101 protein-coding genes and 3 pseudogenes (2 of these 104 only partly in view) are annotated in these 115343 nt (G+C 55.3%); 39 read left to right on the forward strand and 65 right to left on the reverse strand.

Annotated features, from left to right (window positions below):
• Positions 1–1717, reverse strand: partial view of a cation:proton antiporter gene (locus HYI44_RS05295; protein WP_225568909.1) — the 5' portion only. The gene continues 47 nt to the left of window position 1, outside the view; 1717 of the gene's 1764 nt are visible here — the first part of the coding sequence; the start codon lies at positions 1715–1717; the stop codon falls past the left edge of the window.
• 203 nt (positions 1718–1920) lie between these two features.
• On the opposite strand from HYI44_RS05295, the gene HYI44_RS05300 reads away from it, so the two are divergent.
• The gene (locus HYI44_RS05300; protein WP_045060843.1) at positions 1921–2403 is read left to right on the forward strand and encodes an acyl-CoA thioesterase; all 483 of its coding nucleotides are present in this window, start codon (positions 1921–1923) and stop codon (positions 2401–2403) included.
• Between the two features lie 133 nt (positions 2404–2536).
• Here the strand turns inward: HYI44_RS05300 and pdxY are convergent, their stop codons facing one another.
• The gene (gene pdxY / locus HYI44_RS05305) at positions 2537–3409 is read right to left on the reverse strand and encodes a pyridoxal kinase PdxY (protein WP_122840950.1); all 873 of its coding nucleotides are present in this window, start codon (positions 3407–3409) and stop codon (positions 2537–2539) included.
• Between the two features lie 115 nt (positions 3410–3524).
• Here pdxY and HYI44_RS05310 point away from each other — a divergent pair, with 115 nt between their 5' ends.
• Positions 3525–3938: a DUF3301 domain-containing protein gene (locus HYI44_RS05310; protein WP_045060845.1), complete on the forward strand. Its 414-nt coding sequence runs from the start codon at positions 3525–3527 to the stop codon at positions 3936–3938.
• Here HYI44_RS05310 and HYI44_RS05315 read toward each other — a convergent pair.
• The gene (locus HYI44_RS05315) at positions 3935–4897 is read right to left on the reverse strand and encodes a CobW family GTP-binding protein (RefSeq protein ID WP_225568910.1); all 963 of its coding nucleotides are present in this window, start codon (positions 4895–4897) and stop codon (positions 3935–3937) included. The two genes, HYI44_RS05310 and HYI44_RS05315, sit on opposite strands and share 4 nt — an antisense overlap.
• A 26-nt stretch (positions 4898–4923) precedes the next feature.
• On the opposite strand from HYI44_RS05315, the gene HYI44_RS05320 reads away from it, so the two are divergent.
• On the forward strand, positions 4924–5280 hold the full coding sequence (locus HYI44_RS05320; RefSeq protein WP_122840947.1) for an NADH:ubiquinone oxidoreductase: 357 nt from the start codon (positions 4924–4926) through the stop codon (positions 5278–5280).
• 3 nt (positions 5281–5283) lie between these two features.
• Here the strand turns inward: HYI44_RS05320 and zigA are convergent, their stop codons facing one another.
• Positions 5284–6489, reverse strand: coding sequence for a zinc metallochaperone GTPase ZigA (gene zigA, locus HYI44_RS05325; RefSeq protein WP_225568911.1), 1206 nt, complete (start codon positions 6487–6489; stop codon positions 5284–5286).
• Between the two features lie 105 nt (positions 6490–6594).
• On the opposite strand from zigA, the gene folE2 reads away from it, so the two are divergent.
• The gene (gene folE2, locus HYI44_RS05330; protein WP_225568912.1) at positions 6595–7515 is read left to right on the forward strand and encodes a GTP cyclohydrolase FolE2; all 921 of its coding nucleotides are present in this window, start codon (positions 6595–6597) and stop codon (positions 7513–7515) included.
• Here folE2 and HYI44_RS05335 read toward each other — a convergent pair.
• A complete protein-coding gene (locus tag HYI44_RS05335) occupies positions 7482–8003 on the reverse strand; it encodes a DUF3617 domain-containing protein (RefSeq protein WP_225568913.1) in 522 nt (173 codons plus the stop codon). The two genes, folE2 and HYI44_RS05335, sit on opposite strands and share 34 nt — an antisense overlap.
• Before the next feature lie 131 nt (positions 8004–8134).
• Between HYI44_RS05335 and cls the strand changes: the two genes are divergently transcribed.
• The gene (gene cls / locus HYI44_RS05340; RefSeq protein WP_225568914.1) at positions 8135–9574 is read left to right on the forward strand and encodes a cardiolipin synthase; all 1440 of its coding nucleotides are present in this window, start codon (positions 8135–8137) and stop codon (positions 9572–9574) included.
• On the opposite strand, the gene cfaB is transcribed toward cls, so the two are convergent.
• A complete protein-coding gene (gene cfaB / locus HYI44_RS05345) occupies positions 9571–10758 on the reverse strand; it encodes a C17 cyclopropane fatty acid synthase CfaB (RefSeq protein WP_225568915.1) in 1188 nt (395 codons plus the stop codon). The genes cls and cfaB overlap by 4 nt on opposite strands.
• A gap of 264 nt (positions 10759–11022) precedes the next feature.
• Between cfaB and lpdA the strand changes: the two genes are divergently transcribed.
• Positions 11023–12423 carry a dihydrolipoyl dehydrogenase gene (lpdA, locus tag HYI44_RS05350; protein WP_225568916.1) on the forward strand — a complete coding sequence of 467 codons (1401 nt, stop codon included), beginning with the start codon at positions 11023–11025 and terminating at the stop codon, positions 12421–12423.
• 6 nt (positions 12424–12429) lie between these two features.
• Here the strand turns inward: lpdA and HYI44_RS05355 are convergent, their stop codons facing one another.
• Entirely contained in the window at positions 12430–12903 is a 474-nt protein-coding gene (locus tag HYI44_RS05355; RefSeq protein ID WP_045060854.1) for an Lrp/AsnC family transcriptional regulator, read from the reverse strand.
• Positions 12904–12966: 63 nt separating this feature from the next.
• Between HYI44_RS05355 and HYI44_RS05360 the strand changes: the two are divergent.
• Positions 12967–13098, forward strand: a pseudogene (locus tag HYI44_RS05360) (LysE family translocator); the annotation flags it as partial.
• Here the strand turns inward: HYI44_RS05360 and HYI44_RS05365 are convergent.
• Genes HYI44_RS05365 through HYI44_RS05395 form a run of 7 tightly spaced genes read right to left on the reverse strand, consistent with a single transcriptional unit; the run spans position 13099 to position 22273 of the window.
• Entirely contained in the window at positions 13099–15273 is a 2175-nt protein-coding gene (locus HYI44_RS05365; RefSeq protein WP_225568917.1) for a hypothetical protein, read from the reverse strand.
• Positions 15260–16456: a DUF3142 domain-containing protein gene (locus HYI44_RS05370; RefSeq protein WP_225568918.1), complete on the reverse strand. Its 1197-nt coding sequence runs from the start codon at positions 16454–16456 to the stop codon at positions 15260–15262. The genes HYI44_RS05365 and HYI44_RS05370 overlap by 14 nt, the downstream gene beginning before the upstream one ends.
• A 53-nt stretch (positions 16457–16509) precedes the next feature.
• On the reverse strand, positions 16510–17346 hold the full coding sequence (locus tag HYI44_RS05375; protein ID WP_225568919.1) for a class I SAM-dependent methyltransferase: 837 nt from the start codon (positions 17344–17346) through the stop codon (positions 16510–16512).
• Positions 17340–18497 (reverse strand): acyltransferase family protein, encoded by a 1158-nt coding sequence (locus HYI44_RS05380; protein ID WP_225568920.1) that lies wholly within the window; start codon positions 18495–18497, stop codon positions 17340–17342. The genes HYI44_RS05375 and HYI44_RS05380 overlap by 7 nt, the downstream gene beginning before the upstream one ends.
• The gene (locus tag HYI44_RS05385) at positions 18490–19377 is read right to left on the reverse strand and encodes a class I SAM-dependent methyltransferase (protein WP_122840937.1); all 888 of its coding nucleotides are present in this window, start codon (positions 19375–19377) and stop codon (positions 18490–18492) included. Before HYI44_RS05385 ends, HYI44_RS05380 begins: the two co-directional genes overlap by 8 nt.
• Positions 19374–20678, reverse strand: coding sequence for a glycosyltransferase (locus HYI44_RS05390; RefSeq protein WP_225568921.1), 1305 nt, complete (start codon positions 20676–20678; stop codon positions 19374–19376). The genes HYI44_RS05385 and HYI44_RS05390 overlap by 4 nt, the downstream gene beginning before the upstream one ends.
• A complete protein-coding gene (locus HYI44_RS05395; RefSeq protein WP_225568989.1) occupies positions 20672–22273 on the reverse strand; it encodes a glycosyltransferase in 1602 nt (533 codons plus the stop codon). The genes HYI44_RS05390 and HYI44_RS05395 overlap by 7 nt, the downstream gene beginning before the upstream one ends.
• Positions 22274–22704: 431 nt before the next feature.
• Between HYI44_RS05395 and HYI44_RS05400 the strand changes: the two genes are divergently transcribed.
• The 8 genes from HYI44_RS05400 to HYI44_RS05435 are packed head-to-tail and all read left to right on the forward strand — an operon-like array spanning position 22705 to position 31722.
• A complete protein-coding gene (locus HYI44_RS05400) occupies positions 22705–23619 on the forward strand; it encodes a GDP-mannose 4,6-dehydratase (RefSeq protein ID WP_225568922.1) in 915 nt (304 codons plus the stop codon).
• Positions 23616–24587, forward strand: a complete 972-nt coding sequence (gene gmd, locus HYI44_RS05405; RefSeq protein WP_122840933.1) for a GDP-mannose 4,6-dehydratase — start codon at positions 23616–23618, stop codon at positions 24585–24587. Before HYI44_RS05400 ends, gmd begins: the two co-directional genes overlap by 4 nt.
• 4 nt (positions 24588–24591) lie before the next feature.
• Positions 24592–26034: a mannose-1-phosphate guanylyltransferase/mannose-6-phosphate isomerase gene (locus tag HYI44_RS05410; protein ID WP_122840932.1), complete on the forward strand. Its 1443-nt coding sequence runs from the start codon at positions 24592–24594 to the stop codon at positions 26032–26034.
• Complete coding sequence (locus HYI44_RS05415) at positions 26035–26832, forward strand: ABC transporter permease (RefSeq protein WP_122840931.1); 798 nt, start codon at positions 26035–26037, stop codon at positions 26830–26832. It begins immediately after the preceding gene.
• On the forward strand, positions 26832–28097 hold the full coding sequence (locus HYI44_RS05420) for an ABC transporter ATP-binding protein (protein ID WP_225568923.1): 1266 nt from the start codon (positions 26832–26834) through the stop codon (positions 28095–28097). The genes HYI44_RS05415 and HYI44_RS05420 overlap by 1 nt, the downstream gene beginning before the upstream one ends.
• Positions 28094–29470: a glycosyltransferase family 4 protein gene (locus tag HYI44_RS05425; RefSeq protein WP_225568924.1), complete on the forward strand. Its 1377-nt coding sequence runs from the start codon at positions 28094–28096 to the stop codon at positions 29468–29470. Before HYI44_RS05420 ends, HYI44_RS05425 begins: the two co-directional genes overlap by 4 nt.
• Entirely contained in the window at positions 29454–30584 is a 1131-nt protein-coding gene (locus tag HYI44_RS05430; RefSeq protein ID WP_122840928.1) for a glycosyltransferase family 4 protein, read from the forward strand. The genes HYI44_RS05425 and HYI44_RS05430 overlap by 17 nt, the downstream gene beginning before the upstream one ends.
• Before the next feature lies 1 nt (position 30585).
• A complete protein-coding gene (locus tag HYI44_RS05435; RefSeq protein WP_225568925.1) occupies positions 30586–31722 on the forward strand; it encodes a glycosyltransferase family 4 protein in 1137 nt (378 codons plus the stop codon).
• A 179-nt stretch (positions 31723–31901) separates the two neighbouring features.
• On the opposite strand, the gene HYI44_RS05440 is transcribed toward HYI44_RS05435, so the two are convergent.
• From HYI44_RS05440 to HYI44_RS05480, 9 genes are all read right to left on the reverse strand, one after another.
• Positions 31902–33932: a pyridoxamine 5'-phosphate oxidase family protein gene (locus HYI44_RS05440; RefSeq protein ID WP_225568926.1), complete on the reverse strand. Its 2031-nt coding sequence runs from the start codon at positions 33930–33932 to the stop codon at positions 31902–31904.
• 18 nt (positions 33933–33950) lie between these two features.
• Positions 33951–34577, reverse strand: a complete 627-nt coding sequence (locus HYI44_RS05445) for a glutathione S-transferase family protein (protein ID WP_122841278.1) — start codon at positions 34575–34577, stop codon at positions 33951–33953.
• Positions 34578–34700: 123 nt separating this feature from the next.
• Complete coding sequence (locus HYI44_RS05450) at positions 34701–35603, reverse strand: LysR family transcriptional regulator (RefSeq protein WP_122840925.1); 903 nt, start codon at positions 35601–35603, stop codon at positions 34701–34703.
• Between the two features lie 397 nt (positions 35604–36000).
• Positions 36001–36654 carry an antitoxin Xre/MbcA/ParS toxin-binding domain-containing protein gene (locus tag HYI44_RS05455; RefSeq protein WP_082069125.1) on the reverse strand — a complete coding sequence of 218 codons (654 nt, stop codon included), beginning with the start codon at positions 36652–36654 and terminating at the stop codon, positions 36001–36003.
• A gap of 409 nt (positions 36655–37063) precedes the next feature.
• Positions 37064–37414, reverse strand: coding sequence for a copper-binding protein (locus HYI44_RS05460; protein WP_045058206.1), 351 nt, complete (start codon positions 37412–37414; stop codon positions 37064–37066).
• Positions 37411–40569, reverse strand: coding sequence for an efflux RND transporter permease subunit (locus HYI44_RS05465; protein WP_115146705.1), 3159 nt, complete (start codon positions 40567–40569; stop codon positions 37411–37413). Before HYI44_RS05465 ends, HYI44_RS05460 begins: the two co-directional genes overlap by 4 nt.
• On the reverse strand, positions 40566–42050 hold the full coding sequence (locus HYI44_RS05470) for an efflux RND transporter periplasmic adaptor subunit (RefSeq protein WP_045058204.1): 1485 nt from the start codon (positions 42048–42050) through the stop codon (positions 40566–40568). The genes HYI44_RS05465 and HYI44_RS05470 overlap by 4 nt, the downstream gene beginning before the upstream one ends.
• Positions 42047–43303 carry a TolC family protein gene (locus tag HYI44_RS05475; protein WP_090470168.1) on the reverse strand — a complete coding sequence of 419 codons (1257 nt, stop codon included), beginning with the start codon at positions 43301–43303 and terminating at the stop codon, positions 42047–42049. The genes HYI44_RS05470 and HYI44_RS05475 overlap by 4 nt, the downstream gene beginning before the upstream one ends.
• A gap of 99 nt (positions 43304–43402) precedes the next feature.
• Positions 43403–43744 (reverse strand): hypothetical protein, encoded by a 342-nt coding sequence (locus HYI44_RS05480; protein WP_045058202.1) that lies wholly within the window; start codon positions 43742–43744, stop codon positions 43403–43405.
• A 361-nt stretch (positions 43745–44105) separates the two neighbouring features.
• Between HYI44_RS05480 and HYI44_RS05485 the strand changes: the two genes are divergently transcribed.
• The 4 genes from HYI44_RS05485 (at position 44106) to HYI44_RS05500 (ending at position 48591) form a co-directional block, all read left to right on the forward strand.
• Positions 44106–46460, forward strand: a complete 2355-nt coding sequence (locus HYI44_RS05485) for a heavy metal translocating P-type ATPase (RefSeq protein ID WP_045058201.1) — start codon at positions 44106–44108, stop codon at positions 46458–46460.
• A 90-nt stretch (positions 46461–46550) separates the two neighbouring features.
• A complete protein-coding gene (locus tag HYI44_RS29350; protein WP_232392850.1) occupies positions 46551–46907 on the forward strand; it encodes a zf-TFIIB domain-containing protein in 357 nt (118 codons plus the stop codon).
• A 181-nt stretch (positions 46908–47088) separates the two neighbouring features.
• A complete protein-coding gene (locus HYI44_RS05495) occupies positions 47089–48003 on the forward strand; it encodes a cation diffusion facilitator family transporter (protein WP_045058199.1) in 915 nt (304 codons plus the stop codon).
• 72 nt (positions 48004–48075) lie between these two features.
• A complete protein-coding gene (locus HYI44_RS05500) occupies positions 48076–48591 on the forward strand; it encodes an ATP-dependent zinc protease (protein WP_090470184.1) in 516 nt (171 codons plus the stop codon).
• Positions 48592–48839: 248 nt separating this feature from the next.
• Here HYI44_RS05500 and HYI44_RS05505 read toward each other — a convergent pair whose 3' ends face one another.
• Both HYI44_RS05505 and HYI44_RS05510 read right to left on the reverse strand, forming a co-directional pair.
• Positions 48840–50540: a phosphoethanolamine transferase gene (locus tag HYI44_RS05505; RefSeq protein WP_045057964.1), complete on the reverse strand. Its 1701-nt coding sequence runs from the start codon at positions 50538–50540 to the stop codon at positions 48840–48842.
• 194 nt (positions 50541–50734) lie between these two features.
• The gene (locus HYI44_RS05510) at positions 50735–51541 is read right to left on the reverse strand and encodes a hypothetical protein (RefSeq protein WP_147282609.1); all 807 of its coding nucleotides are present in this window, start codon (positions 51539–51541) and stop codon (positions 50735–50737) included.
• Between the two features lie 579 nt (positions 51542–52120).
• Here HYI44_RS05510 and HYI44_RS05515 point away from each other — a divergent pair.
• The 3 genes from HYI44_RS05515 to HYI44_RS05525 all read left to right on the forward strand — a co-directional run bounded on the left by HYI44_RS05515 (position 52121) and on the right by HYI44_RS05525 (position 54768).
• Positions 52121–52798, forward strand: coding sequence for a heavy metal response regulator transcription factor (locus tag HYI44_RS05515; protein ID WP_090470194.1), 678 nt, complete (start codon positions 52121–52123; stop codon positions 52796–52798).
• Positions 52799–53083: 285 nt separating this feature from the next.
• Entirely contained in the window at positions 53084–53416 is a 333-nt protein-coding gene (locus HYI44_RS05520) for a DUF2790 domain-containing protein (RefSeq protein ID WP_045061364.1), read from the forward strand.
• A gap of 132 nt (positions 53417–53548) precedes the next feature.
• Positions 53549–54768, forward strand: a protein-coding gene (locus HYI44_RS05525) for an IS3 family transposase (protein WP_412548475.1) whose coding sequence is annotated in 2 segments (ribosomal slippage) — positions 53549–53894 and positions 53894–54768 — 1221 coding nt in all. Because the reading frame shifts where the segments join, the coding sequence is not laid out codon by codon here.
• On the opposite strand, the gene HYI44_RS05530 is transcribed toward HYI44_RS05525, so the two are convergent.
• The 4 genes from HYI44_RS05530 to HYI44_RS05545 all read right to left on the reverse strand — a co-directional run bounded on the left by HYI44_RS05530 (position 54760) and on the right by HYI44_RS05545 (position 59455).
• Entirely contained in the window at positions 54760–56202 is a 1443-nt protein-coding gene (locus HYI44_RS05530; RefSeq protein WP_045061363.1) for a heavy metal sensor histidine kinase, read from the reverse strand. The genes HYI44_RS05525 and HYI44_RS05530 overlap by 9 nt on opposite strands.
• Positions 56199–56873 (reverse strand): heavy metal response regulator transcription factor, encoded by a 675-nt coding sequence (locus HYI44_RS05535; RefSeq protein ID WP_045061362.1) that lies wholly within the window; start codon positions 56871–56873, stop codon positions 56199–56201. Before HYI44_RS05535 ends, HYI44_RS05530 begins: the two co-directional genes overlap by 4 nt.
• A 483-nt stretch (positions 56874–57356) precedes the next feature.
• Positions 57357–58784 (reverse strand): heavy metal sensor histidine kinase, encoded by a 1428-nt coding sequence (locus HYI44_RS05540; RefSeq protein WP_045061361.1) that lies wholly within the window; start codon positions 58782–58784, stop codon positions 57357–57359.
• Positions 58781–59455: a heavy metal response regulator transcription factor gene (locus HYI44_RS05545; RefSeq protein ID WP_045061360.1), complete on the reverse strand. Its 675-nt coding sequence runs from the start codon at positions 59453–59455 to the stop codon at positions 58781–58783. Before HYI44_RS05545 ends, HYI44_RS05540 begins: the two co-directional genes overlap by 4 nt.
• Positions 59456–59820: 365 nt before the next feature.
• Here HYI44_RS05545 and HYI44_RS05550 point away from each other — a divergent pair, with 365 nt between their 5' ends.
• The 5 genes from HYI44_RS05550 (at position 59821) to HYI44_RS05570 (ending at position 66441) form a co-directional block, all read left to right on the forward strand.
• The gene (locus tag HYI44_RS05550; RefSeq protein WP_152644308.1) at positions 59821–61107 is read left to right on the forward strand and encodes a TolC family protein; all 1287 of its coding nucleotides are present in this window, start codon (positions 59821–59823) and stop codon (positions 61105–61107) included.
• A gap of 88 nt (positions 61108–61195) precedes the next feature.
• Complete coding sequence (locus HYI44_RS05555; protein ID WP_045061359.1) at positions 61196–62425, forward strand: efflux RND transporter periplasmic adaptor subunit; 1230 nt, start codon at positions 61196–61198, stop codon at positions 62423–62425.
• Between the two features lie 26 nt (positions 62426–62451).
• A complete protein-coding gene (locus HYI44_RS05560; protein ID WP_045061358.1) occupies positions 62452–65625 on the forward strand; it encodes a CusA/CzcA family heavy metal efflux RND transporter in 3174 nt (1057 codons plus the stop codon).
• 143 nt (positions 65626–65768) lie between these two features.
• Positions 65769–65966, forward strand: coding sequence for a co-regulatory protein PtrA N-terminal domain-containing protein (locus HYI44_RS05565; RefSeq protein WP_017341679.1), 198 nt, complete (start codon positions 65769–65771; stop codon positions 65964–65966).
• A 142-nt stretch (positions 65967–66108) separates the two neighbouring features.
• The gene (locus HYI44_RS05570; RefSeq protein ID WP_017341680.1) at positions 66109–66441 is read left to right on the forward strand and encodes a DUF2790 domain-containing protein; all 333 of its coding nucleotides are present in this window, start codon (positions 66109–66111) and stop codon (positions 66439–66441) included.
• Positions 66442–66818: 377 nt separating this feature from the next.
• Here the strand turns inward: HYI44_RS05570 and HYI44_RS05575 are convergent, their stop codons facing one another.
• The 10 genes from HYI44_RS05575 to HYI44_RS05610 form a co-directional block, all read right to left on the reverse strand.
• Positions 66819–68144: an OprD family porin gene (locus tag HYI44_RS05575; RefSeq protein ID WP_045061357.1), complete on the reverse strand. Its 1326-nt coding sequence runs from the start codon at positions 68142–68144 to the stop codon at positions 66819–66821.
• A gap of 712 nt (positions 68145–68856) precedes the next feature.
• The gene (locus HYI44_RS05580) at positions 68857–69159 is read right to left on the reverse strand and encodes a hypothetical protein (RefSeq protein WP_045061356.1); all 303 of its coding nucleotides are present in this window, start codon (positions 69157–69159) and stop codon (positions 68857–68859) included.
• A 375-nt stretch (positions 69160–69534) separates the two neighbouring features.
• Positions 69535–70797: a hypothetical protein gene (locus HYI44_RS05585; RefSeq protein ID WP_225568927.1), complete on the reverse strand. Its 1263-nt coding sequence runs from the start codon at positions 70795–70797 to the stop codon at positions 69535–69537.
• A gap of 2 nt (positions 70798–70799) precedes the next feature.
• Entirely contained in the window at positions 70800–71933 is a 1134-nt protein-coding gene (locus HYI44_RS05590) for a nucleoid-associated protein (RefSeq protein WP_045060514.1), read from the reverse strand.
• Positions 71934–72217: 284 nt separating this feature from the next.
• The gene (locus HYI44_RS29505; RefSeq protein WP_045060513.1) at positions 72218–72475 is read right to left on the reverse strand and encodes a BPSL0761 family protein; all 258 of its coding nucleotides are present in this window, start codon (positions 72473–72475) and stop codon (positions 72218–72220) included.
• 283 nt (positions 72476–72758) lie between these two features.
• Entirely contained in the window at positions 72759–73151 is a 393-nt protein-coding gene (locus HYI44_RS29510; protein ID WP_404942396.1) for a DUF6957 family protein, read from the reverse strand.
• 104 nt (positions 73152–73255) lie between these two features.
• The gene (gene tnpC, locus HYI44_RS05595; RefSeq protein WP_045062374.1) at positions 73256–74803 is read right to left on the reverse strand and encodes an IS66 family transposase; all 1548 of its coding nucleotides are present in this window, start codon (positions 74801–74803) and stop codon (positions 73256–73258) included.
• Between the two features lie 62 nt (positions 74804–74865).
• Positions 74866–75201 (reverse strand): IS66 family insertion sequence element accessory protein TnpB, encoded by a 336-nt coding sequence (tnpB, locus tag HYI44_RS05600; protein ID WP_045062372.1) that lies wholly within the window; start codon positions 75199–75201, stop codon positions 74866–74868.
• Positions 75198–75515, reverse strand: coding sequence for an IS66-like element accessory protein TnpA (gene tnpA, locus HYI44_RS05605; RefSeq protein WP_082069254.1), 318 nt, complete (start codon positions 75513–75515; stop codon positions 75198–75200). The genes tnpB and tnpA overlap by 4 nt, the downstream gene beginning before the upstream one ends.
• Before the next feature lie 152 nt (positions 75516–75667).
• Positions 75668–76540, reverse strand: coding sequence for a sterol desaturase family protein (locus HYI44_RS05610; RefSeq protein WP_019816994.1), 873 nt, complete (start codon positions 76538–76540; stop codon positions 75668–75670).
• Positions 76541–76698: 158 nt separating this feature from the next.
• Here HYI44_RS05610 and HYI44_RS05615 point away from each other — a divergent pair, with 158 nt between their 5' ends.
• Positions 76699–77592 carry a cation transporter gene (locus tag HYI44_RS05615; protein WP_032872266.1) on the forward strand — a complete coding sequence of 298 codons (894 nt, stop codon included), beginning with the start codon at positions 76699–76701 and terminating at the stop codon, positions 77590–77592.
• Between the two features lie 56 nt (positions 77593–77648).
• On the opposite strand, the gene HYI44_RS05620 is transcribed toward HYI44_RS05615, so the two are convergent.
• The 3 genes from HYI44_RS05620 to HYI44_RS05630 form a co-directional block, all read right to left on the reverse strand.
• Positions 77649–78242, reverse strand: a complete 594-nt coding sequence (locus tag HYI44_RS05620; protein WP_225568928.1) for a helix-turn-helix transcriptional regulator — start codon at positions 78240–78242, stop codon at positions 77649–77651.
• 143 nt (positions 78243–78385) lie between these two features.
• Positions 78386–78889 (reverse strand): signal peptidase II, encoded by a 504-nt coding sequence (lspA, locus tag HYI44_RS05625; protein ID WP_019816991.1) that lies wholly within the window; start codon positions 78887–78889, stop codon positions 78386–78388.
• Between the two features lie 130 nt (positions 78890–79019).
• Positions 79020–81092, reverse strand: coding sequence for a heavy metal translocating P-type ATPase (locus HYI44_RS05630; protein ID WP_225568929.1), 2073 nt, complete (start codon positions 81090–81092; stop codon positions 79020–79022).
• A gap of 913 nt (positions 81093–82005) precedes the next feature.
• Between HYI44_RS05630 and HYI44_RS05635 the strand changes: the two genes are divergently transcribed.
• Positions 82006–82413, forward strand: coding sequence for a MerR family transcriptional regulator (locus tag HYI44_RS05635; RefSeq protein WP_019816989.1), 408 nt, complete (start codon positions 82006–82008; stop codon positions 82411–82413).
• Positions 82414–82703: 290 nt separating this feature from the next.
• Here the strand turns inward: HYI44_RS05635 and HYI44_RS29515 are convergent.
• From HYI44_RS29515 to HYI44_RS05655, 5 genes and pseudogenes are all read right to left on the reverse strand, one after another.
• Positions 82704–82927 (reverse strand): annotated as a pseudogene (locus tag HYI44_RS29515) (hypothetical protein); the annotation flags it as partial.
• A 73-nt stretch (positions 82928–83000) separates the two neighbouring features.
• Positions 83001–83939 carry a copper homeostasis membrane protein CopD gene (gene copD / locus HYI44_RS05640; protein ID WP_019816987.1) on the reverse strand — a complete coding sequence of 313 codons (939 nt, stop codon included), beginning with the start codon at positions 83937–83939 and terminating at the stop codon, positions 83001–83003.
• A 3-nt stretch (positions 83940–83942) separates the two neighbouring features.
• Positions 83943–84326: a copper homeostasis periplasmic binding protein CopC gene (copC, locus tag HYI44_RS05645; RefSeq protein WP_024014909.1), complete on the reverse strand. Its 384-nt coding sequence runs from the start codon at positions 84324–84326 to the stop codon at positions 83943–83945.
• 359 nt (positions 84327–84685) lie between these two features.
• Positions 84686–86074, reverse strand: a complete 1389-nt coding sequence (locus tag HYI44_RS05650) for a heavy metal sensor histidine kinase (protein WP_019816985.1) — start codon at positions 86072–86074, stop codon at positions 84686–84688.
• Positions 86074–86760, reverse strand: a complete 687-nt coding sequence (locus HYI44_RS05655) for a heavy metal response regulator transcription factor (protein ID WP_019816984.1) — start codon at positions 86758–86760, stop codon at positions 86074–86076. Before HYI44_RS05655 ends, HYI44_RS05650 begins: the two co-directional genes overlap by 1 nt.
• 204 nt (positions 86761–86964) lie before the next feature.
• Here HYI44_RS05655 and HYI44_RS05660 point away from each other — a divergent pair, with 204 nt between their 5' ends.
• From HYI44_RS05660 to HYI44_RS05670, 3 genes are all read left to right on the forward strand, one after another.
• Positions 86965–87318, forward strand: a complete 354-nt coding sequence (locus tag HYI44_RS05660; RefSeq protein ID WP_024014911.1) for a co-regulatory protein PtrA N-terminal domain-containing protein — start codon at positions 86965–86967, stop codon at positions 87316–87318.
• A gap of 157 nt (positions 87319–87475) precedes the next feature.
• Entirely contained in the window at positions 87476–88009 is a 534-nt protein-coding gene (locus HYI44_RS05665; protein WP_019816982.1) for a plastocyanin/azurin family copper-binding protein, read from the forward strand.
• Between the two features lie 180 nt (positions 88010–88189).
• On the forward strand, positions 88190–90547 hold the full coding sequence (locus tag HYI44_RS05670; RefSeq protein ID WP_225568930.1) for a heavy metal translocating P-type ATPase: 2358 nt from the start codon (positions 88190–88192) through the stop codon (positions 90545–90547).
• Between the two features lie 20 nt (positions 90548–90567).
• On the opposite strand, the gene HYI44_RS05675 is transcribed toward HYI44_RS05670, so the two are convergent.
• The 4 genes from HYI44_RS05675 to HYI44_RS05690 are packed head-to-tail and all read right to left on the reverse strand — an operon-like array spanning position 90568 to position 92410.
• Positions 90568–90768, reverse strand: a complete 201-nt coding sequence (locus HYI44_RS05675; RefSeq protein WP_019816980.1) for a DUF1289 domain-containing protein — start codon at positions 90766–90768, stop codon at positions 90568–90570.
• A gap of 2 nt (positions 90769–90770) precedes the next feature.
• Positions 90771–91142 (reverse strand): hypothetical protein, encoded by a 372-nt coding sequence (locus tag HYI44_RS05680; RefSeq protein WP_045061253.1) that lies wholly within the window; start codon positions 91140–91142, stop codon positions 90771–90773.
• Positions 91143–91181: 39 nt separating this feature from the next.
• A complete protein-coding gene (dmeF, locus tag HYI44_RS05685; protein ID WP_019816891.1) occupies positions 91182–92114 on the reverse strand; it encodes a CDF family Co(II)/Ni(II) efflux transporter DmeF in 933 nt (310 codons plus the stop codon).
• Positions 92115–92134: 20 nt separating this feature from the next.
• Positions 92135–92410, reverse strand: a complete 276-nt coding sequence (locus HYI44_RS05690; protein WP_019816892.1) for a metal/formaldehyde-sensitive transcriptional repressor — start codon at positions 92408–92410, stop codon at positions 92135–92137.
• Positions 92411–92771: 361 nt separating this feature from the next.
• Here HYI44_RS05690 and HYI44_RS05695 point away from each other — a divergent pair, with 361 nt between their 5' ends.
• Positions 92772–92972, forward strand: a complete 201-nt coding sequence (locus HYI44_RS05695) for a heavy-metal-associated domain-containing protein (protein ID WP_019816893.1) — start codon at positions 92772–92774, stop codon at positions 92970–92972.
• 110 nt (positions 92973–93082) lie between these two features.
• On the opposite strand, the gene flgB is transcribed toward HYI44_RS05695, so the two are convergent.
• The gene (gene flgB / locus HYI44_RS05700; RefSeq protein WP_019816894.1) at positions 93083–93496 is read right to left on the reverse strand and encodes a flagellar basal body rod protein FlgB; all 414 of its coding nucleotides are present in this window, start codon (positions 93494–93496) and stop codon (positions 93083–93085) included.
• A gap of 383 nt (positions 93497–93879) precedes the next feature.
• Here flgB and HYI44_RS05705 point away from each other — a divergent pair, with 383 nt between their 5' ends.
• The 6 genes and pseudogenes from HYI44_RS05705 to HYI44_RS05730 all read left to right on the forward strand — a co-directional run bounded on the left by HYI44_RS05705 (position 93880) and on the right by HYI44_RS05730 (position 98717).
• Positions 93880–94086 (forward strand): co-regulatory protein PtrA N-terminal domain-containing protein, encoded by a 207-nt coding sequence (locus HYI44_RS05705; RefSeq protein WP_019816895.1) that lies wholly within the window; start codon positions 93880–93882, stop codon positions 94084–94086.
• A 177-nt stretch (positions 94087–94263) separates the two neighbouring features.
• A complete protein-coding gene (locus HYI44_RS05710; protein WP_225568931.1) occupies positions 94264–96240 on the forward strand; it encodes a copper resistance system multicopper oxidase in 1977 nt (658 codons plus the stop codon).
• 12 nt (positions 96241–96252) lie between these two features.
• On the forward strand, positions 96253–96501 hold the full coding sequence (locus HYI44_RS05715; protein WP_131670796.1) for a hypothetical protein: 249 nt from the start codon (positions 96253–96255) through the stop codon (positions 96499–96501).
• On the forward strand, positions 96473–97447 hold the full coding sequence (locus HYI44_RS05720) for a copper resistance protein B (protein ID WP_019816897.1): 975 nt from the start codon (positions 96473–96475) through the stop codon (positions 97445–97447). Before HYI44_RS05715 ends, HYI44_RS05720 begins: the two co-directional genes overlap by 29 nt.
• Positions 97448–97456: 9 nt before the next feature.
• Positions 97457–98260, forward strand: a pseudogene (locus tag HYI44_RS05725) (c-type cytochrome).
• Positions 98250–98717, forward strand: a complete 468-nt coding sequence (locus tag HYI44_RS05730) for a DUF411 domain-containing protein (protein WP_032872163.1) — start codon at positions 98250–98252, stop codon at positions 98715–98717. The pseudogene HYI44_RS05725 and the gene HYI44_RS05730 overlap by 11 nt, the downstream one beginning before the upstream one ends.
• Positions 98718–99020: 303 nt before the next feature.
• Here HYI44_RS05730 and HYI44_RS05735 read toward each other — a convergent pair whose 3' ends face one another.
• The 13 genes from HYI44_RS05735 to atpA form a co-directional block, all read right to left on the reverse strand.
• Positions 99021–99353: a DUF2790 domain-containing protein gene (locus HYI44_RS05735; RefSeq protein ID WP_032872197.1), complete on the reverse strand. Its 333-nt coding sequence runs from the start codon at positions 99351–99353 to the stop codon at positions 99021–99023.
• 187 nt (positions 99354–99540) lie between these two features.
• Positions 99541–101172 (reverse strand): TniQ family protein, encoded by a 1632-nt coding sequence (locus HYI44_RS05740; protein ID WP_225568932.1) that lies wholly within the window; start codon positions 101170–101172, stop codon positions 99541–99543.
• Positions 101173–101550: 378 nt separating this feature from the next.
• The gene (locus HYI44_RS05745) at positions 101551–103218 is read right to left on the reverse strand and encodes a TnsD family Tn7-like transposition protein (protein WP_082060923.1); all 1668 of its coding nucleotides are present in this window, start codon (positions 103216–103218) and stop codon (positions 101551–101553) included.
• A gap of 17 nt (positions 103219–103235) precedes the next feature.
• Positions 103236–104696, reverse strand: a complete 1461-nt coding sequence (locus HYI44_RS05750; protein ID WP_019816907.1) for an ATP-binding protein — start codon at positions 104694–104696, stop codon at positions 103236–103238.
• Complete coding sequence (locus HYI44_RS05755; RefSeq protein WP_045061251.1) at positions 104693–106861, reverse strand: Mu transposase C-terminal domain-containing protein; 2169 nt, start codon at positions 106859–106861, stop codon at positions 104693–104695. The genes HYI44_RS05750 and HYI44_RS05755 overlap by 4 nt, the downstream gene beginning before the upstream one ends.
• Positions 106858–107712, reverse strand: coding sequence for a TnsA endonuclease N-terminal domain-containing protein (locus HYI44_RS05760; RefSeq protein ID WP_045061250.1), 855 nt, complete (start codon positions 107710–107712; stop codon positions 106858–106860). Before HYI44_RS05760 ends, HYI44_RS05755 begins: the two co-directional genes overlap by 4 nt.
• Before the next feature lie 282 nt (positions 107713–107994).
• Entirely contained in the window at positions 107995–109827 is a 1833-nt protein-coding gene (gene glmS, locus HYI44_RS05765) for a glutamine--fructose-6-phosphate transaminase (isomerizing) (protein ID WP_122840924.1), read from the reverse strand.
• A gap of 1 nt (position 109828) precedes the next feature.
• Positions 109829–110605 carry a DeoR/GlpR family DNA-binding transcription regulator gene (locus HYI44_RS05770; protein ID WP_122840923.1) on the reverse strand — a complete coding sequence of 259 codons (777 nt, stop codon included), beginning with the start codon at positions 110603–110605 and terminating at the stop codon, positions 109829–109831.
• 194 nt (positions 110606–110799) lie between these two features.
• Complete coding sequence (gene glmU, locus HYI44_RS05775; RefSeq protein WP_225568933.1) at positions 110800–112167, reverse strand: bifunctional UDP-N-acetylglucosamine diphosphorylase/glucosamine-1-phosphate N-acetyltransferase GlmU; 1368 nt, start codon at positions 112165–112167, stop codon at positions 110800–110802.
• A 117-nt stretch (positions 112168–112284) separates the two neighbouring features.
• Positions 112285–112710 carry a F0F1 ATP synthase subunit epsilon gene (locus HYI44_RS05780; RefSeq protein WP_007969909.1) on the reverse strand — a complete coding sequence of 142 codons (426 nt, stop codon included), beginning with the start codon at positions 112708–112710 and terminating at the stop codon, positions 112285–112287.
• A gap of 45 nt (positions 112711–112755) precedes the next feature.
• Complete coding sequence (gene atpD, locus HYI44_RS05785; protein WP_045061246.1) at positions 112756–114135, reverse strand: F0F1 ATP synthase subunit beta; 1380 nt, start codon at positions 114133–114135, stop codon at positions 112756–112758.
• A 27-nt stretch (positions 114136–114162) separates the two neighbouring features.
• Positions 114163–115023: a F0F1 ATP synthase subunit gamma gene (gene atpG, locus HYI44_RS05790; RefSeq protein ID WP_045061245.1), complete on the reverse strand. Its 861-nt coding sequence runs from the start codon at positions 115021–115023 to the stop codon at positions 114163–114165.
• 50 nt (positions 115024–115073) lie between these two features.
• A protein-coding gene (gene atpA, locus HYI44_RS05795; protein WP_028620322.1) for a F0F1 ATP synthase subunit alpha crosses the window boundary here: on the reverse strand, positions 115074–115343 show its end. It continues 1275 nt past the right edge of the window; 270 of the gene's 1545 nt are visible here — the last part of the coding sequence; the start codon falls outside the window, past its right edge — the gene reads right to left on this strand; it ends in the stop codon at positions 115074–115076.

Here is a 115343-nt window from a genome sequence, read left to right on the forward strand (position 1 = left end):
CCACCTGCATCCGCGTGTGAACGCGAATGAACCAGCGCCACAATACGGCAGCCACAGCGGCCGCCACTACGACGATCAACACCAGCAGCTTGTTAGTTGGCAAAATACTCGCCGACAAGGCCGCCAGCAGCAGGAAAATCACCAGCAGCGACAGGATCGGAATCACTTCAGCGATCACCCGTCGTACCCGCTGCGTATGACGCCCCGCCATCTCCGGCTTGACGCCCATTTCCGCCAGCAGCATCGACAGCGCCTTGAGCTTGCGGTAGGCAGCGATCAGAAATGGCAGCGACAGGATCAACGCCACACCCCAAATCAACGCCTTCTGCCAGCTCGGATCACTGATCCAGTCCTGCACGTAGGCAGACATGCGCTCGGCGAAAAATGCCCCCGAGAAGAAAATCGCAATCACCAGCGCCAGGTTGACGCCGACCTGCAACAGAATCCGCCGGATCATCGACGCCAGCAGCGCACCCTCGCCTTGGGGCTGGATGCTGCGCAACCATTCGCCATACATGCCCAATACCCGGCCCAGTCGCTGAGGCATCACCGCTGCCAGCTTGATCGACAGGGGGTCCGCCGCGCGGATCAGATACGGCGTCAGCAGCGTGGTGATGACCGACACGGCAACGGCCACCGGATACAGAAAATTACTGGTCACCTGCAACGTCATGCCCAGCGCTGCAATGATGAAGGAGAACTCGCCAATCTGCGAAAGCCCCATGCCAACCCGCAGTGAAGTGCGTCCGTCATTGCCTGCGATAAACGCGCCCAAGCCGCAGGACAGCATCTTGCCCAGCACCACCGCAACAGTGATCACCGCGATGGGCCAGGCATATTGCAGCAGGATCATCGGATCGAGCATCAACCCGATGGCGACAAAGAATATTGCGCTGAACAAATCACGCACCGGTTCAATCAGGCGCTCAATCTTCAGCAGTTGCCGCGATTCCGCCATGATCGCGCCAATCAGGAACGCTCCCAGCACCATGCTGTACTCGAGCTTGACCACCAGCAGGCAGAAGCCGAAGCAAAGCCCCAGCACGGTGATCAAGAGCATTTCGTTGCTTTCGAATTTGGCCACGTAAGCCAGCAGGCGCGGCACCAGCAGAATGCCGATCACCAACGCGACAATCATGAACAGCGACAGCTTGCCGACCGTAGAAAAGACTTCCCCGGAGCTCACGGTACCGCTCACCGCGATGCTCGACAGCAAGGCGATAATCCCGATGCCGAGGATGTCCTCGACGATCAACACGCCAAAGATCAACTGTGCAAAGCGCTCGTTCTTCATCTTCAAGTCGTTCAGCGCCTTGACGATGATAGTGGTCGAGGAAATCGCCAGGATCGCGCCAAGGAACAGCGAATCCATGGTGTTCCAGTCGAACCAGCGGCCGATTTCATAGCCGATCCAGATCATCAGCACGATTTCCAGGAACGCTGCGATAAACGCTGTGGCGCCGACCTTGAACAGCTTGCGCAGGCTGAACTCCAGGCCCAGGCAGAACATCAGGAAGATCACACCGAGTTCGGCCAGGGTCTTGATGGTTTCTTCATCGTGGATAAGGCCGAACGGCGGGGTGTGCGGGCCAATGATGAAGCCGGCAACGATGTAGCCCAGGACCACAGGTTGTTTAAGCCTGTGGAACAACACCGTGACCACCCCGGCGACCAACATGATCACTGCCAGATCCTGGATAAAACTGATCGCATGCATGGTGTGGGGCTCCTTGGGGTCGACTTTTGGAGCGTAACACCGCGACTTCCGCCAGAAAGGCGGTGCAATATATGGAAACAGATCGGCCAGGGCGTGACGGCAGCCACCCGCCCGGCGTCCCGATAACTGTTGGTTTGAAAAAAGCTGACAAGGCACCCGCAGAGGTGCGCCCCCAATAACCTGCCTTGAACCGTGAGCACTCTATGGAACCCGGAAACGCCCAACTGTCGATGACGGTATTGATGACCCCCGACATGGCCAACTTCTCTGGCAATGTTCACGGCGGCACTCTGCTCAAGTACCTCGACGAAGTCGCGTATGCCTGCGCCAGCCGTTATGCCGGCCGCTATGTGGTGACCTTGTCGGTGGACCAGGTGATCTTTCGCGAACCCATTCACGTCGGCGAGCTGGTGACCTTCCTGGCCTCGGTGAACTACACCGGCAACACGTCGATGGAAGTCGGGATCAAGGTCGTAACCGAGAACATTCGTGAACGCTCGGTGCGGCATACCAACAGCTGTTTCTTCACCATGGTGGCGGTAGATGACGACCGCAAGCCGGCCTCCGTTCCACCGCTGCAACCACAGAACAGCGAAGACAAACGCCGATATGTGCAGGCCCAGCAACGCCGGCAGATTCGTCAGGAGCTGGAAAAGCGTTATCAGGAGATAAAGGGCGACGCCTGAGGTCTGGTTCCGACCTTAGATAGCTTTCGCGGGCAAGCCCGCTCCCACAGAGATTGTCAGTGGACACAATATTTGTGCACCCGGCAGATTTCCTGTGGGAGCGGGCTTGCCCGCGAATGGGTTCAACGCAAAATCAGAGGCTGATCGCAGTCGCCTCAAACCGCACCCGCGGATGCGCAATGCGGTCCTGAGCACGTACCAATTCCAACTCATAGCTGGCACACGCCTGGGTCTCCAGCAGCACCTCATGCACCGCCGACGCCGCGAATTCGAACGCCGCCACAAGGCTGTCCCCCAACAGCACTCGTGCCAGGAACAACCCTGAAGTCAGGTCGCCCACGCCCACCGGCTGCCGCGGGAACGCTAACAGCGGACGGCGCAAATGCCAGCTGTTCTCGGCTGTGACCAGCAGCATCTCGAACACATCCGCCGATTTCCCGGGGTAGTCCAGGTGCTTGACCAACACTGCCTTGGGGCCACGGGCCAGCAGTGCTCGCGCCATGGCCAGGCAGTCGAACAGCGATTGCGGGCGGCGCCCTGAAAAGCTGTCCAGCTCCAACTGGTTCGGGCACATGAAGTCGGCCACGGCTGCCGCTTCTTCCAGAAGGAAATCGCTGACCTCCTGCGGCACACTGCAGCCCTTCTCCGGGTGACCCATCACCGGGTCGCACAGGTATAACGCCTTGGGATTCATCGACTTGATCCGCGCCACACCGGTCAGGATCGCCCGTCCCTGGGCCGCACTGCCCAGGTACCCGGAGAGCACCGCATCACAATTGCCCAGCTCACCGATCGCCGCGATGCCTTCCACCAACGCCGGAATCTGCTGCGGCGACAAGACTTCCCCGGCCCATTGGCCGTACTGGGTGTGGTTGGAGAACTGCACAGTGTTAAGCGGCCATACGTTTACCCCGACCCGCTGCATCGGGAAAACCGCGGCGCTATTGCCAGCATGGCCGAATACCACGTGGGACTGGATGGCGAGCAGATGGGGTGTACGTTTCATGCGCTGAGTTTCCGTCAAACGAAATTCGAGCCGCGCAGTATGCGACTAAACGCAGCCTGTACGACAGACCGGGGACACAGTTAAGCTGACACTATCTTGTTGGAGCACCCTGTTGATGCTGACCCTCGGAAATATCTTCGTGCTGATGCTGCTGGCCACCGCTGGCGCGTGGCTGTGGCATAACCATGGTTTGCGCGAACGCGCACTTGAGCGGGTCAAGCAGCACTGCGCCAAGCTGGGTATCGAGTTGCTGGACGGCAATGTCGCGCTGAAAAAAATTGGCTTCATGAAGGATGCCAACGACCGCCGGCGCCTGGCCCGTGTGTATAACTTTGAATTCACCGTAACCGGCGAAAGCCGTCATAACGGCACGATCACCCAATTCGGCGCACACAGCGCGCAGATCGAACTGGCGCCCTACCCGATGCCGTTCGATGAATCACCGGCGGTGGTCGACATCGTCAAACCCCGCGCTGAAGTGATCGAGCTGAGCCAATGGCGCCAGGATCACAACAAGTGGAGACCTTAGAGCAGGCAATCAGCCAACGTCTCTTGTAGCGTCACCACATCCCCTGGGGCATCAAAGATCAACTCGATGCGCGAATCCAGGCGCCACTCACTGGGCCGCCATTGCAGCGGCGAGTTATCCAGCGCATTGGCGGACACCCAACCTGCATCGCTGTGAATGACCAGCTTTGCCCGCCGCCACACCATGCCCTCAAGCCATCGACTGACGTGGGCCAATTGGAACGTCTGGCTCGGGTGCCAGCGCCAGCCAACGCTCCAGCTGCCCTGCTGTTCCTGACAGAGACAAATCGGCGTTGCAGGGTCAGTCCATAGTGCCGGCAGCTGTCCCAGCCCCTTGTGCGCGATGAAGTTATCCACAGCCCCCACAGCGCGAGCATCGAGCCCGGGTAGTGCGCTTAGCGGCAGTGCTGCCTGCCGGGTCCAGTGCAGTGGGCGCGCTGGCAGGCTGGCGGCGATGCGCTGGCGATCTGCTTCATTAAGCTGTTCCGACTTGTTCAGCAACAACAAGCCGGCGCTGCCTAGCGCCTCCTGTTGCGCCTGTGGCAAGGTTTTGCCAAGGGCTAGTGCCTGGGCATCCAGGACCAGTACACACGGCTGTACAGCCAGTACACCCAGCCAGGGCCCCTCGTTCAGTTGCCTGAGCAATTGCGCCGGATGACCCAACCCGGACGGCTCGATAAACAGCCGATCGGGCCGTGCCTTGCGCAGCAGACGTCCCAGCCCTATCTGAAAAGGCGCACCGTTTACGCAGCACAAACATCCCCCGGCCACTTCACCCAGTGCGATACCATCGGCGTCGCTGGTTAACAGCGCTGCATCCAGGCCGATCTGGCCGAACTCATTGATCAGCACTGCCCAACGTTCGTTCTGGGGCCGCTGCTCAAGCAAATGCCTGATCAGGCTGGTCTTGCCAGCACCCAAGGGGCCGGCAATGATGTGGGTCGGGATGTTCTGCAACATGATTGACGGATTCTAAGGGGTAGAAGATGCGGTTGACGGGATTGTCGTTGCTCCTGGCGCTGACCTCGGGCGAGGTACTGGCGCAGGCCTGCGTGGTTCACAGTACCGCCGAGCGACTGGATGTGAAAGTGTGCCAGCAGAACCGCAACATACCGGAAAAACTCTTCGCCGATGGTTTTTGCCAGCCCAACCTGCCCGGGCAGAAGGTCGACGTGCAGTATGTGAACGAATGCCCTGCCGGAGCGTTTGGCGTCTGCAGCAACGCCCAGGTCGCCAATATGCCGTACCGGCAGGATATTCACTATTACGGTGTGGTGACCGATCAGGCGTACCTCAAGCCCTATTGCGAGGCACAAAGCCAGGGCAACTGGCTCAAGCCTTGAGCCTCAGGAGACTTCCTCGTACCACGGTCCGAACGGGTCCGTCAGCTGTTGCCAGCCCGACACACCCAATGCCATTTCTGTTTCAGTGAGCAAGCAGTCGTCCAGCTCGCCGGTGAGTTTTGCGAAGTCGATATTCTGGCCGATGAACACCAGCTCCTGGCGGCAATCGCCGGTGTCGACAGCCCAGTTTTTTCGGATTGCAGCGATGCTTTCGTCGTCCTGTGGCCACTGCTCCTGTGGCACAAAACGCCACCAGCGCCCAGCATATCCATGGCGCATCAAGCCGCCCGCCTGAGACCAGCTACCCGCGTCCATGTGCTTGCTGGCGAGCCAGAAAAATCCCTTGGAACGCAGCAATTTGCCATTTTCCCAGGAGCCGTTGATGAAATCGAAAAAACGCCGGGGATGAAAAGGTTTACGCGCCCGATAGGCGGTGGAAGCGATGCCATACTCCTCAGTCTCCGGCAGGTGCTCACCGCGTAGCTCTCGCAGCCAGCCAGGGGCCTGGGCGGCCTTGTCGAAATCGAAACGACCCGTATCCAGGATTCTGCCCAAGGCAACTTCGCCCATGACCATTGGAATGATCTCTGCCTGGGCGTTAAGCCGCGCAAGAATAGCCATTAACTCCAGGCGCTCGCTGCTGCTGATCAGATCGACCTTGCTGATCAGAATGACGTCGGCAAATTCAATCTGCTCGATCAACAAGTCGGTAATGGATCGCTCGTCACCCTCACCCAGGGTTTCACCCCTTGATGCGAGGCTGTCTGCGGCCTGGTAGTCGAGCAGAAAGTTCACCCCATCAACTACCGTGACCATGGTATCGAGCCGCGCCAGATCGGCCAGGCTCTGTCCTTGTTCGTCGCGGAAGGTGAATGTTTCAGCCACCGGCAATGGTTCGGATATTCCCGTCGACTCGATCAGCAGGTAATCGAAACGACCGTCCCTGGCGAGCTTGCTCACCTCCTCCAGAAGATCTTCGCGCAGCGTGCAGCAAATGCAGCCGTTGCTCATTTCCACGAGCTTCTCTTCAGCGCGGTTCAGGCTGACGTCACGCTGAACCTCACTGCCATCAATGTTGATTTCGCTCATGTCATTGACGATCACGGCCACCCGCAGATTTTCGCGATTTCGCAGCACATGGTTGAGCAGCGTGCTTTTGCCCGCGCCTAAAAAGCCAGACAGCACGGTGACGGGTAGACGGTGGGGCATGCGAAATTCCTCGTAGGCATTGCACGCTCTTGTGAGAAAAGGCGTGGTATATTTAATATGTAATAACATAACATATAATATCTACCTCTACGATGGAACTGCCTCATGAACGCGCTGCCGTTGCCGGATATCGCCACCCAGGCCTCCCACCAAACACTGCCGCTGGATTGGGTCGGCATGCGCGGGATTGCCATTCCCATCGTGCTCAACGGCCAGCATTGCTCGGCAAAAGCCGATGCAGGGGTCAGCCTGGACGATGGCGACGCACGTGGCATCCACATGTCACGCCTGTACCTGGCATTAGAATCGCTTGAGCAACAGGCGCTGACGCCTGCGCGCTTGAGCCAGGTACTGCAGTACTTTCTGCGGACTCACCAGGGACTTTCAAACAGTGCCTACCTCAACATCCACTTTGAGCTGCTGTTAAAAAGACCGGCACTGATCACCCAATTATCCGGCTGGCGGTCATACCCGGTGAGTGTTCAAGCGCGCCTGGAAAATGGAATGTTCCACGTGGAACTAACTGTCGAAGTCATCTACTCGTCGACCTGCCCCTGTTCAGCCGCACTTTCGCGGCAGCTGATCCAGAAGCAATTCATTGATGATTTCGCCAACAGGACTCTGCAGCATGCCGAGGTGCTTGTGTGGTTGGGTGGCGCAAATGGAATTGTTGCGACACCTCACAGCCAGCGCAGCAGCGCACAACTGCAAGTACGGATAATTCCAGATGGGTTGGAGTTACCACTGTTAAAAATAATAGATGTAGCAGAAATGGCGTTAGGCACCGCAGTACAAACAGCGGTTAAGCGCGCCGACGAACAAGCTTTCGCGTTGGCAAATGGACAGAACCTGATGTTCTGCGAAGACGCCGCGCGACGTCTGCACTTTGCCCTCAAACACTGCGATGAAATCGACGGGTTTCAACTACGCGTGGTGCATGCAGAGAGCCTGCATGCCCACGACGCGGTGGCACAGAGCCAATGGAAGCGGGATCAGGCTCGAGGCTTGACCGTACCGCAATCCTGACCCAGCCACACGGCTCGAGTATCGAGGCTACCCTTCTGCTGAATACCGGTGGCGTTGAATGTACCGTTGACCTTGGTAGTGAACTCACGATCGCTGAGGAAAGTGGCCACGCCGGTACCTTGGGCCTTCGGGCAACTGAACCGGAATTTCCACTGGTTGCCGGTACGCTCGGTGATTTCCTGCTTGCAACCCGACTGAGGATCCGTCAGGGGGATATTGTCGGTCTTTACCTGTTCCGGAGTCAGGCAGGCGCGAATGCCCTTGCCACCCATGGTGATGCCTTGCTTCTCCAGTTGAGCGCGTTGCTCAGGCGTCATCTGGCTCTGGATCTGCCCGAGAATCAGTTGCAGATCCGGGAGGACCTGGTTGTCGACCTTCATGTTGCTCGAAGTCAATTCCCACAAACCTGGCTGAAGCATCTGCGCCTGAGCGGCCACAGGAAGTGCCAAACCAAATGCCATGGCCAAACCCAGCAGACGAACGTTCATCGTGTAACTCCTGATCAGTAGTGGCCGTTAGACGTCAGCCACAGGCATCGGTTCATGGGCCAATTAATTAGCGACATTCTGCACGGAACATGGTCTGTTAAGCATTGATTATTCAGGAGCAAGGTTGCCCCATGGATTACTTTGGACCGCATATCTTCGGCTACATGATTGCACTGCTCCATACGCTCGGCTCGATCGCGGCCATTAATGCAGTGCTCACCGTAAGGACGGCCCAAGGCTCGATCGCCTGGGCCCTGTCGTTGGTGTTTATCCCATACTTCACCCTCATCCCCTACCTGGTGTTCGGCCGCAGTACGTTTGATGGATATATCAAGGCTCGCCGTCAGGCCAACGAGGAAATGCGCAAAGCGATCTCCGAGCTTAATTGGCGACCCTGGGTAGAGGAAGCGCTGGCCGCGCGCGCATCCAGCGCCTACGCGTCCCTGCGAGCGATGCCTAAACTGGGACGAATGCCGTGCCTGGCGAACAATGAAGTGCGCCTGCTGATCAATGGGAACGCCACCTTCGAAGCTATTTTCGCGGCAATAAGCTCCGCCAAAGAAGCGGTGCTGATCCAGTTTTTTATCATTCACGATGACCGCCTCGGCCAACGTCTGCAAAGCCTGCTGCTGCAAAAAGCCGCCGAAGGGGTGGCGGTTTATCTGTTGTATGACCGCATTGGCAGCCACTCCCTGCCCCACAGTTTTGTCCAGCCGTTGCGCGATGCTGGTGTTGAGGTCAAGGCGTTCGCCACTCGCAGCGGTTGGCTAAATCGCTTTCAGGTGAACTTCCGCAACCATCGAAAAATTGTGGTGGTCGATGGTGTGCTGGGCTTTGTCGGTGGCCACAATGTCGGCGACGAGTACATGGGCGAAAAACCACCGCTGGCACCCTGGCGTGATACCCACGTTGAAGTACGCGGCCCAGTCGTTGCCTGCATGCAGGAGTCGTTTGCCGAAGACTGGTTCTGGGCGGCGCGCTCGCTGCCCCCGCTGATACTGCCTGACGTCTATCCGGATGACGGAGTGCTGTGCCAATTACTCGCCAGCGGCCCGGCAGATGCCTATGAAACCTGCTCACTGTTTTTCGTTGAGGCGATCCACGCAGCCACGCAGCGGGTCTGGATCACCAGCCCGTATTTCATTCCTGACGAAGCTGTTTTCGCCGCCCTGCGTCTGGCTGTGTTGCGCGGAGTGGACGTGCGCCTGCTGTTGCCATCGCGCCCGGACCACCGCATCGTCTATGCCGCGTCCAGCCTTTACGCTTTCGAAGCGGTCCGGGCCGGTGTTCGGGTGTTCCGCTACGAGCCTGGTTTTCTGCACCAGAAGGTGGTGCTGATAGATAGCGAGATCAGCGCGATCGGCAGCGCGAACCTCGACAACCGTTCGTTCCGGTTGAATTTCGAAGTGATGCTGCTGACAGTCGACAGTGCTTTCGCCGGGGAGGTGGAGCAGATGCTGAACGCCGATTTCGCCCTGGCCCATGAAATAGCCAAGGAGGAAAGCCGGGAGACCCATCGCCTGCAACAGATCGGCATGCGGATAGCCCGGCTTATTTCGCCAATTCTTTAAGGCGTATAGATGTCGTCGCGGGTCCATGGCAGTTCATGGCTGCCATCGGGATGGGCTTTGACGGCAAGTATCTGGTGCAGGTTGATCCAGCCCCTGGCAAATGCGTAGGCACAGCCGGCCAGATACAGCCGCCAGATCCGCAAAGCCTGCTCTGGCACCTCCTTCGCGGCGGCCTCCAGATTGTCTTCCAGGCGCTCGCTCCAGTGGTCCAGCGTGCGCGCATAGTGCAGGCGCAAGCTCTCGACGTCGACAATCTCAAGGCCCACTTCACTGATCTCGGCCGAGATCATGGACAGGTGCGGCAACTCGCCATTGGGAAACACGTACTTGCCGATGAAGTCACCGGCACCGCGTCCAACCGGACGCCCATCGGTATGTTTAGCGGTAATGCCATGGTTCATCACCAGGCCGCCCTCTTTTACCGCGCCAAAAAGCGTCTTGCAGTACTCCGGGAGATTAGCGTGCCCGACGTGCTCGAACATACCGACACTGACCACCTTATCGAAGCGACCATCCTGAGGCAGGTCGCGGTAGTCGAGCAGTTGCAGTTCTACCAGGTCGTCCAGCCCCTCGGCGGTGACTCGCTCCCTGGCCAGCGCCAGTTGTTCCTTGCTCAGCGTGATTCCGAAAACTTTCGCGCCGAATTCCCGCGCGGCATACCGCGCAAGCCCGCCCCAGCCGCAACCCACGTCGAGTAAATACTCACCGGATTGCAGTCGCAGCTTGCGGCAAAGGTGACGAAATTTTGCTTGTTGTGCCTGCTCCAGGGATTCACTGCCGGTCTCGAAATAGGCGCAGGAGTACGCCATGTCACTGTCGAGCCAGAGCTGGTAGAAGGCGTTGGAAAGATCGTAGTGATAAGAAATGGCCTTGGCGTCGGTTTCCTTGTCATGCACGGTGCGCACAAATTGACCGGCATCGTCCTCATCAATCAAGGCCTGGCTCCATTGATCGCAGACGCGAATGACGTCGGTAATTGAACCTTCCAGCTCAAGTTTGCCTTCGACATACGCTGCTCCCAACGCATCCAGACTCGGACGGGTGAACTGGGAAACCATCTGTGGGTCCTTGACCACAATCGTGACACTAGGCGCCGGCCCCAGATTGAATTCATGGCCATCCCAAAGTCTCAAGCGAAGCGGTAACTGCAGATTCTGTAAGGCCGGTGGAATACGCGCGAGCATGGAGAATCCCCCTTGTTTCAGACGTCTGATGAGAGGTTAGACCATCCTGGAAAAATAGCTGGCTATCGATTTAACGGGCTTTCCAGGGATCTTCAGGTCAAAAAAACACCAGAACCTGCACCCTCCTCCCAGATGACTCCCGAAAACTGCTGGAGTTCTGAAAATTATAATTGCCCTACCGAGGGCGCACGAGACATATTATGTTCATAATATTAACTCCGGACTACTTTTAATTTCCGATGGCCTTCCATCCAGGAGAACAGCATGAGCACCTACGACATCGTGATACTGGGCGGCGGCCCTGGCGGCTACAACGCAGCAATCCGGGCCGGCCAATTGGGCCTGAAGGCCGCCTGCGTCGAAGGTCGCACCACGCTGGGAGGCACTTGCCTGAACGTTGGTTGCATGCCGTCCAAAGCGTTGTTGCATGCCTCGGAGCTCTACGAAGCGGCCAGCGGGGCGGAATTTGCCAACCTGGGCATCGAGGTCAAACCGGTGCTGAACCTGGCGCAGATGATGAAGCAGAAAGACGAAAGCGTTAGGGGCCTGACCAAAGGCATCGAGTTCCTGTTTCGCAAGAACAAGGTCGACTGGATCAAGGGTTGGGGCCACATCGATGGCCCGGGCAAAGTCACGGTAACCGACAGTGAAGGCGGCAAGACCGAGCTCGGCGCCAAGGACATCATCATCGCCACCGGCAGCGAACCCATGCCCCTTCCCGGCGTCAGCATCGACAATCAACGAATCCTCGACTCCACTGGCGCGCTGTCACTGGCTGAAGTGCCCAAGCATCTGGTGGTGATCGGCGCTGGGGTAATAGGTCTGGAATTGGGTTCGGTGTGGCGGCGCCTGGGAGCGCAAGTCACGGTAGTGGAATTTCTCGACCGCATCTGTCCAGGCGTTGATGCAGAGGCAGGTAAAACACTGCAGCGTTCGTTGAGCAAACAGGGGATCAGCTTCAAGTTGAGCTCTAAAGTCACCAGCGCCACCTCGTCCGCAACCGGAGTGCAGCTAAGCGTTGAGCCCGCTGCGGGAGGTACCGCCGAGCTGCTGGAGGCCGACTACGTCTTGGTGTCAATCGGCCGTCGGCCTTACACCGAGGGCCTGGGGCTGGAGAACGTGGGCCTGACGACGGACAAGCGGGGGATGCTCGCCAACAAAAGGCATCGCACCGAAGCCGCTGGAGTCTGGGTGATTGGCGACGTGACTTCCGGGCCGATGCTGGCGCATAAAGCCGAAGACGAAGCCATGGCCTGCGTGGAACAAATCGCCGGTAAAGCGGGCGAGGTCAATTACGACCTGATCCCCAACGTGATCTACACCCGACCGGAACTGGCCAGCGTCGGCAAGACCGAAGAGCAGCTCAAGGCTGAAGGTCGGGGGTATAAGGTCGGGAAGTTTCCCTTTACCGCCAACAGTCGCGCGAAGATCAACCATGAAACCGAAGGTTTCGCGAAAGTACTGGCTGATGAGCGCACCGACGAAATTCTGGGCGTGCACCTCGTGGGCCCCAGTGTCAGCGAGATGATCGGCGAATATTGCGTGGCCATGGAGTTCAGCGCTTCAGCCGAAGACATTGCACTGACCTGCCATCCCCACCCTACCCGCTCCGAGGCGCTGCGTCAGGCGGCGATGAATGTGGAGGGGATGGCAACGCAGATGTAGCCGATGCTAGAGCGGCAGGTGCTCCAGGGGCAACGCGCCTGGAGCCTTTACGGTGTTGATGGCAAAGTTGCTGCGAATGTCACTCACGCCGGGCAGTTTCAACAGCTGGCCCGTGAGGAACCGGTCGTAGCCGCGCAAGTCCGGTACTACCACCTGCAGCAGAAAATCCGATTCGCCCGATACCAGGAATGCCGAAATCACCTCCGGCAATGCCGTCACGGCCAGGCGAAACGCCTCGGCCTGTTCGTCGTTATGGCGTTCCACCTTGACCCCGACAAACACCGTCAGCCCCAAGCCTACCTCGTCACGGTCCAGATTGGCCTGATAACCCCTGATCACTCCGGCCTCCTCCAGCATCCGTACCCGACGCAAGCACGGCGAGGCGGATAATCCGATCTCGTCGGCCAGTTGCACGTTGCTCAGGCGACCATCCCGTTGCAGGGCGGCAAGGATCTTGCGGTCGTAGGCGTCGAGCTTCATAAGTTGGCAGATCCCAATGGTTGATAGGCAATAAACCAGTAGATTGTGCCACACACATGTTGCTACGCAGTGACCGGCGTCGCACTGGGCCGTTGGCTGCAACACAGCCCTTCGGCCCAGCGCTTGCAGCAATGGCTGTTCGGCAGCCTGCTGATCGGTTTTGCGATACGCCTAACGTTCGTCCAGCAGGCTTGATCAGGTCTGCTTGCGTCGCTTGTGCCGGTTGATCAGCAGCAGCGCAAAGGCGGTAAATGCCACCACCGCGCCCAGTTGCAGCCACGTTTTATAAGGCCGCAAGACGTTACGGACCGGACTGATGGCCTGCGTCACGTAACGTCGGTCGGCCTTCCCAAAATCCGGGGACGGGCAGCGCTCACCGAAGTGAACGGCCCAATCGACATACGGCCCTTCGTTGACGTACCGCCGATAAAATACCTGTTTCTGCTCCGGATCAGCGTTCCAGCCAGTTGCCGCACACAAAACAGCGGCAAATGCCTGGCTGGTATGCGGCAAGTTATCGGCGGCCCGAGTGGCAAGGTCGTTGGCGAGATAGCGGTAGTGATAACGCAGGTCTGGCTGTGCAGCGCTGGCTTGCTGACGGCTGAACTCTTCCTGTGCCAACAGTGGCCCCACTTTCAATTCGGTGCTTTGAAGGCTGTAGTTGCCTTCGAAAGTCGCGTAGTCGGGGGCCATCTCATAGCCCAGTAACTCCATGCCGAAGTGACGGCTCAAGTCGGCCGCATGGAAGTACGCAAATGCCCTTTTGGTCGGCCACCATTTTGATTCTGCATCGTGGCGTAGCTCGCCGTACCACTTCGCCAGGCTGAACAACCGGGGGTTATCAAAGTAAACCGGCGCTTCGTTGTAGCGTCCTTCGCGCAGCAACCGGCGGCCGAGCAGGTTGCGTAGTTTGGCCGCGACCGTTAGCGGGGCTGCGACATGGTCGCTAGCCTCTGCTTCTATTTGGGCCGCATAGGTTTCAACATCCTGCAGGCTAAAGGGCGTTGGCACCTGCACGTTGGTGTCGACGTAATGCTTGAGCTCATCGACAGTCAGCACGCGCTCGGCCACGGTCGCCGCGTCCAACCAGTAGATGTCCTGGCTGCGGTAGAGTTGATCAAACGCTTGTAGGTAATCTCCACGCTGCAGCGCCAGAATTGCACTCTCACCCTCGACCCGACATTTGGGTTGCAGCGACTCGTAATCAAAATCCGGGGTCCTGCGCTCACCCCATGATTCGTTCTGCGGGAAGGCCTGAGCAGCTTTGGCATAGGCTGCGGTTGCCGCGACCTTGTCGCCATCGCGCAGCGCCAGCTTCGCCCGTAGCCACCAAGCCAGGCCGCCGTCCCCGGCGTGCTCAAGAAAGGCTTTCGCGCTGGCGTAATCACCTTGTTGATAATTGACCGCCGCCAGCCGATCCGCGTTTTCCAGGGTCCCGCGCGTGCTGTTTTGAAGCAGCTTGATCAGCTTCAGTTCGTTCGGCGGTTGTTCCCCGAATGACCAGCCCAGTCGGCTGATCAAGGAAGCTGTCACCAGTTGCTGCACTGGCTTTCCCTGGAGTAATTGCGCCAAAGACGTTTCGGGCATCGCGGCCAATTCAGCCACCAGTTGCTTCAAGGAGCTGTAGCCCACTGGCGATCCGTGCCGGTTCTGCGTGGCATACAGCTCAATGGCGCGGTTCCAGTCACCTGCGGCGCGAACCACACGGGCTTCTTCACCGAGGCTGGCGACTCCCAACTCCAAGGGGTCACTGAAGCCGTCAATGCTCAGTTGACGGGTCTGCTCGAAAGCAAGCTGGGACTGGGCCAACAGGCTTGGCACTGTATCCACTTGCGAGTTCATGGCGAACAATGCCCGTCCCAAGGAATAGGCGGCCCAGGTGCTGCGTAGCGGGCGCTGATCTGCCGGCAGTGCCAATACTTTGTGAAAGTACTCGGCAGCCAGCGCGTAGTCAGCTGCATTGAAGGCCGCCGCGCCCGCCAGGTAGAACATGAGTTCGGGCGGCAGTGCTTTGCCGTCGACTTCAACTTGGCGCGCGTCGGCCACACTGCGCAGTTGCTTCACCAGAGCCTGTTGCTCCACAGACAAACCGACCTGCTCTGCCAGATCCCGCGGGCTGGGTTGGCCCGCTTCTTCGCCGTAACTGTAATCTTGATTGCCAGTAGCGGGTGCGATGTTCTTCAGCCCGGCAATCGAGCCGCCAAGGCGACTGACCTCGAAGTTGAAGTTGCCCTCCGGCAGCTCCGATAGAGTCTGCCCCCGGTTGTCCAACAGCCGCATGGGGAAGTCCGGGCCGCAGGCCAGCACTGACCCCAGTGGCAGGCTGAGGGTCAGGCATAGCAGATGATGGGGCCACTTACGGATCAACATGTGACGCTCCTTGATCAATTTTTTTGCAGCGCGCCCAACCAATGGCACGCTGCCCCTGTGCCGCTACTCGGCCCTCTCGTAGACGGCTGAAGGTCAGGCTGTTTGAAGTCTGCTGCATTGAATAACCGGCCAGCGCATCCGCACCTTCACAAGCGCTAGCCGCCAGCGTCACCTGTTCAGGCCATGGGCTGTCTAGATTGCCTGAGTTGATGATGCTGATATCGAACAAGCCTTGATGCTCTGAAAGTTGCAACGTCACCTGGCTTCGGAGCGCCTCACCGCGTGCTACAGCGCGCAGCATGGTCAGGCTCCAGGCCCGGCGATCATTCGCCAGCGGTAATCTGAACCAGATTAGACCTGCGAGGTGCTCCGGGGGATGATCCCGCAGTTCCAGGCCAAGCTTGCGAAGTTGCTGGGGATCGGCCATCAACTCCTGGCGATCCCCGTCGCGCTCAAGGGGCACTTCGCTTTCTACGATCGGCCCGCCATTACTCGCCGGCAACAACGCGACGCCATATGCCGGCAGCGCCAGGTAAAACGGTTTCGAAGTTTTGCGTGACCAAGCCTCTGTCCATTTTCTTGTTTGTTCCACGTGGAACAAACCCGTTCTTGGATCGCTGACTGCGTGCACTTGCAACACGCTGCTATCGACGGAGGATAAAAGCGCCGGCAACTCTGGGCTGTTCAGCCAAGCGGGTAATGCAGTGATACTCAGCCCCATGGATGCCGGTAGCACCTGGCGCAATTCGCTCAGCAGATTTCGATAGACCGGCAGTCGAGCAACACCGGCATCGTGGTCAATTTCCACCCCGGCCAATGTCAAGCCCTGCCCTTGCCAGTCACTGATCAACTGTTGGACCTGCGCAATGACTTCATGCGAATCCAGGGACTTCAACTGACCATCAAGCCGGATTACCGCGATCAGCGGGCGACCATCTTGTCGTAACAGATGGGCGTCAACTTGCGCCCGACTCCAGCCGGCGTGAGGAAATGACTGTAGAGCGAGTACCCGCAGCGTAGAGAAATCAGCCCGGCTGTCACGCAAGGCGTGTTGATGAGCAGGCATCCACTGGCGTTGCCAGATGTAGAGCTGCTGATCGAGCGCAGGCGCCTCGGGTTGCCCGCAGCCGGCGAGCATCAACAGCGGGAAAAGCAGTGCGCACCGTCGGATCGACAACCCCATGAACATCCATCCTTTCCAACACAGGGTTGCAGGGTACACAGAATCCTGTGGGATCAGGGCTTACGCGCAATGATCACCTGACTCTTGGCCACGACCGCATCCAGGGCCTGTTTGATCTGTGCACCCCGAGGCGAAGCGAGAATTGCCTGCCAGGTATCGGCCCAGTGATTGAGCAAAGGATGGTCCGCATTGCTGAAGTCCACTTTGGCCTCCCAGAACAGAAGCATCCACATCGACCAGTAAAAACCGTATTGGCTATGGCTGATCACTTCCAGACCCGCGTCGCTGACCATTGCCTTGAATTGGTCTTCGCTGATGATGCGAATGTGATTGGGCTTCTGAAAGTACTCGGGCGCGGCGATGTCTTTTTGCAGGTCTTCGGAACTTGGATGCGGCACGCTGAGCAGATAGAGCGCTCCCGGTTTGCCGACCCGTACCAGTTCGGCAAGAAACTGCGCAGGGTCATCGACGTGCTCGATTACTTCAGTGGAGACCACTCGAGTCGCGGTTTCGTCAGCAATGGGCAACGGGTTGCAATCGGTGACGTGGCACTCAATGCTCCGAGCCGGTGTATCTGCCAGGCGTTGCCGGGTCGCCTCGACCTTGGCCGCGTCGATATCGGCGATGATGATATTAGCCCCGCGCATTGCGCAGAAATGCACGTTACCGCCGTCACCGCAGCCAACGTCCAGCAAGGTGTCTTGCGGAGTGACCGGGAAGCCGGTGAACAGCTCGCCGGTTTGCTGATTGAACCAGCCACTGAGCATCGCGTCATGCAGGCCGAGCATGTACGGATCGACCTTTTCGGGTGCTGCGGCCACCGGTGTCGGCTCCGGCACCGGTTGCGCGGGAGGCGCGCCCGCCGCGAGTTTCTTCAACAGTCTCAGCATGAGGTTGCTCCAGAGGATGGGACGGCGTTTGGGGGCAAGCTCAGGCGCTGCACCAGCGATACGCCACGACGGCGCATGGGCATTTCGACAAAGCGATAGTTGAGTTCACTTAAAACCGCGATCAACCCGAAGGCGATCAACAATGTAAGGATCGGGTGTCCGCCAGGGTTCGGCAAGTTGGCTGCCTGCAAACGAAAGATGCCTTCGCGCACCAGCAGATAAGCCGGGATGTGGATCAGGTAAATCCCGTAGGAACGGCTGCCCACCCAGGTCATCAGGCTTTTGATCAGACAGCCGGGCATCAGGTAGTCGCGATTGTAGGAAGCGATCCAGACCAGCAACGCACACAGCAGTGCAATCACGCCAATACGGGAATGGGTGAACGTGAAGCGATCAGTGGCGATGAAACCCAGCACCAGCGACACCGCGAGCAATGCGGCCAGACCAGCCCAGGGACGGCGCAGGAATGTCGGTTCCCAGCGTCGGTAGGAAGGCTGCGCGCTCCAGATGGCCAGCAGCACGCCGAGGGCCAGCGCATCTGTTCTGATCACCATCAATATCGGCGTGCGCAAAGTGAACAGTTGCACCGCCACCAACAGGACTAGCGCCCAAGCCAGGTATTTGCGACAGAGCAAAATCAGCAAGGGGAACAGCAGGTAGAACTGCTCCTCCAACGACAGACTCCAGTACACGAAACTGGTGCCATATTCGTAATTGTAAAAACTGTCGGCGAAGCGAAAGTTGGCGTACTGGGCAATGCCGGCCAGGGTCGCCTGCAGATTCGCCTGCAGGGTGCCGAACGCGCCGGACCGGTTGAGGAACAGGCACGCCAGCAACATCAGCGCCAGCCATAACCAGGCTGACGGCAACAAACGAAAGGCCCGCCGCAGCCAGAAGTTGCGGGTTTCCTGCCAGTATTCCTGCCGCGTGCTGCAACCTTGCAGCGCCGGGATCAGGCTACGCGCGATGACGAAGCCGGAGATGGCGAAGAATAAATCAACGCCCCACCACGGCTGCGTGTACAGGGTGATGCGTTGCAGCAGCGGAACACTCGCCGCGAACAGGCTGTCCTGCAGGTGGTGAAACAAAACGCCCAGTACCGCAATGCCGCGAAGCAACTCGATATCCATGATGCGCTTACTGCTACTCATGGTGTCCTCCTGGACGTGCCACGGTATCCATCGGTTTGCGGGCAATGATGACCTGGCTCTTGGGCATGAACCGGTCAAGCATCTGCTTGATCGCCAGGCCGTCGGGGTGCGACAGCAGGTCCTGCCAGGTTTTCGCCCAGCTCTCCATCAACGGCGGATACGGCGCCTGGATACGGTCGCGAACCGCGCCACCCACGTCACGTCCGGCAGCCCTCTCGCTCGCCCAGAAAAAGATCATGCCCATCACCCAGAAAAACCCGCTGGCCTGACGATGCTCGATGACCAGGCCCGCCTCCTCCACCAGGGTGGCGAACCGTTCGGGGGTGAAAATCTGCACATGATTGGGTGTCTGGAAATAACTGGCGGGAGCGATGCCCTTTTGCAAATGCTCGCCCACCGGTGCTGGAACGCTTAGCAGATACAGCGCCCCGGGACGCCCCATGCGCACCAGTTCAGCCATGAAGGGTTCAGGTTGGTCGATGTGTTCGAGCACTTCCATGCACACGATTTTGCTTGCGCAACCGTCGGCCAGCGGCAGCGGCAAGCTGTTGCTGACCAGCCCCAGATTGGCCTGGCTCGATTGCGCGGCCACTTGGCGGGCCAGGTCACGCACCTTGTCGTGCTCGCTGTCGGTGAAGATCACCGAGGCGCCCTGTCGAACCGCGAACAAGGTCGCCACACCTTCGCCGCATCCGACATCCAGCAGCGTGTCGTCGGCGTTAATGGCAAAACCCTTGAGCAACTCGCCGGTTTCGCCGAGGAACCAGCCATCGAGTACTGCATCGTGCAAACCGACGTCCCTGGGCGATACCGGGCTTTGGGGCACGGTCGAAGGCGCCGACGGTGCCGGCCAGAGCTTCGCCAACAGACGGCGAATCATGCGCTGGACGCTTGCAAGGTCAGTGCTTTGCGCCGCTCCAGCAGCTGTTCGAAGAACGCCTGCAGGCGCTGTTCGGTGCTGGCCTGGCTACAGAAACCCTGAAGTCGACTGACAGCATGGGCCGACATCCTTTCATACCGCCCGACATCGTTTTTCGCGACGTCGTAGCTGGCCCGATAGGCAGCGCACAGCGAGTCCCAATCAGTGGTGTAACGCAGAGTACGAAATGCCGCCCGGGGATCGTGCGGCCAGGCGGTCAGTTCTTCTGTCGAGTCGACGATGAACGCGTTGTCACTGTCCACGTAGTCGGCCATCGCAGTGTTCAGCGGCGCAATCGCCGGCTTGCCGCACGACATGAATTCCATCAACGGCAGGCACTGGCCTTCGCCGTAGGAGCAATTGACGACGTAGCTGGTGGCCTCTACCAGGCGTTCATAGTCGAGGTCTGCGAGGTAGCCATGGATCAGCACGATGCGGCACTGATAGGTCTGATTCTTGTAGACGTGGTGCAGCATGTCGTTGAGTGCATCGGCGATGTCATGGTGAGTGAGCTTGAGCACCAGGGTCGCGTCGGCCGACTCGCGGAAGGTGCTGCAAAACGCACTGATCATGTCCTTCCAGTTCTTGCGCCCGTCGTAGGGGTTGAAGACCGAGGTGTAGACCACGCCATCAAGCAGCAACTTGCAATCGCGCACCGGTCCGTCGAACGCGATCGGCGTGCCTTCGCGCAAGCGCTCCGGTCCGTAAGGGCGCAGATCTGCGGTACGACTGTCGATCATCAGGCCGCGCAGGTTCAGGCGAATCCCTTCAGCGACCGGGCGCTTGAACAAGTGCTCGCCACGCGCGGCAAAGCGATCCCAGACCGGCGCCGGAATCGCGCTGATCGGATACTCGGGCCCCATCACATCGCGAACGGCCTTTACGGTGAAGCTCGAATGAGTGATCGCCATGCCGCTGGCCGCCAGTACCACCCGCCAGTCATGCCGCGGTTCCCCATGCCAGCTTTCAGTGGGGATGGTGCTGAACTCCCAGGCGAACACTGCAATGGTCGGGCAGGCATAGCGGATGGGTGTGCGGTGCGGTGGTGAGAAGGACAGGAACACACAATCCTCTCCCCTGCTCTGGCAATCTTGATACAGACGGTCGACCAACTCGTCAGGGTCGCTGACCTCGATCACCTGGCCCAGTCGTTCCAGCACCGGGCGAAACTCCTTGAGCACGAAGTAGTAGCTGTACTCGGGCCGGCCCAGGTTCTGCTGGATGTTGCTCTTGTTGGTTTCCGAATGAATGATGATCAGCATGCTGCTGTCCCCGTCTTGGCGGCCGCTGGCGTCACGGCGATGACCGGGGCCTGCCCGAAGAACTGCGCCAGGCGCTGCTGCACTGGCGTAAAACTGCAGTAGTCGCGCATTCGCTCGCTGGCGGCGTCGGCCATGGCATGCCAGGTCTGCGGCTGGTCTTTGGCCATGGCGTAACTCTGTGCATAAGCGGTTTTCAACGAGCCCCAATCCGGACGATGGCGCAGGGTCCGGTAGAGGATGCGCGCGTCTTCCGGCCAGATCGTCGGCTCGCGACTGGACTTCACAACAAAGGCCACGCGATCGTCGATGTAGTCTCGCATTGCGGTGTGGTCCGGGGCGATAACGGGCCGGGCGCACGACATGAATTCCATCAGCGGCAAGCACAGGCCTTCGCAGCGAGATGCGTTGACGTAGAAACTCGCCGCCCCGTACAACCGCGCAAATTCTTCATCCTGCAGATAACCATGCATGACCACCACTCGACAGGCGAATGGTGACAGTTGCGAGAGCAAAGTCATGAGCTCGACGTAATAGGTCGAGAGGTCGTTCTGGGTCATCTTCAGTACGAGCGTAGCGTCTGGTGCATCGCGCAATGCCCAGCAAAATGCGGTGATCAGATGGTGCCAGTTCTTGCGCCCGTCATCGGGGTTGAACACGCTGACATACACCACACCACTGACATCGATGGATACCGTCGTGGTGGTATCGGGCAAAGCGGATGGCGCCGGTTCGACTGGTTCGACTGGCTCGGCAACCTCGGGTGCAACTGGCAGTGGTTGCACTGGCAGTGCCTGCTTGCGAAGCCTTGCGAGCCAGGGGCGAACGGCGTCCGGCACCAGATCGCGCGCGGCTTCGCGATACCACAGCAGCAGGTTGTGCTTGAGTGCCCGGTAGACTTCACGCACGTAGTGCCGGGTAATAAATGCGCGGCGGCGGATGGTCAATTGCGGTGGCGGTGGCGGTGGCGGCTCCGGTACTACTTCTTCCGGCTCAGGCTCGATCTGCGCCACTGACTCTACAATCTGCGGTCCAAGCAGGCCATCGGCGGACAAGCCCATCACATGGCTGTCGAGTATGCAGCCCTTGATCTGCAGTGTGGTTCCCGGGTTCACCGGAGTGCCAGGATACTGCTGGCGCACCTCGGCAAAGCGTTCCCACAAAGGCGTCGGCAATACGAGCACTGGAAAATCGGCACCCAGGGTTCGGCGGATGGCTTCGGCAGTGTGGGTGGACAAGGTAATCACCCGACCCAGGCGCGCCAGTGTCTGGCTCCAGTCCTGGCGCGGATCGTTGTCCCAGTACTCGGCGGGAATGGTGTCGAATTCCCAGGCAACCACACACACCATCGGGCATTGAACATCGGTCGGGGTCTTGTGCGGCGGTGCAAACGAAATGAACAGGCTATCCTGCCCCGCTTGCTGCAACTGCCGATAGAGCGGATCCACTTCGGCGGTCGAGGCTACGACGTGAACCTGCCCAAGGCTTTCGAACAAGGGTCGATAGGCCTTGAGCACAAAATAGTAACTGTACTCGGGACGACCGAGACTCTGGCTGATGGAGCTGTCGTTGACGTCGGAGTAGAGAATGAAATTCATGGCATCCCATGGTGAGATCGCCATCCCGGCAACCTCACTGTGTGACGGAGAAGCCAAGGATCGGGGCAGCATTTGCCAGCCCTCGTCCATCGTCTTCGTGCCCGTCTTCGTTCTTGTTTTAATGGTCAGTTCCTCGCAGTTTCACAGCGGCGCTGCCGAACCTTGAGTCATCGTGACGAGGGGCATTCTAAACACATCCGTTGAGGATTCGTGAACCGCCCGACGAGAATAAATCGGGCTACGCGGACCAGAACTGATCAGTCACGGTTGGACCTGTTGAAATTACCGCGCAATTGGCACAGATTGGCAACCAAACAACTACAACAAAATTTTTTCGCCAGTCTTTCGACCAAGTAATCGACCCGGTCCGTCAGATATCTCCGACAAGCCTGTGGGGAATGGACGAAAATGTATGACCAAGGGGCTGCTGTTTGAAAAAGCGTTTGTTCGTTACGGGTCTCAGCGGATTCGTAGGACAACACATCCAATCCCGCCTGCTGGCTGATTCCGCGCAGTGGGAGCTGCTGACCGTCCCTGCCCGCTATGATCTCGCAGACCCGCAGAGCCTTGAAGGCCTGTGGCCGGAGCTGCCGGATGCGGTCATTCACCTGGCCGGCCAGACCTTCGTACCCGAAGCGTTCCGTGATCCGGCGCGCACACTGAATATCAACTTGCTCGGTACGCTGAACCTGCTGCAAGCCCTCAAGGCTCGCGGCTTCACCGGCACGGTCCTGTACGTCAGCTCCGGCGACGTCTACGGCCAGGTCAGCGAAGAGCATTTGCCCATCACCGAACTGCAACCGCCCTGCCCGCGCAATCCGTATGCCGTGAGCAAACTGTCGGCAGAGTTCCTGAGTCTGCAATGGGGTTTGAGCGAAGGCTGGCCGGTACTGGTCGCCCGCCCGTTCAACCACATCGGCACTGGCCAGAAAGAAAATTTTGTCATCGCCAGCGCCGCCCGCCAGATCAATCGGATCAAACAAGGCCTGCAAGCGCCGCAACTGGAAGTCGGTGACATCGACGTCACGCGCGACTTCCTCGACGTGAGCGACGTGATCTCCGCTTACCTGGCCTTGCTGGAAAAAGGTACGCCCGGGCAGGTCTACAACGTGTGCTCGGGGCGCGAGCAGAGCATTCGCAGCCTGATCGAACAGCTGGGTGACCTCGCGCAAGTCGACCTGCAACTGGTTCAAGACCCCGCCAGAATGCGCCGCGCGGATCAGCGACGGGTATGCGGCAGTCATGCAAGGCTGGCCCAGACCACCGGTTGGGCGCCGCAAATCACTACACAACAAACCCTGCGGGCGACCCTGTCCGACTGGGAGATACGGGTAAGACAAGAATGACAAAAAGTGCACTGATCACAGGGATCACCGGACAGGACGGCGCTTATCTGGCCAAACTGTTGCTCGACAAGGGCTATAAAGTTCACGGCCTGGTTGCGCGGCGCAGCAGCGACGCACGCTGGCGACTGCGCGAAATGGGGGTCGAGGCCGACATCGTTTACCTGGACGGCGACATGGCCGATGCCTGCTCGATCCAGCGCGCAGTGATCAAATCGGCGCCGGACGAGGTCTACAACCTGGCCGCACAGAGTTTTGTTGCCGCCTCCTGGTCGCAACCGGTAACCACCGGCATTGTCGACGGGTTGGGCGTCACGCACCTGCTTGAAGCGATCCACCAGTTCAGCCCGCATACCCGTTTCTACCAAGCATCCACCAGCGAAATGTTTGGCCTGATCCAGGCGGAGCAGCAGGACGAAAATACGCCGTTTTACCCGCGCAGCCCTTACGGCGTGGCCAAGCTCTATGGCCACTGGATCACCGTGAACTATCGCGAGAGCTACAACCTGCACGCCAGCAGCGGCATCCTGTTCAACCACGAATCACCGCTGCGTGGCATCGAATTCGTGACGCGCAAGGTCACCGACGCAGCCGCTCGCATCAAGCAGGGCAAACAGCAGGAACTGCGCCTGGGCAACATCGACGCCAAGCGCGACTGGGGTTTTGCCGGCGACTACGTCGAAGCCATGTGGTTGATGTTGCAACAGGACAAACCCGATGACTTCGTGGTCGCCACGGGGGTAACCACCACAGTGCGCGAAATGTGCCGGATTGCCTTCGAACACGTCGACCTGAACTACCGTGACTTCGTGAAGATCGACCCGGCATTCTTCCGCCCGGCCGAAGTCGAAGTGCTGCTCGGCAACCCGGCCAAGGCTCAACGAGTGCTGGGATGGAAACCAAAAACCGACCTGGATACCTTGATCCGCATGATGATGGATGCGGACATGAAACGCGTCGCCAAGGAGTAGGCCAATGCTGATTCCCGTGATTCTTTCCGGTGGTGCTGGTACGCGGTTGTGGCCGGTATCGCGAGAAGGCCAGCCGAAACCCTTCATGATGTTGCCGGACGGCCAGTCGTTACTCGGCAAGACCTATCGTCGTGCTGCGGCGTTGCTGGACGGCTGGGGCGACATCGTGACGGTGACCAATCGCGACTACTACTTCCAGAGCAAGGATCACTATCAGGACGCACAACTGGGCAGGCATCGCGGGCACTTTCTGCTGGAGCCGACCGGGCGCAATACCGCTCCGGCAATCGCGGCGGCCGCCCTCTCGCTGCAGGCACTGCATGGTGACGAGGCGATCATGCTGGTCATGCCCGCCGATCACCTGATCGTCAACGAAGAAGCCCTGAAACAAGCTGTCGAACATGCGGTGGCTCTGGCCCGGTCCGGTCACCTGGTGACCTTCGGAGTGGTGCCGACGGCACCGGAAACAGGGTTTGGCTACATCGAGACCGGCGCACCGCTGGACGAAAATGGCGCCGCCCGTGTGCAGCGTTTCGTTGAAAAACCCGACCTGCAGACCGCTACTCATTACCTTGAAAGCGGCAACTTCCTGTGGAATTCAGGGATGTTCTGCTTCTCGGTCGCCACTGTCCTGGCGGAATTGGAAACCCACGCCCCTACACTGCTGGAACAGGCCAGGACCTGCATGGCAGCCAGTGCTGCAGTGGAAACCGCCGGCGGCCTGCAGCAGGAGCTATCGCCTGCGCTGTTTGGCGAGATCATGGACATTTCCATCGACTACGCGTTGATGGAGCGCTCTGACAAGGTGGTGGTGGTGCCCGCCCGTTTCGACTGGAGCGACATCGGCTCCTGGGGCGCAATCGCCGCCCTGGTGCCGGCGGACGCGCAGCACAACCGTGCCACAGGCGAAGCCATCTTCATCGACAGTCACCATAACTTCGTGCAGAGCGAAGATCGCCTGGTGGCCACCGTTGGCGTGGAAAACCTGATCATCATCGACACCGCCGACGCGGTCCTGGTGGCTCATGCCGACCGTGCCCAGGATGTGCGCCAGGTGGCCAAGCAACTCAAGGACAAGAAGCACGAAGCCTATCGCCTGCACCGCACGGTCAGCCGGCCATGGGGCACGTACACGGTGCTCGAGGAAGGTCCACGCTTCAAGATCAAACGCATCGTGGTCAAGCCTGGTGCCAAGTTGTCCCTGCAGATGCACCACCATCGCAATGAACACTGGGTGGTGGTCGAAGGCATGGCCAAGGTCACCAACAATGGCACCGGCACTCACCTGGTGGCCAAGAACGAATCGACTTTCATTGCCGCCGGCCACAAGCATCGCCTGGAAAACCCCGGGGTGATCGACCTGGTGATCATCGAAGTGCAGAGCGGCGAATACCTGGGAGAGGACGATATCGTCCGCTTCGAAGATCAATACGGCCGGACGGTTTGAATGCTGCGTAATCTTTACCAATCGTTGTGGAGTTACCGGGGTTTTATCCTCGGCAGCGTCAAAAGAGAGTTTCAGGCGCGTTATCGCAATTCGCTGTTTGGGGCCTTGTGGACCGTGCTCAACCCGCTGTCGATGATCGTGGTCTACACGGTCATCTTCTCCACCATCATGCGCGCCCGCCTGCCGGGCGTGGATGATGGCCTTGCCTATAGCGTTTACCTTTGCGCCGGCCTGCTGACCTGGGGTCTGTTCGCCGAGATCACCACCCGCAGCCAGAGCATGTTTCTGGAAAACGCCAACCTGCTGAAGAAAATCAGCTTCCCGCGCATCTGCCTGCCGGTGATCGTGCTGCTCAATGCCGGGATCAATTTCGCGATCATTCTGGGGTTGTTCCTCGGCTTTCTGCTGATCAGCGGACGGCTTCCGGGCATGGCGTTGCTGGCCCTGATACCGCTGCTGATGCTGCAGGTGATGTTCGCCGCCGGACTGGGGATGATCCTCGGGGTGCTCAATGTGTTCTTCCGCGACGTCGGGCAATTTTTCGGCATCTGCCTGCAATTCTGGTTCTGGCTGACACCGATCGTGTACCCGCTGTCGATCCTGCCGCCGGGCATCCAGCGCGTTATCGAGCTGAACCCGATGACGGCGTTGATGAACAGTTACCAGAACCTGTTCCTCTACAACCAATGGCCTAACTGGAGCTCGCTGCTCCCGCTGGTGGTGATCGGGCTGTTGTTCTGCGTGATGGGGCTGCGGCTTTTCCGCCAGCGTGTTGGTGAAATGGTGGATGAGCTCTGATGGGACATATACGCGTCAGTGGCCTGGGCAAGGCCTATAAGCAATACCCGAATCGCTGGAGCCGGCTATTCGAGTGGCTGGTGCCGTTCTCCCCTACCCGCCATCACCTGCACTGGGTGCTGCAGGGTGTCGACTTCGAGATCCAGCCCGGCGAAGCCGTTGGCATTGTCGGGGTCAACGGCGCTGGCAAAAGTACCTTGTTGAAGATGATCACCGGCACCACCCAGGCCACCTGTGGCGAGATCAAGCTGCAAGGTCGAGTCGCCGCGCTGCTGGAGCTGGGCATGGGTTTCCACCCGGATTTCACCGGGCGCCAGAACACCTTCATGGCGGGCCAACTGCTCGGCATGCAGGTCGAGGAAATTGAGGCGCTGATGCCGGAAATCGAAAGTTTTGCCGAAATTGGCGAGGCCATCGACCAGCCGGTCCGTACCTATTCAAGCGGCATGCAGATGCGCCTGGCGTTCAGCGTTGCTACGGCGCGCCGTCCGGATATCCTGATCGTCGATGAAGCATTGTCCGTGGGTGACGCCTACTTCCAGCACAAAAGCTTCGACCGCATCCGTAACTTCCGCAAGGCCGGCACCACGCTGCTGATCGTGTCCCACGACCGGTCGGCGATCCAGTCGATCTGCGATACCGCCATCCTCCTGGAAAACGGGCGCATGGCCATGCGCGGCAAGCCTGAAGAGGTGATGGACTACTACAACGCGATGCTCGCCCAGCGCGAAGGCCAGACGGTCCGCCAGGAGATGCTTGCCAACGGCCAGGTGCAGACTATTTCCGGCACAGGCGAGGCCGGCATTCTCAGCGTGCGCCTGCTCGATCCAAAGGGCCGCTCGGTGGAAGTGGCCGAGGTCGGGCAGGCGATGGTGCTGGAAGTGCAAGTCGAAGTTCGCCAGGACATCGAGCGGCTGATCCTTGGGTTCATGATCAAGGATCGCCTCGGCCAACCCATGTACGGCATCAATACCCACCGCATCGACAAGGCCCTCACCGACCTGAGCGCCGGCGAGCGCGTCACTTACCGATTCGCTTTCGACATGCGCCTGGGCAAGGGTAATTACTCGGTGGCCCTGAGCCTCTCGCGCCTGGACTCGCACCTGGACCGCAACTTCGAGTGGCGCGACTACGGGCTGGTCTTTCACGTGATCAACAACCGTCGGGAAGACTTCGTCGGCTGTTCGTGGCTCGAGGCCCAAACCAGCATTACCCGCTCCAGCGACAGCACTATCGAAGTGGCCGACCCAGAGGAATTGCGATGACCCGACTGCTGGTGGAATGCACCTACGTTTTTGAACATCCTCACGCCAACTCAGGCATTCAGCGGGTGGTGCGCAACGTCATCCAGCAGCTACCGGCGGCAAATTCCACCCGTGAATGCATTCCCGTGGTGATGGTCAACGGCGCGTTGTTCGAGGTGAAGAGCCTGGCGCCGCTGGAGACGCCGAAACTCGACCTGATGAGCCTGCGGGTGAAGCTCGAACAGATGGCCAACCTGTTCTGGCTGCGCCACCGCACCCTGGAGCGACGTCGCCCTTTCAGCGAGTCGAAGTTCGCCCGCCGCGTACTTTACGTGGGGTGCCGCCTTGCCGCGTTCGCCTGCCTGAGCCTGCCAATGCGCGTGCTCGACCGGGTGCTCAAAGATCAGAAGGTGCCTGAGCGTTGTGTGCCGTTGCAGCATCGGGCCGGAGACCAACTGGTGTTGCTGGACTCGTCCTGGCACGCCAACTTCTTTCCCCTGGCCGAGCAGCTAAAGCGTGACGGTGTCGGCATTGTGTCGGTGATCTACGACCTGATTCCCCTGACTCATCCGCAGTTCTGCGACGCGGGCCTGGTGAAAGTGTTCAATGAGTGGTTCGACTGGATCGCCCGCACCGCCGATGGCTACGTGGCGATTTCCACGACTATTCGCGATCAGGTCCGACAGGAGATGGTGCGCCGGGTTGGCACTGAACAGGTGGCACAACGCTGGTTCGACTATTTCCACCTGGGCTCGGAACTGGACTTGAGCGACGCCCGCTCATCCGTCGATCAAGGCCTGCTGGAGATGTTCAAAAAGCCGCAGCCGGTGTTTCTGATGGTCAGCACCATCGAACCGCGCAAGAACCACGCTTACCTGCTGGATGCGTTCGAGCGCGCCTGGGCGGTTGGGTCGCTGGCCCGGTTGTGCATCGTCGGCAAGATTGGCTGGAAGTGCGATGCCCTGGTCGAGCGTATCCGCCGCCATCCCGAATTGAACAAACGGTTGTTCATGTTCAACGACCTGTCGGACAGAAGCCTGGAGCATGCTTACTCCCACGCCACTTCGCTCGTCTTCCCTTCTTACGTCGAAGGGTTTGGCTTGCCGCTGGTGGAAGCCATGCAGCGCGGGCTGCCGGCTATGGCCAGCGACATACCGGTGTTTCGCGAAATTGGCGGCGATTACATGGCCTATTTCGACCTCGACAAGCCGCAGAGCCTGGCCGACCTGATAATCGGCATGGAAACCACTGGCGTGTTCCCGGCAACGCTCGACCTTGGAGGCTGGCGCTGGCTGTCCTGGCGTGAAGCGAGCGCGCAACTGGTGGAGCGCATCGAGCGCAACCTGCACAACGTGGCAAAAGTGCCTGAGAGCCAACATGCGCATTGCCCTTAACGCACGCATTCTCCAGGCGCCGAGAACCGGTATCGGGCATTACGTCGCCGAACTGGTAAACGCCCTCGCCCAGGAGCCGGACGTCGATTTGGCATTGTTCCACGGCTGGGGCTGGAGTTCGGCGCTTCCCGAAGCCGCAATGCCCGGTTACTCGCGCCTGACGCCATTGTTGCGACAAATCCCCGGGGCCTATCAGGCAAGGCGCTGGCTGGAGCAGAAACGGTTCGACCAGCGTCATTCCAAGAGTATCGATTTGTATCACGAGCCGAGCTTGTGGCCGTTGTCGTTCGATGGCCCGACGGTTATCACCCTGCACGACCTGACACATCTGCACTATCCCGAAACCCAGCCGGCTGCACGCTTGCGGGAGATCGAGCGGCGCCTGGCCGATGGCGTACAGCAGGCACGCCTGATTCTGACGGACTCACAATGCATTGCCGACGAGGCACAGGACTATTTCGCACTGCCAGCCGAGCGTTTTGTCGTTGCGCCGCTTGGTGTGGCCGCGCGATTCCATCCCAGGTCGGACGAGTCCATCGATAAAGTGCTCAAAACTCACGGGGTCGACGCCCGGGAGTATTTCCTGTGCGTCGGCACCCTCGAACCGCGCAAGAACCTGACTCTGGCACTGCGCGCCCATGCCCGACTGCCCGAAGCCGTGCGCCAGCGTTTTCCGCTGCTGATTGCCGGCATGGCAGGCTGGCAGCGCGAGCAGTTCAACGACGAGTTGCGCTCAGCCCTTGCCGCCGGTCATGTGTGTCTGCTGGGGTATCTGCCTGATGAGGACCTGGCCCAACTGCTGGCCGGCGCCCGGGCGCTGGTCTTCCCTTCCCTGTACGAAGGGTTTGGCCTGCCGGTACTGGAAGCCATGGCCAGTGGTACCCCAGTGATACTCACCAGTGCCTCGGCCATGCCCGAAGTTGCCGCCGACGCCGGCAATTACATTCAACCGGACGATCCCGACTCCTTGCGTGATGCGATGACCCGGCTGATCGAAGACCCGACGCATTGGCAGGCCTGCCGTGCGGCGGGGTTGCATCGAGCCAAGCTTTTTTCCTGGGAGCGTTGCGCGAAGGTCACGGCCCGCGCCTACCGCCAGGCTATGGGAGATTGATATGCGAGTTCTGCACTTTTATAAAACCTATTTGCCCGACTCCATGGGTGGCATCGAACAAGTCATCTTCCAGATGAGCGAAAGCGGCGCCCGTCACGGTGTCGAGAGCACGGTGCTGACGCTGAGCAACAATCCGGCGCCAGGCGTGTTGCAGATCCGCGAACATCAGGTTCATCAGGCCAGGATGGATTTTCAGCTGGCCTCTACGGGCTTTTCCTACAGCGTCTTCAAGCAGTTTCGCGAGCTGGCAGCCGAAGCCGACGTGGTCAATTATCACTTCCCCTGGCCGTTCATGGATCTGGTGCATTTCTGCACGGCCACCAAGAAACCCTGCGTGGTCAGCTATCACTCGGACATCATTCGCCAGCGTCATTTGCTCAAACTTTATCGGCCCTTGATGCGTCGATTCCTCGACAGCGCCGACCGCATCGTCGCGGCCTCGCCCAACTATTTTCACACCAGTGATGTATTGAAGGATTATCGCGAGAAGACCAGGGTCATTACCTACGGGCTCGACAAGTCAGGTTATCCGCAGCCTGACGCACCGCGTACCGAACGCTGGCGCCAGCAGTTGGGCGACAAGTTTTTCCTGTTTGTTGGAGTGATGCGTTATTACAAGGGCCTGCATATCCTGCTCGACGCCATGCAGGGGCTCAATTATCCGGTAGTGATCGTGGGCGCCGGTCCTCTGGAGAAAGAGCTGCATGCTCAGGCCCAGGCCCAGGCCTTGGGTCTGCACAACCTGCACTTCCTCGGCTTCCTCGGCGACGAGGACAAGGTCGCCCTGCTGGAGCTCAGTTACGCGGTGGTCTTCCCGTCTCACCTGCGCTCTGAAGCGTTCGGTATTTCGCTGCTTGAAGGCGCGATGTACGGCAAGCCGATGATCTCCAGCGAGATCGGCACAGGCACCAGCTACATCAATATTCACAATGAAACCGGGCTGGTCGTGCCGCCCAGTAATCCACAGGCGTTTCGTGAGGCGATGCGCACCCTGTGGGAAAACCCGGCGCTGGCGGCGCAAATGGGGGCAAACGCGCAGGCGCGGTATCGGCAGTTGTTTACCGCTGATGAGATGGGGCGCAAGTGGGCGGCTCTGTATGAAGAGCTCTTGGCCGAGAAATCGTTGGCTTACGCATGACCTGGCTGATTGTCGTGTTGTTCATGGCCCTGTGGCCGCTGTGACCCCTGTGATCCTGGAATCCTGTGATCCCTGTGATCCCGCGATCCCTGTAGGAGCTGTCGAGTGCAACGAGGCTGCGATCTTTTGACGTTGGTTTCAGGTTCAAAAGATCGCAGCCTCGTTCCACGAGACAGCTCCTACAGGTCAAGCACCAAAGGCTGTGATCCCTGCGCCGGCACCGCGCAGCAGATCAACACTTGCCCCTCACCGGGAATCTCCGCCGGGGGCTGTGAATAACTCACCTGGCCGCTCAACAGGCGCGTCTTGCAGGTGCCGCATGAACCGCCACGGCAACTGAATTCCGGTCGTAAACCACGACTTTCCGCCAACTCCAGCAAACTGCCTCCGTCGGGCTGCCAGCGGGCCTCCTTGGCCGATCGCTGAAACACCACCGGCACCGAGGTAGTCGCCGCAGGCGGTTGTTCGATCACCACGGCATCAGGGTCAGGCTGACGCCGGAGAGTCGAAGGGCCAAAGGTTTCCGCGTGAATCTGCGCATCGCGAATGTCCAGCTCCCGCAGGCTGTCATACAGACCCTGAGTGAAACCTCCAGGGCCGCACAGGACAAAATCCGGCTGGTCGTAGTCTTCCACTTCAAGGATGTTGTTGAGCAACGCCGTGCTGATACGTCCGCTCAGATCAAAGTCCTCTCCCTCCAGTAATCCTTCTTCCGGCTGGCTGAGCAGGCGCAGCACCCTTACCGCATCTCCCGCCGTTTCCAGGAGTTGATCCAGCTCGGCGCGAAATGGCTGGTCGTCGAGCGTGCGCGAACTCTGGAACAACCATGTAGGACGAATGTGCCGGGTGCGCAGGCCCTGGTACACCACCTCGCGCAACATCGAGAGCAACGGGGTGATGCCAACGCCCGCCGCCAGCAGCACCAGCGGCCGTCGCTCGTGGGGCGCCACGGTGAAATGTCCCTGGGGTGCACGAGCTTCCAGAACATCACCGACCTTGAGCTGATCGTGCAGGAACGAAGATACCAATCCCTCGCGCTTCACGCTGATACGGAAGAAATCGTCGGAGGGAGCACTCGACAGGCTGTAGGTGCGGATGTAATTTTCACCGCCGATATCAAATCGCAACGGCAAATGCTGACCGGCCTGGAACACCGGTAACCCTGCATTATCCGCTGGTTCGAAATAAATCGAGCGAATGTTGCGGCTTTGCGCTTCGATGCGCACCACTCGCAATGGCCGCCAGCGATCGCCCAACGCCTGGGCCTGCAACCGCGCAGCCGCCTGCTCCCAGGTGCCGGTCATCAGGCTGTTGGGCGAGACTCCGTCGAAGCGCCAGCGCAGAGCCAGAGCTGCCGGGCGACGCACCACGCGCTCTACGTCGAAGGTCCACAACCGTTCGGCACCTTGAAAGGCTTCCACCTGTGGGCCATCGAGGATGATTTCAGTGCGACCCGCCAGATGCAGCAGATCGCCGGAAGTGAAATCGATGAACAACAGGCCCGCCCGAGCATTGACCAGCAGGTTGCCCAAGGTGTTGAAGTGCAGATTGCCGGCAAAATCCGGAATGGTCAGTCGATTGCCATGCACCTGGACGAATCCGGCCTGACCACCGCGATGCGATACGTCGACCGCGCGTTGGCCGTCGATGTCTACATAACTGGCGACGAAGAAGGTGTCGGCACGGGTAATCATGTCCTGGGCCGCGAAATCCAGCGCGCCCAGGCGTTCAGCAATTCGCGACGAAGGTTCTGCCAGCGGGACTGTATGAAACTGACGCAACTGAATGTACTGCGGGCAATTGCCGAAGGACTGGTCAACCGTGACGTCAAAGCCTTTGGCTGTCAGGTTGCCGACATGGCCATTGAGACGATTCCTGCGCCGGGTGTGCAGCTCGATGCCCAGGAGTCCGATCGCGGCGCCTTGGGTCAATTGCGCCGGGTCATCGGCACCCGGCAGGCTGTCGAATTGCAACACACCGGGCTGCGGCGAGTGGGCAAATCCAGGCGCGCCTTCAAGCACGCTGGCCCACGGATCACCGTTTGCATCCACCGCACCGTACAGCATGAATGGCAGTTGCTGATAAAACTGGCGGTGCTGATCCGGCATCTCGCGGCGAATCACCCTGCGCCCGAATGCCTCCATGCGCTCGGCTACTCCGACATGCTCTTGCAACTGTCTTTCGCCGACGTGCCACGGTGAACGTTCCATAACGGCATCTCCCCTGAATCAGGCAGTGGTTTGCAAACCAGCGACGGTGCGCGGCATCGGCACAAACCCTGGCAAGGCTTCTACACGCGCCAGCCAGGCGCGCACGTTGGCGTAAGCCTCGAGTGACACATTGCCTTCAGGCGCATGGGCGATGTAACTGTAGGCAGCGACATCGGCGATCGTAGGTTCGGTTCCGGCCAGCCATGGGGTATCCGCCAATTCATGGTCCATAACCTTGAGCAGGTCGTGGGCGCGAGTGATGGCTTCTTCGGCATTGTAGGGCGCACCGAACACTGTGATCAGCCGAGCACGAGCCGGACCAAAAGCAATCTGCCCCGCAGCCACCGACAACCAGCGTTGCACCCTGGCGGCTCCCACAGGATCCGTTGGCAACCAGCGACCGTTGCCATACTTGTGCGCCAGGTAAACCAGAATCGCATTGGAATCGGCGAGTATGACTCCCTGATCATCCAATACTGGCACTTGCCCGAAAGGATTGAGGGCCAGGTACTCGGGCTGCTTGTGCGCGCCCTTGGCCAGGTCGACGAAGATCAGCTCAGTGGGTAGCTGCAGCAGGGACAGCATCAGCTCGGCGCGATGTGCATGGCCGGAGCGCGGGAAGTTATAGAGTTTGATCGCTTGCATGGTGAACTCCGCAGTTGGGGCGCAGATGAGGAGCTCAGCGCCGAGGAAAGCCATCCTCCACCAATCCCCGGAGCTATAGAATCACCAGCATTCGCAATCAATTATTTCACTTAGAGCAATAATTCAGCGACGCAGGGACGGATGTTCACGCAGTTCATTGACTGCAAAATCCACGAAGCCGCGAATGCGCGCCGGTGCCTTACGGCCGCCCTGGTAGACGACATGAATGGGCAGCGGTGGCAGTTCGAACTCCGCGAGCACAACTTCCAGCTCACCTGCTTTGACCTGATTCGCCACCTGGTAGGAAAGCACCCGAGTGAGACCCAGCCCCAGGCAAGCCGCACTGATTGCGGCCTGATTAGCCGTCACCGTCAGCCGCGGTTCCAGACGCACGCTCAGCGAATTGCCGGCGTCGAGGAATGGCCAATTGCGTTGCAGCCCTGTCGCGGAAGTCGCAATGACCGGCACTTGGGCAAGATCCTGCGGGTGCACCGGGCGGCCGTGAGCCTGGAGAAAGGACGGCGACGCACAGATGACCCGGCGAACCTCACCCACCCCAATAGCATGGTGATTACTGTCGGCCAGCTCGCCAATGCGCACGGCGACATCAACACCCTCCTCGACCATGCTGACGATTCGATCAACCAGTAAAGCGTTGATGCTGACTTCAGGAAACCGCGTCAGGTAACTCACCATGATCGGTGTGACAAAAAGATCGCCAAACAGAACGGGGGCGGTCACCGTTAACTGCCCACGGGGCTGGGCATGACTGCCCGCCGCCGAATCCTCGGCTTCCTGCACTTCGCCAAGAATTCTCCGACAATCCTCCAGATAACGCTGCCCCGCTTCACTGAGGTGGACACTGCGGGTGGTGCGCGTGAGCAGCTGCGTGCCGATGCGCTTCTCCAACGCGGCGACTGCGCGAGTGACGCTGGCTGCCGACATACCCAAATGCCGCGCTGCCGCCGAAAAGCCCTGGGCTTGGGCGACGGCGGCGAATACCTGCATTTCCTGGAAGCGATCCATGGAAGGTTTGCTCTTTGTTAAAAGCAAAAGATCGCAGCCTTCGGCAGCTCCTACAAGAGCTCGATGGATGCGATCTTAAGTTTGGTGCCCAACATCATAGTTTGACACACGGAAACCAATAAAATCAGTCGTTTACGGAACCTGCCGCGATGCCATTTTTACAACATAGATTGACACAACGCATAACGATATCCGAATGACGGGATGAGTTTATAACAACATAGTTTGACACTACCCGCGGGAGCCTTTTTAAAGTCGAGATTGCAGCCGAACAAAATATTGTGACACCACCGGCTCAGTGAACTCAGGGGTAAACGGCTTAACGGAGCATGCCAGCTGAATGAATATTTTGACAAAAATGCCCTTGGGGGCGCGTACCCAATTGTGATGGTTCTACTTAGCTGCGGTTAGATCGAAATGACATGCCCTCATTTACCTCAATCAGCATTTGTTCGACCCGATGTGTGCCGTGAGTTGTAGTGAGCATCGCTGTTGGACTTTTACCCGAAAACCGGGATTTCGGTTTGGAAAGCCATTGTTTGGCCTTCTCTGCGTCCCCGAAGATCACATCGGCCATGGCGGTAATATGTGCAAAGCGGAACAGGCGATCACTCTCATCCACCGTTAAAAGCTGATTGCTGACCAATTTTGTTTTGAGCATTTTGAGTGGAATAATTCTGTCGCGTTCTTCCGGACTTATAGTTCCAACGTCGCAAAGCGACTGGATCAGGCTGGCCGAGAAGCCAGCTACGATAATGTCGTGAATGTCCTGGTCAGAGGCGTTTGAGGGGATATTAAGAGACGCCTCCAGCCGGATGCGGTAGGCATGATAAGCTTCATCAAGCAGGACTCCAGCAAACACGGGCTGCACTGATGTTGTTCCATGCGTAGGCTTCAGCACTATTGCGCCGTCCGCTACCGTAATCGTCAGATCGTCCCCCACACCTACTCCCATTTTGGCAAGCAGTTCTGGGGGTAAATCAACGATGACATCACCGCTACCATCCTCAGTATCCTGGCATTTGACTATCCAGCGCTCGCTCCCACTCATGATCGTCCGGTTCTCATTTCGTAATTAGAGAAGACGCATCATTATGCTCGCGCGCAGAGCAGATCCAGTCACTGGATAACCGTGCATAGAGGCCATTCCTGCCGGTTATTGCGACGAGCGGCTGCACTCTCCGGCGCATCGGCAAAGATGTCAGCTAAAAGCTCGACTACACGCCCGCTGTTTCACGTTCGAGCACCACATCGGACGGAAATGGGTCAACGGCAGCCATTGGTCTGGTCAGAAAGATATTCGCCAAAGGGAAGGAAAAGAAGCCCAACAGAGACCGGCCTCAACTTCGTCGCATCTCGACTGCTCGCGACTCAAAACGAGGCGTACATTTTTCTGACCTGCAGATTTAGTGATAATGGTCGGCTCGACAAGCGCGCCGGCCACTTTCACCACCGCTGTTTCACTTTTGAATGGACACAATCGTAGCTCTACCACCCTCTATCAGGAAGGAAAAAGATACACGGTCTCCGGCCGTCAGCCCTGTCAACTTATCTTGCGTTACGGAAAAGACCATGGTCATCGGCGGCCATCGCACGGCAGGCACAGCGCCGTGAGAGATAGTCACCGTATGCTTCACAGTATCGATAGCCTTGATCGTTCCATCGGCATTCGCGACTGGAGCCTGCTTTGTTTCCTCAGTCATCTGCTTGCTCTCCATACCGTCCATCTTCATACCCGGCATGTCCTCTGCCAGGGCAGAAAAAGACAACGCTACTACGGTGCTGGCAACTGCAATCAGGGTCAGTTTCATACGACACTTCCTTCAGGTTTGACGGTTTCAACGGAGAGGTGCCGGCGACGCATCAGGCGATAGGCTGCCGGAATGACAAACAGGGAAAGCAAGGGTGCCGTGACCATGCCGCCTACCATGGGCGCAGCAATGCGGCTCATCACCTCGCTGCCGGTCCCGCTGCCCAGCAAGATGGGTAACAAGCCGGCAATGATGACGGCCACGGTCATGGCCTTGGGTCGAACACGCTGCACGGCGCCTTCACGAATCGCCGCAACCAGACCGAGCTCAGTGCTGTCGCCGAGGTCTTCACGTTCGGCCCAGGCGTTCTTCAGGTAGAGCAACATGATCACGCCAAACTCGGCGGAAACACCGGCCAAGGCGATAAAGCCGACCCCGGTGGCGACTGACAGGTTGAACCCCAACAGATAGAGGAACCATGCCCCGCCCGTGAGAGCGAATGGCAGAGTGGCCATGATCAGCAAGGCCTCATCGAAGCGGGCAAAAGTCAGGTAGAGCAGCACGAAGATGATCAACAGCGTGGCAGGCACCACCAGTTTGAGTCGTGCGTTGGCCCTTTCGAGAAACTCGAACTGCCCTGAGTAGCTCAGGCTCATGCCGGGCTGCAACTTGACCTGCTCATTGACGACCCGTCGTAGATCAGCGACCACCGACGCAATGTCCCTCCCCCGCACATCGACGTACACCCAGCCCGAAGGTCGTGCGTTCTCGCTCTTGAGCATCGGTGGACCGTCCGTGACTTTGACCTTCGCCACTGTGCCGAGGGTGATCTGGCTACCTAGCGGGGTATAGATCGGCAATTGCTCCAGGGCGCCGAGCGAGTCACGCCACTCCCGTGGATAGCGCACGTTGATCGGGAAGCGTGCGAGCCCTTCAATGGTCTCGCCGACGTTTTCACCGCCGATAGCGCCGGCCACGATGGACTGCACATCGGCGATATTCAGTCCGTAGCGGGCGGCGGCTTTGCGGTCGATATCCACATCGATATAGCGACCACCGGTCAGACGCTCGGCCAGAGCCGAACTGACGCCGGGCACGTCCTTGGCCACTCGCTCAACCGCCTGAGTCGCGGCATCGATCTCCGTCAGGTTGGTGCCGGCAACTTTCACTCCGATGGGACTCTTGATCCCCGTAGCCAGCATGTCGATACGGTTACGAATCGGTGGTATCCAGATATTCGTCAGCCCAGGGACTCGTACCACTCGATCCAGTTCTTCCACCAACTTTTCCTGGGTCATGCCTGGACGCCATTGCTCGTGCGGCTTGAACTGGATCGTGGTTTCGAACATCTCCAGCGGTGCGGGGTCGGTGGCGGTTTCAGCGCGCCCCGCCTTACCGAAGACGTGTTCGACTTCAGGCACGGTCTTGATCAGACGGTCAGTCTGTTGCAGCAGTTGTGCCGCTTTCTGCGCTGACAATCCCGGCAGAGCTGAAGGCATATAGAGCAGGTCGCCCTCGTCCAACGGGGGGAGAAACTCGCCACCCAAGCGAGACATTGGCCATAGCGCACTGACAAAAACCAATAGTGCCACCAGCAGCGTGATCTTTGGTCGACGCAAGACTGCGTCCAGGGCTGGCTGATAGATCCGAATCAACCACCGGTTCAACGGGTTCTGATGTTCACTGGGAATTCGTCCACGAATCCAGTAGCCCATCAGCACCGGCACCAAGGTCACTGACAATCCCGCCGCTGCGGCCATGGCGTAGGTCTTGGTGAAAGCCAAAGGACCGAACAGCCGTCCTTCCTGAGCTTCCAGGGTGAACACCGGAATGAAAGACAGAGTGATGATCAACAAACAGAAGAACAGCGCCGGGCCTACCTCTGCCGCCGCTTCGGTCATTACATGCCAATGACGTTCACCCTTCAGTTCTTCCCCCGGATTGGCCGCGTGCCATGCCTCGATCTTCTTGTGGGCGTTCTCGATCATCACCACGGCGGCATCGACCATGGCGCCGATGGCGATGGCTATCCCGCCCAAGGACATGATGTTGGCGTTGATGCCCTGGTAGCGCATGACGATGAAGGCAATCAGCACCCCCACCGGCAGCGAAATGATCGCCACCAGAGATGAGCGCAGGTGCCAGAGGAAGATCCCACACACCAACGCGACAACGATGAACTCTTCGATGAGCTTGTGGCTGAGGTTTTCCACGGCGCGGTCGATCAGCTTACTGCGGTCGTAGGTGGTGACGATATCCACCCCGGCCGGCAGACTGCTTTTCAGTTCGTCGAGTTTGGTCTTGACCGCGGCAATGGTCTCGCGAGCATTCTTGCCGCTGCGCAAAATCACCACGCCGCCGACGGTCTCGCCTTCGCCGTCGAGTTCAGTAATGCCACGCCGCATTTCCGGTCCCAACTGGATCGTGGCGACATCGCCAAGGGTTACTGGCACTCCTCCCGAAGCCAGCTTGAGCGGGATCGCCCGAAAGTCATTGAGCGTCTTCAGGTAGCCGGAAGCACGCACGATGAACTCGGTCTCTGCCATCTCCAGCACCGCGCCACCGGTTTCCTGGTTGGCCTTGCCGATGGCTTCGGTCACCTCAGCCTGAGTAATACCGAGGCTGGCCAGTTTGAGCGGATCAAGCTGGACCTGGTACTGCTTGACCATGCCACCCACGGTGGCTACTTCTGCAACGTTGGGCAGGGTCTTGAGTTCGAACTTGAGGAACCAGTCCTGAAGTGCGCGTAGCTGCGCCAGATCGTGTCCTCCACTGCGATCCACCAGTGCGTACTGATAGATCCAGCCCACCCCCGTCGCATCCGGTCCCAACGCCGGCTTGGCGCTGGCCGGCAACCGACTTTGTATTTGGCTCAGATACTCCAACACCCGCGAGCGCGCCCAGTACAAGTCAGTGCCGTCTTCGAACAGCACGTAAACGAAGCTGTCACCGAAGAAGGAATAGCCACGCACCGTCTTGGCACCCGGCACCGAGAGCATGGTGGTGGCCAACGGATAGGTCACCTGGTTCTCGACAATCTGCGGCGCTTGTCCCGGAAAAGGGGTGCGGATGATCACCTGAACATCCGAGAGATCTGGCAGTGCATCGATGGGCGTGCTCTGCACCGACCAAATGCCCCACGCCGTGACAAACAGCGTCGCCAGTAGCACCAGGAATCGGTTGGCCACTGACCAACGAATCAGGGCAGCGATCATGGCTGGCTCCCCGATTTTTCCAGGCGCTCAACACGCAGGCCATCGTCGGTCTGACTCACCGCAACCCGAACCTTGTCACCCGTTTTGAAGCCCTGCATCAGCGCCGGGTTGGCGAGTGGGAACGTCATCGTCATGCCAGGCATACCCAGCGTTTTGAAAGGACCATGGGCGAGCGTGACTTCTTTGTCGTTGATCTCAACGATCTGCCCATCCGCTTCATGAAAGCTGGAGGCTGCTGCGCTGGGTGGTGACTCTTCCTCCGAGCTTGCAACGATGCCCTTAAGACTGGCCTCCGAGTCGAGCAGGAACTGGCCAGAGGTAACCACTTTCTGGCCTTCTTCCAGACCTTTCAATATCGCCGTCTTGCCATCGCTTTCCTGCCCGAGTTGCACCGCCACGGGACGGTAGCGGCCGGCGTCTGCGGCGAGCATCACCAAGGCACGTCGGCCCGTGCGAATCACCGCTTCGCTCGGCACCCACAACACACTTTGCTCGGTCGAACGATTCAGGTGTACCTGCGCTGTCAAACCCGGTCTGAGGCGTCCGTCCGGATTGGGTAACTCGACACGTACGCGAAGAGTGCGGCTGTCCGGATTGGTCTCGGGCAAAATCGCGCTGACCCTGCCGTTGAGTATTGTCCCTGGGAAAGCTGGCAGGCGCGCTTCGACCGCCTGCCCCACGGTGATTGATCCGGCATCCGATTCTGGAACGGCCACGGCTAGCCAGACACTGCTCAAGCCATTGACGCGTGCCAGAGTATCGCCAGTCGCCACGGTCATTCCCGCACGTACGTTCAATTCTTGCAGTACACCGGCAATGGGGCTGGTCAGCGTCAGGTAGGGCTGAACCTTACCGCCACGCTCTACATCGGTAATCAGTGCTGCCGGCATCCCTGTGAGCCGCAGTCGTTGTCGGGCCGCATCCAACAGGGCAGCATCCCCGTTGCGTTTCAGGGCAAGGAACTCTGTCTGGGCAGCGGCCCACTCAGGCACCAGAACATCCGCCAGCGCCGCGTTGGCTTTGAGTACATCGCCGGGAGCATGGGCATAGACCCGCTCCACAAAGCCAGGGGTGCGCGCCTGAATCACAGCGACATCACGTTCGTTGAATCCCAACACACCTGTCACGTCGAGGCTGGAATCAAAGATCGCACGGCTGACTGTCGCAAAACGCAGGCCGAGATTTTGGGTCAGACTTGGATCGATACTGACGGTCGCTCGGTCCCCTGCGCTGCTGGTGTACTGCGGGACCAGTTGCATGTCCATGAAGGGAGACTTACCCGGCTTATCGAACTTTTGTTGCGGGTACATGGGGTCGTACCAATAAAGTGCTTTGCGTTCGCCCGGTGAATTGAGGCTCTGCTCTTGTGTGGTATTTGGTAGTCCACTCATACGCTGATGCGCCAACCAGTAACCACCGGCAACACCTAAGGCCAGCGAGATGCCAACCAGCAATGCCCCGTTCCCTTTTTTAAGGCTCATTGGCTGGACTCCCCATAAGCAAAATACAACCGCGCACTGGTCAGCGCTCGCTGCTCTTCCACGTCGATCTGTTTGAGGCGGGCCTCGATGAGTTCACGTCGGGCAGCAACAACGGCGTTTAAATCGCCTTTGCCCGAGCGATAACTGGCCATGCTGAGTTCGACCTTTTCCTTGGCCAGCGGCAACAGGCTTTCCTGGTTTCGGCGCACGGCACGATTCAGGCGCTCATAGTCGGCCAGTTCGCTCTCTAGTTGCTGAGTGTGCTCGCGTGACAGAGCTTCGCGCTCGGCCTCAAGCTGACTGAGTTCAGCCTGTTTGGCTGCGATTTTGGGGTTTTGGCGCGAGTCAGGAAACAGCGGCAGCTCCCAGGAAAATTGCACGCTGACCATATCGCCAAACTCACGGCCGCGACGCTGATAATCCAGCTCCCAGCTCCAGTCCGACTGCTTCTCCGACACGGCTTCACGAACCTTGGCTTGCGCTTCGCGGGTCATCGGCGCAAACGCTGCCAACTCGGGGTGGTGTTGCAGTTTATGGGCGTAGCCGGAGGTATCGACGGGCCAATGCGGCAAGCTGCCCACAGGCTTGTCGTTGGCGGCGGAGCCAATCCAGCGTTTGAGGGCTGCTCGGGCCTGCGCTCTCTGGAGAATCAGATCGTCCTGTTGCTCCGCCAGTTGAGCCGCTTCTTGCTTAGGCGTCACCGCATCGGCGGGTTGAGCGCGGCCACCGGCAATCTGGGCCCTGACGGTATCGGTCAACAGGCGGTTTTCTTTGTAGAAGTCCTGGAACAGCGCATCTTTGCGCTCAACCGAGTAGCTATTGATCCAGGCCAACGCCGTGGACTGGCGTACTTTCAGACGTTCGACTCGACGCTCCGCAGCGGCGCGATCAATGGCCGCATCGGCCACTTCTATGCGCGCTTTGCGCTTGTCGCTGTTGGGCATTTCTTGCCTGACCCCGACCACTTGCATGGTCATGAAGTCCTGATCGATGCTCCAGCGATCCGGACCGCCAATGGGGTAGTTCTGCACACCCAACAGTAGCCTGGGGTCAGGTAGTTCACCGGCTGGAATAGCCGCGCTGCTGGCAGCTTGAATTTTGGCGTCTTGTGCGGTCAGCGACGGTGCATTGTTTTCGGCCAGCCGCAACGCTTCATCGAGTGTCAATGCGGCAGCGAAGCTCGGCAATGCCAGTACGCTTGCCGCCAGACCGGCCACGAGGGACCAGCCTGTGCAATAGCACTTGGAGTTCATGTTTACGATTCCTGTGATCATCCACTGCACGCGTCAAAAGACATGCGCGCAGCTAGTCCATCCCGCTAACGCGGAATGAGGCTCAATGTGGGACAGGAATCAAACGCGAGGCGGTCGCCATACCCCGGACGGGGTCTGTACGGGTAGGGAATCGCTGAAGAAGTAAAGCACTACGGGGCTGAATACGGTTACAGGAGGCTTGAGGATCGAGACTTGCAGCATGCCGCCTGTCTTGCATTCCTGGCCCGGCTTACAAGGTTTGCCGTGCTCGGAAGGGCTTTTCATATCGTTGCAGCAGTCCATCCCCATGTCGTCCATTATCGCCATGCCCATCGTCTTCATTGGGCATGGTTCTGTCGGTGCCTGAACGCCCGCCATCCCGCTGAGGGGAAGCGCCAAGCTAATCATGAAGACGATGCAAAACCGCAGATAGCGTTTCATGGACTGGAGTGTAGACGGTGCAAATGGCCCTTACAATTGGATGCAGGGCATAAACGGCCTGCCGAGAGGCCTAAGTCAGGTGATAACACCGGAGCTGGTTTATAAATCTGAGTCAATTTTTATCTGGCCACATCTCATCTTTTACCTGAGTTTGTGGACAGATTGCAGCCAAAAATAGGCGAATAGGAGACCTCAAATCAAGTTTTTGAACCCTCTTCTGCCTTCCGAGGATTAGGTGATGTCCATGGAGGACCAAGCTATCCGCACACGAAAGCAGCTTCAAATAACTTCATTGGGCGCTTGACCCTGTAGTAGGTACAGGCTGTTGAATGGTGAAATTATCCCAAGCGGTAGAAGCACCATGAACCAGGAAAACAAGCTCAAGCCGGTCCTCCGTCTTCACGTACAGAAGAAAGAAGAGTGTTGCGGATCTGACCATCAACATGGGTCTGTTAATGCTGCTGAACCCAAGCATCACAAAGAACATGGTCACGACCATGAGCATGAGCATGAGCATGCTCACGATCATGCCGATGCGTGCTGTGCTCATGGCACGCAAGCTACTGATGGTGTTGCGATTACTAAGAGTAGCCCTGCCCCGAAAGGGACCAGTAGAGTTCGCTACCGCATCGATAAAATGGATTGCCCTACAGAGGAGCGCTTGATCCGCAACCGACTGGAGCCGATGGCCGGAATTGTTCGGCTCGACTTCAACCTCCTGAATCGTGAGTTGACCGTGCATCACCGCTTGGATGATCCGCAGCCAATCGTCACCGCATTAGTCGCGTTGGACATGGGGCCGAGCCTGATCGAAGCCGGTGCCGCGCCATCGGCGGTTCCCCCGGCCCTGAGCGCAAAACTAAAAGGATTGCTGGCCATCAGTGGCCTGGCTGCTATCGCCGCTGAAGTCATCGCGTGGACAACCGGACAAGAAGGTTCTTGGCCGGTTATGGTGCTTGCGGCTCTTTCCATTCTGAGCGCTGGTTTGCCCACCCTCAAAAAGGGTTGGATTGCAGTTAAGAACCTCACTCTGAACATCTATTTTCTGATGTCGTTGGCTGTCGTTGGTGCTCTCATCATCGGTAAATGGCCCGAAGCCGCGATGGTGGTTTTCCTTTTCGCCGTTGCTGAGGCTATCGAAGCACTTTCTCTGGAGCGCGCGCGGAACGCGATCAAGTCGCTGACCGCGTTGGCGCCAGAAACCGCTGAAGTCATGACTGATGGCGGCTGGAAAGACCATCCGGTGGCGAGTGTATTACTTGGTAGTCGTATTCGGGTTCGCACGGGTTCGCGAGTACCCTTGGATGCCCGCATAGACTCAGGTCGCGCCGCACTGGACCAAGCTCCAATTACCGGCGAAAGCCTACCTGTTGATAAGCAGGTCGGGGACCCACTTTACGCTGGCAGTATCGTTACCGACGGCGTGGTTGAAGCGACTGTGACGGCCGTAGCAGGAGAAAGTACTCTTGCTCGTATCGCGGCAGCCATACAAGACGCGCAGTCTCAACGAGCCCCTACTCAGCGATTTGTAGATGAGTTTGCACGTTATTACACCCCGGCTGTAGTGGTTCTTGCCCTCTTGGTCGCTGTCTTGGGCCCTGTACTGATCGGTGGAACCTGGGGCGATTGGCTTTATCAGGCCCTGGTCCTGTTAGTGATCGCCTGCCCATGTGCCTTGGTGGTTTCAACGCCAATTACCGTCGTCAGTGGGCTAGCCGCGGCTGCCAAGCATGGCATTTTGATTAAAGGCGGTGCATACCTTGAAAGCGGCCGACTACTTAAGGTTGTGGCGCTCGACAAGACCGGCACCTTGACCCAAGGCAAGCCGGTACTGACCGATAACGAGCCGTTTGGTGATCTGCCCATCGAGATGGCTTTGCAGATCGCAGCTAGCCTCGACGAACACAGTACACACCCAGTGGCGAAGGCCTTGGTCAGCGGATGGAAATTACAGCAACCGGATGCGGCGACTCTGCCGGTTGAGGACTTCGGCGTACTCAACGGTCGTGGCGTCAAAGGCAATATCGACGGTCAATCGTGGCACCTGGGTAACCACCGCTTGGTTGAAGAGTTGGGCGTATGCTCGCCGGCCCTTGAGGCCCGATTGTCGCTACTGGAAAACGCAGGAAAAACTGTAATCGTGCTCTGCGCGGCCAGCGGTCCAGTAGCGATTTTTGCTGTGGCTGACACCGTAAGGCCTGAAAGCTTTGCTGCCGTAACTGCTCTGAAAGCGTTGAATGTCGTACCGGTGATGCTCACGGGTGACAACCCTGCAACCGCCAAGTCCATCGCCGCTCAGCTCGGCATACAGGATGCACGCGGAAACCTCATGCCGGAGGATAAACAAGCCGCCGTCGCTGAACTCAAACGCCGCTTTGGTACTGTTGGCATGGTGGGCGATGGTGTGAACGATGCTCCAGCATTGGCGCAAGCCGACATTGGTTTTGCGATGGGGGCCGCAGGGACTGCCACAGCCCTTGAAACGGCTGATGTCGCCATCATGGATGACGACCCACGCAAGATTGCTGATTTTATTAGCCTGAGTCGTCGATGTGCCTCTGTTTTGAAGCAAAACATCGGACTGGCCTTGGGTATCAAAGTTGTATTTTTGGCGCTTGCATTGTCCGGCCACGCTACGTTGTGGATGGCTGTTTTCGCCGATATGGGAGCGAGCCTGCTGGTCGTATTCAACGGACTGCGGCTACTGCGTCGGTGATACGAAAGCTGCGACTTCGTGTTCAATTACATGCCCACACAAGGAAATCAAATCATGCAATGTCCGATCTGCAAAGATACTGCCCTCGTAATGACTGAGCGCCAAAGCATCGAAATTGATTATTGCCCTCAATGCCGTGGCGTTTGGCTCGACCGAGGTGAACTCGACAAGATCATCGAGCGCAGCCAACAACAGGAGGCCGTTAGGTTTCTTCCACAGAACCCAATTCCACCCGTACAGAATGCTCCTCCAGCAGTACAACCCGGTTACAGCCAGCATGGAGATAGCCAAGCTCATGGAGATCAGCGAGGAAGTCACGGTGGCGGTTGGAGAGAAGGTGGCCACCAGAGCGGCCATCAAAGTCATGGTGGACATCAAAACCAGAGTGGGCATCAGGGGCAACAGTCGTACCGCAAAAAATCATTTTTGCAGGAGATGTTCGATTAAGGCTGCGATTTCGCGCTTTGATCGGGATATACCTCGAACCAGCACCAATTCTGAAATAGGGTGTTTCATGAGATGGAACGGTTTTGGGTATTAGCTGGTCTTTATATCCTGCAATCGACTCGTAGCAAGGGTGCTACCTGGGTGGTTGGAGTTTCAGCGAGCGGCGTTTGAGGAAAAGGTTATGAGTTCAGGACACAGTCACGGCCAAGTACGCGCCGGTCACGAAAAGTTGCTGTGGATCGCACTCACCCTGACGACAAGCTTTATGGTCGCGGAGGTCATTGGAGCTTTTGTCACCGGCAGCCTGGCCTTATTATCCGACGCGGCCCACATGCTGACGGACGTTGCGGCTTTGGCGATATCCTTGGTCGCTATTCATATAGCCAAACGCTCTGCGGATAGGAAGCGGACCTTCGGGTACGCACGATTTGAAATACTTGCAGCCACCTTCAATGCGGTCTTGCTGTTTTTAGTCGCTATGTACATCGTTTATGAAGCGTATCTGCGACTTAAAGTCCCGGCGGAAATCCAGTCGACTGGCATGTTGGTCATTGCGGTGTTCGGGCTCATCGTCAACCTTGTTTCAATGCGCCTACTGAGTGCTGCCAGTGGGGAAAGCCTCAATGTGAAGGGCGCTTATTTAGAGGTCTGGAGCGATATGGTGGGGTCTATTGGCGTCATCATCGCAGCTCTTTTGATCCGTTTCACCGGCTGGACTTGGGTTGATTCACTTGTCGCGGCTGGCATCGGGTTCTGGGTGCTGCCCAGGACTTGGTCATTGCTCAAGGAAAGCATGAACATATTGCTGCAAGGGGTTCCAGAGGGCATCGATATTGAGAAGGTAGAGGCAACGCTTTATGGCATTGAGGGGGTCAAGAATATCCACGATTTGCATATCTGGGCTTTGACCAGTGGTAAAAGTGTTATGAGCGTCCATCTTGTCGCTGACTCGGCTTCCCGCAGCGAGCAAGCTATCTTGGCTGAAGTAACCAGCCTTATGAGTGATAAGTTCCACATCAGCCATACTACCGTCCAAATGGAAGGATCTGATTTTCACGATCAACTGGCTGACGATCATGAGGGTATGGTCCACTAACTGAGTCGTGGTATTTATTTAAGCTGGATGAACGTTTATACGTCGTGATACAGATCAAAAGGGTCGATTAAAATGGTCAGAAATATTTTAAGTTATTCTGGGCTGGCTTTGTTTTTGGCTTTTGTTGCGCAGCCAGCTTTTTCAACACCTGCTAATCCAGAAAGGGTATACGGGTGGATTGAGGAAGGAATACTTTTACCAGAAAATATTGCTGTGAAAGTAAAGTTAGATACAGGGGCTCTTACATCCTCGATGGATGCGAAAGACTTAGAACGATTCCGTAAAAATGGAGAGGAATGGGTTCGTTTCAACGTTAAAGTAAAAGACACAAAAACTAAGAAGGTGAGTAACGCACTCTTCGAGCGACGCGTCGAAAGAAATGTAAAGGTTCGAGGCGCCGGTGGCGCTGAACATCGTCCAGTAGTCATGATGACGATGTGCATAGGTGATAAAATTTATAAGGAAGAGTTTTCACTGAAGGATCGAGGCGACATGAACTACCCCGTATTGATTGGTCGCAAAACTTTGGGGGTCTTGGGCGCGGTCGATGTTTCACGCACATTCACTAACGAACCAAACTGTAATTAAACACCTGAATTATACATTTTATCTATACGTGCAGGGTGAATGTATTGAGAAAATAGCTCGGCAGAATTTTGCAGCTTTTTTGATGCTTGATGTGGCTGACTAAATAGTCTTAAAAAAGCTCACCCGGATGCCGATTTTTAGGAAGAGTTAGAAGTGGCGCCATGCAACGATTAGTATTTAGTTGCATGGCTTCTAATCAAAGTATGCTCATACTATAGGGTCATTTTAGATCTTTCTCGCAGCTCCACTTATTTCGGTGTTTTCATTGATTGACGCTCAAATGTCTGCGCGAGCTTTAACGGTGTTGACGCTTTGGACTGGCAGGTACTGAACAGATCAAGCTCTGGGCGATATGCTGTAGTTTGAATACCCATCAACCCCAATATAGAATGGAATAAGTTGTCATGGGACAGTGATACGTCTCGCTGATCCTTCAAACATTGGGAGTCGAGGGTTTGACGCGACTGCATGTTTTTGGAGATCCAGATTACCATGGGGATACTAGTCTGCTCGCTGGGAGCCATGGCATAAGGAAGTCCGTGCAAGTAAAGCCCATTCTCGCCGAGGGACTCACCGTGATCAGAGACATAAAGCATCGCCGTATCAAAACGCTCAGCGTTACGCTTTAGCAGGTCGATCGTTTGCCCAAGTACATAGTCCGTATAACCGAGGCTGTTATCATAGGCACTGACAATGCTTTCGCGCGTACAACGTTCAAGTTGATTATTATCGCAAACGGGACCGAATCGTTCGAACGCCGGTGGATAGCGCTTGGAATAGGATGGGCCGTGACTGCCTTTCATGTGTAGCACCACGATTGAATCCCGCTGCTGTTGATCCAAGTAGGCTTGTAAATCTTGCAATAAGACTTCGTCGTAACACTCGTCAGCTCTACATAATCCCGTCGATTTCTGATTGTTCAATTTTTCATTTGGTACTCGGTCGCAAATGCCTTTGCAACCCGAATTATTGTCTCTCCACAGGACCGATACGCCGGCCCGCTGCAACACGTCTAATAGTCCTTCTCTGCGCAACGCCATACCGTCTTTGTAGCCTTCTTTACCCACATCCAGAAACATGCAGGGTAAGGAAACGGCCGTAGCTGTTCCACATGAGCTGACATTGGTAAAACTTAAGACACCACGACTGGCCAATTCCGGATTGGTATCCCGGGAATAGCCATTGAGGGAGAAATTCGCGGACCTGGCGGTTTCACCCACCATCAGTACCGTTAGCCGTGGTTTGCGTACACCAGCAGTAGCTTCTTCACGGCGGGCATCAGCACCAATGGTTTTTAATTCGGCGGGAACTGCTAGCTGGCGACGCGTGTACCCATGAATTGCCGAAACCACATTCGACGGAACCAACATCAACCTGAGTTCGCGATGATTACGCATCAGCGATGCATAGGATTGATAAAGCGTAAATACGACGATCGCCAAGCAGGTGAGCGCTACCGCCACCCCCATGAATCGATGAGCAAGTGCGCGGGACCACGATCTTTGAATCAAACGGACTCGAGTGATAACCAGCACCGGCATAACACCAAAGCCCAGCATCCACAGCAGTAGATCCGAGTTCAACAGCTCCGTGGCTTCGGAGCTGTCCGTCTGCATCACATTCGTTAGCATGCTGTAATCAATTACTATGCCATAGCTATTCATAAAGTAACTCGTTGCTGCCGCAACCAGCAACACGATAGCTAGCACAGGTTTTATCAATCGTCCCCAAGCCATCACGCTGAGTAATACGTAGAGCCAAATCAACACGAACCAAGGCAGGCTAAGCACGAATATGGTGTTTCCGTCTTGTAGGCCTCCCACGCCTTGCCAGACAGCACGCCAAAATGGCCAGTTACTAAACAATAGAAGCCAAGTCGAAACTGCAAGAATTAACTGATTGCTGCCGAGTGTGATTTCCCAACTGCGAATTGGTACTTTGTTATTCATGGGTACTCCGGAAAATCTCGACGTATCCAGGCGCGAACTGCCACTGGAGTGTCACTACATTTTAGGTAAGAAAAAATCGCCAATAGCGCGGTGCAACTCGTGGATGCACCAGTGACCCTGAACGTTCTCGTCAGCTAGTTGGCGATCTGCGACTAGCCAAACCGCCAGACACCCCACGCTGATGAAAATCTTTTTCATGAGGTAGCACCCCAAGTAAGTGACGTGGCTGTAGATCCGCTCGATTCGTCCTTGAACGCCAGTAGTTGTGCTGAAGCGAGGTATTGGATACGGGTGCGCGGAGGGCCCAGAACACCCGTAAACTTGCGGTTGGATATTTCAAAGAAATTAGTGTTGGAGTCCTTGGCGCTTCGTGCGGCGGGAAGGATCACTTGACTGAAGAACTTCTTTTCTCTGTGGGCCATCGAGCGCTTGTCTACAGCAAGATGGATTTCGTACCGCAGGCGCGGTTCGGCGACGTTGTGCATATCACGAGACTGATAGGTGCGGCTAGCCTCCGACGAAATGCTTTTTAGTTTGCGGCCGAAAAACAAAATCGGCGTTGAAGCGCCCACCAGGTTCAACCGCTTCCGGATGCTGGTCATCGTTCCGCCAGACAGTGCGAACTCTGAGCTGAAATCAGACCTTGCTGTGCAAGCATGACGCCGTAAAAAACTTCGATCATCGGGGCGCAAGTCATTACGGCAGTGTTTAGACTCCAGCGCCACTATGCCTTTACTCTTAGATGCGACCTCAATCCATGCGTGACTTTTGCGGCACCTTTTCGGTGTCCGGCGGAGCTTAACGTTGGTAGTGTTCGAATTTTCGCGGAAGGCTTGGGCATCTATTATTAGTACTGGATTGGGGATCAAATCAGTCTGTTGCTGCCCGGCTTGGGCAGTTTGGATTTCCCACTGTGCATCTGCGAGGCTTGGGTTATTGGTCAATGCTATTTGAGGTTTGGTCACAGCCTCGGCGTGGGTTGCCCGAAGCAACGCCGTCATCAACGACGAAACACGAGACGGTGGGCCAGCCGCCCACAACATTTTTCTAATGCGAGATGGCATAACGAGATTTACGCCCCCAAAGTGCGCAGTTTCTTTGTTAACTCATAAATATTTGATGGTCTAAAAGACTTCTGATCGATTTCTGCCGGCTGAATTCGATCAGAAGTCGACACGACCGCAGGATCCTATGACGCATAGATTTTTTGCAGGCTCAATGTACTGCTGAACAGTTATCAGAAGGGTGACAGAAGAATTACAAATTTGTTATCCCCCCTCTGCCGCGGACAATTAGTCTAAGATCTACTTAGTGTGTAGGTTTGTATGTTTGTATGTTTGTATATTTGTATATTTGTATATTTGTATATTTGTATATTTGTATATTTGTATATTTGTATGTTTGTATGTTTGTATGTTTGTATGTTTGACGTCGATAACATAACGGAGCCACAACAGCGCGCAATAGCTCCTTACTGACTAAAATCGTACAACGCAAATATGTTGAAGTTTATCGGTAAATAAAATTTTCTATACGTGTGTAAGGATGATTTATTATTTAGTGTCGAGACTTTATGAAAAATGCGTATTTTGATAATAGAAGACGAGCCGAAAACTGCCCATTATTTGCACCAGGGGCTGACCGAAAGCGGATTTATCGTTGATTGCGTCGCCAGCGGAATCGATGGCTTACGCTTGGTCTGCCAACAGGCTTATGATCTTGTAGTGCTTGACGCAAACCTACCGCAACGTGACGATTGGGGCCTACTTGTAAGTATTCGCAAGGTCACTATTTCGCCCATCATGATACTTACCGTTAAAGGTAGTCTGGAGGAAAAAATCAAGGGTTTCGACCTAGGCGCGGACGATTACATGGTCAAACCAATTGAGTTTCCAGAGCTGCTGGCCCGAGTACGCACTCTGATGCGTCGCGCTGTATTGTCGGCATTGCCCGACGTGCTGTGTGTCGGGGACCTGGAACTCGATCTTGGTAGACACCGGACCTTCCGAGGCGAGCAGCGGATTGAGCTGACCACCAAGGAGTTCGCCCTGCTATACCTCTTGATGCGCCAGACTGGTACGGCGCTGTCGCGCACGCAAATCATGTCCTCTGTCTGGGGGCGGAGTGCTGATTGCGACACCAATGTTGTTGAAGTGTCGATGAGAAGGCTTCGGGCCAAGATTGATGATCCTTTCAACAACAAGCTAATCCATACCTTGCGCGGTGTTGGATATGTTCTCGAAAAGCGTGATCAATGAGCCCTCTTAATCCCTCGAATTTTGAAGTTATGTGAAATAATCGGCAACAACTTTATAAACAGAACACACAAATGCCACTCTAAAATCACAGTTCTATTAGATTACGAAAATCGTCTTCGGGGTGGGGAAGCACTGTGCTTGGCTGATTATGTTACTTCACTGAGCTTGTGAGGATAACGGTTGGAAATTACAAATAAGTAATTCTCATTAGACAATTAATAAAGATTTACCTCGTTAACGTACTTAAGTTTAACAGCTTTGTAACTACTTCAAAGAGACTCTGCTATGAGTCTGTTAAAACTAAGTATTGTTGCACTGACGCAATCATTGCCTTCGATAGAATTCGCTGAAAGCCGTGGTGATCGCAACGTTGTCAACGCCATGGAAGCAAATCAGAAAGCAATGGCCGCCTACGCTGCGCAAAAAGGCAAGACCGCTCCGGAAATTCAGAAATATCACTATAGAATGAAGTTTGATATCGCAAAAGTGGTGAGTATGACCCCACCAATTCGCTCTTGCAACATTGTACCTTTTCGAATGACCTATGAGGACTCAGCTGGAAAGCTTCACACTATTGAATACCAAATTATTGGTGTGTGTCGTAACACGCACGAATGAACGAATGACGTGAATAAGGGCTGTTTTTTCAATGGTTGGTATCACCAGTTGGTGTGTCCATGTGAACGAGCCCCATGAAAGACAGGACACCGTTTCCCCCTTACGATAAGGGATAGGCAAACGGTTATGTTTATGACTAATAGCAACGACAAGAGTGGGGAGCTTTTGGGCCAGGAGCGGCGGCGCCGCTGGAGTCCAGAGCAAAAGCTGGCCATGGTTCGCGAGAGCCTTGAGCCAGGACAAAGTGTGTCGGTCGTCGCTCGGCGCAACGGCATCAATGCCAATCAGTTGTTCTTGTGGCGCAAGCTGTATCAGGACGGCAGCCTGTCGGCGGTCAGTGCTGGCGAAGCCGTGGTGCCTGCCTCCGAGCTAAGCGATGCGCTCAAGCAGATCCGTGAACTGCAACGGATGCTGGGCAAGAAAACGATGGAAGCCGAAATCCTCAAAGAGGCCGTGGAGATCGCCCGGTCGCGAAAATGGATTGCGCACTCACCCTTGTTGCCGGGGGACGACCAGTGAAGCTGGTCAGCGAATGTCTCGGTGTGGCGCGCTCGCAATTAACGGTTCGAATCAAGCAATCGGTATCGCCCAAAGTGCGGCGAAGCAGGCCTGTGAACGATGTAGAACTGGTCGCTGAAATCCAGCAAGAGGTCAGCGAACTGCCCAGTTATGGATACCGTCGCGTCTGGGGACTGCTGCGTCGTGCACGTGAAAAGCGGTCGCTGCCGGCGGTCAACGTGAAACGGATTTACCGGGTGATGCGTGACCACAACCTTTTGCTTGAACGCCGGATCAAACAGCCCGGCGTGCCGCGTCGGCACGAAGGCCGTATTGCAGTGGAAACCAGTGATACGCGTTGGTGCTCGGACGGCTTTGAGTTCCGTTGCGAGGACGGTGCCAAACTGAGCGTGACCTTCGCCCTCGATTGCTGTGATCGCGAAGCCATCGGCTGGGTCGCGAGCCCGACCGGGTACAGCGGCGATGATATCCGCGACTTGATGCTGGAAAGCGTGGAGAAGCGCTTTGGTGATCAACTGCCCGCTACGCCGGTGCAATGGCTAAGCGACAACGGCTCGGCGTACACCGCCGAACAGACACGCCTGTTTGCTCGACAGATCGGTTTGCAGCCGGTGACCACCCCAGTTCGCAGCCCGCAGAGCAACGGCATGGCCGAGAGCTTCGTGAAGACGCTCAAACGTGATTATGTGGCGCACATGCCCAAGTCGGATCGAGAAACGGCGCTGCGCAACCTGGCAATTGCCTTCGAGCATTACAACGAGCAGCATCCGCACAGCGCCTTGAAATATCGTTCACCGAGGGAGTTCAGGCGCTTAGCGGGAACATCAATTTAACGGGGAGTTGGTGTCCGGTTTTATAGGGGCAAGTCCACCATGGATGTTTGGAAAACCCAGCTTGAAGGTCGTGATCTTACCCGGGCGGCTATTAACTTCTGCGACTCCCTGATGCAAACTCATGATTGATTTCACAATGGCTAAACCAAGCCCGGTACTTCCTCCAGCGCGCGAATGATGAGTGTCAACTCGATAAAAGCGATCGAATAAGTGCGGTAGGTGTTGAGGTTCAATACCTGCGCCTCGGTTGGCTACATGTAGCGAGACTTCTGTGGCATGGACTTCGATGGTGATTGTGATGGCTTGGCCTACTGGGCAATGGCGGATTGCATTGGACATCAGGTTGGAAATTGCCCGCTGAATCATCAACCGATCACCAATGGTCGACCCCCTGCCAGTAACGCTCACGCTGATCTGTTTATCTTCCGCCGACAGTGAAAACAGATTGATGACCTTCAAGGCTTCATCCTCCAGAGCAATGGTCTCAAACGGGACCAGCGCAGCGGGATGACTGACCTGTGCCAGGAAAAGCATGTCCGAGACAATCCGGGCTACGCGCCCAAGCTCTTCGGTGGAGGACTCCAAAACCGCTTTGTACTCCTCGGCCGGCCTCTCCCGGGACAACGTCACCTGGGCTTTGCCCATCAGGTTGGAAATGGGTGCTCGTAGTTCGTGGGCCAAGTCATCGGAGAACTGCGACAACTGCTGAACATCGCTGTCTAGTCGGTGCAGCATGAAGTTGATGCCATGGGCCAGTTCGCTGAGCTCCTGCGGCATCTTGACCACCGAGAGTCGATGGCTGAGGTCCTGAGCAGAGATCATGGCGGCCACCTTGCGAAACTCCCGCAGCGGCGCGAGCCCCCGTTTTACCACTGCCCAGGCACTGAGGCCGATAAGTAGCAGCAGCAACGGCAAGGCCATGATCGTCGAGCTTAGATATGTGCTGAGCAGCGCTTCATCGTTGGCGCAATCAAGCGACAGCAATACGGCGACATTCGTACCGTTCGGCAAGCGGATCAGTCTGGATGCAGTCAGGAAGTGCCGGCCCTGATCATCGGTGCTTCGGGAGTACGACACCTTGTCGGTGGCAGCCCCTGCCGCCTTCAACTCCGCCCTGGGGTCCGTCAAGCCAAAGCCTGACTTCAAGAGCGGCGTCCTCATATTTATCAGGTCATAAATGGTAAGGTTGAGGTGGTCATGCCCCATCACCTGATCCAGCAAAACGTGCGGTTTAATGTTGATGTCGACAGGTTTTTCATACAGCGAAAGACTGTGCTCGATTTGCCGCATTTTCTCGCTCAAGTTGTCTTTTGACAGTTTATCTAACTCATGCGTTAGCGCGAGGAACGCAAGAACCGCCAGAAATAACACCAACAATGCGCCCATGATACTCACCGCCAAACCCAGCCGCATCGACAGGCTTGCCGACTTCATTCCCGGGCCTCCAGTACATAGCCAACGCCGCGCAGGGTATGGATTAGCTTCTTGTCAAAAGGATCATCAATCTTGGCCCTCAGGCGGCGGATTGAAACCTCGACCACATTGGTGTCGCAGTCGAAGTTCATGTCCCAGACCAATGAAATGATCTGAGTGCGGGAAAGCACCTCACCCGACTGGCGCATCAAAAGGTGCAGCAAAGCAAATTCCTTGGTCGTCAGGTCGATACGCTGCTCGCCCCGGAAGGCCCTATGGCGGCCCTGGTCGAGTTCCAGATCGGCGACTTTCAAGACCTCAGGGACGGAAACTTGTTCGCTGCGACGCATTAAAGTTCGTACCCGGGCCAACAGTTCCGGAAATTCGAATGGCTTGACCAGATAGTCATCGGCACCCAGGTCCAGGCCGCGGATCTTGTCCGCCAGGCGCCCGCGAGCGGTTAGCATCATGACCCGGGTGTTACTGCTTTGGCGCAGTCGCTCGAGCACACCCCAGCCATCAAGTTGTGGTAGATCGACGTCAAGTATTACCAAGTCGTAGGTTTGTTGACGCGCAAGGTGAAGTCCATCCGTACCATTCGCCGCGCGGTCTACTATATAGCCGCTTTCAGTCAAACCCTGATGCAGGTATTCGGCAGTTTTAAGCTCATCCTCAACTACAAGCATTCGCATGGTAGTGCCGCCCTATGTAATATGAATTGAATAATAAAATTTCGAAGTTTATTTAAGTGCCCGACTAAGAAATGATGTAGAACTATTCGATCATAAAAATCTCAAAACCGCGCATTGCTCAAGTGATCAGTATCAAGCCTGAAGCTGCTACAGGGTCAACAGGAGGAGGACATTTTACGATAAAAGTATTTGCGACTATATGTCGCAGGCATGTTAATGCGCGACTCCCGTACATTTATTTCAGCCAGAAGCCAAGCTCCGCTCGGCTGATATCTATGGGGAATCGTTTCGAAGTGTTACGGCGCAGATAGTCAATTTAATGCTGCACGCATTTTTTGGGGAGACTGGCAGGATGTACCAAGGGGAGTTGATCTCGCTTTGCGATTTTTAAGTACCCCGCGCTATCTATGCTCTATGCATTTTCGGATTCGCGTTTTTGGACTATTGTTTATCGTGATTTTAGTTACGGCTTTACTAAAATCACTACTTTTGTTTTTGGGCTTTTAAGTTGCTTTGTGCATTATATTTTGGAAATGTAAGTTGAAAAACTGTCAGATGGCCCGGCATACTTTGGACCTCTGCCATTCCCTGGTGCAGGCTCATGATGGATCGGACAATGGCCAACCCTAATCCAGTACCACCTTCAGCTCGTGAGCGACTGTTATCCACACGATAGAAGCGATCGAAAATGTGAAACAAGTGCTGGTGCTCAATTCCTACCCCAGGATTGCTTATTGATAGGGAGACTTTTTCAGATTGCGTTTCAATCGCTATAGCAATGGACTGCCCTGCTGGGCAGTGACGAATGGCATTTGATAAAAGATTGGAAATAGCCCGTTGAATCATGAGCCGATCACCTAAAACTTTACCCCATCCGCTGACAGTTATACCAACGCTCTTTTCCTCAGCCGATAGCGAAAAAAGGTCGATGACTTTTAGGGCTTCATCCTCTAGTAAAATGCTTTCAAACGGCACGAGTGCGGCCGGATGACTAACTTGGGCCAAGAAAAGCATGTCTGAAACAATTCTGGTGACTCGTCCTAGTTCCTCGGTGCATGACTCTAAAACAGCCTTGTACTCTTTTGCCGGGCGTTCTCGAGAAAGTGTTACCTGAGCTTTCCCCATAAGGTTCGTAATCGGTGACCGCAGCTCATGCGCCAAGTCATCAGAGAATTGCGATAGTTGTTGAACTCCGCCGTCAAGACGGTGCAGCATGAAGTTTATACCGTGAGCAAGCTCACTGAGTTCTTGGGGCATCTTGACAACTGAGAGTCGATGACTTAAATCCTGGGCCGACACCATTGCTGCAACTTTCCGGAATTCCCGAAGGGGGGATAAGCCACGTTGCACAATAGCCCAGGCGCTGATACCAATCAGAATCAGCAACAGTGGAACCGCTACAATGGTCGAACTCAGGTAGGCGCTCAATAGCGTTTCATCATTCGAGCGATCAATAGACAGTAGGACCGATACGAACTCACCATCCTTTAATTTCATGAGCTTAGAGGCGGTGAGGATGTGGATTCCGGACTCTTCGGCTGGGGAATAGTACGACAGCTTATTACTGGCGGCTGTTCCGGCTTGATTCGTAGATACTTCAGGTATATCTGCTCCAAAACTCAGCAGAGGTTCACTCATGTTGTCATCATCAAAGATGGTCAGGTTAAGATTGTCGTGTCCCAGCACTTGATCTAATAGCACGTGTGGTTTTAAACTCATGTCGCGGGTACTAATATCCATCAGTAGACTGTGCTCAATCTGACTCATCTTCTTCTCTAAGCTATTTTTTGCGCGCGAATCAAGTTCGTGAGTAAGCGCTAAAAAAGCTAGTATCGCTAAAAGCACTACTAGTACCGCTCCCATAATGCTAACTGTCAACCCCAGCCGCATCGATAGGCTGACCGGTTTCATTTCCTCGCCTCCAATACATAGCCTACGCCACGAAGGGTATGTATTAATTTTGTTTCAAATGGATCATCTATTTTTGCTCTCAATCTTCGTATCGAAACTTCGACAACGTTTGTGTCGCAGTCAAAGTTCATATCCCACACTAAAGAGATAATTTGAGTGCGAGATAACACCTCTCCTGATTGACGCATCAACAGATGAAGCAGCGCGAACTCCTTTGTCGTCAGATCTATGCGTTGCTTTCCGCGGAATGCGCGATGTCTGCCTTGATCAAGTTCAAGGTCAGCGACTTTTAATACCTCCGGAACTGGAATATGTTCGCTGCGACGCATTAAAGTGCGTACTCTTGCAAGCAACTCAGGGAATTCAAATGGCTTGACCAGGTAATCATCGGCTCCCAAATCCAATCCTTTGATTTTGTCTGCCAGACGCCCTCTTGCAGTCAGCATCATTACCCGAGTGCTACTAGTCTGCCGAATATTTTCAAGAACGTCCCAACCGTCAATTTCAGGTAGATTTACGTCTAGTATTACCAGATCATAAGCTTGCTGACGTGCTAGATGGAGTCCATCAGCCCCGGTCGATGCGCAGTCTACAATATAGCCACTTTCAGTCAGGCCTTGATGTAAGTACTCAGCAGTCTTCAGCTCGTCCTCTATCACAAGGATTCGCATAGGATTTCACCCTCTGGTAAATGTATCGGAATGATTTGATGCTCGTTAAACATGGTTTAAGGGCATTATTAATCTGTATAAACGTTTCGATTCTGGCTACATCTTTAATTTTATTCGCAATATGGTCTTTTTAAAGCTTTGCAAGGTTCGTCATGTTTCCTTTACCTCCCAAAGTATTAGGTTCGGCGCCCCTTTTTTGTTTCGGGTTGTTTCTTGGCGCGAGCACTTATTGACTTCATCCTAATGCATTAATTGAGGTTTTTCCGCTGGATAACGTATTTGTAATTTTTCAGTCACCTTGTTGATAGGTGCGGAGAATTACATTTGCCTCATGGGAAATTCTTTTTGTTTTAAAGGTTTAAGGAATGATGGAATTACTTCGGTGTAGAAAGTTTATTGCTCACCCAATCACGCATAAGACCATGCTAAGAGCAGGTCTCATTTCGATCCTTGCGCTTTTTACTAGTCCTTTGTTTGCGGCGACCGCTCAAATGCTCACAATGGATCAGGCGCTTGAAACTGCTTTTGCCAATAACCCTGATCTGGCGGCCGCTCAATGGGAGACTGGTATTGCTCAGGGAGAGCGACAGCAGGCAGGGTTGATCCCTAACCCTGAGGTTTCCTGGGAGGCTGAAGATACTCGGCGAAACTCGCGCACTACGACGGTAATGATCAACCAGCCGATCGAGCTTGGCGGTAAGCGCGGGGCTAGGATCGAGGTGGCCAGTCGAGCTCAAGACGCGGCCGGGATTGAATTGGAACGCAAACGCAATGTTCTGCGTGCCGATGTCATTCAGGCGTTTTACAGCTCCTCGACGGCTCAGCAAAGGCTGCTGTTATCACGTCAATCACTTGAGCTCGCCGAGCGCGGTTTGCGTGTAGCTCAAGGTCGCATCAAGAGTGGTAAATCCTCACCCGTTGAAGGTACTCGCGCAGAGGTTCAGCTATCAGAAGTGCGTCTGGAGCTGAGGCGGGCTGAGCGGGATGAGGCCAGTGCCTACCAGCGACTCGCTCAGGTCATGGGCGCGCCTTTGCCTGCATTCGTGTCTGTGGGTGATCCAGGCCGGTCGATGCCAACCGTACCGGATTCGTCACTGCTGCTTAATCGCATAGGTGAAACCGCGGAGCTACGATTGGCAAAACTGCAAATAGATCAGCGGGAAGCCTCCCTTGGCCTGGAGAAGGCTCAGCGAATTCCCGACCTCACCGTGAGTATCGGGAGCCAATACGACGAGCGCGAGCGCGAGCGGGTGAATGTTGTGGGGCTGTCTATGCCCATCCCATTGTTTAACCGTAACCAGGGCAACGTACTAGCCGCTGCCCGCCGTACCGATCAAGCCCGCGACCTTCGTAACGCCAGTGAGTTACGCCTGCGCACAGAAATCCAGACCACCCTGGATCAGTGGATGACGGCTAACACTGAAGTCGCGTCGTTCAATCAAACCATCCTGCCTGCCGCGCAAAGTGCCGTCGACACCGCTACCCGAGGTTTCGAAATGGGCAAGTTTAACTTCCTCGACGTACTCGATGCTCAGCGCACCTTGATTAGCGCCCGCACGCAATACATCCAGGCTATCGCCGAGGCGACAGACGCCTGGGTGCGCATCGAGCGAATTTTCGGAGATGTCGCCCTTCTCACTCGTACTCCGTGAATTTCATATAACGCTTTTTTTACCGCTGCTCAGCATCGCAATACCACGGTAATCCGTGACTGCCGACTGGGCTGCGCAGGGAGTTTCCATGGATAAAAAACTAATTCTCGTCACTGCACTGACCTTGACGGTGGGTATAGGCATCGGCTCGTTGTGGATGGGCAGCCCATCGGTGCCCTCAGCCGAAGCTCAGGCTCAGGCTCAGGAGGGCAAAGGCCATGACGATCACGGCGATGAAACTACTGGCAAGAAATCGGCCGAGGGCGAACACGCCGAAGGCGAAGCGGAAGAAGGTCACTTGACTCTGAGCGAAGAGCAGATCAGCTCAGCCGGCATCCAGTTGGTCGAAGCCAAGGCGCAGAGTATTAGCCTTTCATTGCCCTTTCCTGGAGAAATCCGTTTTGATGAAGACCGCACTGCGCATGTGGTGCCCCGCGTACCCGGTGTCGTCGAGTCGGTCCATGTCAATCTTGGTCAACCGGTGAAAAAAGGCCAGTTGCTGGCCGTGATCGCCAGCCAACAAATTTCTGATCAGCGTAGTGAACAAGCCGCGGCGCAACGTCGTCTTGAGTTGGCCCGTACTACCTACGAGCGAGAGCGACAGTTATGGCAGGACAAAATCTCTGCCGAACAGGATTTCCTGCAAGCCCGCCAGGCTTTGCAAGAAGCCGAAATCGCCCTCAGCAATGCTCGACAAAAAATCAGCGTACTCAGTGGCAGCTCGGTCACCAGCGGGGGTAACCGATATGAATTGCGTGCGCCGTTTGACGGGGTTGTCGTTGAGAAACACTTGGGCCTCGGTGAGGTTGTCAGCGAAACCACTAATGCCTTCACCCTCTCCGACTTGTCGCGTGTGTGGGTGACCTTTGGTGTCTCGCCAAAGGATTTAAACAAGGTACTGGTGGGCAAGTCGGTCACGGTCAGTGCGCCGGAACTGAATGCCGAAGTCACTGGAACCGTGGCCTATGTCGGCAGTTTGTTGGGCGAGCAAACTCGTACAGCCACGGTCCGCGTGACCTTGGCCAATCCACAAGGTGCATGGCGTCCCGGGCTATTCGTGACCGTGCAGGTTGACACTGATACTCGGCAAACAAAGGTCGCAGTACCAGAAGCGGCTATCCAGACGGTCGAGGACAAGCAAACTGTTTTCGTTCGAACGGACGACGGGTTTAAAGCTCAGCCAGTGGAGACAGGTGGCCGTTCGGCGGGTCTGGTCGAGATCACGGAGGGCCTGGAGCCCGGTGTTCAAGTCGCCGCTGCCGGCAGTTTCATTCTGAAATCAGAACTGGGTAAAGCCTCGGCTGAACACGCCCACTGATCCGCCACTTCCACGAGAAGGTTCTCATGTTCGAACGCCTGATCCAATTTGCCATCGAGCAGCGCATCATCGTGCTGCTCGCGGTTCTCCTCATGGCCGGCCTCGGTATAGCCAGCTACCAGAAGCTGCCGATCGACGCCGTTCCCGATATCACCAACGTCCAGGTGCAAATCAACACAGGGGCAGCAGGTTTTTCACCACTGGAAACCGAGCAGCGCATCACGTTCCCCATCGAAACTGCAATGGCTGGTTTGCCGGCTCTAGAACAAACTCGCTCGCTGTCACGCTCGGGTTTGTCGCAAGTCACAGTGATCTTCAAGGAAGGCACTGACCTGTTCTTCGCCCGACAATTGGTCAACGAACGGTTGCAGGTGGCCAAGGAGCAACTGCCCGAGGGTGTGGAAGCCGTCATGGGGCCGATCTCAACCGGTCTGGGTGAAATTTTCCTGTGGACGGTCGAGGCTGAAGAAGGTGCTGTCAAGGAGGACGGCAACCCCTATACGCCGACCGACCTGAGGGTGATCCAAGACTGGATCATAAAACCTCAGCTGCGCAATGTTCCCGGGGTCGCCGAAATCAATACCATTGGCGGGTTCGCCAAGGAGTACCAGATTGCGCCTGATCCAAAACGCTTGGCGGCTTACAAGCTTACGCTGACTGACCTTGTTACAGCGCTGGAGCGCAACAACGCTAACGTCGGTGCCGGTTACATCGAACACAGTGGCGAACAGTTACTGATTCGCGCACCCGGCCAAGTAGCGACCACCGACGATATCGCCAATATCGTCATGGCCAACGTCGACGGTACGCCCATCCGCGTCAAGAACGTCGCAACCGTGGACATCGGCCGTGAATTGCGCACGGGGGCCGCGACCGAAAACGGTCGTGAAGTGGTGCTCGGCACAGTGTTCATGCTGATCGGTGAGAACAGCCGCACCGTGGCCCAGGCCGTTGCCAGCAAGCTTGAGCAAATCAACCGCTCACTGCCAAAAGGGGTGGTGGCAGTCACCGTCTATGACCGTACCAATTTGGTGGACAAGGCGATTGCCACCGTTAAGAAGAACTTGATTGAAGGTGCGATTCTGGTAATCGCGATTCTGTTCCTGTTCCTTGGCAACATTCGCGCCGCTCTGATCACTGCCATGGTGATCCCGCTCGCGATGCTATTCACATTCACTGGCATGTTCACCAACAAGGTCAGCGCCAACCTGATGAGCCTCGGAGCGTTGGACTTTGGCATCATCGTTGATGGCGCGGTGGTCATTGTCGAAAACGCCATCCGTCGTCTGGCCCATGCACAGCAACACCACGGACGCATCCTCACCCGCTCCGAACGCTTTCACGAAGTGTTCGCGGCGGCCAAGGAAGCACGCCGACCGCTGATTTTCGGCCAGTTGATCATCATGGTCGTGTACCTACCGATTTTTGCCCTCACCGGCGTCGAAGGAAAAATGTTTCACCCGATGGCGTTTACTGTGGTGATTGCCTTGCTCGGCGCGATGCTGTTGTCGGTGACCTTTGTCCCGGCGGCGATTGCGATGTTCGTCACCGGTAAGGTCAAGGAAGAAGAGAACATCATCATGCGTGGCGCCCGTCGGGTGTATGCGCCAGCGCTAGAATGGGTCATGGGCCATCGATCAATGGCATTCGCCATAGCACTAGCCGTTATCGCGGTGTGCGGTGTGGTCGCCAGTCGAATGGGCAGCGAGTTTGTGCCGAGCCTCAGTGAAGGGGATTTCGCGTTACAAGCACTGCGTGTACCAGGTACCAGCCTGACGCAATCGGTAGAAATGCAGCAACGTCTGGAAAGACTTGTGTTAGCAAAGGTACCGGAGGTCAAGCGGATGTTTGCTCGTACTGGTACAGCAGAAATTGCCTCAGACCCAATGCCACCAAACATCTCTGACAGCTACGTGATGCTCAAGCCGAAGAATCAATGGCCTGATCCGAATAAATCCAGAGAGGCGTTGGTAGCTGATATCCAAAAAGCTACAGCCGGAATGCCCGGAAGCAACTATGAGCTTTCTCAGCCTATTCAATTGCGTTTTAACGAGCTGATTTCAGGCGTGCGCAGTGATGTGGCGGTCAAGGTCTTCGGTGATGACATGGCGGTGCTTAACAGCACCGCTGCAAAAATTGCCGCGTCCATGCAGAAGATCAATGGTGCCTCCGAGGTCAAAGTCGAGCAAACGTCGGGACTGCCGGTACTGACCATCAACATCGACCGTGACAAAGCCGCCCGTTACGGACTGAACGTTGGCGACGTACAAGACACCATTGCGGTGGCGGTCGGTGGTCGTCAAGCCGGTACGATGTATGAGGGAGACCGCCGATTCGACATGGTGGTGCGTTTATCCGACGCCATGCGTAAGGATCTCGAGGGATTGTCCACACTGCTAATCCCGGTACCGGCGCTGCTTAACACCAATGCCGATCAGATCGGGTTTATTGCTCTTTCAGAGGTGGCTAGCCTCGATCTAGTGTTGGGACCTAACCAGGTCAGTCGTGAAAACGGCAAACGTCTGGTGATCGTCAGCGCCAACGTGCGTGGGCGTGATATCGGCTCATTTGTACAGGAGGCCAGTAGCGCCATTGATAAAGAAGTGCAGATCCCGGCCGGTTACTGGACCAACTGGGGAGGACAGTTCGAGCAGCTCCAATCCGCTGCCAAGCGACTACAGATTGTAGTCCCGGTGGCCCTGCTCTTGGTGTTCGCACTCTTGTTCATGATGTTCAACAACCTCAAGGATGGCCTATTGGTGTTCACCGGTATTCCATTCGCATTGACGGGGGGAGTCATGGCTTTATGGCTCCGAGACATCCCGCTGTCGATCTCGGCAGGTGTTGGTTTCATCGCGTTGTCGGGCGTGGCGGTGCTGAATGGTCTGGTGATGATTGCGTTCATCCGCAATCTTCGGGAGGAAGGACATTCGTTGAGTTCCGCAATCAATGAAGGGGCTCTTACCCGTTTGCGCCCAGTGTTGATGACAGCTCTGGTGGCCTCTCTTGGCTTTATTCCGATGGCACTGGCCACCGGAACGGGGGCAGAGGTCCAGAGACCCCTGGCTACCGTGGTGATCGGGGGCATCCTATCCTCAACTGCGTTGACCCTGCTGATATTGCCTGCGCTTTATCAATGGGCGCACCGCCGAGACGAGGAAGAAGCCGAAGACGAAGACGATAAAATAGAAGCCGTATAATTCTTTAGTTTTAAAAGCCCACTATCGAGATTCGATAGTGGGCTTTTTTATGTGAGCTACATAACGAATCTGTAATCTTGGCGCCACCGTGTTGATAGGTTCGAATTGATACCCTACTAGCGTTAACTATATGAGGTGTCAGTATGAAAATTGCTCAAATCTGCGCTCTTGCGGGTGCTTTAATCCTTTCTTCAGTTGCTTTAGCCGAAGGTGGGGGGGACAGAACCTTCGAAAAAATGATGGCGGCGCGAGATGTGGCAATGGAGGCATATGTTGCTAGAGAAGGGAAGAGCGTTCCCGTGGTTTCAAGTGATGCTAAAGATGAGACAGGTAAAATGTAGTAGTACTGCGTATAAAAAACCGCTTCCGGTTTCCGGCGGCGGTTTTTTTTACGGCTTTATTACACATTCGTAACCTAGCCGCCACGCCATCGCAATGTTCGAATTGATATCCTTGTAACAGTTAATATATGAGGTACTAAATATGAAGTTCATGAGTATTATTACTTTCGCTGGAGCTCTGACGTTATCCTCTCTCGTACTGGCGGAAGGGGGAGGAGACAAAGCCTTTGAAAAGATGATGGTGGCGAATGCTAAAGCCATGGAGCAGTATGCAATTAGCCAGGGGAAAAGCGCCCCTGTGTCGAAAGAATACGAGTACGGGATGAAGGTGGATGTTGTGAAGGTTATCAGTGTGGTGCGGCCTGCAAAAGTCTGCGCAGTGGTGCCCGCCGCAATGACCTATGAAGATTCAAAAGGACAGCTAAATACAATTAGGTACACTGTGGCTGGAGAGTGTCGTAAACGAGGCGGCTAGCAGCTATGCTGCTGTCAGAGGGATTTATAACGCTCGATTAACCTCAATACTTAGAGGTATCGGGCGTTTTTTATATGCTCGTGTTTTAACGGTCATAAAAAAGACGCCCCGAGGGACGTCTTAAAAATTCACCTTTTTCCAAAGGAGCTTCTAAAGGTGAGCTTGGAGCTTTTAACTGAACAGCGATGAGTTTCAGATTTTCACATACTAGCTACTTGTCTATAGGACTCCAACCAGATGCGCTAGCTAGATTCCTATTAACTCCAACTCACTATAAGCAATTCAAGTTAACATGAAGATGATTGAAAAATTACATTTTTGAAATCTTTCTAGCGAAAACGGGATATTCGTGAAGAACGAATTATCCCGTTCAGGTATTACAGAATCGCTAGTGGGTACTCAACGATCACACGGACTTCATCCAAATCAGACTCAAACGCGGTTGCACGGGTGTTCATTTGTCGCAAGCGGAAGGACATATCTTTCAAGGAGCCTGTCTGAACGACGTATTTTACTTCGATGTCGCGCTCCCAACGTTTCTGATCGGTCAACGGGTTTCCATCCGCATCGCGCCGCATGTATGTGGCGTTGGCGTTGGAGTAGTCGGCGTCGGTGCCACGACCATAACGTGTCATAAACGACAAGCCAGGTACACCATACGAGCTCATGTCGAGGTCGTAACGCACCATCCATGAACGTTCTTTTGGCGAGTTGAAGTCGCTGTACTGGATTGAGTTGTCGAGAAAGATGGAATCCGACTGACGCAGATAGTCGAAGTCGTCGTTACCATTATTTCGCTGGTGAGAAAGTGCAAGTGAGTGTGCGCCATACTTCACGCCAACCTTAGCGCTCCAAATATTGTTGTCGAACTCGCCCAGCAGTTTTTTCCCTTCGTCAACGGCCTTGTAGTAATTCACACCGCCGAATACGGAAAGCTCATCAGAGAAGGAGTAGTTCAACCCGGTGCCAGCATAGTATTGATTCCAGGCGTCTTTGAGACGACTGGAGTAAAGACTAACGATAATATTCTTATTCACATTGTAGTCGCCACCAAAATAGCCGACCCAAGGTGAGTTAACTGGGCCTGCATAGAAGGTTGCGAAGTTGTCGCGCATATTGCTGGAGACTGGTTGACTCATAGCATGCAGGCGACCACCCTGAACTGTCAGCCCTTCGATGCTGGTATTGGTAGCGGTCACACCACGGAAACTTTCCGGTAAAAGCCTTGAGTCGCCAGAAGCCACGACAGGGTTGGCGGGAAATACATCACCTACTTTCACCACAGTGTCAAAAGCGCGAACTTTTGCCGCGCCACCGACTTTCGTGTATTCATCTCGAGCTTCGCCGTCGCCATTGACAGGTAGCACATCGAATGAACTACGACCGCCGTTACGACCGTCACCCGTATCAAGCTTCAAACCGATCATCGCGAAAGCGTCGACGCCCACGCCTACAGTGCCTTGGGTAAACCCGGATTCGAACTTACTGATAATCGCATGCGACCAAGCTTCGGAGTAGCCATTGCCCGTGGGGCTTGATTGACCGTTACGATGATCACGATTGAAGTAGAAATTTCGATTGAGCACGGTAAGGCTGCTGTCTTCGATAAACCCCCCAGTCTTTTCCTCCGCAAACACTATAGAAGGCCCAGAACTGACAACCAACGCCAAAGCGGCCATCGAAAATTTCGTATTGTTATCCATTAATCACTCCTTAGGTTCGGCAGAACTAGAAAGCTCTTCGGCTGGAATTATTGTTTACGGGAGCAGTTTCTGCTCCCGTATCGTCGCCGACTTGTATCGTTGCAATTTGAAGATAACGGGGAGATGATTGAAAAATTACAATTCTGTAATGTTCGCCTGTTTTTTCAAAATTAACTTTTGCGGCATGCCCCCAACCGATGGGTGGCTCTACCTTTACTAGGGCTTTTCTCAGGAATTCTCTTAACCAGCAGCACGAATCCACACCTGAAAGTGCGCATGCTCAGGAGCTGAAATCAGTTCTCGATGCATCGTCACAGTGAAGTCGAACCGAGATCGTTTAGATTTTTGGCTCACCTGACCAATCTGACCATCACACAGCTTTATATGATTCAAGCAGTGACCGCGGTCAAGTTGGGATGCGGTAATAGCTGTACCCGGAAGGCGGTGGCCGCTAACCAAAATGGGATAGCAATAGCGGAAATATTCCGGATGTAGTGTTGTGGAGTTCCCCATCCGCTTGTTCAAAAAACCGAGTATTTTTTAATACTGCTGGAGTTGTTGCTTTTGGACTTTATCAGCCAGTCCCTATTACGGCGCATACTGGTCAAGTTACATGCAAACGAATGTCTGCAAGAAAACAACTGGCTGGTCAGTGGTATTGCATAGGGAGCAAGAGCAGTGCAATGAAGCACGCTCTTTAACGACACGATAGTTACTGGATGGGTTTGACCGAGACCACATCGAAATATTTGAATTTCTTTTTTTTAGCTTCTTTTTTAGCCTCTTGTTCCGCGATAAGAGTACTCAGCGTGTTCGCATCATAAATGAACACGCTCACGTCGCCTTCGAAGTCCTTGGTAACGTGCAGTGTCACCCTCAGCTTCAGTGATAGCGGTTTAGAGTTTAGTCGGGACGTTGGACTCGGCTGCGGCTTTGCGAGTACTACGGGGTCGGATTGTTTTGGGGAGCCGAATAGCGCCAAGCGCATATCCTCCTCATTCAGTTCAACGCTCATCTGGGATTTCTCGTCGCTAATGTAAGACGCGGGACCTTCATTACGTAGACTACGTGGCAAGCTCCTGCTGACTGCCAACTGTGATGGCCTCAGGAGTTTCAAATGGTGGGTTTTCATCTCTTAACGTTCATCACTGAGCGATTGAAAACGACGTGGCCGAGGGATAAGCCAGATTTCCTGCAAAGCGCAGCCTTTATGAAAACCGCCGCACGCTCCAGCTCCGTTGAGGATGCTGCGTGCTCAGCTGCCATCTGTTTGTTGCGAGCATAAATTTTTTCCTCGATCAATTGTAGGCAGCGTGGATCATTATTCAACAGTTTGAACTTACTAATCCTATTTCACCTTAAAATTTTCCATAGAAATGAGGCAAAGCCTTTACGGGCTGAGAAAGTTCGGGGCTACGTTGAGCGCGGAAAACACGATCGACAGGATGGTCATCAATAGCCATACGAAACCATCCCAGTATTTTATCGCGGCCAGCAGCAAGGCCCCGACGATTGGCAGCAAGGACAGCCCCTTCAGCAAGCGAAAGGTCCTGGTTAGCGTTCGGCCCTGCTTGTCGACCTGGTCGATGGTGATCCTGAGCAAGCCCTGAAGTTTTGGGGGATAGGTTTTTATCTTGTCCTTAAAATCATCGAAGATGACATTGAAACTGTGTAGCAGGCGCTCTGTTTGCAGCATTTGATTGTGCAGGATCGCAAGCAGAACCACAGAGACCACTGCTAGCCCAAGGACAAGAATAAAACCTTCGAATTTTGAGGTTGTTTTCTCCAGCACGACCAGACCCGCTAACGATATCGGCAGGGCAAGCATCTTGCCCGCGATGTCGCCCAGTACTCCACTAAGCTTAGTGCCATAGTCGATTTCAGCCTGGGCCACCTCGCGCCGGGCCCGCTCAAACGAGAAGCTATAGACGTAGGTTTGCAGATTCGCACGGTACGTGGCGAGGACCTCCCGCCACTCCCGCACGATCACCAAGAACAGATTCGGCTCGCTCTCAAACTTCTCGATGACGCTCGCCACCGCCATCCGAATCATCAATTTTCGTTCGGAGAGGTGCGCCTTGTTTTCGTTTTTTCGATTGAGTATTTCTTCCAACAAACTCAGGTGGTTGAGCTCATAGTCAAGAACCTTGACGTCAACCTGGGTAGGCAACAGAAAAGTTCTCGGAGGCTTAGCCCCATCGGGAGGCAAGGCAAAAAACAGGTTATAACCATCTGGACTGCTGTCTTTGTCGACGCCGATCGCTAGCAGTGCAAGCAGCTCGATCATCCGGCAGACGCGCCTGAGCGCCTTAATCGCCGAAGGTTCGGTGTCATCACTATCCGCCCAACTGAGCTCAACAATGTACACGTTGCTCGGAAATTGGCCCTTGCCCAATGAGCCATTGCGAGCGACAAACTCGCCTAAGTTCGCGTAGAACCGGCCCGACTCGTTCGATGGCAAGCGAAACTCAATATCGAGAGAGTCAGCTTCTTCAGAGCAATGCTCGAACTTGCCATAAGCTGCGGGCAGGTCATCACACATTCGCAACGCACCGATAATGTCGGGCGTTGGCCTCCCCTGATAGCGGATGACCCCATCCTCAATGGTGGGCGCTCCGAGGGTACGGTAGAGAGCTACCACATTGGAAAACATTCTTAGCCAGCCCTAGCCAGCAATTCTTTCTCGATCACACCAACCAGTTCGGCAGTCAGATTGGACAGGGTCAACTTCTTCCGTCCCTCATCATAGTAAACGTCTGCGGCCGGATCCTTACCTAACGCTCCACGCTCGAATTGCAACGACCAGTTAGCAGCGTCCCCCTTGATACGGGTCTTCTCTTTCAGCGATTTCGCATTGACCGTAAAGTCGTCCGGCACCTTATGTTTCTCACTATTCAAATAGTCTTTCAGCCCAACGATTTCATCCACTAAGTCAGCGGGTACGTGTGCGACAGCGACGTGGCAGATGGCGTCCAGGCGTGCGGACTTACCTGCGGCCAACTGCTCCTCCAGATATTTGATCACCGCCTCTTTGGCCTTATAACCAAAGCTTTTTAACGCTTTGTTGTCGCGAAAAAACCGGGCAACGTTATCAATGGCATTTTTGGTAGCGCGTCCGGAGGCCACTCCTTTCGCACAACCCAGTGCAGAAATGAAATAGTCAGATGCCTGACTATCACGGCCGCGGCTGATGAAGCACAGGTAGGTTGAATCCACTTCATCCTCCGCGTCATCCTCATCCTGCTCAGGCGCAGCAGCGGCCGCAGCAGCCATAGCCTTTATGGCCACGAAGCTAGCCAAGTTGATCCTGGCGGCCTGCTGAACCTTGTTGAGATCGACCTCTTGAATTTCCTTCGGCACATAGTTTTCGTCCAGCTGAATACCACCGCGCTCCTTCATGCTGGCGACCAGGAAAAAGTCGGTTGCGCCCGAGGTGTACTGGGCGCAAAGGATGTGTCCACCAGTCGACAAGACTTGATTACCGGCTTGCTCCACCAGTTGGTCCATTGCCAAGTGGGTCAAGTCGATAAATTGCGCTTCATCATCTTGTACTTCTACGAACGCGGTGAAGCGCTCTGGAAACGGCCCCTGACGGTCATCATTGGCAAACTGTCCATAGACCACGCTGTTGCCTTCTTTGCCGATGAGGCCGTGGATGCCATTGACCAGAAAATGCAACGCAGGATTTTCAGTATCGAGCGCCACATCCTTCTTGACCACCTCGGAGATAAAGCTGGTCTTGGCCAGCTTCTTGAAGCTGTGAATAATGGCAGTTTTCAGTGTGATCATAGGTCGAATTCCGTTCCGATAGTATCAATATGGAATCACTGAAAATAACACCTTACCCAACAAACTTCAGGGCTTATCTCGGCACATGACACCGCCTAAGGGCTTCAACACTTAGGCAATGAGTAAGGCCGCAAGAACCCATTAACTGTACATGCATACAGCATAAGAATCTATGCCGTTCATCAACACGAGGGTCGGAGCGTTGAAGCGCGGACAGCACCATCGCGGATTGCCACAGACCATGGTCTCTATCATAGACTCAGTCTGAGGAAGTTTTTCCAGCCTTATCCGTCAGTGCTGGAGCTCAACTGGGGAGTGTGGACCACTATCGCGAACTCTCGCGTTGGATCGCTCGGACCCTTTGTTTGAAGCAGCTCTTCGAAGGAGCCGATCCCAAAGATCACCCATGGTTCTGGGTAATGCCGCAGGAGGCGTTTTGCCTGCTGACGAACAGATTCTGGGAGAGTCTGATCTCTGGACAGCTCACGCAAGAACTCGCCTGTTTGGACGATACTCCGGGTACGCTCGCAGGGCATAGTCATGTGTTGCCACTCCGCTAGAATTTGCGCTTAACCTTAGAAAACCAACCGCCATCGCCGAGGATTCTGGGGGTGTGAACCATTCGTTTGAATTATAGCAAGCACGCCGCTCGGCTCCTCTGAAGTAGACAGGCTACCCCCTATCAAGCCAAGTTCTAGGGGGCGATTGCTGATACGTGGCCAACACTAAGTCTTGGTAAGCACCGGAAAAATATAGGGATGGCTGAGGCGGACGAAACCTAAAACGCTGAACGTCGATGACTGCCACATTGCGCACCAGTGACTTTCAGTACAGGCTCTGCGCGACGTCCAGGTCTGTTCGTACCCTTCGACCGGGTCCCATCAACACATAAACGGTGTTTTTTGTCTCGAACAGGCAATCATGGGTGAACGAAACCCCCAATGAAGTTCTTACCCAGTGACCGCGAGGGAAACGTCCTTTGCTATCGTGGATAACACATAAAGCGTTGACCAAAGTAGGAGTGACTCCTCTTCTAGCAACGGCGTTTAACTGACGGGGGGAGACCGCTATATCAACCACTGTCCAGTCAGCGACTAGACAATAGGCGCGTCCAGGGAAGTAAAATCCGACCAGTGCCAAGGCGTCTGAATGAGCTAGCTCACATCCAGGTAGTTTTTCGCCACCGGAAAGCAGTTCGGCTAGGCCCTCAAGATTCATTCGTCCCTCCGACCCACTTCAAAAATCGAGTCGAACTATCAATCACACCAGTCAGCATAGCTGCCCGTAAAACGTAAGCGTCCGCCGAAGTCACCTTGCGTGACTCAGGCGGGCATCCACCGATGCGGCAGCAGTTGATCAATCTCACTGGCACGCTGCGTCGGCAGCCGCGTCAGTACATCTTTGAGATAGGCATACGGATCATGCCCATTCATGCGTGCTGACTGGATCAAGCTCATGATCGCGGCTGCCCGCTTACCGCTGCGTAGTGACCCGGCGAACAACCAGTTCGAGCGTCCAAGTGCCCATGGCCTTATCTGATTTTCGACCGCGTTATTATCGATGGGCACAGCGCCGTCCTCGAGATATCGAGCCAGTGCCGTCCAGCGCCTGAGGCTGTAATCCAGAGCTTTGGCAATAGCCGATCCTTCGGGCACAAGATCGCGCTGGGCCATCATCCAGGTATGTAGTGCGTCGATAATGGGTGCCGCTTTTTCCTGACGTATTCGCCAGCGATCTTCGTCGGTCATTTCCCGCGCTTGCCGTTCGATTTCGTACAAGCTGCCAATTGAGTGCAGCGCCTGTTCGGCCAGTTGGCTTTTGTTCGTCGCGTGCAGATCGAAGAACTTGCGGCGCGCATGGGCCATGCAGCCAATTTCGGTGATGCCTTGCTGGAAGCTTGCCTTGTAGCCGGCGAAATCGTCGCACACCAGCTTGCCATCCCACTGGCCAAGGAAGTTACGTGCATGCTCGCCCGCACGGCTCGGGCTGAAGTCGTAAACGACTGCCCTGACCGCCGAAAACGGCGTAGTGCAGTAGGCCCAGACGTAAGCACGGTGGGTCTTCTTCTGGCCCGGCGCGAGCATTTGCACTGGCGTTTCGTCGGCGTGGATCACGCCTTCGGCAAGTACCGTTTCGCGTAGCACATCGACCAACGGCTGGAGCTGCACGCCGGTCTGGCCGACCCATTGCGCCAGTGTCGAGCGGGCGATAGCCAGGCCAGCGCGGCCAAAGATTTTCTCTTGGCGATACAGCGGCAAATGGTCGGCGAATTTGGCCACCATCACGTGAGCCAGCAGCCCTGCGGTCGGTATACCCTTGTCGATTACCTGGGCCGGAACCGGTGCCTGAGTCAGCGTTTCACACTCGCAGCAGACCCATTTCCCGCGCACATGCTGCTCCACGGTGAACACGCCCGGCGTGTAATCCAGCTTCTCGCTGACGTCCTCGCTGATCCGCTGGAGCTGGCAGCCGCAGGGGCATTGGGTGTTGTCGGGTTCGTGATAAATCACGGTACGCGGAAACTGCGCAGGCAAAGGAACACGCTTGGGCTGCTTGCGTGGCTCGGCCGACGCAGCCGGCGGATTCAACGCCTTCAGCTCGGCGTCAATGGCCGCGATATCGGTGTCGAGCAGATCATCGAGCAGGCTGCCTTGAGCAGGGCTCAATTGCTCACTGCGCTTGGCAAACTTGTTACGTTTGAACCAAGCGATTTCGTGGGTGAGTTGCTCGATGATGGTTTGGTCGCGGTCGTTCTTCTTGCCCATCCTGTCGACTTGCAGCCCGAGAGAATCAACCTGCGACAGCAACTGCGCCGCGAAGGCGCGCAGTTGGTCGGGGGTCATCTGATCGAGATTGGGCGAGGAAGTCATGCCCTGGATTTTACCAAAGCAGGTCGCTTGCGGCAGTAGGCCAAGGCGCTAATTACAGCTTTTTAAAGCAGTGTGATTGCACCGCCAACCCCAACACGCTGCCAAGGTAGGCCGAGCACCAACGCTTGAAGTTGCTCAGCATCCAGCTCTATCTCGTAGCCATTACGAATGCCGGGCCAGTGAAACTTGCCTTGGTTCAACCGGCGAGCAGCCAGCCAGACGCCAATCCCATCATGCACCAGCACTTTCATACGAGTGGCGCGGCGGTTGGCGAACAGATAAGCGCAGTGCGGCTTCGCCGCACCGAACACCGCGATCACCCTGGCCAGCGCAGTTTCAGTGCCGGCACGCATGTCCATGGGGTCGGTGGCGAGCCAGATGGCATCGATGCGAATCATTGAGTGAGCCCACGGACAAAGCGGGCGCAGCCTTCAGGATCGGACGTTGGCCATTTCACTGAGATCGATTGCTCGCCAAATGGCAGCTCAATAACCGCCAACGCTTCCGTTTGCCGTTTGGGCGTAGCTCTCAATGGAATGAAAGCTGGCAACGCCGCTGGCGACTGATCTCGATAAAGCGGTAGCCACTTGCGGATAACGTTGGCGTTGATGCCGTGGCTGATGGCAACGCTGGATAGGGTTGCGCCCGGTTGCAGGCATTCCTGAACAACCTGGGCCTTGAAGGGTTTCGGGTAAGAGCTTCGTTGGCGCATGGAAATCCTGACGTTAAGGGCGATCGCGTCCGCTTAAAAATACGCGGACACCATCGCCCTTAATGCTGGAGTTCGGAAGGTGTGTTGGCTGGACGCTTACCCTACAACACATGGCAGTAAATGCGCGAATAGGCGTTTCGTGGTACGCAACTTCAGATCATATGGTTCTGAGGCTTGCGCCTAAACGGCGCGATTAGCTGCGCACGATAGCCTGTTGGAAAGTCTCGCTCTTTTAGCCCTACCTGCGCATCACCGAGCTTGTTTGCTGCGTCATAGAAGGTTCCAAATAGGTGATCCCAAATAAGTAAAAACTCTCCGAAGTTGACCTGGGCATCTTCGAACTCTCGCTTATGGTGCCAGCGATGTGTCTCGGCGACTCCAATCACGTTGCGTAACCAGCCCAACGAGTAGTCCAGGTTCGAATGCTGGAAGGCTAAATGAACGGTCAAGATGCTGAACCAAGTCGCGATAACGGCCGACGGCGCACCTGAGGCGAGCAGAACCACCAGCCCCGGTCCGGCCATTAGCGCCGCATGCAGCGGATGTCTGCGCTCCCCATTCATCCAATAAAGGCGATCAGCGCTGTGATGAATCATGTGCATACGCCACAGCCAATGCACCCGATGGCTGATGCGATGCATGACATACAGGCTTAAATCGAGGACGGTTGCGACCAGAACCAGCTGTAACCAGAGGGGACTCTCGCTGGGAAAAAGGCGAACTGATGCCGGCACCGCATCGCCAAGCTTGGCGAGGACTTCAGCAGTGAACTGAATGACAGAAAGGTTGACCAGCATATGCAATAAATCGGTCGAGGTGTCTTGATGATCTTCGAGCCAGGATTGACGAAAGGGTTGGAATTGCTCCAGCGCGGCGATCGTGAACAAGCTCACAATAGCGATCAGGAGTGTTGTGGGCCATGGCGGAATCCCGGTGTAAAGCGCCCAAACCATGAACGCAGCGGTGCCACCAAATATGAGCGGATAGCTCATCCAACGTATGACGTATCGGAAAATAATGATCATCGCTCACCTCCTTTTAGGAAGCGAAGACGATAAGTCACAGGCTGGCGTTTGGATTGAACGAAAGAGCTACAATCGAATGATGAATATCCTCGCTTGACCTTATAGCGGCTAGAAGGTTTGTAATCGACAGGATCAAGTGTATTTAGAGGAGCGGCCCCATGAGTTCGTGTGACAAATCCTGTGGCTGTGGCCCGGCTTCAGCAGGCCCAGAAGCAGCAGCTAAGCCATTAAATGAAGGGACATGGATCAGCAAATTTTCAGTACCAAAAATGGACTGTCCTTCCGAAGAACGGATGATCAGACTCGCGCTGAATGGCTTGCAGGAAATAGCTTCACTTTCTTTTGACCTATCCGGTAGACAGGTGAGTGTTTTTCACGAAGGGGCCGTAGAGCAGATCGCTACCAAGTTGGAGTCACTTGGCTTGGGGGCAAGGCTATTAGATACGCAGCCCATCAGCCCAGAGTCCGTATCAGCCAACAGTGCCAATGAAGAGCAAAACGCTTCAAAGGAAGCCAGCACATTAAAAATATTGCTCGGCATCAATGGTGCAATGTTTCTCGCCGAAATGAGTGCTGGCCTGATTGCCCAATCGACGGGGCTGATTGCCGACTCGCTGGACATGTTTGCTGATGCGGCCGTTTACGGGCTGGCCCTCTTTGCGGTCGGCCGCAGCGCGGGAATGCAAGTACGTGCAGCACACCTGGCAGGTATGTTTCAGATCATTCTAGCTTTGGGTGTGCTTTTGGAAGTTGCTCGACGCTTTCTCTATGGCAGTGAACCTGAATCGATGCTGATGATGGGGATAGGCGCCGTCGCGCTGGTGGCAAACGTCACTTGCCTGTGGCTGATCTACAGCCACCGCGAAGGAGGAGCACACATGAAAGCGAGTTGGATTTTCTCAGCCAACGATGTGATTGCGAACGTTGGCGTAATCGCTGCAGGAGCATTGGTCGCTTGGACAGGGTCTCCGTACCCAGACTTGGTGATTGGTACGGTCGTTGGCCTGATCGTTTTGAACGGCGCACGTCGAATCCTGGCTCTAAAAGCTTAACTATTCCAATCGGCGAGCGGCCTGTAGCTAAGGCCGCAAGCCTCTAACCTAGTCGCTTAATGCAAGCTCACTTCGGCGAGCGCCGATGAGGGATCTATACCCAACAGCGAGCGAAAGGTTCTGGAAAAGTGGGCTGAGTCGGAGAAGCCTGACGCGTGCGCAGCGGTGGTTATAGGTTCTCCGGATGCCAGATGTCGAACAGCTTGGGTCAGTCGTAGCCATTTAGCATAGCTACGCAGCGGCAAACCGGTTTGTTCCACGAACCAATGCGAGAATCGAGTTGGGGACAGGTGTACCAGTGCTGCCAACTCTTCACGTCGTACCATGCCCTGGTAAATGGCCGTGCTGACTATTGCCAGGCGAGGATCGGCGACTGGAGGTGCATCGGTTATCTGTAGGGCTTTTCGCACTGCGGACCGAGTGTCTCCCGCGCCTGCCTTCAAGGAGTCAGCAATTAGTGCGGCGTCAGCCGGGGCGATATTGATCGGAATCGGCGTCATGGTCTTCGGCAAAACCTGGCCCTCTTCTGCCAAGACGTCCAAGTAGATTGAAACGATGAGGGCTCCGCTGATTCGATGCCGAACACCGGCTGGAATAAACACTGCAAACTCGGTGTGCTGACGCGGCAGGCATTCCACTGTTACAGGCACGTCGATACCTATAGCTATTTGGTGAGCCTGATGCTGATGCCAATCTTGATGACCAGCATGCCCAGCAAAAACCGCTAACCCAGGCGTTAGCCATGCGCGACCAGACCACCTTAGGACACGTACTGGAAGGTGGCGCTCCATCGTCAACGTTTGCTTGGCGACGCGGGGCTAATCACGCTTATGACCAATAAAAACGATGCGCCGCTGACAATACATATATCTGCGAGATTAAACGCGGGCCAGTGCCAGCCTTGATAGTGAAAATCCAGATAGTCCACGACAAAGCCTCGCAAAGAACGGTCGATAAGATTGCCAACAGCCCCACCCAAAACGAGACAATAGCCCAAGGCTTCGCTCCAGTGACGTTCCCGTTGAAGGATCGCGACGAGCGTCAATGCTACGGCTAGCGCAACAACAACGAAAAGGTAACGCTGCCAGCCTCCAGCGTCAGCCAAGAAGCTGAACGCGGCGCCGGTATTGCGTGCATGCACTATGTTGAAAAATGAGCCTACGGCGACCGATGAGCCCAGCTCATAAAGGTGCTCGACGCCAAGCTTTAGACTTTGATCGATCAACGCCAGGACCGCTGCAATTCCCCACCACAAAGTAGGCGGCTGTACACGAGCTGTCATTGGGAAACCGTTCATTGGCTATTCCGTAGTAACCGTTCCAGTACATCTGAAACTGGTATTTTTTGAAAAGCACTGACTCTTGCTCGTGCGGTATCACCCACTGGGATCCAGGTCTTGGAACAGCAAAGCAGGCATCGTGTCCGTATCATTTGCGCAGCAAGCGCAGGCCATTCAGTACTACCAACAGGCTTACCCCCATATCCGCGAATACCGCCATCCACATCGTAGCGTGACCAGTGAGCGTAACGGCTAGGAAGATGGCTTTAACGCCCAGCGCGAGCGCAATGTTTTGCGTAAGTACTGCTCCGGTCTGGCGGGAGAGACGAATGAAGGCAGGAATCTTGCGCAAATCATCATCCATGATTGCTACGTCAGCAGTCTCGATCGCCGTATCGGTGCCAGCTGCCCCCATCGCGAAGCCCACATCAGCCCGAGCAAGCGCAGGGGCATCGTTTATTCCGTCACCGACCATGCCGACGGTGCCTTTATGATCGATCAAGGCTTCGATGGCTTTGAGCTTATCGATCGGTAGGAGATTGCCCTTGGCCTCGTCAATGTTTACCTGCGCGGCAATTGCCAGCGCGGTATGTGGGTTGTCCCCTGTCAACATCACAGTCTTCACACCTAACGCGTGAAGCTCCTCGATTGCGGCTCGGCTGGTGGCTTTTACCGTATCGGCGACTGCAAACAACGCCAGCGCCCGTTTGTCATCGGACAGAATGACTACAGTTTTCCCTTGCCGCTCAGGGTGGCCCAGGGCGGCTTCGGTATTAGGTGAGCAGAACCCCAACTCCTCCAACAAACGATGGTTACCCAACTGGTAGCGCTTACCCTCGATCTCGCCGCGGACCCCTCGGCCCAGCAGCGCTTCGAAGTTATCCACTTCCAGCAACCGCAGCGATTGCTGGGCCGTTTGTTTGGCAATAGCCCGCGAAACCGGATGATCCGAACGTTGGGCAAGGCTCGCGGCGGCAATGCGATAATCTCTAGATAATCCATCAGCTAGAGGCAGGAAATCGGTCTGTACGGGCTTGCCATGGGTAATGGTCCCAGTTTTATCCAAGGCCAGATGGGTGATCTTGCGACCGCTTTCCAGGTACGCCCCGCCCTTGATTAAAATGCCTTTTCGCGCCGCTGCCGCGAGGCCGCTTACAATGGTCACCGGGGTCGAAATCACCAGTGCGCAAGGGCAAGCGACTACCAGAAGCACCAGCGCCCGATAAATCCAGTCAGCCCATAATCCGGCCATAAACAGGGGCGGGAATATCGCAACGGCAAGGGCGAAGAAAAACACCGATGGCGTATAAACCTTGGCGAACTTATCGACGACCCGCTGGATCGGGGCGCGTGAACCTTGGGCTTCCTCCACAGCATGAATAATCCGGGCCAGTGTCGTATTGCTGGCCTCAGCCGTCACGCGGTACTCGAAGGAACCGGACTCATTGATCGAGCCGGCATAAACAGGGTCACCGACAGCTTTCTCGATGGGCAAGCTTTCCCCGGTGATAGGGGCTTGGTTTACGGTAGAGTTGCCGGAGATCACGTTGCCATCCAGACCAATGCGCTCGCCGGGGCGAACTCGAACCAAGGAGCTGATCTGGACGGTTTTGACATCTACGTCCAGCCAACTGCCGTCTGCCTGGCGCACCGTTGCATGATTTGGGGTCAAGTCCATCAGTCCTTTGATCGCATTGCGTGCACGATCCAACGACTTGGCCTCAACCAATTCGGCAACAGTAAATAAAAACATGACCATCGCCGCTTCTGGCCACTGCCCAATCAGGACCGCTCCCGTCACCGCAATGCTCATCAACGCGTTTATGTTGAGATTGAAATTTTTGAGAGAGATCCAACCTTTCTTGTAAGTCGCGGGCCCGCAGAGTGCTACCGAGATTAAAGCTACAGCAGCAATCACCCATTCGGGGGCTGCCTGGGTGAAATGCAAAATTTCCGCGCCTACCGCAGCAATACCAGACAGCGCTAACGGCCACCAGGTGCTTTTGCGCAGTGATTCAGCTTCAAACTGGCTTTGCTGCTTATCCGCGCCTGGTACGTCGACCGCGCCATTCAACGGTTCCGCCTGCATACCAAGCGATGACACGGCCGCTTCGATTCCCAGGGTATGTGGCAATTCGTGCCAGACACCTAGAGTACGGTTCATCATGTTGAATTCCAATTTCTGAATTCCAGGCATCTTTGCAAGCTTGCCCTCAATCATCGCCTGCTCGGTAGGACAGCACATTTGCCCAATCCGGAAACGACTCAAGCGAGCCGTGTCGTTGACAACGGCTGATGACACTTTGGATGCGCACGCGCTTGGGCCATCCGTTCCAGATGCAGAGCAACATGCATCGGTAACAACCGAGGTGGTGGGCTCGTTCGGTTCGGTAGGTGGATATTGAGAAGATGTCGGAGATGAAGTGGAGCAGCTTGTCTTTCCGCCGTTGCCTCCAGCAGAGCAGCCATCCGCACTTTTGGTTGTTGAAAGCGCAGGATTCACGTCCGAGGTCTTAGAAGAACAGCAACTGGTAGTTCGATCTCGATCGGTTTCGTCTTCACCCGATGTTGCGGAAGTCGCACAGCAGCTCCCGGATGCGACAGGGTCAAAAACGTCCACGCCCGCTGGCTTTTTTGGTGCTTGCTCGTCACCGCAACAGTTTTTCATGAGAACGCTCTCCGCTTTTCATGGCGAGAGTGAACACCTTATAGCCCCTATAAGGTCAAGAGATTCTTCGATGCCTTAAGGCATCCACCAGCGACCATTCATGTTCAACGTGATCACAGTGAGTAAGTGGCCGGTAGTAGATAGGAAATGCTGCTTCCCCTCGCGCCTACGGTGTTGGCATCAACGGCGTCCTATTTCGTGACGCTAATATCAGGCGGCATCCCGTCCTCACAGCAAAGCACACAGGGCACTTGCCCTATGCGGCGGCCGACGAGCAGCACAGAAGCTCTGCTACGAAGGTAAGCAGCCATGTGCAGAGCAAAGCGTCCAAACTCGAGTTGAAGAGATCGGCGGGGAGGGTTTTCATCGATCAGAGGCCTGGCGATCGGTAGAACGGTGAGCAAGGATTTGCTTGTTGCCTGACGCGAGTAGAATGAGGATTCCAGCAACTATAGGGTCAAGAGAAATGAATGCGCCCACGTACACGATCGGTGCCTTGGCGAAGCTGACCGATACCAAAGCCGTAACCATCCGCTATTACGAGCAGTCAGGGCTGCTGCCTTCTGCTGGAAGATCACCGTCGGGTTATCGCTTTTACACAGATGAAGAGCGCAACCGGCTGCTGTTTATCCGTCGCAGCCGCGCGCTTGGGTTCAGCGTCGATGACATTCGCGATCTACTCGGCCTGGCTGACCGACGCGACGCTTCCTGCGCCGCTGTGGATGCGAAAGTGCAAGGGCAACTCCAACAAGTTCGAATCCGTATTCAGGACTTACGAGGTTTAGAAGCCGAACTGACACGACTGAGTGTTTGCTGCCACGGTGGTGTTATAGAGCAATGTCGCATCATTGAATCATTGTCGAATCGTAGTTAACGCGGCAAAAGACTCCATGTGCGTAGAGATTGTACGAGGTGAGAATCGTCATTGTGCAATAAAGTCCGCTATCTTGGTTTATTTCAGGATGCGTGCCTTAGGATTGTCCTGTGGTTCGCAATTTTGCCATCCCATTAAAACCGCATGCGGCGACATGTGGGAAAATCGATGGTAATAGCTCTAAGTTAACCGTGCTCAGTTATCATTATTGAACCACCGACACCTCCGTGCTTATTAAATTTCTGACGCAAAGTGCTTAACCGTGCGACAGGGTAAATTCATTGCCGCTTTGAAATGTGCAGCTTACCGCCTGTTTTGCACCCTTGCTCGGCTTACGGGGTTCACCGAGTTCGGGGGACTTCATGTCACGGCGGCAGCGTTGGCCCATGTTGTCATCCGCCATCCAAGGGTTTCATTGGACATGGCTCTCCGGCGCTTGAACACCCGCCATCCCGCTGAGGGGAAGCGCCAGGCTAATCAGGAAAATCAGGCAAAGCCGTAGACAGCGTGTCATGGGCTGAAGTGTAGCCAGTAGAAATGGTGCTAACAATCACGCTCCAGGCTTCTGGGTTAGCTGCCAGAAACCTCTATTGCGCGCTCATTTCCATTTCAGGACTTAGCGTGCCTAACCATGCGACAAGACAGATGATGAGGATTGCCATCAGGAATTCGAATTTCATGCTGCGGCGCAAGGCATTGACCGCTACAGAGTATTGACCATTGCGAACCGAGCGCTCCAATAGCGGGCTTAAGTGAAAGCGGTTCAGCGTCGCTAAAACGATCATCCCGGCAAAGAGCAGGATCTTCAAAAACAGCAACTGGCCATAGGTACTGAGCATGACCTCATCAAGGTTGGGACCGACGATGAAAAGGTAATTTACTACTCCCGTAACGCTTATGATCGCAACAATCACACCGCCGGCCGACTCAAAGCCAGTCAGCACGCGGGCAAGAATACGTGCTTCCTCCTCACCCTTCAGCGATTTCAACCGTAGCAGTAGAGCGAAGGCCGCTAGAGCACCCAACCAGCCACCTGCCGCTAATAAATGGAAAATGTCGCTGAGAAAATGCCAGTAGCGGCGGCTGCCTTCGTCCATGGCACCATGCCCCGTCCAGGCTAGCGTGGCCAACGCGATTGCTCCACAGACGGTGACGATCCAGAGGCTGGGTGTCGGATATCGTTTATTCAACGCGACGCCCAGAATTGCCCCCACCAAGGCGGCTATCCGAACCATCCAGGTCAGCCCAACGTCGGTGCCCATGATGACCATTTCAAAAATGTGGTGATGTAGCTCCATAAGCTCCGATACACCGCTCATTGCTTTTGCAAGCAACAACATCGCAGCAAGGGACAGAACTACACCTGCAACAGAAGTACCGTAGAGAAGCGACTCAAAGTTCAAGACCGTGCCCGATACCCTTTCCTTTCCCCTGAGGCTGTACAAGCCAAATATGGCCAGTCCAAATAACAACATCAGGTCAAAATAGAGAGCAAAGCGAACCACGATATTTAATGAGTCGCTCATGGATTATTTCACTTTGAATGAAAAGTTGCCGGTGATCGGGTGGGTGTCCGAAGACACTGCACGCCATTCAACTTTGTAGGTGCCGGTGGTCAGCGGTGCAGCCGGCGTAATCACCATGGTTTTCGGATCACCACCAGCAGCGACGGCGGCCTTTACACCCATGGGTGAGTTAGGCATGCCTGGCATGTCGGTCATGATCAGCTTTGCACCGGAGAACTGAGTGGTGAGATTCTCAGAAAAATGCAGTTCGATTTTCGACGGAGCCGCCGCATCCGAGCCTTCTGCCGGAGTGGAAGAAAGTAGTTTTGGATGTGCCTGGGCCACTGCACTCAGAAGCAAACCAGCAGTGATTGCAACAGCCACGGACGTAGTTTTAAGGAATGACATGCAAGACTCCTCACAGCAAGCGCTGTTGATTCGAGGTTTTTTGGGAGGAACTAGTTTTTAATTTCTTTAAAAACCACTGTTGATTAACTTGGAGCCCCCGTCCTCTTCGCCAGGTTGAACAGGAGAAACTCGCTAGCCCTAACGTCACAGTGCGAGAACACGATGCCACACGATCACAAACTGTTCGATTACATTTCAGTCAGCTTGATCCGATGTTTGGCATCTAATCGTTGAGCGTAGCAAGACCTGGAAAAGACACGGCGTACCGCAGGACAGGGGAGCTCAATCACTTTGAAAAATCCGCAGAGGCGTAGCAAACGCAGAACGCCAAGACGTCGTTGGTCCCAATGTTTTGTCGCTCAGCTAACCGTGGAATCGACGGCCGGAAACTCAAGATGAAAAGCCGTTTTCCCGTCGCCTGACGTACACCAGATCTTGCCATTGTGCGCTTCGACAATTGATCGGGTAATTGACAGACCTAGCCCTGCGTTGCTCGGACTTCCTTCTCGCCGCGCTGGGTCCACGCGATAAAAACGATCAAACAGCTTTTCAAGGTGTTCGGGGGCAATGGGCTCACCATAGTTTTCCACGACAACCGTTACCGACGCATCCTTGTGCTGAATATCGACACTGATTGACGTCCCTTCATAGGTGTAGCGCAGCGCATTTGAGAGCAGATTGGAAATCGCTCGGTGGAGCATAAGAACATCACCTCGCACGCTCCCCCGTCCTGAAACCTTGAGCTCGATCCCTCGTTCATCAGCCAACAGGCGGTAGTACTCAAGCAATTTTTCCACGACAGCCACCAGGTCTATTGGCTTGCTCTCGTGCGTAATTAGACCATTGTCAGATTTCGCCAGAAAAAGCATGTCATCAATCATCCGGCTCATGCGCTTCAAGTCATCAAGATTGGAGTACAAATTGTCTTCGTAGTCCTCGATGTTTCTTTTTCTCGAAAGCACCACTTCAGTGTGGGTCATCAAGTTGCTCACGGGGGTCCGTAGTTCGTGGGCAATGTCTGCCGAAAAGTTGGATAACCGGACAAATGCATCGTCGAGCCTGGATAACATGGCGTTGAACGACAACACCATCTGTTGAAGCTCTTTCGGAACGGGTGCCAGGGGAATACGCTCCTTGAGTGATTTTGCTGACATGGAGGCAGCAACCCATGTGACCTGGCGGATAGGCCGCATGCCACTGCTAGCTACCATCCAGCCGAGTGCAGCACTGACCAATGCGCTGATCACCAACCCTATCCAAAACCATCGTTCGAGCGTCTCGAAAAAGGACATATGCTGCGTAACGTCAAAAATCAACATGACAGTTAATGGCCTTTCTTGTCCCGTCACTACGGATTGCGCAGTCACACCACGGAACATCTGCTCTTGCTCCCGCCATTCCCAGACGGTTGTGTTTGTGGTTGTTCGAAACGCCTTCGGAACGTCGACCGGGCCGGGATCCGCAAACAGCACCTTGCCGTCGCCATCGATGATAAGCGCAGTCAAATCACGGTGTGCGCCCAGCAGCGCTTCTAACTCCGGTTTAGCCTCGCTGAATTGATCGATGTTGCTCAGCCCGGACAAGATCCGCTGGGTCGAGTGGAGTTTTTCGTACAATGCCTGCTGATCCAGCATCTTGAAATGATGCCGGCTGAGGTTATTGAAACTGAGTCCGGCGACCGTGAGCACGGCCGTTACCGCGAGCATAAACATCAGACTCATACGAGTCGTCAGGGACATCCGGTTCATCACGACTCCGAATCTGGTGCATCGAGCATGTAACCCATTCCCCTTGAGGTATGAATCAACTTGACCTCAAAATCGTCGTCTATCTTGGCCCTGAGCCGTCTCACTGCAACCTCGATAACGTTGGTATCGCTGTCGAAGTTCATATCCCAAACCTGGGAGGCGATAAGAGACTTTGGCAGCACCTCCCCTCGACGACGCAGCAGAAGCTCAAGCAACGCGAACTCTTTGGCCGTAAGGTCTATGCGTTTGCCTCCTCGGATGGCTCGACGCTTGAGCAGGTCCACTTCAAGGTCAGCCAGTTTCATAAAGGTTTGCGAAGGTGCGCTGCTACCGCGACGCAGCAGCGTTCTGACTCGAGCAAGCAATTCAGAAAACGCGAAGGGTTTGATCAGATAGTCATCCGCACCGAGTTCAAGTCCCTTCACTCGGTCTTCAACGCGGTCTCTGGCGGTGAGAAAAAGCACCGGGACGTCTTTCCCGGAAGCGCGCACCTTCTGCAGGACTTCCCAGCCATCCAAACCCGGCATCATGACGTCGAGAATCAGCAGATCATAGGCTTCGCTCAAAGCGTGCTGAAGCGCCTCTTTTCCATTCGTGAAACGGTCGACATTGAACCCGGCCTCGTTGAGCCCTTGCTGCAAATAGATACCTATTTTTGGTTCGTCTTCAGCGACAAGAAGTCTCATGAGGTCGTTCTCAGATAAAGGTTAAGCGGAGTCTGCAACGAAAACTGGCAGCCAACCAGCAACTGACAGAAAAGTAATCTTGGCTTCAGGTAGATGTCAGCGAGTGCTGGCTAGGGTTCAGACATGAGCACTTCATTGGTGCTCGACCGACCTCTGAGCGATGAATCGTATGGAAGTCGGATTCCCTCATGAGGAGCTACCCCGATGAACCACCTGAAAATGCTGTTTTTTGTAAGCTCGATACTGGTCTCGGCTTCTGTGTGGGCTGAAAGCGGCGGAGATCGTGTGATTGAGCGTATGGAAGGTTTGCGCGACAAGGCCGAGGCCACGTTGATGAAAGCTGAACAAGCCCCTGAAGGAGAGCGTCACGTCCACATGGCAGAACACATGAAGATGCTTGGCGACATCATGAGCCAGCTCCACAACGATCACCCAGATGCCTCAATGTCACCCCAACAGCATCTAGCCTGGATGGAGAAGCACGACAAAATTGTTGACGACGTTTTGCGCCAGATGCAGCGCGAGCACAAATTGATGCTTTCAGAAAACCATCAATAAACGCCCCCAGGATAAGTACTTGTCAGCATCTTGTTGCGGCGTCAATTGGACGCCGTATCTATTTAGAAAACTGACAAAGAAGTAATGCCCAAGTCAGTTAGCTGGCAGCTGAGCATCATTAGCATAGCCAATGTTCCCACGTATTCCTGAGGTCACCATGAAAACTACGCTCGCTACCCCGTTCATCGCAGCAATGACCCTTTTTTTCGCTGCTACGGCTATGGCTAATGCTGGGCATGGACAAGACGACATAGGCCAGCCTGGTGTGGCCTCTGACGTTACCCGCACTGTAGAGGTCGAGATGGGCGACATTTTTTTCAAGCCTAAAAGCATCGACGTAAAACCTGGTGAAACAATCCGCTTTGTCCTTCGCAACGAGGGTTCGCTGCTGCATGAGTTCAACATCGGCAAAGCCGCTGCTCATGCAGCACACCAGAAAGAAATGGCAAGCATGTTCAAGAACGGAACATTAAGCCCTACCGGTACCGGGAAGATGAGCGGCATGAGCCACGGCATGGGCGGAATGAAGATGGTCGCAATGGAGCATGACGACCCTAACAGTGTCCTGATTGAGCCTGGCTCAACCCAAGAGCTGATCTGGACCTTCAACGACAGTGCAGGGCTTCAGTTTGCCTGCAACGTGCCGGGGCATTACCAATCGGGAATGGTCGGCGAATTTGATCTGAAATAAACCGGAGTCGGCTGTTTCTGCCGGCCCGACGCAAGAGTTGGCTACGCTAAGTCGCAAGTAACATAGCAACGCTTCTCAGCCGGGGTCCGTGCGGAAACATCACCGCACCACTGTGGAGCCGCAAATCAGCGTTGTACTGAATATGCTCATTTCTAGTAGCACCTTACAAGGGGAATAGACATGCCTACCACCTCTGGCCATCACGACCATAATCACACCCATGCTGCTTCCCGGGATGATGCTGATCTACATGACCCGGTGTGTGGAATGGCAGTCACTTCGTCGAGTAAATTTGCTGAGACTTACCAAGGACAGACGTATCGGTTCTGTAGCCTGAAATGTCAGGAGAAGTTTCGAGCGGACCCTGAGCGCTACAGTGGCCACGTGGTGCGCAACGAGTCAGGCAGCACAACGCCGGAGTCTGCGGTACAAACGGGCACTGAATTTACGTGCCCGATGCATCCTGAAATACGGCAGACCGGCCCCGGTAACTGTCCTAAATGTGGCATGGCACTAGAGCCTGTCATGCCGGCGCTTGATGAAGAAGAAAATCCTGAACTCCGGGATTTCAATCGCCGCTTCTGGTGGTCGCTGCCCTTAACCGTGGTCGTAACCGTGCTCGCGATGGCGGGTCACTCGTTACAACTTCTTCATGGTTCGGCTCAAAACTGGATCGAGTTCGCTCTGGCGACACCCGTGACCTTATGGGCAGGATGGCCTTTTTTTGTAAGGGGACTGGCCTCGGTTAAAAATCGCAGTCCCAACATGTGGACTCTGATTGGGTTGGGCACCGCCGCAGCTTATCTGTACAGCGTCATAGCAACGCTCTTCCCCCAAAGTTTTCCCTCCAATTTCATGCAAGATGGACGTATCGGCGTTTACTTCGAAGCGGCAGCGGTCATCATCTCGCTCACGTTGCTTGGCCAGATCCTTGAGCTCAAAGCCCGATCACAAACTTCCGCCGCCATTAAGTCTCTTCTCGGCCTTTCGCCCAAAACTGCACGCCGGATCAATGCCGATGGCCAGGAGGAAGACATTCCTCTCACACATGTGCACCTGGGAGACAACTTACGGGTCAGACCGGGTGAAAAGGTGCCAGTTGATGGTTCGGTACTTGAGGGTGAAAGTGCGGTGGATGAGTCGATGCTCACTGGCGAGCCAGTCCCGGTAATGAAGAAAGCTGGAGATAGCCTGATCGGCGCCACGCTGAATACGCATGGGAGCCTGGTGATGGAGGCCCAGAAGGTCGGTGCCGAAACCATGCTGTCCCAGATCGTACAGATGGTCGCGAGAGCTCAGCGTTCCAAGGCGCCGATGCAACGAATGGCCGACTCGATTGCCGGCTACTTCGTGATGGGTGTTATCGCGATTGCGATAATGACATTTATCGGTTGGGGGCTTTTCGGCCCTGAGCCCAGTTGGGTGTTTGGTCTAATCAACGCTGTCGCCGTGCTGATCATCGCTTGTCCCTGTGCGTTGGGACTTGCTACGCCTATGTCGATCATGGTGTCGACAGGTAAAGCAGCCAGCATGGGTGTTTTGTTCAGAGATGCCAGTGCAATTGAAAGCCTTTGCAGAATCGACACGCTGATTGTCGACAAGACAGGCACCCTGACAGAGGGACGGCCCGTGTTTCACAGCGTGGAGGCCACTCCCACCTTCAATCCCGACGACGTCCTTCACCTGGCTGCCAGCCTTGATCAGGGCAGTGAGCATCCTTTAGCACATGCGATCGTCGATCACGCCCGAGCCGAGAACATAAAGCTCACCAAGCCCGAATCCTTTGAGTCGGATTCGGGTATCGGCGTCAGTGGCGTTGTCGATGGCAAGAAGCTCCAGCTGGGGAACACAGCGTTGATGGAAGCCGCAGGCGTGAGCACCAACTCCCTACAAGAGCGCGCTGAGGTGTTGCGACTTGACGGCATCAGTATTATCTACCTCGCCGTCGACGGCGCATTGGCAGGTTTGTTGGCCGTATCAGATCCGATCAAGCCAACCTCAAAAGAGGCCGTCACCAAGCTTAAGGCTCACAACGTGAAAATCATCATGGCTACTGGGGACGGGCTTACTACCGCTCGGGCTGTCGCCAGGGAGATGGGGATTGAAGAGGTCCACGGTGAAGTCAAACCCCAAGACAAGGAACGTCTGGTGGCAGACCTACAGCAACACGGGCGAAAAGTGGCCATGGCAGGTGACGGTATCAACGATGCTCCGGCCCTGGCGCGAGCAGATGTGGGGATAGCCATGGGAACGGGGACTGACGTGGCGATGAATAGCGCGCAACTCACGCTGGTCAAAGGTGACCTGATGGGGATCTTACGAGCACGAGCTCTTTCGGTCGCCACAGTTAAAAACATGCGCCAGAATTTGGGCTTTGCTTTTCTCTACAACTCAATGGGTATACCTCTTGCCGCTGGTTTGCTCTATCCATTGACGGGGCACCTCCTGTCGCCAATGATCGCTGCCATAGCCATGAGCGTCAGTTCCGCGTCGGTAGTTTTCAATGCATTGAGGCTGAGGAATACCCGAGTTGACTGACCTTCAAAATTGCAGCGGTTTTAACTCGGGGGGAATGGCGATCCATGTGCTTTCTTCAATCCCTTTAAGCGCGCATTCGCCCTTTGCACAGCGGCCATTTTTTCGGGCCGCTTCATGCGCTTCCACTTTCTGATGTCTTCCTTATTCCGCCCGCAGCTCACACACAGATCACCACTGAGTTGGCAAACCGAGATACAAGGATTCTCGATTTCTTTTGCCATGGTCAGTCCCCCTTAGCTTTATGTAGTTGAGCCACGCGACGTTTCCAGTCGCCTATGTGCGTGCGTTGGCACTCTTGCTCCGAGTCAAAGCGGACATTGCGGTCTGAAACAGGCAGGTCAAGATTGGCCTCTTTCAAGGCGATCGCCGTCAACTCAAAGATGCGGGCCTTCGCGTCAATCTCGGCCCGCTTCCTGTCAGCCAGGGTTTCGAACACCCAGATGACCTTCAGGGTTTCAGCCAACGCACTTAGGTCAGCGGTGTGAGTGAGCCAAATAAACCCCTTTATCTCGTCCTTTGCTGTTTCGCACGCGTCGGTGAGCGTGACGATCAACTGGCGCTCGATCCGAGCCAGTTCACGTTTACCGGGCGGCATCGGTGTGTCCTATAGAGGTTGTGCTGGACAGGCGCTGAGTCATGTCTGCCGGAACTCGACGGTCAGGTGGCTGACTTCGTGAACTGTTTTGAGACGCTCACGAATGCTCTCGGCGTTCACAGTGGCTTCACCTAGAACGCTGACGATCGCCGCGCACGCTTGAGGTCCCACCCTCCAAACGTGCAAGTCTGTAATGGTAGCGCCACCAGGTTTCTCAACGAGTTCGCGGATTTCCTCGGCAACGTGCGCGTCGGTCTGATCGAGCAACACGCCCGCAGTTACCCCCATCAAGGTCCAGGCCCAACGCGCGATAACGATAGCGCCGACGATACCCATGACCGGGTCGAGCCACACCCAACCCAGATATCGACCGGCAAGCAAGGCAGCGATGGCCAGAATCGACGTCAGCGCGTCTGCAACGACGTGGACATAGGCGGACCTCAAGTTGTTGTCGTTTCCGTTGTGGGCATGAGGGTGATCGTGGTCGTGCCCATGTCCATGTCCATGCCCATGCCCATGCCCATGACCCAGCAGCAGGGCACTGACAATGTTGACGAGCAAACCGACAACGGCGATGAGGGTCGCGGTGCCAAACTGAACCGGTGTTGGCTGCAACAAACGCATGAACGATTCAACGCCAATGCCCAACGAAATCATGCCAAGAATCAGCGCCGAGGCGAACCCGCCCAAGTCTCCAACCTTTCCTGTACCGAAACTGTAGCGCTGGCTGGTAGCGTGGCGTTTTGCGTATCCGTAAGCGGCCGCCGCGATGCCCAATGCGCCGGCATGGGTTGCCATGTGGAAGCCATCGGCCAGTAACGCCATCGAACCCGTGATATAGCCGGCGGTGATCTCCCCGATCATCATTACCACCGTGAGTGCTACAACCCAAAGCGTACGCTTGGCATTCTCATCGTGCGCTGAGCCTAGAAACACGTGGTCGTGTGTGTAATCGATGTCGGTCCTGCTCATACGTGTTTACCTGGATGCATTCACTTGGAGTACCGGCGGATAGCTTCAAGAAGCTCTTCGACGCCCTTGTTACGCTCTTCTTCGCTGAGCGCGGGGTTCGCGACATGTGCTCGTGCGTGATCCTCGATGATCTCCTCCATCAGCCCGTTGATGGCACCCCGAGTGGCCGCAACAAGATGTAGTGTCTTGGCGCAGTCGAAGTCCGATTCCAATGCTCGTTCAACAGCTTGAATTTGCCCGGCAATACGTTTTACACGTTTAAGAAGATCGTCTTTGTGTGATGCGATATGACCCACGCTATACCCCCCCTACCTATATAGGGTCGCATGATAGGCCTCCCCCCTATACCTATGCAAGGTTCGCGGGAGGACAGATCAAAGCCGTTGACGAAACGAGAGGCATACAAAATCGTTGGATCAAGCGAGAGAGCCGCAATGTTGCCGTTAGCCGACCTTTACCGACGAGAACAATAGGGCGCACTCCTGGAAACCGTTCAAATGGTAGCGAGCTAATTAGCAGCCGAGTGGTCAAGTCCCGTAAAACTTCTCGAAATCTGCGCTCACGGCTTTGATTAGATAATCGTTGACCTTGCCATGGTGTCAACGTCGATGCTGTCGCTGCGGGGAAAAGACACCGCTCAGCACGAGGGTAATTCACATGGTCGTCTTAGATGTATCAGGCATTGGTTGCGGCAGCTGCGTCGGCAAAATCACCAGAGCGATCCAGGCACTGGACGACAACGCTACGGTCTCCGTCGATCGATCAACCGGTAAGGTGAGTGTTGAAAGTAGCGAAAACGCTGAACAGCTCCGTAAAGCTGTGGAGGCTGTTGGTTTTCCTTCCAAGATCAGCCATTGAATGGAGACGCCTGCTCCTGAGTAGAGCGTCGTCTGATGGTGAATACCTTTGAATCCGAAAGTACCTGAGCCGCTGTATCGGCCAAAGTTGGCTCGCATGCGCCTATGCTGCTAGTCACCGCGCAGAGCTTTGAGCAAACCCTTGAATGCTCCATTTAGCCGAGTAAAAGCGGCATCGAAACGTATCGCGTTTTCCGTGTATTTCGCGACCTCGACCTGCTGATCGACAGTATTTTGGTCCAAGGCAGGCTGAGCCGGCGTGCTGTAAAGCAAGTCGCGCCCGTATATAGCCACCGCCGATTCTTTCTTAAGAAAATGCTTTGCGTTTGTTGTTTTCAAAGAAAACGCAGTGGTAGCAGGTTCTTTGGTTTGGCTGGCGAGCACAGTAGAAAAATCCAAGTCTTGGGCTTTGAAGTTCGGAGTGTCAGCGTTCGCGATATTGTTACTTAAGATCTCAGCTCTTTGGCCACGATAAACTAACGCTCTTTCTGCGGAGCCTAATGCTTTCTCAAAATTAATACTCACAATTAATCACCCTCGGTGGCATTACTATCTTCTTTGATCATTGAACACCCAGCTGTTGCAGCAGAGCATTCAAGTCTCCTATTAATTTTAATGCAGAGACCTAGAACATCGCCTCCGTGAGAATTAATGGAACCCAAAGCAATGATTACACTTCAATCTTATATTCAATAAAAGTCGCGCAATGCGAAAAGATGGAGACCATACGTATTAAATAGCGTGTACTTCAAGAAAAATATTCCAAACTGACACAACTGTAATATTGGCCTAAGCTTCCTGACAGGGGGTGTCTCTTATAGTCCAACTGAGTCTTTTGCTCACCCCCAAAGAGTCCAATCCATGATGTGATTCAGAGGGGATATTTTCACACATCTGAGGTAGCCCATATGAACACCATCAAAACCTTGTTCGTCGTCGCAGCGCTGACTGTTTCCACTCTGGCCATGGCTGAAGGCGGTGGTGACCGGACTTTCGCACGTATGGAAGTGGCCAGGACGAATTCGATGGAATCGTACCAGGTAGCTCAAACGCAGAGCGCTCAACCGCCTGTCGCTGAAAGCAAAGCCAAAGCGATGGACCATAAAAACTGCTGAACGATCAGGCACGCGGCCAAGCTGACAGAAATGTAATCACGAAGGTGGTTTAGATGTGGCAATTTCTGAGCTCGCTTGCAATGAAAAATTCGTCTTTTTTTCGGTACGCGAAGCTCATCTTGCCAACTCACGGGTTGATTTGAACGGCTCCCTTTTGACTGATTGGAAATAAACGGCATGCATTCCAAAACCTCTAGACGGACATTCGTTAAAGGCCTGGCCGCCGGCGGCATCCTTGGTGGCCTTGGTCTGTGGCGCACTCCTGTATGGGCAGTGACCAGTCCCGGCCTGCCGAGCGTCCTCACCGGCAACGAATTTGATCTGTTTATTGGTGAAACGCCGGTAAACATCACTGGCTCGCCGCGCACAGCCATGACCATCAATGGCTCGTTGCCGGGGCCTTTGCTGCGTTGGCGCGAAGGGGAGACGGTCACTCTGCGCGTGAAGAACCGTCTGGATCAAGACACCTCCATCCACTGGCACGGCATTATTTTGCCTGCCAACATGGATGGCGTACCGGGTTTGAGCTTCCACGGCATCGCGCCCGACGGCATGTACGAATACAAGTTCAAGGTGCATCAAAACGGCACGTACTGGTACCACAGCCATTCTGGGTTGCAAGAGCAGGCAGGTGTTTACGGGCCAATAGTCATCGATTCGAAAGAGCCTGAGCCGTTTCAATACAATCGCGACTATGTGGTGATGCTGACTGACTGGACCGATGAGGATCCTGGGCGCGTCATGGCCAAACTCAAGAAACAATCGGACTACTACAACCACCACAAACGTACCGTGGGCGACTTCATCGACGACGTCAGCAAGCAAGGTTGGTCTGCTGCCGTCGCCGACCGGAAAATGTGGGCCGAAATGAAAATGAACCCAACTGATCTGGCAGACGTCAGCGAGGATACTTACACCTACCTCATGAATGGCCAAGCGCCGAACGGCAACTGGACCGGTATTTTTAAGCCTGGCGAGAAGCTACGCCTGCGCTTTATCAATGGCTCAGCGATGAGCTATTTCGATGTTCGCATTCCTGGTTTGAAAATGACCGTGGTGGCGGCCGACGGCCAATATGTCCAACCAGTCAGTGTCGATGAATTCCGAATCGCCGTGGCAGAAACCTATGATGTGATTGTTGAGCCTGCCACCGAGGAGGCTTACACAATCTTTGCCCAGTCCATGGATAGAACCGGCTATGCGCGGGGGACCTTGGCAGTTCGTGAAGGACTGAAAGCACCGGTACCGGCGATCGATCCGCGTCCGCTGTTGACCATGGATGACATGGGCATGGGCGGTATGGCTGGCATGGACCATGGCAGCATGGCTGGCATGGGCGGCGGCGATATGAAACAGGGTGACATGTCAGGTATGGCTGGCATGGATCACAGCAAGATGCAGGGAATGGACCAAGGTGACATGACCGGGATGACCGGCATGGGCAGTGGTGACATGACCAACATGGCCGGCATGGACCATAGCAAGATGGCAGGTATGGACAAAGGTGACATGTCCAACATGGCCGGCATGGACCACAGCAAGATGGCGGGGATGGGCAAAGGCGACATGTCCGACATGGCCGGCATGGACCACAGCCAGATGGCAGGGATGGGCGGTATGGGAGGCGAGATGCAATCTCACCCAGCGTCCGAAACCAACAACCCGTTGGTTGACATGCAGGCCATGAACCCAACGCCAAAACTGAACGATCCAGGTATCGGTTTGCGGAACAACGGTCGACGGGTGCTCACTTACTCAGATCTGAAGAGCACTTTCCAGGACCCTGATGGCCGAGAGCCCAATCGCACCATTGAGCTGCATCTGACCGGTCACATGGAAAAGTTTTCCTGGTCCTTCAACGGCATCAAATTTTCTGATGCTGAGCCCCTTCGTCTCAAGTACGGGGAGCGTCTTCGCATCACCTTGGTAAACGACACCATGATGACGCACCCCATCCACCTTCATGGAATGTGGAGCGACCTTGAAGATGAAAACGGCAAGTTCATGGTACGTAAGCACACAATCGACATGCCACCGGGTACCAAGCGCAGCTATCGAGTAACCGCCGATGCTTTAGGTCGCTGGGCCTATCACTGCCACCTGCTTTTCCATATGGAAATGGGCATGTTCCGTGAAGTACGGGTTGATGAGTAAAGGAGACGATCTGTGAGCACACACCTAAATCGTAAATCGCTGATCGGTTGCCTCTTTGCTTTTGGCCTGATGGGTGGATTCTCCTGCGTAGCATTGGCAGTCGAAGAACGTGGTGATCCTTCACCTGCTACTTCTGCGGATGCGCCGAACAAGACTGCGACCACGTCAAACGAGGCAACGCCGAATCACGCGACGATACCTCATACCAAGATGCGCCATGAGTCGATGGATCATGACCATGAAAACAAGAAGGCGGATTGAGATCATGACCAAGAATTTTTTACGCCCAACGTTGATGGTATTGGCAGTTTCTACGAGTCCTGTCTTCTTTGCCGTGGCTCACGCCGCTGAAGAGATGGATCACTCGAAGATGAACCATGGCTCCATGGGAGCGATGGACCATAGCAACATGGGGGCTATGGACCACAGCAAGATGAAAATGGACGACGGTCAAATGACCGGCATGGAAAGTATGGATGAAGGGACGACGACAACCAGTCGAACCCCTGTCCCCGTACTTACCGATGCTGACCGTGCAGCCGCCTTTCCAGATGTCGCTGGTCATGGTGTCCACGACAAAACAATCAACTCTTTCATGCTGCTGGATAAGTTTGAATACCAGGATGCTGACAACGGTAGTGCGTTGGCTTGGGATGCGAAAGGATGGATCGGCGGTGACATTGATCGACTGTGGTTGCGCTCGGAAGGCGAACGTACCAATGGCGTGACGGAAAGTGCTGAATTATCCGCGCTCTGGGGGCACTCCATCGGACCGTGGTGGGACGTCGTCACCGGTGTACGACAGGATTTCAAACCAGGGTCTCCTCAAACCTGGGCCGCACTCGGCATTCAGGGCATGGCCCTCTACAACTTCGAGGCCGAAGCGACTGCCTACATCGGTGAGAACGGTCAATCGGCTGCTCGACTGGAAGGCGATTACGACATTCTGCTGACGAATCGATTGATCTTGCAGCCGACGGCCGAGGTCAATTTTTATGGGAAGAATGACCCTCAGCGCGGCATCGGGTCCGGATTAGCCAACACCGAAGTGGGGCTCCGATTGCGTTATGAGATTGTCCGCCAATTTGCCCCTTATATCGGGGTGAGTTGGAGCCGTTCCTATGGCAATACGGCAGACTTTGCACGTGAGGAAGGTGAAGATGCCAGCGAGGCACGCTTTGTCGCCGGTATCCGGATGTGGTTCTGAGAACCGGGCATGAAGATTACACTGAAGGCACTGATAGCTGCTGGTCTGGCCACCGTAGCAGCGGCTGCCGGCGTGGTATATTTCGGCGTGATCAATGTCGGGGCGGATGATCCCCACTCTGCCCCTGTCTACGCGCTACTTTCTATTGCTCGGGATCGCTCGATCGAAGTGCGCTCGCGCGACATTCAGGTCCCCGACCTGAGCCAAGAAGCCCTCATCCGTGAAGGTGCTGGCAACTACAACTCGATGTGTGTCGGTTGCCATTTGGCTCCGGGCCTTACAGGCACCGAACTGAGTAACAGCCTTTACCCCGCACCTCCGAACCTTTCAAAACTGGGCGTCGATGGGCACCCAGCCGCAGCTTTTTGGATCATCAAGCACGGCATCAAATCCACCGGCATGCCCGCGTGGGGCAAAAGCATGGCCGATCCGTACATATAGGGGATGGTCGCATTTCTCCAGCAGCTTCCGTCACTTGATACAGAGCAATACAAAGCCCTGATCACGAGTAGCGGTGGCCATCAACACGGTGGTGGCGAAAGCGTGATGCACAACCATGAGGGTCAACATGGAACGACCCAGGGGCAAAGTGGCGCAGGTGCTGCCAACCAAAGGGCGGAAGTCCGCGCTAATGATGACGAGAAAAACACGGCACATGCCCATGGCCCCTCCGCAGCGCCGTCTGCAAAGGAGCCTGCGGACCACGCCGATCATAAGGGTAGGGAAGCTTCAGATGACGCGGCCCCGACTCCAACCGTACAGCCCAAATCACATACACATACTGATGGGAAGGAACATACCCATGCGAAATAATTCTCTTCGTCGCAGACGGGCACTTCGTCTCGCTGCTCTCGTGGCTCTGTTCATCAGTTCAGCCAGTCACGCAGCAGAGCCATTGACGATCGATGTACATCGCGACGCTAATTGCGGATGCTGCAAGAAATGGGTCCAGCACCTTGAAGCCAGCGGCTTTACCGTCGTTGATCACGTGGAAACCAACATGAGCGCGATCAAGCGCGGTCTCGGGATTTCTCCTGAGCTCTCGTCCTGTCACACAGCAACCATCAACGGAAAGTTTGTTGAAGGTCACGTGCCCGCCGAGCAAATCATTGCGATGAGCAAACGTGATGACCTGCTCGGGATTGCCGTTCCAGGCATGCCGGCCGGCTCCCCAGGAATGGAAGTGGACGGGAAACATGACGCGTATAACGTAATCGGCTTGTCAAAGGCAGGCACAGACCACGTCGTTGCTGAATACCCCGAAAACTGATCTTCTAATCTCACTCCTGCATGGTGAAGGTCATGGCCGTGCAGAGGACATAGCTCATTTCGAACGTAAAAAAGGCGCCACTAGGGCGCCTAAACCACCTCCCAAACCAAAGGAAAAACAAGGAGGCGGGATGTATCAGGTGGTCGAGCAATTGTTTACTGCACGTTAGAAACCCTTCGACTGACGGAATGATTTCATAAAATGGATAACTTCAGGCTTTCCTGAAAATTACTTCTACGTCAGCGAGCAGTAAGCTAGTTTCGGACAAAGGAGAATTATGCAGTTCTTAAATAATTTCATTGTCTAGCTTCCATGGGGGCAGTTGTCGGCCATGACCTTATATTCCACGGTGTTAAGCTTGCCCGTAGAGTCTTCATAGGTCATGCGCGAAGGGGCAACCCCACAGGTTTTATTGGCTTGCGTGACACTGACGACCTTGTGGATATCGAGGTTCATACCATATTCATAATGAACAACTTCAGGAGGAGTCTTGCCGTTCCTTGAGGCATATTGCTCCATTGCTTGTTGGTTCTCTTGCATCATTCGACCATACACGCGGTCACCGCCACCTTCAGCCATGGCTAATGAAGATAAGGTCAAAATCGAAGCGGCGCAAAACGCTTTCACTGCTGTCATTGCTTTCATGATTTTCTCCTAAAGCTCAATTTACTGAGTTAAAGAGTAACAAGTGAAAGCTTTCAGAAAGCTGCCGCGAAGGTTACTAATGTGAAAGGTGGACGCTACCCCGCATTTACGCTTTCAAGCCAGATGGGATTTTTGTTAACACCAAAGGTTGGCAGACGCTGACGGAACAAAGATGCCCTCAAAAGCTTATTTGAACCGGTGGTCCCTCCCAATTCCTCGATACGCCGGTAGACCTGAGCAGGGCCTCCGCGTCGACCCCGGTTCTTGCCAGGCTTTCCAGATCCCACTCGAAGAAACTGCAAAAAACCAGGAAAACCTTGCTTGATACCGCTGAGGTCAATCTTACCGTCGAGTAATTCACGGGGAGCTTCATCCTGATGAGTTCAGAGACAGTCCACACCAAAGTTCTTAGACGAAAATGCCATACTGACTCCTGATGAATCTTGATCTGTTGATAAGTAAGAGGGAACCTCTGCTTGCGTAGATCCAGCTCATGAGGTAACGAACCTGGGAGCAGCGATTGCAAATTCCGAATGTTCACTCTCTTCGGATCTTTCGTAACTTTATACAGCTCATCTACGCCCGCTTCGATAAGGGCTGCATAGGCGTCGTCTCTTGAGTCGACGGACTTTTCGACCTTAACTGTAGCTTTTTTAGGGGCATGGAGTTTTGCCATTAACCATGCGTTATCATTTTCTAGAATCCATTGCGTAGGTTTGTACGCCTTCTTCCAGAGGTACTCGATATTGGCATCGGTACGTAGCGCTAAAAGCAACTCGATTTTTTGGCGATATCTAGTTTTTTGACTAAGACGCGATTCTTCGACTTTGGGCGCTCGCGGAGAAACAGCGGCACTCAGCAGAATAGACTCATTCTTCAGAGCCTCTTCAAAGCCATCTGCACTGGAAAACAAATGAAGAGCAATGATCAAATGCCGCGCGAGCGGCATATTTAGCTGACCTTTATCTGATTTGAGCCGGATCCATTGCTCATGCTTTCCGGTGTTGTAGGCTGGATCAATCTGCGCCAAAAGCTCATCGCCGTAAGCGCTTTGGATGCTGTCGAATAGTTTTGCGATACCCGCATTTTTTCCGAAAATGAATCCGCGTTTCTTGCATTGGCGGACGTAGCACGAACTTAATACCGTACTGCCTATCGGAGGGATATTGCGTTGCAGGATATCGTGTGCGAACAGAGCGACTTTCTGTTCCATCTTTGACCCCTTGTGTATTGCTGCGCTGTTTAACGGGCTCCAGCCGCATGCGCATGGCTCAGTCAGATTGGGAAGCAGCTTCAATTTACGGTAGAACGGGCGAGAGCACTCGGGGCAGGCATGGATCAATGCGTCGCCATGACGCCAACAGACGGCAACACCGGGTATCTGGTGAGATCGATGCCAGTAGGCAGAACCCCGCTCAATCAAATCTTCCTGAACGCAGGTAGGACAAAGCTTAGCCTTGCCATGGGTGGACTCTTCTCTGCGGGGCACCCGTACCACCCCGTCATAACCCAGTGGCCCTACGTCGTTCTCTGGCCCCTGCTTAACCCCAAGAAACGGTCGGTAAGCAGGAAAAGTAGTATTGCTTCTGATCAACTCTGCGAGATTGCTCTCCGATTGCCCCGGCAGCCTGTGCGCGAGCCTCTCGATCTGCTTGGGTACGATGCCACCGATGCAAAAGGGTTTCGATGCGAACAAATCGCGATAGGTTTCCGTCGCGGTTCTGTTACCTGACAGATAGTGATATCGGGTGACACGAGAGTAAAGCATTTCATCCGGCATCGAAACGGGGAAAAATAATAGATCAGACATCATTTACCGATTAAAGGTAGGGCTCGAAGAGAATGTGCATCCGGGGGCAGTATATATGCAACCCCTAAAATTCTGCATCCGGTCTGGATTTGAAATGACAAGCCGCTCAACTTTGAATCGTAGTGAATTCATCTAAATCCTGCCGCGCCCGTATTCCTCGAATACAAAACACGTATCGATAAACCCGCGTAGGTCAGCCCATGCCGGTTGCAAAACTATTTCCGTTGATCGCGGGTTAGTACGTTTACATGCTGATCGTGATGATCCAGCGTATGCCGGACCTATTCTGGAGGGGAATTTTTTCATTAACAGAAAAATAATGGGTTTATGGTGAATTGATTTAGAACTTTTTAGATGGAGGGGGAATGCCCAGCTGGATTACAGCATGGGTCGAATGCTCGCGACCCTGTAGAGCGAAGAACGTGATACAGCCTTGCCCTCTGAGAGCAATTGGCGTCTAGCCCATCGCAGACGCCTATCGTGAAAGCCTTCGATTGGTTCACATACTTTTTCGAGCATTGCTGCACACAGAGGAAGCTTGCAAAGCTGCTTTTCGAAGCGAGAAAGAACATGAAGCTCCCGACCTATCCTGGTACGCGAAATGCGGACAGGCTTACCCGCAAGAGCATAAAGCGCGTCGGCACACTGACGGACTTCGCCGGCCAGTCTCGCATCGAGGGCAGCGAACATTTCGGTGCTATTTAGACGAGGCGTACGATGGGGGCTTGGGTTTGCAGTTGACTCCGAAAGCCACTGCTTATCGTGGCGATACAGCCACGCATACCCCCTGCATGCATGTGCTTTGTAAAATCGATAATCAGCCTCGAAAGCCGCGCGTCTTGCGCATAGCTCAGTGTGAAATCGTGCCTCCCTCCAAGCATCTTGCCCGCCGGGTACATTTCTGATGTGACGATAGACATACGCTGATGAAACGCCTAGAACGGCAGCGATCTTTTTGGCATCAGCTCCTTCAAGAGCATGTTGCCACACAGCGGCTGACGAACAGTCCAGGCCTTCACCAGGCATCACCGGAGAAAGGCGCGCGTGAAGCCGAATGTGAGCTTTCGGATCACATGCCACCGCCTCTTTCACTGGGCATTGACCATGAAGCAAGCTCACCATTTCAACGCCCAGAGCACCGGCCAATAAAATGTATTTGAGCGGATGGTGAGAGGTTATAGGCGTACGAAGCAGCTTCGTGACCCATGAGGCGGGTGTACCTGCACGAACATCTCCGAGTATAGAAAACTCCCATTCTCGCGGGAGTGCAGCAAAAAAATCGGCCATGTGCTGCGCCAGCATGTGCAGGTGCAAGCGATGGTTATCAGAAGCAAGGTTGAGCTGCGTTGCCCTGTGTAAAAGCGTGAAGCGCACCGCCTCCGCCGACAAAGCAGTGACGTCAGACTCGAGGACCTGAAGTGAGCGCAACGCTATTTCGTGAAGCGGTGGCATGCACCGCAACGGGGTGTCGAGAAGTACTGTGTGTGCTTGCACATTCTCATCATTGGGCAGATTGAGTTGTCGAGAGCTGCGGCTGGACCAGCGAGGATCAAGGATCCTGAGTGACGTACCGTGATGCGGACATACCAGCACGCCTGGAAGCATGTGGACCCTGTGCCAGTAAGCGACTCCCCGTTGAGCCTGATCTTGTGCGATACATTCTGGGCATAACCGCACTCGGGAGGCGAATCCAATACGGCTCGCGTTGACGCCCAGCTTCAACATCAAGCCTTTCCCATCAGCGGTCATCAGCGTCCGAGCGTGTTCGACCTGGCTCATCCTCAAAAACGGCGCATAGTAGGGTAATAATGTGTGGCGCATGAGGACCTCGGCTACCGATAGCTCAGTACCGCTGGGTAGCGCATCGACAAAATCCCCTAAATGACTCGGGAATGCCACATTTTGCGAAAAAGCTGCCGCCGATTTCAGTCCGGCAAATGCTGCTTGGCAATTACGAACACCGCAAAGACGGGCATAACGAGAAATCACGCTGTGCAGCGTCTCGTCGGGAAACGCGGCGGGGAAGAAATGGAGTTTAAGTTGCACTTCACCCCCCCTCCGACTCACGCTTTGTGATACATCGGTGAGAACTCAAACAGGTCCTCGTTGAGCCAGCCCGCAGCGCGCAGAGCGTCGAGGGGAGCGTCATGTTCGCTAAGCGCTTTAGCCTCTGAGTTTTCCACAGCAGTAGCAATCGGCGATGGGTGATCTTTCGCAAAAATGGTCGGAGATGGGTCTACCGGCTTCTCACGGGATACAACGCTTCGAAGCAAGGTGAGGCGATCCTCTCGTGCCAATCCATCGAAAACCATCATTTCGCTCAGCTGATCCTCAATCGGCAGCAAATCGTCAAACTGTCGCATCCGCTTCGGATCACGGCTACGCAGAGCTGAAAGGGCTGGCTTTAGAATCTGCATTTTTGAGTTGCTTACCTTCACCAGGATCTCGGCAGTCAAACACTCCGAGCCACTCTGGACCGCATAACGCTGACTCAATACCAGCAGCTTGACCAGGAAATCCGTGACGCCTTGAGTGTGCTCATACAGCGTGTCAAAAATCTCGTCGGTCAGCTCAGCCGTCTGTTTGCACCACTGATAGCTCCAGAGATTTTCGACCAACAACCGCCACTCCTCATCATCCTTTTCGAATCGTTTGAATTCGAGCGTACCAGCACCACAAACTCGGCGGGCAGTCCGCATGGCTTCTGAGAACAGGCTAATCGTCGAGTTCGTGCCACTGAAAACCACCGGGATACCGATGTTGTTTACCAAGTGCAGGAAAAAATTCAGCATGCTCTCCTTACCACCGGTTTTCGCCAGGTGGAGGTTTTGCAGCTCGTCGATCAACAAGGCGCCGATGAAAAACGTGCTGGCCACCTGCTCCATCTGTTGCAGCGCATCATTGATGTTTCGATGCCGGTAGCGCTTGTGGTAGTCCTTGTCTCCTAGAGCGTCTCCAACCGCATAAAAAAACTGCTGGCAAAATCCAGCCAGCGATCCATCCCGAGGGCAGTCAAGCTTCAGCCATGTGATTTGGGTATGAACAAACTGCTTTCCCTCATAGCGCTCATGACGGATTGTCTGTGGATAAAGGCTCAAGATGGCGTGGAGTGCCGTTGACTTGCCAATGCCGCTCAGGCCGACGACCGTAAACGTTTCTGCAGTGGACTTGAACGCATCGTGGTAACGCTGAGCTCCCGATAAAGAATGCAAATGCCGGACGGTAGCGGGCGACATCGGGTTACGCCCGACATACCCTCGACGGATGAGCAGTGAGAACAGGGCCTCCAGTTCCAGATGTAGCAAGAACGGCTGTACGACGGTTCTCAGCCTGTCGATACAGTGAATTCGAGTGGCTCCTTCGAGCGTCAGCTCTTTCGGATCCACCGGCTGAGGAAAGTTCGAAATCAGTTCAACAGCCGCCGCCTCCGACAATATCGGAGGCAAAGCTTCGATAAGCGGGTTACCCGCATACTCACTAATGTCCTGTCTGACGTAATTGGCAAACGTCTGTGCACCTTTCATTTTGCCTGTCCTGGCCGAATTCTTTTGAGCAAATCGATAACCTGAGCGGTGCGCTCACCGGCATATGAATCATGCGCTTTCTGTGTCGTTTCAGATTGAAGTGAAGCTGGCTCCACCCTGACGCCTTCAGGAACAACCGCATTTTCACGCTCGCGGAGACGTTCTTCTGCGCGGTTCTCGCGGATGTTTCCAGTGGCCTCTGCCTTAGTAGGCGGAGCAGGTTCCTGTTTTCGTTCTGCGAGCGCGTGACTGATGATCTGGTGGACCTGATCGCTAAGCTGCACACGGCTTTCCAGCTCAGCTCGACGGCGAGTAGGCGGTTTTTGGCGATAGGCTTCGAGCAGATCAAAAATCTCGTCCGAGCGATAATTCGCGTAACCGGCATCCGATCGTCGAAGATCACAACGGATAAACTGCTTGGCCTCTCCTTGAATCCAAATGTGTGCCGCAGAGTTCGGATCGAACCAACACTCTATTGACCAAACGCCCCCTTTGCGAGCCTTGGCAAACCAATCTTTCTCTATGGCCATATCACACACGTAGTGCATGCCGCGAAACATCACTCCGCCCTTTTGAACGGTCGCGCGCTCACGCGGTAAAAGGTGGAGATAAACCAGCTCGTCGGGACGTTTGTTGGATTCGATCAGGTCGTTGTCGCAGGCCCAATTCCATATACCGTTAGGCGTAGGTTCTACGCCGTCATTCATCATCGCTTGAGTCAGTCGGTCAGGCTGTCGATGGTGACGGTTATAGTGGAGCACGCAATTGATGAGGATTTGGGTGAACTCTTTGAGGTTCAGCGTGGCATCGAGCCGGTAATCTCGCTCGCCGCGCTCTTTGTCCCGCGCAGCTACCCCGCCAGGTAGCCACCTGATACCCGTCAAATCATTCAAAATGCCAAACCGACTTTCTACCATAGGCTTCCAATCAGGCCGATAAGGTGGGGCAGTGCCCATCTCAATTCCCAACCCTGAGGATAACCCCTCTGCTGCGAGTGACAGCATCTCTCCCCGGTCGGCGTAAATCTGGTGGGGCAGGTGGTGACAATTCCAATCATCTGCATTGATGTCAACGCCGTTCTGAGCGCAGAACTCGACTTTGGAGGTAAACGCGTTGAACAGCGCTTGTCTCGCCCCATTCCAACTAGGGCCCTCCAATCCTACATAGAGACCAGCAATTATTCCGGAGAAACTATCCACTACGATATAAACAACGGGCCGACCAATGAGCATCCGTCTAGAGTAGCTGTTGACCAAATAAATATCGGCAATCGTTGCGTCGATTTCGAACTGATGACAGGGTCCACGCAGCCAATCTCGAACGGTACCTGAAAGCGGACGGCAATCCTTTAACCACCTCCTCAACCCTTTACGGCCACGCTCGGTTTCAATCTCGTCGAAAAAAATCTGTCCCCAATATTGGAACTGCCTCAAGCTGGGGAGTTCTGAACCAGGCAACAAACGAAGCTCTTCTTCACTGTTTTTAGAGATGTCTCGAACAGAGTAGAATCGTCTCAACATTTCGTCATATGCGCTCGAAATAGATGATTTCTTATCTCTTACATAAAGAGCATATCCAACACGGATGCATCGTTTATCAACTGCACTGAGCATCTTGGAAGGCGAAGTAAGAACGCCTTGAAATTTAGGCTTTCGCCCTGGTGGCCTGCTCGGATCATATTTTCTATCGGCAACACCTACCGCCGTATAATTATTAAGCAATGAGTTGCGAACTTGACCATAAAACCAATATCGGTAAAGAAGCCGATAGATCGTTTTCCGCTGGATTCCGAGCTCTGACGCCCGTCTGCTAACAAGCCGGCCTAACTCACCTCGTACAAATATTTGTCCCGGGTATTCAGGATCTAATAGAGGGGCGATGACGGCCCACTTTTCGTCCCGGCCTTGCTTGGCTCTCTCATCCAACTGTTCCTCAAGCACAAGCATAAACTCGGGCGTGGTGATGGCTGCTGGTTTGGTGTGACCAGACGCTATCGAGCGACGCAGCTCATCCAGACCAACCGCGTACGGCTGCCGGGGTGGGTCAGCTAGATCCATCAAAACTGCTAAGTCATGCGTTTCATCCTGGTAAAGGAGCCTGGCTATCGTAGCAATGACCGACAGATCGGTTACAGGCTCGAAAACGTCATTAACGAGAACAGTCATGATAATTTCTCCTTCAACGATACTTGGACAGGGCCCGGTGAAACTTCGAAGCCAGGAACTAGACCAGTAAGGTGGAGAGGAGTGTTAACCAAATCGATTTTCAGTATCTTGTTCCAAACCAGATGAAAGAAAATTGCTTGAGCGTCTATATAGGAAATGGACAGAAGTGATGCTATTTTTCTTAGACAGGTGGCCAAGGTCCACGAATATTCCCGGCTGTTTACAAGGCACTCGATAAAACTCGAATGCAACGGCGCTTTCATTAAATCACGAGAGAGCTTCGAGTACCTCCTGATTAGTCCAAGATTTTTAATCAAATCTCGTGTAAAAAACTCGTCTGTTACGATTTTCCAATCAACACCTTGGCTTTCCCAAAAACGCTTTTCAATTTCAAGTTTTTCAAGCGTTCTTTTACTTCCATTGCCAATTAAATCGGAACGATACTTCACCGTCCTAGCTACCGATTTGAAGTTTCCGCTCGGGTCCTTAACAGTTAACAGGAAGTCTGTTGTCATCACATAAGGCAGTGTTGTTCTAGGGTATCTTGGATAGCGTACATCGATCGCCGACGCTATCGCTTGCGCACGCTCTGTGGGTAGTAAAGGGTATTGCTCCCGTATATCCACGACGTCTTCAGAAAATTCACACACAAGGAAGTACGAACGCTCGAGATCTGACAGGAGGTGATGAATCCTCTCGATCTTCACGCCTTGAATCTTGTGCGAACGACCTATCGACGGGACATCTTGTACCCGCAGCCAAGGCACGTAGCTTGCCCCGGCGCCTTCGCCAAATCCATTTGCAATGTGCCGTTCAATGTCCTGCTGTGATGCAAACTTACGACCTCGCAACCCACGCCTCCTCAGTCGATGCGGACCGCTTCACCTCGCGCCGAGAAAAAGTCGTAGAAGGACACGACCGGCAAAGCGGCCGTATACAAAACGTTTTCTAGACTACACCCGCTGAAAGTTGAAGCGATGATTCCAGACCAAAGGGAAAGCCTGGAAAGGAAAACCCCCGTAGATACGGGGGTTTGAGCCTTGTGTCAATCTATGTTCGCCAGTGTCAAACTTTATTGTTTTGTGTCAATCTTTATTGTTAAAAACCAAAGTTCTCACCAGGTTGTGGATAACTTATTCCACAGTCACCGACTTCGCCAGGTTGCGCGGCTGATCGACGTCAGTGCCTTTCAGTACGGCAACGTAGTACGACAGCAGCTGCAGCGGGATGGTGTAGAGGATTGGCGACAGGATGTCGTGGATGTGCGGCATGTGCACGACGTGGGTGCCTTCACCGTTGGTCATGCCGGCCTTCTCGTCGGCGAAGACGATCAGCTCGCCACCGCGGGCGCGCACTTCCTGGAGGTTGGATTTGAGCTTTTCCAGCAGCTCGTTGTTCGGTGCCACGGTAACCACTGGCATGTCGTTATCCACAAGGGCCAGCGGACCATGCTTGAGCTCACCGGCGGGATAGGCTTCGGCGTGGATGTAGGAGATTTCCTTGAGTTTGAGCGCACCTTCCATGGCGACAGGGAATTGTGCACCGCGGCCCAGGAACAAGGTGTGATTCTTCTCGGCGAACAGCTCGGCGATTTTCTCGACGACACTGTCCATCGCCAGCGCTTCGCCCAGGCGGGCTGGCAGACGACGCAACTCTTCGACCAGGGTGGCTTCGACGCCATCGGCCAACGTGCCTCGAACCTGGCCCAGGGACAGGGTCAGTAGCAACAGGCCGACCAGTTGAGTGGTGAACGCTTTGGTGGAAGCCACGCCAATCTCACGACCGGCCTGGGTCAGCAGGGTCAGGTCGGATTCACGCACCAGCGAGCTGATGCCCACGTTGCAGATCGCCAGGCTGGCCAGGAAGCCCAGCTCCTTGGCATTACGCAGCGCCGCCAGCGTGTCGGCGGTTTCGCCGGACTGGGAGATGGTCACAAACAGGGTGTCGGGCTGTACCACCACCTTGCGATAGCGGAACTCACTGGCCACTTCGACCTGGCATGGAATGCCGGCCAGTTCTTCCAGCCAGTAACGGGCAACCATCCCCGCGTGGTAGCTGGTGCCGCAGGCGACGATCTGCACGTTGCGCACTTTGGCGAACAACTCGGCAGCCTGTGGACCAAAAGCCTGCACCAGCACCTGGTTCTGGCTGAGGCGACCTTCGAGGGTGCGTTGCACGACCGCTGGCTGCTCGTGGATTTCCTTGAGCATGAAGTGGCGGAACTCGCCTTTGTCGGCGGCTTCGGCACCATCGCGGTATTGCACGGATTCGCGCTCGACGCTCTGGCCGTTGACGTCCCAGATCTGCACGCTGTCGCGGCGAATCTCGGCGATATCACCTTCTTCAAGGTACATGAAGCGGTCAGTGACCTGACGCAGGGCCAACTGGTCCGAAGCCAGGAAGTTTTCACCCATGCCGAGGCCGATCACCAGCGGGCTGCCACTGCGCGCGGCCACCAGGCGATCCGGTTGATCAGCGCTGATGACGGCCAGGCCGTAGGCACCGTGCAACTCTTTAACGGTAGCCTTGAGCGCCACGGTCAGGTCAGCCAGGTCCTTGAGCTTGTGGTTGAGCAAGTGAGCAATGACTTCGGTATCGGTGTCCGAAGTGAACACGTAACCCAGGGCCTTGAGTTGATCACGCAGGGCTTCGTGGTTTTCGATGATGCCGTTGTGCACCACCGCCAGGTCGCCGGAGAAATGCGGATGAGCATTGCGTTCGCACGGCGCGCCATGGGTCGCCCAGCGGGTGTGGGCAATGCCCAGACGCCCCAACAGTGGCTCCTCAGTCAGGGCCAGTTCCAGCTCGCTGACTTTGCCTGGACGGCGCATGCGTTCAAGCTTCTCGTCGTTGGTGTACACCGCCACACCGGCGCTGTCGTAGCCGCGGTATTCAAGACGCTTGAGGCCTTCGAGCAGGATCGGGGTGATGTTACGTTCTGCGACTGCGCCGACAATTCCACACATGCTATTTCTCCTGACTGACAGCTGCGCAGATCAGGGTGATCCCGCGCGCCTGAATCTGATCCCGTGCCTCGAGCGGCAGGCGATCATCGGTAATAAGGGTATGGACGCTGCTCCAGGGCAGCTCCAGATTGGGTATCTTGCGACCTATCTTGTCGGACTCGACCATCACCACCACTTCCCGGGCGACTTCAGCCATGACGCGACTCAGGCCCAGCAGTTCATTGAAGGTGGTGGTACCGCGCACCAGGTCGATGCCATCGGCACCGATGAACAGCTGGTCAAAGTCGTAAGAGCGCAGTACCTGCTCGGCGACCTGGCCCTGAAAGGATTCGGAATGCGGATCCCAGGTTCCACCGGTCATCAACAGCACCGGTTCGTGTTCCAGTTCGTTTAAAGCACTGGCGACATGCAGCGAGTTGGTCATCACGACCAGACCCGGTTGTTGTCCGAGTTCCGGGATCATTGCCGCAGTGGTGCTGCCACTGTCGATGATGATTCGCGCATGCTCGCGAATTCGCGAGACGGCGGCGCGGGCGACGGCCTGCTTGTATTTGGAAACCGGCAGGCCAATGTCGGCCACCAGTTCCTGAGGCATGGTGATTGCTCCACCGTAACGGCGCAGCAGGAGACCATTGCTTTCAAGCGCGGCAAGATCCTTGCGAATCGTAACTTCCGAGGTTTCGAAACGCTTGGCCAATTCGTCCACACTCACTTCGCCCTGCACGTTGAGCAAGGCGAGTATGTTGTGGCGGCGTTGGGGGGTATTGCGCTTCGACATGACTTGGTAAGTTTCGATTCGAAAGATAACGAAAGCAATCAAAACCTATTACTTAAACTTCGTCAAGCGGGTGGCGATAAAAAGTTCTGTGGATAACCGCGTAGGAGCTGCCGCAGGCTGCGATCGTTTGCCGTTGATTTTTCAAGATCAGAAGATCGCAGCCTTCGGCAGCTCCTACGGGAACTGTGGATAACTTACGGTTTCTTGATTTTCTGCGGGCGCTTCCAGCCGTCGATGTTCTTCTGGCGTGCACGTCCTACGGCCAACTGTGCGTTATCCACATTCTGCGTAATGGTCGAACCGGCTGCCGTTGTTGCACCGTTAGAGATATCCACAGGCGCCACCAGCGAGTTGTTGGAACCAATGAATACGTCCTCGCCCAACACGGTTTTCCACTTGTTGGCGCCGTCATAGTTACAAGTGATGGTGCCAGCGCCGATGTTGGTACGTGCACCGACCTCGGCGTCGCCCAGGTAGGTCAGATGACCGGCCTTCGCGCCTTCACCCAGGTGGGCGTTCTTGAGTTCGACAAAATTACCGACATGCGCGCGCGCTTCGAGCACGCTACCTGGACGCAGGCGAGCGAACGGGCCGGCATCGCTGCCCTCACCCATGATCGCGCCGTCGATATGACTATTGGCTTTGATCACCACCCCCTTACGCAGGGTGCTGTCCTTGATCACGCAGTTCGGACCAATCACCACGTCGTCTTCGATAACGACTTTGCCTTCCAGAATCACGTTGATGTCGATCAGTACGTCGCGGCCAACCGTGACGTCGCCGCGTACATCAAAACGCGCCGGGTCGCGCAGTGTTACGCCTTGAGCCATCAGGCGCAGCCCCGCGCGCAACTGATAGTGGCGCTCCAGCTCGGAGAGCTGCTTGCGATCGTTGGCGCCTTGCACTTCCATGGCGTCGTGCGCCTGCTCGGTTGCCACCACCAGGCCATCGCCGACTGCCATGGCGATCACGTCGGTGAGGTAGTACTCGCCTTGGGCGTTGTTGTTGGAGAGCCGGCTCATCCAGCCACTCAGCTGGGCAAACGGCATGGCCAGGATGCCGGTGTTGCCTTCGGTGATGGCGCGCTGGGTTTCGTCGGCATCTTTCTGCTCGACGATGGCGGTCACCTGCCCTTGGGCATCACGCACGATACGGCCATAACCGGTCGGGTCGTCCAGCTCCACGGTCAGCAGCCCCAACTGCTGCGGGGCTACTTTCTTGAGCAGGCGCTGCAGGGTTTCAACTTCGATCAACGGCACGTCGCCGTACAGGATCAGCACGGTGTCGGATTCGATGAACGGCACCGCCTGGGCAACGGCATGACCAGTACCCAGCTGTTTGTCCTGCAGGACAAAATTCAGGTCATCCGCCGCCAGCCGCTCACGTACAGCGTCTGCGCCGTGACCAATGACCACGTGGATGCGCTGTGGATCAAGTTGGCGCGCGGTGTGGATAACATGGCCAAGCATCGAGTTGCCGGCGATCGGGTGCAGCACCTTGGGCAACGACGAACGCATGCGCGTGCCTTGGCCTGCAGCGAGGATAACGATTTCTAGAGACATGACTGGCTACCAATCCTGGGTGGTCAGCGGCTGCGACCAGGTGATGAATATCGGAAAAGAAAAAAGGGTAGCCGAGGCTACCCTTTTTAATCAATCGCACAACAAGTGGCAGGCCTGTTAGTGGCCAAACTTCTTGCGGATCTGCTGGACGGTGCGCAGCTGAGCTGCAGCCTCGGCCAGGCGTGCAGCGGCAGAACCGTAATCGAATTCAGCGCCACGTTCATGCAGGGCCTTCTCGGCAGCCTTGACGGCTTCCTGAGCGGAGGCTTCGTCCAGGTCGGCAGCACGTTGCACAGTGTCGGCAAGAACCTTGACCATGTTCGGCTGAACCTCGAGGAAACCACCAGAGATGTAATACACCTCCTCTTCCCCGCCTTGCTTGACCAGGCGGATCGGGCCCGGCTTGAGATTAGTGATCAGCGGCGCGTGACCCAGGGCGATACCAAGATCACCGAGTGCACCGTGCGCAATTACCATCTCGACCAGGCCGGAAAAGATTTCCCCTTCCGCGCTGACGATATCGCAATGGACTGTCATAGCCATCTGATTGCCTCAACCTAAATTAGCGCCCGTTGCCGGGCGCCGGGATTACAGTTTCTTGGCTTTCTCGATCGCTTCTTCGATGCCGCCGACCATGTAGAACGCTTGTTCTGGCAGGTGGTCGTAGTCACCGTTGAGGATGCCTTTGAAGCCAGCAATGGTGTCTTTCAGGGAAACGTATTTACCCGAAGCACCGGTGAAGACTTCAGCCACGAAGAACGGCTGCGACAAGAAACGCTGGATCTTACGAGCACGGTTTACCAACTGCTTGTCGGTTTCCGACAGCTCGTCCATACCCAGGATCGCAATGATGTCCTTCAGTTCTTTGTAACGCTGCAGAACGTACTGGACGCCGCGAGCGGTGTCGTAGTGGTCCTGGCCGATCACGTTCGGATCCAGCTGGCGCGAAGTCGAGTCGAGTGGATCGACCGCTGGGTAGATACCCAGGGAAGCGATGTCACGGGACAGAACGACGGTGGCGTCCAAGTGGGCGAAGGTGGTCGCTGGCGACGGGTCAGTCAAGTCATCCGCAGGTACGTATACCGCCTGGATGGAGGTGATCGAACCGTTTTTGGTCGAAGTGATACGCTCTTGCAGAGTACCCATCTCTTCGGCCAGAGTCGGCTGGTAACCTACTGCCGAAGGCATACGGCCCAGCAGTGCGGATACTTCAGTACCGGCCAGGGTGTAACGATAGATGTTGTCGACGAACAGCAGAACGTCGTTACCTTCGTCACGGAACTTCTCGGCCATGGTCAGGCCGGTCAGTGCTACGCGCAGACGGTTACCCGGCGGCTCGTTCATCTGACCGTAAACCAGTGCCACTTTGTCCAGAACGTTGGAATCCTTCATCTCGTGGTAGAAGTCGTTACCCTCACGAGTACGCTCACCCACACCGGCGAACACGGAATAACCGCTGTGCTCGATGGCGATGTTACGGATCAGTTCCATCATGTTTACGGTTTTGCCTACACCGGCACCACCGAACAGACCAACTTTACCACCCTTGGCGAACGGGCAAACCAGGTCGATAACCTTGATGCCGGTTTCCAGCAGGTCGTTGCCGCCAGCTTGTTCAGCGAAGGTTGGCGCAGGACGGTGAATGCCCCAGCGCTCTTCGGTGTCGATCGGACCAGCTTCGTCGATCGGGTTGCCCAGAACGTCCATGATCCGGCCCAGGGTCGCTTTACCGACGGGTACGGAGATGGCAGCGCCAGAGTCGGTGACTTCCAGACCGCGCTTCAAGCCCTCGGTGGAACCCATCGCAATGGTACGTACCACGCCGTCGCCCAGCTGCTGCTGAACTTCCAGGGTGGTGCCGGCTTCGCTTTTTACACTCAAAGCGTTGTAGATGCTCGGTACGCTGTCGCGTGGAAATTCCACGTCGATAACGGCGCCGATGATTTGAACGATACGTCCGCTACTCATAGCTGGATCCTCTGAATATTTGAACCGTTAAACCGCGGCAGCGCCGCCGACGATTTCCGAGATCTCTTGGGTGATCGCAGCCTGACGCGCCTTGTTGTAGACCAGCTGCAAATCGCTGATCAAATCACCGGCGTTGTCGGTAGCGTTCTTCATCGCGATCATCCGCGCAGCTTGTTCAGCCGCGTTGTTCTCGACCACCGCCTGGTAGACCTGCGACTCCACGTAACGGACCATCAAGCCATCAAGCAGCTCTTTGGCGTCCGGTTCGTACAGATAATCCCAGTGGTGCTTGAGTTCCTGTTCCGGCGTTGCCACCAGAGGAATCAATTGCTCCACGGTAGGCTGTTGCGTCATGGTGTTGATGAACTTGTTGGACACCACGGACAGGCGGTCAATACGGCCGTCCAGGTAGGCATCCAGCATCACCTTGACGCTGCCGATCAGGTCATTGATCGACGGCTCTTCACCCAGGTGGCTGATAGCTGCTACGACGTTACCGCCGAAGTTGCGGAAGAAAGCCGCACCCTTGCTACCAACAACACACAGATCGATCTCGACGCCGTTTTCGCGGTTTACCGCCATGTCCTTGACCAGAGCCTTGAACAGGTTGGTGTTCAAGCCACCACACAGACCACGGTCGCTGCTCACCACAACATAACCAACGCGCTTTACTTCACGGTCGATCATGAACGGGTGGCGATATTCCGGGTTGGCGTTGGCCAGATGGCCAATAACCTGGCGGATGCGCTCCGCGTAAGGACGGCTAGCAGCCATGCGCATTTGTGCCTTGCGCATTTTACTGACCGCCACTTTTTCCATGGCGCTGGTAATCTTTTGCGTGCTTTTGATGCTCGCAATCTTACTGCGAATCTCTTTTGCGCCTGCCATGTAACACCTATCAGGTTAGCAAGCGGGAGCCTCGCGGCTCCCGCTGCGGCTTACCAGGTTTGGGTGGCCTTGAACTTCTCGATACCGGCTTTCATGCCAGCGTCGATTTCGTCATTGAAGTCACCCTTCACGTTGATCTTCGCCATCAAATCGGCGTGATCGCGGTTGAAGAAAGCAATCAGCGCTTGTTCGAAGCTGCCGATCTTGGCGATTTCAACGTCAGTCAGGAACCCACGCTCAGCGGCATACAGCGACAGCGCCATGTCAGCGATCGACATTGGTGCGTATTGCTTCTGCTTCATCAGCTCGGTAACGCGCTG

It is taken from the genome of Pseudomonas sp. Y24-6 (assembly GCF_020295325.1).
GTDB lineage: Bacteria > Pseudomonadota > Gammaproteobacteria > Pseudomonadales > Pseudomonadaceae > Aquipseudomonas > Aquipseudomonas gregormendelii.

What these genes read in the sequence shown, in the direction of transcription:
- HYI44_RS05300 (WP_045060843.1), top strand. Translation starts at nt 1,921, where the DNA reads ATGGAACCCGGAAACGCCCAACTGTCGATGACGGTATTGATGACCCCC.
- pdxY (WP_122840950.1), bottom strand. Translation starts at nt 3,409, where the DNA reads ATGAAACGTACACCCCATCTGCTCGCCATCCAGTCCCACGTGGTATTC.
- HYI44_RS05310 (WP_045060845.1), top strand. Translation starts at nt 3,525, where the DNA reads ATGCTGACCCTCGGAAATATCTTCGTGCTGATGCTGCTGGCCACCGCT.
- HYI44_RS05315 (WP_225568910.1), bottom strand. Translation starts at nt 4,897, where the DNA reads ATGTTGCAGAACATCCCGACCCACATCATTGCCGGCCCCTTGGGTGCT.
- HYI44_RS05320 (WP_122840947.1), top strand. Translation starts at nt 4,924, where the DNA reads ATGCGGTTGACGGGATTGTCGTTGCTCCTGGCGCTGACCTCGGGCGAG.
- zigA (WP_225568911.1), bottom strand. Translation starts at nt 6,489, where the DNA reads ATGCCCCACCGTCTACCCGTCACCGTGCTGTCTGGCTTTTTAGGCGCG.
- folE2 (WP_225568912.1), top strand. Translation starts at nt 6,595, where the DNA reads ATGAACGCGCTGCCGTTGCCGGATATCGCCACCCAGGCCTCCCACCAA.
- HYI44_RS05335 (WP_225568913.1), bottom strand. Translation starts at nt 8,003, where the DNA reads ATGAACGTTCGTCTGCTGGGTTTGGCCATGGCATTTGGTTTGGCACTT.
- cls (WP_225568914.1), top strand. Translation starts at nt 8,135, where the DNA reads ATGGATTACTTTGGACCGCATATCTTCGGCTACATGATTGCACTGCTC.
- cfaB (WP_225568915.1), bottom strand. Translation starts at nt 10,758, where the DNA reads ATGCTCGCGCGTATTCCACCGGCCTTACAGAATCTGCAGTTACCGCTT.
- lpdA (WP_225568916.1), top strand. Translation starts at nt 11,023, where the DNA reads ATGAGCACCTACGACATCGTGATACTGGGCGGCGGCCCTGGCGGCTAC.
- HYI44_RS05355 (WP_045060854.1), bottom strand. Translation starts at nt 12,903, where the DNA reads ATGAAGCTCGACGCCTACGACCGCAAGATCCTTGCCGCCCTGCAACGG.
- HYI44_RS05365 (WP_225568917.1), bottom strand. Translation starts at nt 15,273, where the DNA reads ATGTTGATCCGTAAGTGGCCCCATCATCTGCTATGCCTGACCCTCAGC.
- HYI44_RS05370 (WP_225568918.1), bottom strand. Translation starts at nt 16,456, where the DNA reads ATGGGGTTGTCGATCCGACGGTGCGCACTGCTTTTCCCGCTGTTGATG.
- HYI44_RS05375 (WP_225568919.1), bottom strand. Translation starts at nt 17,346, where the DNA reads ATGCTGAGACTGTTGAAGAAACTCGCGGCGGGCGCGCCTCCCGCGCAA.
- HYI44_RS05380 (WP_225568920.1), bottom strand. Translation starts at nt 18,497, where the DNA reads ATGAGTAGCAGTAAGCGCATCATGGATATCGAGTTGCTTCGCGGCATT.
- HYI44_RS05385 (WP_122840937.1), bottom strand. Translation starts at nt 19,377, where the DNA reads ATGATTCGCCGTCTGTTGGCGAAGCTCTGGCCGGCACCGTCGGCGCCT.
- HYI44_RS05390 (WP_225568921.1), bottom strand. Translation starts at nt 20,678, where the DNA reads ATGCTGATCATCATTCATTCGGAAACCAACAAGAGCAACATCCAGCAG.
- HYI44_RS05395 (WP_225568989.1), bottom strand. Translation starts at nt 22,273, where the DNA reads ATGAATTTCATTCTCTACTCCGACGTCAACGACAGCTCCATCAGCCAG.
- gmd (WP_122840933.1), top strand. Translation starts at nt 23,616, where the DNA reads ATGACAAAAAGTGCACTGATCACAGGGATCACCGGACAGGACGGCGCT.
- HYI44_RS05410 (WP_122840932.1), top strand. Translation starts at nt 24,592, where the DNA reads ATGCTGATTCCCGTGATTCTTTCCGGTGGTGCTGGTACGCGGTTGTGG.
- HYI44_RS05415 (WP_122840931.1), top strand. Translation starts at nt 26,035, where the DNA reads ATGCTGCGTAATCTTTACCAATCGTTGTGGAGTTACCGGGGTTTTATC.
- HYI44_RS05420 (WP_225568923.1), top strand. Translation starts at nt 26,832, where the DNA reads ATGGGACATATACGCGTCAGTGGCCTGGGCAAGGCCTATAAGCAATAC.
- HYI44_RS05425 (WP_225568924.1), top strand. Translation starts at nt 28,094, where the DNA reads ATGACCCGACTGCTGGTGGAATGCACCTACGTTTTTGAACATCCTCAC.
- HYI44_RS05430 (WP_122840928.1), top strand. Translation starts at nt 29,454, where the DNA reads ATGCGCATTGCCCTTAACGCACGCATTCTCCAGGCGCCGAGAACCGGT.
- HYI44_RS05435 (WP_225568925.1), top strand. Translation starts at nt 30,586, where the DNA reads ATGCGAGTTCTGCACTTTTATAAAACCTATTTGCCCGACTCCATGGGT.
- HYI44_RS05440 (WP_225568926.1), bottom strand. Translation starts at nt 33,932, where the DNA reads ATGGAACGTTCACCGTGGCACGTCGGCGAAAGACAGTTGCAAGAGCAT.
- HYI44_RS05445 (WP_122841278.1), bottom strand. Translation starts at nt 34,577, where the DNA reads ATGCAAGCGATCAAACTCTATAACTTCCCGCGCTCCGGCCATGCACAT.
- HYI44_RS05450 (WP_122840925.1), bottom strand. Translation starts at nt 35,603, where the DNA reads ATGGATCGCTTCCAGGAAATGCAGGTATTCGCCGCCGTCGCCCAAGCC.
- HYI44_RS05455 (WP_082069125.1), bottom strand. Translation starts at nt 36,654, where the DNA reads ATGAGTGGGAGCGAGCGCTGGATAGTCAAATGCCAGGATACTGAGGAT.
- HYI44_RS05460 (WP_045058206.1), bottom strand. Translation starts at nt 37,414, where the DNA reads ATGAAACTGACCCTGATTGCAGTTGCCAGCACCGTAGTAGCGTTGTCT.
- HYI44_RS05465 (WP_115146705.1), bottom strand. Translation starts at nt 40,569, where the DNA reads ATGATCGCTGCCCTGATTCGTTGGTCAGTGGCCAACCGATTCCTGGTG.
- HYI44_RS05470 (WP_045058204.1), bottom strand. Translation starts at nt 42,050, where the DNA reads ATGAGCCTTAAAAAAGGGAACGGGGCATTGCTGGTTGGCATCTCGCTG.
- HYI44_RS05475 (WP_090470168.1), bottom strand. Translation starts at nt 43,303, where the DNA reads ATGAACTCCAAGTGCTATTGCACAGGCTGGTCCCTCGTGGCCGGTCTG.
- HYI44_RS05480 (WP_045058202.1), bottom strand. Translation starts at nt 43,744, where the DNA reads ATGAAACGCTATCTGCGGTTTTGCATCGTCTTCATGATTAGCTTGGCG.
- HYI44_RS05485 (WP_045058201.1), top strand. Translation starts at nt 44,106, where the DNA reads ATGAACCAGGAAAACAAGCTCAAGCCGGTCCTCCGTCTTCACGTACAG.
- HYI44_RS29350 (WP_232392850.1), top strand. Translation starts at nt 46,551, where the DNA reads ATGACTGAGCGCCAAAGCATCGAAATTGATTATTGCCCTCAATGCCGT.
- HYI44_RS05495 (WP_045058199.1), top strand. Translation starts at nt 47,089, where the DNA reads ATGAGTTCAGGACACAGTCACGGCCAAGTACGCGCCGGTCACGAAAAG.
- HYI44_RS05500 (WP_090470184.1), top strand. Translation starts at nt 48,076, where the DNA reads ATGGTCAGAAATATTTTAAGTTATTCTGGGCTGGCTTTGTTTTTGGCT.
- HYI44_RS05505 (WP_045057964.1), bottom strand. Translation starts at nt 50,540, where the DNA reads ATGAATAACAAAGTACCAATTCGCAGTTGGGAAATCACACTCGGCAGC.
- HYI44_RS05510 (WP_147282609.1), bottom strand. Translation starts at nt 51,541, where the DNA reads ATGACGGCGTTGCTTCGGGCAACCCACGCCGAGGCTGTGACCAAACCT.
- HYI44_RS05515 (WP_090470194.1), top strand. Translation starts at nt 52,121, where the DNA reads ATGCGTATTTTGATAATAGAAGACGAGCCGAAAACTGCCCATTATTTG.
- HYI44_RS05520 (WP_045061364.1), top strand. Translation starts at nt 53,084, where the DNA reads ATGAGTCTGTTAAAACTAAGTATTGTTGCACTGACGCAATCATTGCCT.
- HYI44_RS05530 (WP_045061363.1), bottom strand. Translation starts at nt 56,202, where the DNA reads ATGAAGTCGGCAAGCCTGTCGATGCGGCTGGGTTTGGCGGTGAGTATC.
- HYI44_RS05535 (WP_045061362.1), bottom strand. Translation starts at nt 56,873, where the DNA reads ATGCGAATGCTTGTAGTTGAGGATGAGCTTAAAACTGCCGAATACCTG.
- HYI44_RS05540 (WP_045061361.1), bottom strand. Translation starts at nt 58,784, where the DNA reads ATGAAACCGGTCAGCCTATCGATGCGGCTGGGGTTGACAGTTAGCATT.
- HYI44_RS05545 (WP_045061360.1), bottom strand. Translation starts at nt 59,455, where the DNA reads ATGCGAATCCTTGTGATAGAGGACGAGCTGAAGACTGCTGAGTACTTA.
- HYI44_RS05550 (WP_152644308.1), top strand. Translation starts at nt 59,821, where the DNA reads ATGATGGAATTACTTCGGTGTAGAAAGTTTATTGCTCACCCAATCACG.
- HYI44_RS05555 (WP_045061359.1), top strand. Translation starts at nt 61,196, where the DNA reads ATGGATAAAAAACTAATTCTCGTCACTGCACTGACCTTGACGGTGGGT.
- HYI44_RS05560 (WP_045061358.1), top strand. Translation starts at nt 62,452, where the DNA reads ATGTTCGAACGCCTGATCCAATTTGCCATCGAGCAGCGCATCATCGTG.
- HYI44_RS05565 (WP_017341679.1), top strand. Translation starts at nt 65,769, where the DNA reads ATGAAAATTGCTCAAATCTGCGCTCTTGCGGGTGCTTTAATCCTTTCT.
- HYI44_RS05570 (WP_017341680.1), top strand. Translation starts at nt 66,109, where the DNA reads ATGAAGTTCATGAGTATTATTACTTTCGCTGGAGCTCTGACGTTATCC.
- HYI44_RS05575 (WP_045061357.1), bottom strand. Translation starts at nt 68,144, where the DNA reads ATGGATAACAATACGAAATTTTCGATGGCCGCTTTGGCGTTGGTTGTC.
- HYI44_RS05580 (WP_045061356.1), bottom strand. Translation starts at nt 69,159, where the DNA reads ATGAGCGTTGAACTGAATGAGGAGGATATGCGCTTGGCGCTATTCGGC.
- HYI44_RS05585 (WP_225568927.1), bottom strand. Translation starts at nt 70,797, where the DNA reads ATGTTTTCCAATGTGGTAGCTCTCTACCGTACCCTCGGAGCGCCCACC.
- HYI44_RS05590 (WP_045060514.1), bottom strand. Translation starts at nt 71,933, where the DNA reads ATGATCACACTGAAAACTGCCATTATTCACAGCTTCAAGAAGCTGGCC.
- HYI44_RS29505 (WP_045060513.1), bottom strand. Translation starts at nt 72,475, where the DNA reads ATGACTATGCCCTGCGAGCGTACCCGGAGTATCGTCCAAACAGGCGAG.
- HYI44_RS29510 (WP_404942396.1), bottom strand. Translation starts at nt 73,151, where the DNA reads ATGAATCTTGAGGGCCTAGCCGAACTGCTTTCCGGTGGCGAAAAACTA.
- tnpC (WP_045062374.1), bottom strand. Translation starts at nt 74,803, where the DNA reads ATGACTTCCTCGCCCAATCTCGATCAGATGACCCCCGACCAACTGCGC.
- tnpB (WP_045062372.1), bottom strand. Translation starts at nt 75,201, where the DNA reads ATGATTCGCATCGATGCCATCTGGCTCGCCACCGACCCCATGGACATG.
- tnpA (WP_082069254.1), bottom strand. Translation starts at nt 75,515, where the DNA reads ATGCGCCAACGAAGCTCTTACCCGAAACCCTTCAAGGCCCAGGTTGTT.
- HYI44_RS05610 (WP_019816994.1), bottom strand. Translation starts at nt 76,540, where the DNA reads ATGATCATTATTTTCCGATACGTCATACGTTGGATGAGCTATCCGCTC.
- HYI44_RS05615 (WP_032872266.1), top strand. Translation starts at nt 76,699, where the DNA reads ATGAGTTCGTGTGACAAATCCTGTGGCTGTGGCCCGGCTTCAGCAGGC.
- lspA (WP_019816991.1), bottom strand. Translation starts at nt 78,889, where the DNA reads ATGAACGGTTTCCCAATGACAGCTCGTGTACAGCCGCCTACTTTGTGG.
- HYI44_RS05630 (WP_225568929.1), bottom strand. Translation starts at nt 81,092, where the DNA reads ATGATTGAGGGCAAGCTTGCAAAGATGCCTGGAATTCAGAAATTGGAA.
- HYI44_RS05635 (WP_019816989.1), top strand. Translation starts at nt 82,006, where the DNA reads ATGAATGCGCCCACGTACACGATCGGTGCCTTGGCGAAGCTGACCGAT.
- copD (WP_019816987.1), bottom strand. Translation starts at nt 83,939, where the DNA reads ATGAGCGACTCATTAAATATCGTGGTTCGCTTTGCTCTCTATTTTGAC.
- copC (WP_024014909.1), bottom strand. Translation starts at nt 84,326, where the DNA reads ATGTCATTCCTTAAAACTACGTCCGTGGCTGTTGCAATCACTGCTGGT.
- HYI44_RS05650 (WP_019816985.1), bottom strand. Translation starts at nt 86,074, where the DNA reads ATGAACCGGATGTCCCTGACGACTCGTATGAGTCTGATGTTTATGCTC.
- HYI44_RS05655 (WP_019816984.1), bottom strand. Translation starts at nt 86,760, where the DNA reads ATGAGACTTCTTGTCGCTGAAGACGAACCAAAAATAGGTATCTATTTG.
- HYI44_RS05660 (WP_024014911.1), top strand. Translation starts at nt 86,965, where the DNA reads ATGAACCACCTGAAAATGCTGTTTTTTGTAAGCTCGATACTGGTCTCG.
- HYI44_RS05665 (WP_019816982.1), top strand. Translation starts at nt 87,476, where the DNA reads ATGAAAACTACGCTCGCTACCCCGTTCATCGCAGCAATGACCCTTTTT.
- HYI44_RS05670 (WP_225568930.1), top strand. Translation starts at nt 88,190, where the DNA reads ATGCCTACCACCTCTGGCCATCACGACCATAATCACACCCATGCTGCT.
- HYI44_RS05675 (WP_019816980.1), bottom strand. Translation starts at nt 90,768, where the DNA reads ATGGCAAAAGAAATCGAGAATCCTTGTATCTCGGTTTGCCAACTCAGT.
- HYI44_RS05680 (WP_045061253.1), bottom strand. Translation starts at nt 91,142, where the DNA reads ATGCCGCCCGGTAAACGTGAACTGGCTCGGATCGAGCGCCAGTTGATC.
- dmeF (WP_019816891.1), bottom strand. Translation starts at nt 92,114, where the DNA reads ATGAGCAGGACCGACATCGATTACACACACGACCACGTGTTTCTAGGC.
- HYI44_RS05695 (WP_019816893.1), top strand. Translation starts at nt 92,772, where the DNA reads ATGGTCGTCTTAGATGTATCAGGCATTGGTTGCGGCAGCTGCGTCGGC.
- HYI44_RS05705 (WP_019816895.1), top strand. Translation starts at nt 93,880, where the DNA reads ATGAACACCATCAAAACCTTGTTCGTCGTCGCAGCGCTGACTGTTTCC.
- HYI44_RS05710 (WP_225568931.1), top strand. Translation starts at nt 94,264, where the DNA reads ATGCATTCCAAAACCTCTAGACGGACATTCGTTAAAGGCCTGGCCGCC.
- HYI44_RS05720 (WP_019816897.1), top strand. Translation starts at nt 96,473, where the DNA reads ATGACCATGAAAACAAGAAGGCGGATTGAGATCATGACCAAGAATTTT.
- HYI44_RS05730 (WP_032872163.1), top strand. Translation starts at nt 98,250, where the DNA reads ATGCGAAATAATTCTCTTCGTCGCAGACGGGCACTTCGTCTCGCTGCT.
- HYI44_RS05735 (WP_032872197.1), bottom strand. Translation starts at nt 99,353, where the DNA reads ATGACAGCAGTGAAAGCGTTTTGCGCCGCTTCGATTTTGACCTTATCT.
- HYI44_RS05740 (WP_225568932.1), bottom strand. Translation starts at nt 101,172, where the DNA reads ATGTCTGATCTATTATTTTTCCCCGTTTCGATGCCGGATGAAATGCTT.
- HYI44_RS05750 (WP_019816907.1), bottom strand. Translation starts at nt 104,696, where the DNA reads ATGAAAGGTGCACAGACGTTTGCCAATTACGTCAGACAGGACATTAGT.
- HYI44_RS05755 (WP_045061251.1), bottom strand. Translation starts at nt 106,861, where the DNA reads ATGACTGTTCTCGTTAATGACGTTTTCGAGCCTGTAACCGATCTGTCG.
- glmS (WP_122840924.1), bottom strand. Translation starts at nt 109,827, where the DNA reads ATGTGTGGAATTGTCGGCGCAGTCGCAGAACGTAACATCACCCCGATC.
- HYI44_RS05770 (WP_122840923.1), bottom strand. Translation starts at nt 110,605, where the DNA reads ATGTCGAAGCGCAATACCCCCCAACGCCGCCACAACATACTCGCCTTG.
- glmU (WP_225568933.1), bottom strand. Translation starts at nt 112,167, where the DNA reads ATGTCTCTAGAAATCGTTATCCTCGCTGCAGGCCAAGGCACGCGCATG.
- HYI44_RS05780 (WP_007969909.1), bottom strand. Translation starts at nt 112,710, where the DNA reads ATGGCTATGACAGTCCATTGCGATATCGTCAGCGCGGAAGGGGAAATC.
- atpD (WP_045061246.1), bottom strand. Translation starts at nt 114,135, where the DNA reads ATGAGTAGCGGACGTATCGTTCAAATCATCGGCGCCGTTATCGACGTG.
- atpG (WP_045061245.1), bottom strand. Translation starts at nt 115,023, where the DNA reads ATGGCAGGCGCAAAAGAGATTCGCAGTAAGATTGCGAGCATCAAAAGC.